115 protein-coding genes, 1 tRNA gene and 1 riboswitch (1 of these 117 cut by a window edge) are annotated in these 113,083 nt (G+C 71.3%); of the genes, 72 read left to right on the top strand and 44 right to left on the bottom strand.

The genetic code is table 11. The features are described 5' to 3' along the window. The 3 genes from KBX26_RS17155 to KBX26_RS17145 form a co-directional block, all read left to right on the top strand. Positions 1–1,095, top strand: partial view of a DUF4012 domain-containing protein gene (locus KBX26_RS17155; protein WP_307857834.1) — the 3' portion only. 684 nt of this gene lie to the left of the window's left edge; the window shows 1,095 of its 1,779 coding nt (coding positions 685–1,779); its start codon lies off the left edge, out of view; its stop codon occupies positions 1,093–1,095. Positions 1,096–1,108: 13 nt separating this feature from the next. Continuing rightward, positions 1,109–1,738 (top strand): hypothetical protein, encoded by a 630-nt coding sequence (locus KBX26_RS17150; protein ID WP_030338035.1) that lies wholly within the window; start codon positions 1,109–1,111, stop codon positions 1,736–1,738. 1,185 nt (positions 1,739–2,923) lie between these two features. Beyond that, positions 2,924–3,481, top strand: coding sequence for a hypothetical protein (locus KBX26_RS17145; protein WP_210865858.1), 558 nt, complete (start codon positions 2,924–2,926; stop codon positions 3,479–3,481). 95 nt (positions 3,482–3,576) lie between these two features. On the opposite strand, the gene KBX26_RS17140 is transcribed toward KBX26_RS17145, so the two are convergent. Next, positions 3,577–5,016 (bottom strand): MFS transporter, encoded by a 1,440-nt coding sequence (locus KBX26_RS17140; RefSeq protein WP_030338033.1) that lies wholly within the window; start codon positions 5,014–5,016, stop codon positions 3,577–3,579. An 85-nt stretch (positions 5,017–5,101) separates the two neighbouring features. After that, positions 5,102–5,338: a hypothetical protein gene (locus KBX26_RS17135; protein ID WP_030338032.1), complete on the bottom strand. Its 237-nt coding sequence runs from the start codon at positions 5,336–5,338 to the stop codon at positions 5,102–5,104. 147 nt (positions 5,339–5,485) lie between these two features. Between KBX26_RS17135 and KBX26_RS17130 the strand changes: the two genes are divergently transcribed. Continuing rightward, positions 5,486–6,643 carry a geranylgeranyl reductase family protein gene (locus tag KBX26_RS17130; RefSeq protein WP_210865857.1) on the top strand — a complete coding sequence of 386 codons (1,158 nt, stop codon included), beginning with the start codon at positions 5,486–5,488 and terminating at the stop codon, positions 6,641–6,643. Between the two features lies 1 nt (position 6,644). Next, positions 6,645–6,905, top strand: a complete 261-nt coding sequence (locus KBX26_RS17125; RefSeq protein WP_245233798.1) for a hypothetical protein — start codon at positions 6,645–6,647, stop codon at positions 6,903–6,905. Positions 6,906–6,962: 57 nt separating this feature from the next. On the opposite strand, the gene KBX26_RS17120 is transcribed toward KBX26_RS17125, so the two are convergent. Continuing rightward, entirely contained in the window at positions 6,963–8,753 is a 1,791-nt protein-coding gene (locus KBX26_RS17120) for a bifunctional UDP-sugar hydrolase/5'-nucleotidase (RefSeq protein WP_210859531.1), read from the bottom strand. Positions 8,754–8,940: 187 nt separating this feature from the next. On the opposite strand from KBX26_RS17120, the gene KBX26_RS17115 reads away from it, so the two are divergent. Then, entirely contained in the window at positions 8,941–9,843 is a 903-nt protein-coding gene (locus tag KBX26_RS17115) for an SDR family oxidoreductase (RefSeq protein ID WP_210865856.1), read from the top strand. A gap of 159 nt (positions 9,844–10,002) precedes the next feature. On the opposite strand, the gene KBX26_RS17110 is transcribed toward KBX26_RS17115, so the two are convergent. Next, positions 10,003–10,662, bottom strand: a complete 660-nt coding sequence (locus KBX26_RS17110; RefSeq protein WP_036412771.1) for a nucleotidyl transferase AbiEii/AbiGii toxin family protein — start codon at positions 10,660–10,662, stop codon at positions 10,003–10,005. After that, positions 10,659–11,000 (bottom strand): hypothetical protein, encoded by a 342-nt coding sequence (locus KBX26_RS17105; protein ID WP_030338026.1) that lies wholly within the window; start codon positions 10,998–11,000, stop codon positions 10,659–10,661. The genes KBX26_RS17110 and KBX26_RS17105 overlap by 4 nt, the downstream gene beginning before the upstream one ends. A 700-nt stretch (positions 11,001–11,700) precedes the next feature. On the opposite strand from KBX26_RS17105, the gene KBX26_RS17100 reads away from it, so the two are divergent. From KBX26_RS17100 to selB, 7 genes are all read left to right on the top strand, one after another. Further along, positions 11,701–12,267, top strand: a complete 567-nt coding sequence (locus KBX26_RS17100; protein WP_210865855.1) for a hypothetical protein — start codon at positions 11,701–11,703, stop codon at positions 12,265–12,267. 959 nt (positions 12,268–13,226) lie between these two features. Continuing rightward, the gene (gene fdh / locus KBX26_RS17095; protein WP_210865897.1) at positions 13,227–16,499 is read left to right on the top strand and encodes a formate dehydrogenase; all 3,273 of its coding nucleotides are present in this window, start codon (positions 13,227–13,229) and stop codon (positions 16,497–16,499) included. After that, on the top strand, positions 16,489–17,613 hold the full coding sequence (locus KBX26_RS17090; RefSeq protein WP_307857833.1) for a 4Fe-4S dicluster domain-containing protein: 1,125 nt from the start codon (positions 16,489–16,491) through the stop codon (positions 17,611–17,613). The genes fdh and KBX26_RS17090 overlap by 11 nt, the downstream gene beginning before the upstream one ends. Continuing rightward, a complete protein-coding gene (gene nrfD, locus KBX26_RS17085; RefSeq protein WP_210857802.1) occupies positions 17,610–18,749 on the top strand; it encodes an NrfD/PsrC family molybdoenzyme membrane anchor subunit in 1,140 nt (379 codons plus the stop codon). Before KBX26_RS17090 ends, nrfD begins: the two co-directional genes overlap by 4 nt. A gap of 13 nt (positions 18,750–18,762) precedes the next feature. Continuing rightward, positions 18,763–18,858, top strand: a tRNA-Sec gene (locus tag KBX26_RS17080). 23 nt (positions 18,859–18,881) lie between these two features. Then, a complete protein-coding gene (gene selA / locus KBX26_RS17075; RefSeq protein WP_030327727.1) occupies positions 18,882–20,186 on the top strand; it encodes an L-seryl-tRNA(Sec) selenium transferase in 1,305 nt (434 codons plus the stop codon). Positions 20,187–20,188: 2 nt separating this feature from the next. Continuing rightward, entirely contained in the window at positions 20,189–21,973 is a 1,785-nt protein-coding gene (gene selB, locus KBX26_RS17070) for a selenocysteine-specific translation elongation factor (protein ID WP_210865853.1), read from the top strand. Between the two features lie 18 nt (positions 21,974–21,991). Here selB and KBX26_RS17065 read toward each other — a convergent pair whose 3' ends face one another. Further along, entirely contained in the window at positions 21,992–23,032 is a 1,041-nt protein-coding gene (locus KBX26_RS17065) for an NAD(P)-dependent alcohol dehydrogenase (protein WP_210865852.1), read from the bottom strand. 98 nt (positions 23,033–23,130) lie between these two features. Here KBX26_RS17065 and KBX26_RS17060 point away from each other — a divergent pair, with 98 nt between their 5' ends. The 5 genes from KBX26_RS17060 to KBX26_RS17040 all read left to right on the top strand — a co-directional run bounded on the left by KBX26_RS17060 (position 23,131) and on the right by KBX26_RS17040 (position 26,397). Continuing rightward, on the top strand, positions 23,131–23,739 hold the full coding sequence (locus KBX26_RS17060) for a TetR/AcrR family transcriptional regulator (protein WP_030327724.1): 609 nt from the start codon (positions 23,131–23,133) through the stop codon (positions 23,737–23,739). 55 nt (positions 23,740–23,794) lie between these two features. Next, entirely contained in the window at positions 23,795–24,526 is a 732-nt protein-coding gene (locus tag KBX26_RS17055) for a hypothetical protein (protein ID WP_210865851.1), read from the top strand. Between the two features lie 57 nt (positions 24,527–24,583). Next, positions 24,584–24,781 (top strand): hypothetical protein, encoded by a 198-nt coding sequence (locus tag KBX26_RS17050; protein WP_030327722.1) that lies wholly within the window; start codon positions 24,584–24,586, stop codon positions 24,779–24,781. A gap of 80 nt (positions 24,782–24,861) precedes the next feature. Further along, positions 24,862–26,139, top strand: coding sequence for a hemolysin family protein (locus tag KBX26_RS17045; protein WP_210865850.1), 1,278 nt, complete (start codon positions 24,862–24,864; stop codon positions 26,137–26,139). Between the two features lie 72 nt (positions 26,140–26,211). Next, the gene (locus KBX26_RS17040) at positions 26,212–26,397 is read left to right on the top strand and encodes a hypothetical protein (RefSeq protein WP_036410487.1); all 186 of its coding nucleotides are present in this window, start codon (positions 26,212–26,214) and stop codon (positions 26,395–26,397) included. A 5-nt stretch (positions 26,398–26,402) separates the two neighbouring features. Here KBX26_RS17040 and KBX26_RS17035 read toward each other — a convergent pair whose 3' ends face one another. Continuing rightward, complete coding sequence (locus tag KBX26_RS17035) at positions 26,403–27,053, bottom strand: hypothetical protein (RefSeq protein WP_030327720.1); 651 nt, start codon at positions 27,051–27,053, stop codon at positions 26,403–26,405. A gap of 133 nt (positions 27,054–27,186) precedes the next feature. Between KBX26_RS17035 and KBX26_RS17030 the strand changes: the two genes are divergently transcribed. Beyond that, a complete protein-coding gene (locus KBX26_RS17030) occupies positions 27,187–27,390 on the top strand; it encodes a hypothetical protein (protein WP_124774060.1) in 204 nt (67 codons plus the stop codon). Between the two features lie 5 nt (positions 27,391–27,395). On the opposite strand, the gene KBX26_RS17025 is transcribed toward KBX26_RS17030, so the two are convergent. The 3 genes from KBX26_RS17025 to KBX26_RS17015 all read right to left on the bottom strand — a co-directional run bounded on the left by KBX26_RS17025 (position 27,396) and on the right by KBX26_RS17015 (position 29,062). Continuing rightward, positions 27,396–27,872 carry a hypothetical protein gene (locus KBX26_RS17025; RefSeq protein ID WP_030327718.1) on the bottom strand — a complete coding sequence of 159 codons (477 nt, stop codon included), beginning with the start codon at positions 27,870–27,872 and terminating at the stop codon, positions 27,396–27,398. Continuing rightward, entirely contained in the window at positions 27,869–28,081 is a 213-nt protein-coding gene (locus KBX26_RS17020; protein ID WP_030327717.1) for a hypothetical protein, read from the bottom strand. The genes KBX26_RS17025 and KBX26_RS17020 overlap by 4 nt, the downstream gene beginning before the upstream one ends. Before the next feature lie 99 nt (positions 28,082–28,180). Continuing rightward, positions 28,181–29,062 (bottom strand): universal stress protein, encoded by an 882-nt coding sequence (locus KBX26_RS17015; RefSeq protein WP_210865849.1) that lies wholly within the window; start codon positions 29,060–29,062, stop codon positions 28,181–28,183. Positions 29,063–29,178: 116 nt separating this feature from the next. On the opposite strand from KBX26_RS17015, the gene KBX26_RS17010 reads away from it, so the two are divergent. The 17 genes from KBX26_RS17010 (at position 29,179) to KBX26_RS16930 (ending at position 42,756) form a co-directional block, all read left to right on the top strand. After that, positions 29,179–29,925, top strand: coding sequence for an SAM-dependent methyltransferase (locus tag KBX26_RS17010; RefSeq protein ID WP_210865848.1), 747 nt, complete (start codon positions 29,179–29,181; stop codon positions 29,923–29,925). Between the two features lie 71 nt (positions 29,926–29,996). Next, positions 29,997–31,169, top strand: a complete 1,173-nt coding sequence (locus tag KBX26_RS17005; RefSeq protein WP_030327714.1) for a PP2C family protein-serine/threonine phosphatase — start codon at positions 29,997–29,999, stop codon at positions 31,167–31,169. A 56-nt stretch (positions 31,170–31,225) separates the two neighbouring features. After that, on the top strand, positions 31,226–31,687 hold the full coding sequence (locus KBX26_RS17000; RefSeq protein WP_030327713.1) for a MarR family winged helix-turn-helix transcriptional regulator: 462 nt from the start codon (positions 31,226–31,228) through the stop codon (positions 31,685–31,687). Between the two features lie 294 nt (positions 31,688–31,981). Beyond that, positions 31,982–32,614: a CDP-alcohol phosphatidyltransferase family protein gene (locus KBX26_RS16995; RefSeq protein ID WP_030327712.1), complete on the top strand. Its 633-nt coding sequence runs from the start codon at positions 31,982–31,984 to the stop codon at positions 32,612–32,614. Then, positions 32,611–33,555 carry a DUF881 domain-containing protein gene (locus KBX26_RS16990; protein ID WP_030327711.1) on the top strand — a complete coding sequence of 315 codons (945 nt, stop codon included), beginning with the start codon at positions 32,611–32,613 and terminating at the stop codon, positions 33,553–33,555. The genes KBX26_RS16995 and KBX26_RS16990 overlap by 4 nt, the downstream gene beginning before the upstream one ends. Continuing rightward, positions 33,552–33,884: a small basic family protein gene (locus KBX26_RS16985; RefSeq protein ID WP_030327710.1), complete on the top strand. Its 333-nt coding sequence runs from the start codon at positions 33,552–33,554 to the stop codon at positions 33,882–33,884. Before KBX26_RS16990 ends, KBX26_RS16985 begins: the two co-directional genes overlap by 4 nt. Before the next feature lie 11 nt (positions 33,885–33,895). Further along, entirely contained in the window at positions 33,896–34,882 is a 987-nt protein-coding gene (locus tag KBX26_RS16980) for a DUF881 domain-containing protein (RefSeq protein WP_210865847.1), read from the top strand. Positions 34,883–34,942: 60 nt separating this feature from the next. Then, a complete protein-coding gene (gcvH, locus tag KBX26_RS16975) occupies positions 34,943–35,323 on the top strand; it encodes a glycine cleavage system protein GcvH (RefSeq protein WP_030327708.1) in 381 nt (126 codons plus the stop codon). 214 nt (positions 35,324–35,537) lie between these two features. Beyond that, a complete protein-coding gene (locus tag KBX26_RS16970; protein ID WP_007071101.1) occupies positions 35,538–35,990 on the top strand; it encodes an FHA domain-containing protein in 453 nt (150 codons plus the stop codon). Positions 35,991–36,040: 50 nt separating this feature from the next. Next, positions 36,041–36,742 (top strand): MerR family transcriptional regulator, encoded by a 702-nt coding sequence (locus tag KBX26_RS16965; RefSeq protein WP_209444452.1) that lies wholly within the window; start codon positions 36,041–36,043, stop codon positions 36,740–36,742. 185 nt (positions 36,743–36,927) lie between these two features. Continuing rightward, entirely contained in the window at positions 36,928–37,392 is a 465-nt protein-coding gene (locus tag KBX26_RS16960) for a bifunctional nuclease family protein (RefSeq protein WP_030327706.1), read from the top strand. Between the two features lie 159 nt (positions 37,393–37,551). Continuing rightward, complete coding sequence (locus KBX26_RS16955; protein ID WP_081883657.1) at positions 37,552–38,148, top strand: MerR family transcriptional regulator; 597 nt, start codon at positions 37,552–37,554, stop codon at positions 38,146–38,148. Positions 38,149–38,408: 260 nt separating this feature from the next. Further along, complete coding sequence (locus KBX26_RS16950) at positions 38,409–38,807, top strand: group 1 truncated hemoglobin (RefSeq protein ID WP_210858049.1); 399 nt, start codon at positions 38,409–38,411, stop codon at positions 38,805–38,807. A 2-nt stretch (positions 38,808–38,809) separates the two neighbouring features. Then, the gene (locus tag KBX26_RS16945) at positions 38,810–39,976 is read left to right on the top strand and encodes a globin domain-containing protein (protein ID WP_030327703.1); all 1,167 of its coding nucleotides are present in this window, start codon (positions 38,810–38,812) and stop codon (positions 39,974–39,976) included. A 109-nt stretch (positions 39,977–40,085) separates the two neighbouring features. After that, positions 40,086–40,781, top strand: coding sequence for a DivIVA domain-containing protein (locus KBX26_RS32775; RefSeq protein WP_030327702.1), 696 nt, complete (start codon positions 40,086–40,088; stop codon positions 40,779–40,781). Between the two features lie 94 nt (positions 40,782–40,875). Continuing rightward, entirely contained in the window at positions 40,876–41,835 is a 960-nt protein-coding gene (locus KBX26_RS16935) for a methyltransferase domain-containing protein (protein ID WP_210865846.1), read from the top strand. Between the two features lie 144 nt (positions 41,836–41,979). Further along, the gene (locus tag KBX26_RS16930) at positions 41,980–42,756 is read left to right on the top strand and encodes a maleylpyruvate isomerase family mycothiol-dependent enzyme (RefSeq protein WP_210865845.1); all 777 of its coding nucleotides are present in this window, start codon (positions 41,980–41,982) and stop codon (positions 42,754–42,756) included. Between the two features lie 26 nt (positions 42,757–42,782). On the opposite strand, the gene KBX26_RS16925 is transcribed toward KBX26_RS16930, so the two are convergent. Then, positions 42,783–43,439, bottom strand: coding sequence for an NAD(P)H-binding protein (locus KBX26_RS16925; RefSeq protein WP_030327699.1), 657 nt, complete (start codon positions 43,437–43,439; stop codon positions 42,783–42,785). A 99-nt stretch (positions 43,440–43,538) separates the two neighbouring features. Here KBX26_RS16925 and KBX26_RS16920 point away from each other — a divergent pair, with 99 nt between their 5' ends. From KBX26_RS16920 to gcvP, 3 genes are all read left to right on the top strand, one after another. Next, positions 43,539–44,606, top strand: coding sequence for a MerR family transcriptional regulator (locus tag KBX26_RS16920; RefSeq protein ID WP_210858052.1), 1,068 nt, complete (start codon positions 43,539–43,541; stop codon positions 44,604–44,606). 83 nt (positions 44,607–44,689) lie between these two features. Continuing rightward, positions 44,690–45,535 carry an NAD-dependent protein deacetylase gene (locus KBX26_RS16915; RefSeq protein ID WP_210865844.1) on the top strand — a complete coding sequence of 282 codons (846 nt, stop codon included), beginning with the start codon at positions 44,690–44,692 and terminating at the stop codon, positions 45,533–45,535. An 84-nt stretch (positions 45,536–45,619) separates the two neighbouring features. Next, a riboswitch (glycine riboswitch) is annotated at positions 45,620–45,718 on the top strand. Positions 45,719–45,790: 72 nt separating this feature from the next. Then, the gene (gcvP, locus tag KBX26_RS16910; RefSeq protein WP_030327696.1) at positions 45,791–48,613 is read left to right on the top strand and encodes an aminomethyl-transferring glycine dehydrogenase; all 2,823 of its coding nucleotides are present in this window, start codon (positions 45,791–45,793) and stop codon (positions 48,611–48,613) included. A gap of 179 nt (positions 48,614–48,792) precedes the next feature. On the opposite strand, the gene KBX26_RS16905 is transcribed toward gcvP, so the two are convergent. After that, positions 48,793–48,993 (bottom strand): DUF5999 family protein, encoded by a 201-nt coding sequence (locus KBX26_RS16905; RefSeq protein WP_030327695.1) that lies wholly within the window; start codon positions 48,991–48,993, stop codon positions 48,793–48,795. A 123-nt stretch (positions 48,994–49,116) separates the two neighbouring features. Between KBX26_RS16905 and KBX26_RS16900 the strand changes: the two genes are divergently transcribed. Then, entirely contained in the window at positions 49,117–50,337 is a 1,221-nt protein-coding gene (locus KBX26_RS16900; protein WP_374224301.1) for a chorismate-binding protein, read from the top strand. A gap of 32 nt (positions 50,338–50,369) precedes the next feature. After that, on the top strand, positions 50,370–50,879 hold the full coding sequence (gene def / locus KBX26_RS16895) for a peptide deformylase (RefSeq protein WP_030327693.1): 510 nt from the start codon (positions 50,370–50,372) through the stop codon (positions 50,877–50,879). On the opposite strand, the gene KBX26_RS16890 is transcribed toward def, so the two are convergent. Continuing rightward, positions 50,876–51,646, bottom strand: a complete 771-nt coding sequence (locus KBX26_RS16890) for a TSUP family transporter (protein WP_030327692.1) — start codon at positions 51,644–51,646, stop codon at positions 50,876–50,878. The two genes, def and KBX26_RS16890, sit on opposite strands and share 4 nt — an antisense overlap. Before the next feature lie 181 nt (positions 51,647–51,827). Between KBX26_RS16890 and KBX26_RS16885 the strand changes: the two genes are divergently transcribed. Beyond that, complete coding sequence (locus KBX26_RS16885; protein ID WP_210865843.1) at positions 51,828–52,607, top strand: endonuclease/exonuclease/phosphatase family protein; 780 nt, start codon at positions 51,828–51,830, stop codon at positions 52,605–52,607. Positions 52,608–52,628: 21 nt separating this feature from the next. On the opposite strand, the gene KBX26_RS16880 is transcribed toward KBX26_RS16885, so the two are convergent. The 3 genes from KBX26_RS16880 to KBX26_RS16870 are packed head-to-tail and all read right to left on the bottom strand — an operon-like array spanning position 52,629 to position 55,962. Beyond that, positions 52,629–53,129: a cation:proton antiporter regulatory subunit gene (locus tag KBX26_RS16880; protein ID WP_210865842.1), complete on the bottom strand. Its 501-nt coding sequence runs from the start codon at positions 53,127–53,129 to the stop codon at positions 52,629–52,631. Next, complete coding sequence (locus KBX26_RS16875) at positions 53,048–54,658, bottom strand: potassium/proton antiporter (RefSeq protein WP_210865841.1); 1,611 nt, start codon at positions 54,656–54,658, stop codon at positions 53,048–53,050. Before KBX26_RS16875 ends, KBX26_RS16880 begins: the two co-directional genes overlap by 82 nt. After that, entirely contained in the window at positions 54,655–55,962 is a 1,308-nt protein-coding gene (locus KBX26_RS16870; protein ID WP_210865840.1) for an SLC13 family permease, read from the bottom strand. Before KBX26_RS16870 ends, KBX26_RS16875 begins: the two co-directional genes overlap by 4 nt. Positions 55,963–56,217: 255 nt before the next feature. Here KBX26_RS16870 and KBX26_RS16865 point away from each other — a divergent pair, with 255 nt between their 5' ends. The 4 genes from KBX26_RS16865 (at position 56,218) to KBX26_RS32410 (ending at position 60,796) form a co-directional block, all read left to right on the top strand. After that, positions 56,218–57,171 carry a sensor histidine kinase gene (locus KBX26_RS16865; protein WP_210858751.1) on the top strand — a complete coding sequence of 318 codons (954 nt, stop codon included), beginning with the start codon at positions 56,218–56,220 and terminating at the stop codon, positions 57,169–57,171. Beyond that, the gene (locus KBX26_RS16860; protein ID WP_030327686.1) at positions 57,168–57,821 is read left to right on the top strand and encodes a response regulator transcription factor; all 654 of its coding nucleotides are present in this window, start codon (positions 57,168–57,170) and stop codon (positions 57,819–57,821) included. The genes KBX26_RS16865 and KBX26_RS16860 overlap by 4 nt, the downstream gene beginning before the upstream one ends. Positions 57,822–57,959: 138 nt before the next feature. Next, entirely contained in the window at positions 57,960–60,065 is a 2,106-nt protein-coding gene (locus tag KBX26_RS16855) for a M14 family zinc carboxypeptidase (protein WP_030327685.1), read from the top strand. Positions 60,066–60,163: 98 nt separating this feature from the next. Further along, complete coding sequence (locus tag KBX26_RS32410; protein WP_210865839.1) at positions 60,164–60,796, top strand: fasciclin domain-containing protein; 633 nt, start codon at positions 60,164–60,166, stop codon at positions 60,794–60,796. A gap of 6 nt (positions 60,797–60,802) precedes the next feature. On the opposite strand, the gene KBX26_RS16845 is transcribed toward KBX26_RS32410, so the two are convergent. After that, positions 60,803–61,807: a tyrosine-type recombinase/integrase gene (locus KBX26_RS16845; RefSeq protein WP_210865838.1), complete on the bottom strand. Its 1,005-nt coding sequence runs from the start codon at positions 61,805–61,807 to the stop codon at positions 60,803–60,805. Between the two features lie 194 nt (positions 61,808–62,001). Here KBX26_RS16845 and KBX26_RS32405 point away from each other — a divergent pair, with 194 nt between their 5' ends. After that, a complete protein-coding gene (locus KBX26_RS32405) occupies positions 62,002–62,757 on the top strand; it encodes a hypothetical protein (RefSeq protein ID WP_247680722.1) in 756 nt (251 codons plus the stop codon). A 194-nt stretch (positions 62,758–62,951) separates the two neighbouring features. After that, a complete protein-coding gene (locus KBX26_RS16835) occupies positions 62,952–66,221 on the top strand; it encodes an NACHT domain-containing NTPase (RefSeq protein ID WP_247680735.1) in 3,270 nt (1,089 codons plus the stop codon). 64 nt (positions 66,222–66,285) lie between these two features. Here the strand turns inward: KBX26_RS16835 and KBX26_RS16830 are convergent, their stop codons facing one another. Both KBX26_RS16830 and KBX26_RS16825 read right to left on the bottom strand, forming a co-directional pair. Further along, the gene (locus KBX26_RS16830) at positions 66,286–67,068 is read right to left on the bottom strand and encodes an alpha/beta fold hydrolase (protein ID WP_210865895.1); all 783 of its coding nucleotides are present in this window, start codon (positions 67,066–67,068) and stop codon (positions 66,286–66,288) included. A 171-nt stretch (positions 67,069–67,239) separates the two neighbouring features. Continuing rightward, entirely contained in the window at positions 67,240–68,835 is a 1,596-nt protein-coding gene (locus tag KBX26_RS16825) for a beta-N-acetylhexosaminidase (RefSeq protein WP_307857832.1), read from the bottom strand. Between the two features lie 212 nt (positions 68,836–69,047). Here KBX26_RS16825 and zwf point away from each other — a divergent pair, with 212 nt between their 5' ends. The 3 genes from zwf (at position 69,048) to KBX26_RS32770 (ending at position 72,124) form a co-directional block, all read left to right on the top strand. Then, entirely contained in the window at positions 69,048–70,427 is a 1,380-nt protein-coding gene (zwf, locus tag KBX26_RS16820) for a glucose-6-phosphate dehydrogenase (RefSeq protein WP_210865835.1), read from the top strand. Between the two features lie 144 nt (positions 70,428–70,571). Then, complete coding sequence (locus KBX26_RS16815) at positions 70,572–72,002, top strand: OFA family MFS transporter (protein ID WP_210865834.1); 1,431 nt, start codon at positions 70,572–70,574, stop codon at positions 72,000–72,002. Beyond that, positions 71,999–72,124 carry a hypothetical protein gene (locus tag KBX26_RS32770; RefSeq protein ID WP_256443348.1) on the top strand — a complete coding sequence of 42 codons (126 nt, stop codon included), beginning with the start codon at positions 71,999–72,001 and terminating at the stop codon, positions 72,122–72,124. The genes KBX26_RS16815 and KBX26_RS32770 overlap by 4 nt, the downstream gene beginning before the upstream one ends. Positions 72,125–72,165: 41 nt before the next feature. Here the strand turns inward: KBX26_RS32770 and KBX26_RS16810 are convergent, their stop codons facing one another. Then, complete coding sequence (locus tag KBX26_RS16810; protein WP_210865833.1) at positions 72,166–72,894, bottom strand: SDR family NAD(P)-dependent oxidoreductase; 729 nt, start codon at positions 72,892–72,894, stop codon at positions 72,166–72,168. Positions 72,895–73,118: 224 nt separating this feature from the next. Here KBX26_RS16810 and KBX26_RS16805 point away from each other — a divergent pair, with 224 nt between their 5' ends. Both KBX26_RS16805 and KBX26_RS16800 read left to right on the top strand, forming a co-directional pair. Beyond that, positions 73,119–73,580 carry a peroxiredoxin gene (locus KBX26_RS16805; RefSeq protein ID WP_030327675.1) on the top strand — a complete coding sequence of 154 codons (462 nt, stop codon included), beginning with the start codon at positions 73,119–73,121 and terminating at the stop codon, positions 73,578–73,580. Positions 73,581–73,663: 83 nt separating this feature from the next. Then, positions 73,664–74,350 carry a hypothetical protein gene (locus KBX26_RS16800; protein WP_210865832.1) on the top strand — a complete coding sequence of 229 codons (687 nt, stop codon included), beginning with the start codon at positions 73,664–73,666 and terminating at the stop codon, positions 74,348–74,350. A 6-nt stretch (positions 74,351–74,356) separates the two neighbouring features. On the opposite strand, the gene KBX26_RS16795 is transcribed toward KBX26_RS16800, so the two are convergent. Next, a complete protein-coding gene (locus KBX26_RS16795; RefSeq protein ID WP_210865831.1) occupies positions 74,357–74,809 on the bottom strand; it encodes a MarR family winged helix-turn-helix transcriptional regulator in 453 nt (150 codons plus the stop codon). A gap of 96 nt (positions 74,810–74,905) precedes the next feature. Between KBX26_RS16795 and KBX26_RS16790 the strand changes: the two genes are divergently transcribed. Further along, a complete protein-coding gene (locus tag KBX26_RS16790) occupies positions 74,906–75,349 on the top strand; it encodes a hypothetical protein (RefSeq protein WP_210865830.1) in 444 nt (147 codons plus the stop codon). A gap of 172 nt (positions 75,350–75,521) precedes the next feature. Here the strand turns inward: KBX26_RS16790 and eis are convergent, their stop codons facing one another. The 3 genes from eis to KBX26_RS16775 all read right to left on the bottom strand — a co-directional run bounded on the left by eis (position 75,522) and on the right by KBX26_RS16775 (position 79,314). Then, on the bottom strand, positions 75,522–76,715 hold the full coding sequence (gene eis / locus KBX26_RS16785; RefSeq protein ID WP_210865829.1) for an enhanced intracellular survival protein Eis: 1,194 nt from the start codon (positions 76,713–76,715) through the stop codon (positions 75,522–75,524). Positions 76,716–76,884: 169 nt separating this feature from the next. Further along, the gene (cydB, locus tag KBX26_RS16780) at positions 76,885–77,883 is read right to left on the bottom strand and encodes a cytochrome d ubiquinol oxidase subunit II (RefSeq protein WP_030327670.1); all 999 of its coding nucleotides are present in this window, start codon (positions 77,881–77,883) and stop codon (positions 76,885–76,887) included. Positions 77,884–77,898: 15 nt separating this feature from the next. Beyond that, positions 77,899–79,314, bottom strand: a complete 1,416-nt coding sequence (locus KBX26_RS16775; RefSeq protein WP_030327669.1) for a cytochrome ubiquinol oxidase subunit I — start codon at positions 79,312–79,314, stop codon at positions 77,899–77,901. Between the two features lie 174 nt (positions 79,315–79,488). Here KBX26_RS16775 and KBX26_RS16770 point away from each other — a divergent pair, with 174 nt between their 5' ends. From KBX26_RS16770 to KBX26_RS16755, 4 genes are all read left to right on the top strand, one after another. After that, positions 79,489–80,250, top strand: coding sequence for a 1-acyl-sn-glycerol-3-phosphate acyltransferase (locus KBX26_RS16770; RefSeq protein WP_210865828.1), 762 nt, complete (start codon positions 79,489–79,491; stop codon positions 80,248–80,250). A 297-nt stretch (positions 80,251–80,547) separates the two neighbouring features. Beyond that, positions 80,548–81,315, top strand: coding sequence for a glycerophosphodiester phosphodiesterase (locus KBX26_RS16765; RefSeq protein ID WP_030327667.1), 768 nt, complete (start codon positions 80,548–80,550; stop codon positions 81,313–81,315). 17 nt (positions 81,316–81,332) lie between these two features. Further along, positions 81,333–82,727, top strand: coding sequence for an MFS transporter (locus KBX26_RS16760; RefSeq protein WP_210865827.1), 1,395 nt, complete (start codon positions 81,333–81,335; stop codon positions 82,725–82,727). Between the two features lie 56 nt (positions 82,728–82,783). Further along, positions 82,784–83,500 carry a thymidine kinase gene (locus tag KBX26_RS16755; RefSeq protein ID WP_036410478.1) on the top strand — a complete coding sequence of 239 codons (717 nt, stop codon included), beginning with the start codon at positions 82,784–82,786 and terminating at the stop codon, positions 83,498–83,500. 24 nt (positions 83,501–83,524) lie between these two features. Here the strand turns inward: KBX26_RS16755 and KBX26_RS16750 are convergent, their stop codons facing one another. Next, positions 83,525–84,718 carry a low temperature requirement protein A gene (locus tag KBX26_RS16750; protein ID WP_210862156.1) on the bottom strand — a complete coding sequence of 398 codons (1,194 nt, stop codon included), beginning with the start codon at positions 84,716–84,718 and terminating at the stop codon, positions 83,525–83,527. After that, positions 84,705–85,163 (bottom strand): hypothetical protein, encoded by a 459-nt coding sequence (locus tag KBX26_RS16745; RefSeq protein ID WP_030327664.1) that lies wholly within the window; start codon positions 85,161–85,163, stop codon positions 84,705–84,707. Before KBX26_RS16745 ends, KBX26_RS16750 begins: the two co-directional genes overlap by 14 nt. A 137-nt stretch (positions 85,164–85,300) precedes the next feature. On the opposite strand from KBX26_RS16745, the gene KBX26_RS16740 reads away from it, so the two are divergent. From KBX26_RS16740 to KBX26_RS16725, 4 genes are all read left to right on the top strand, one after another. Then, entirely contained in the window at positions 85,301–87,004 is a 1,704-nt protein-coding gene (locus tag KBX26_RS16740) for an acyl-CoA dehydrogenase family protein (RefSeq protein WP_030327663.1), read from the top strand. A gap of 31 nt (positions 87,005–87,035) precedes the next feature. Then, positions 87,036–88,199 carry a PQQ-binding-like beta-propeller repeat protein gene (locus KBX26_RS16735; RefSeq protein ID WP_210865826.1) on the top strand — a complete coding sequence of 388 codons (1,164 nt, stop codon included), beginning with the start codon at positions 87,036–87,038 and terminating at the stop codon, positions 88,197–88,199. A gap of 57 nt (positions 88,200–88,256) precedes the next feature. Further along, positions 88,257–88,628, top strand: a complete 372-nt coding sequence (locus tag KBX26_RS16730) for a VOC family protein (RefSeq protein ID WP_036410475.1) — start codon at positions 88,257–88,259, stop codon at positions 88,626–88,628. A 65-nt stretch (positions 88,629–88,693) separates the two neighbouring features. Further along, positions 88,694–89,542, top strand: a complete 849-nt coding sequence (locus tag KBX26_RS16725; protein ID WP_210865825.1) for a helix-turn-helix domain-containing protein — start codon at positions 88,694–88,696, stop codon at positions 89,540–89,542. Here the strand turns inward: KBX26_RS16725 and KBX26_RS16720 are convergent. The 6 genes from KBX26_RS16720 to KBX26_RS16695 form a co-directional block, all read right to left on the bottom strand. Further along, the gene (locus tag KBX26_RS16720) at positions 89,514–89,939 is read right to left on the bottom strand and encodes a VOC family protein (RefSeq protein ID WP_210862472.1); all 426 of its coding nucleotides are present in this window, start codon (positions 89,937–89,939) and stop codon (positions 89,514–89,516) included. The two genes, KBX26_RS16725 and KBX26_RS16720, sit on opposite strands and share 29 nt — an antisense overlap. A 90-nt stretch (positions 89,940–90,029) precedes the next feature. Next, positions 90,030–91,028 carry a tyrosine-type recombinase/integrase gene (locus tag KBX26_RS16715; RefSeq protein WP_210865824.1) on the bottom strand — a complete coding sequence of 333 codons (999 nt, stop codon included), beginning with the start codon at positions 91,026–91,028 and terminating at the stop codon, positions 90,030–90,032. A 71-nt stretch (positions 91,029–91,099) separates the two neighbouring features. Further along, positions 91,100–91,525, bottom strand: a complete 426-nt coding sequence (locus KBX26_RS16710; protein ID WP_030327658.1) for an Hsp20/alpha crystallin family protein — start codon at positions 91,523–91,525, stop codon at positions 91,100–91,102. A gap of 102 nt (positions 91,526–91,627) precedes the next feature. After that, entirely contained in the window at positions 91,628–92,122 is a 495-nt protein-coding gene (locus KBX26_RS16705; RefSeq protein WP_307857831.1) for a GNAT family N-acetyltransferase, read from the bottom strand. A 42-nt stretch (positions 92,123–92,164) separates the two neighbouring features. Continuing rightward, positions 92,165–92,680: a DUF2087 domain-containing protein gene (locus KBX26_RS16700; protein WP_210865823.1), complete on the bottom strand. Its 516-nt coding sequence runs from the start codon at positions 92,678–92,680 to the stop codon at positions 92,165–92,167. A gap of 55 nt (positions 92,681–92,735) precedes the next feature. After that, the gene (locus KBX26_RS16695; protein WP_210865822.1) at positions 92,736–93,251 is read right to left on the bottom strand and encodes a MarR family winged helix-turn-helix transcriptional regulator; all 516 of its coding nucleotides are present in this window, start codon (positions 93,249–93,251) and stop codon (positions 92,736–92,738) included. A gap of 69 nt (positions 93,252–93,320) precedes the next feature. Here KBX26_RS16695 and KBX26_RS16690 point away from each other — a divergent pair, with 69 nt between their 5' ends. Further along, complete coding sequence (locus KBX26_RS16690; RefSeq protein WP_210865821.1) at positions 93,321–94,553, top strand: MFS transporter; 1,233 nt, start codon at positions 93,321–93,323, stop codon at positions 94,551–94,553. Positions 94,554–94,558: 5 nt separating this feature from the next. Here KBX26_RS16690 and KBX26_RS16685 read toward each other — a convergent pair whose 3' ends face one another. The 6 genes from KBX26_RS16685 to KBX26_RS16660 form a co-directional block, all read right to left on the bottom strand. After that, positions 94,559–94,750: a DUF397 domain-containing protein gene (locus tag KBX26_RS16685; protein ID WP_130401096.1), complete on the bottom strand. Its 192-nt coding sequence runs from the start codon at positions 94,748–94,750 to the stop codon at positions 94,559–94,561. Continuing rightward, complete coding sequence (locus KBX26_RS16680; protein WP_307857830.1) at positions 94,741–95,334, bottom strand: DUF5753 domain-containing protein; 594 nt, start codon at positions 95,332–95,334, stop codon at positions 94,741–94,743. Before KBX26_RS16680 ends, KBX26_RS16685 begins: the two co-directional genes overlap by 10 nt. Positions 95,335–95,589: 255 nt before the next feature. Further along, positions 95,590–96,162, bottom strand: a complete 573-nt coding sequence (locus KBX26_RS16675) for a GNAT family N-acetyltransferase (protein ID WP_210865820.1) — start codon at positions 96,160–96,162, stop codon at positions 95,590–95,592. Between the two features lie 99 nt (positions 96,163–96,261). After that, positions 96,262–96,948 (bottom strand): Type 1 glutamine amidotransferase-like domain-containing protein, encoded by a 687-nt coding sequence (locus KBX26_RS16670; RefSeq protein WP_210858909.1) that lies wholly within the window; start codon positions 96,946–96,948, stop codon positions 96,262–96,264. Between the two features lie 204 nt (positions 96,949–97,152). Next, on the bottom strand, positions 97,153–97,659 hold the full coding sequence (locus KBX26_RS16665; protein ID WP_030327644.1) for a DUF664 domain-containing protein: 507 nt from the start codon (positions 97,657–97,659) through the stop codon (positions 97,153–97,155). Further along, positions 97,656–98,687: an aldo/keto reductase gene (locus KBX26_RS16660; protein WP_247680720.1), complete on the bottom strand. Its 1,032-nt coding sequence runs from the start codon at positions 98,685–98,687 to the stop codon at positions 97,656–97,658. The genes KBX26_RS16665 and KBX26_RS16660 overlap by 4 nt, the downstream gene beginning before the upstream one ends. A gap of 122 nt (positions 98,688–98,809) precedes the next feature. Here KBX26_RS16660 and KBX26_RS16655 point away from each other — a divergent pair, with 122 nt between their 5' ends. Further along, positions 98,810–100,366 carry a glycosyltransferase family 39 protein gene (locus KBX26_RS16655; RefSeq protein ID WP_307857829.1) on the top strand — a complete coding sequence of 519 codons (1,557 nt, stop codon included), beginning with the start codon at positions 98,810–98,812 and terminating at the stop codon, positions 100,364–100,366. Between the two features lie 43 nt (positions 100,367–100,409). Here the strand turns inward: KBX26_RS16655 and KBX26_RS16650 are convergent, their stop codons facing one another. After that, complete coding sequence (locus KBX26_RS16650) at positions 100,410–100,892, bottom strand: Rrf2 family transcriptional regulator (RefSeq protein ID WP_210865819.1); 483 nt, start codon at positions 100,890–100,892, stop codon at positions 100,410–100,412. 134 nt (positions 100,893–101,026) lie between these two features. On the opposite strand from KBX26_RS16650, the gene KBX26_RS16645 reads away from it, so the two are divergent. Then, entirely contained in the window at positions 101,027–101,767 is a 741-nt protein-coding gene (locus KBX26_RS16645) for an SDR family oxidoreductase (protein ID WP_210865818.1), read from the top strand. A 38-nt stretch (positions 101,768–101,805) separates the two neighbouring features. Here KBX26_RS16645 and KBX26_RS16640 read toward each other — a convergent pair whose 3' ends face one another. After that, on the bottom strand, positions 101,806–102,381 hold the full coding sequence (locus KBX26_RS16640; protein ID WP_210865817.1) for a GNAT family N-acetyltransferase: 576 nt from the start codon (positions 102,379–102,381) through the stop codon (positions 101,806–101,808). After that, entirely contained in the window at positions 102,381–103,634 is a 1,254-nt protein-coding gene (locus KBX26_RS16635; protein ID WP_247680719.1) for an MFS transporter, read from the bottom strand. Before KBX26_RS16635 ends, KBX26_RS16640 begins: the two co-directional genes overlap by 1 nt. Positions 103,635–103,762: 128 nt before the next feature. On the opposite strand from KBX26_RS16635, the gene KBX26_RS32395 reads away from it, so the two are divergent. The 3 genes from KBX26_RS32395 (at position 103,763) to KBX26_RS16620 (ending at position 105,949) form a co-directional block, all read left to right on the top strand. Next, entirely contained in the window at positions 103,763–104,692 is a 930-nt protein-coding gene (locus tag KBX26_RS32395; RefSeq protein ID WP_210865816.1) for a LysR family transcriptional regulator, read from the top strand. Between the two features lie 33 nt (positions 104,693–104,725). Beyond that, the gene (locus KBX26_RS16625) at positions 104,726–105,187 is read left to right on the top strand and encodes an HNH endonuclease (RefSeq protein ID WP_210865815.1); all 462 of its coding nucleotides are present in this window, start codon (positions 104,726–104,728) and stop codon (positions 105,185–105,187) included. 111 nt (positions 105,188–105,298) lie between these two features. Beyond that, positions 105,299–105,949: a DUF6518 family protein gene (locus tag KBX26_RS16620; protein ID WP_210865814.1), complete on the top strand. Its 651-nt coding sequence runs from the start codon at positions 105,299–105,301 to the stop codon at positions 105,947–105,949. On the opposite strand, the gene KBX26_RS16615 is transcribed toward KBX26_RS16620, so the two are convergent. Both KBX26_RS16615 and KBX26_RS16610 read right to left on the bottom strand, forming a co-directional pair. Further along, complete coding sequence (locus KBX26_RS16615) at positions 105,950–106,483, bottom strand: NUDIX hydrolase (protein WP_282102214.1); 534 nt, start codon at positions 106,481–106,483, stop codon at positions 105,950–105,952. 212 nt (positions 106,484–106,695) lie between these two features. Next, positions 106,696–107,745, bottom strand: a complete 1,050-nt coding sequence (locus KBX26_RS16610) for an aldo/keto reductase (RefSeq protein ID WP_210865812.1) — start codon at positions 107,743–107,745, stop codon at positions 106,696–106,698. Between the two features lie 109 nt (positions 107,746–107,854). Between KBX26_RS16610 and KBX26_RS16605 the strand changes: the two genes are divergently transcribed. Together KBX26_RS16605 and KBX26_RS16600 are read left to right on the top strand one after the other, a co-directional pair. Continuing rightward, positions 107,855–108,358, top strand: a complete 504-nt coding sequence (locus tag KBX26_RS16605) for a MerR family transcriptional regulator (protein ID WP_210865811.1) — start codon at positions 107,855–107,857, stop codon at positions 108,356–108,358. A gap of 100 nt (positions 108,359–108,458) precedes the next feature. Then, entirely contained in the window at positions 108,459–109,283 is an 825-nt protein-coding gene (locus tag KBX26_RS16600; RefSeq protein ID WP_210865810.1) for an arginase family protein, read from the top strand. A 38-nt stretch (positions 109,284–109,321) separates the two neighbouring features. Here the strand turns inward: KBX26_RS16600 and KBX26_RS16595 are convergent, their stop codons facing one another. Then, positions 109,322–111,256 carry a prolyl oligopeptidase family serine peptidase gene (locus KBX26_RS16595; protein ID WP_210865809.1) on the bottom strand — a complete coding sequence of 645 codons (1,935 nt, stop codon included), beginning with the start codon at positions 111,254–111,256 and terminating at the stop codon, positions 109,322–109,324. 223 nt (positions 111,257–111,479) lie between these two features. On the opposite strand from KBX26_RS16595, the gene KBX26_RS16590 reads away from it, so the two are divergent. Further along, positions 111,480–112,220: a nucleotidyltransferase domain-containing protein gene (locus KBX26_RS16590; RefSeq protein ID WP_210865808.1), complete on the top strand. Its 741-nt coding sequence runs from the start codon at positions 111,480–111,482 to the stop codon at positions 112,218–112,220. A gap of 56 nt (positions 112,221–112,276) precedes the next feature. Beyond that, positions 112,277–113,020, top strand: coding sequence for an aminoglycoside phosphotransferase family protein (locus KBX26_RS16585; protein ID WP_247680725.1), 744 nt, complete (start codon positions 112,277–112,279; stop codon positions 113,018–113,020). The last annotated feature ends 63 nt before the right edge of the window (positions 113,021–113,083 follow it).

Here is a 113,083-nt window from a genome sequence, read left to right as displayed (position 1 = left end):
CAGAACCTCGCCGAACTCCGCGCGACCGGCGGCATGTTCGGCGCGTACGCGATGATCGAGGCCGAGAACGGCGCAGTGAAGATGGGCAAGCAGGGCAGCAGCGCCTCGCTCGGTCGGTTCGTCCCGGCGTTGAAGGTGCCCACCGAAACCCGCGCCCTCTGGACCGACCTGCCCGGCATCTACCCCGCCGACGTCAACCTGTCTCCGCACTTCCCGACCGCCGCCACGCTGTACCGCGAGATGTTCCGCCGCAAGACCGGCACCACAGTCGACGGCGTGCTCGCCGTCGACCCGGTGGTGCTGTCCTATCTGCTCAAGGCGACCGGCCCGGTGCTCGTGCCCGGTGGTGTGCCGCTCGCCAGCGAGAAGGTCGTGCAGACGCTGCTCAACGACAGCTACCAGCGGCTGGACCTGAAACAGCAGGACGAGTTCTTCGCGGCGTCGGCGGCAGCGGTCTTCGACGCCTTCTTCAAGAAGAATGTCAACCCGAAGGTGTTGTTGTCCGCATTTGACCGTGCTATCACGGAACGCCGGATATTGTTCTGGAGTGCCCGACCTGAGGAGCAGCGGACATTCGGCGACAGCCGGATGGCCGGAACGCTCCCGGAGCAGGACACCGTGCCAACTGTCGGCGTGTTCCTCAACGACGGCAGCGGCGCGAAGCTCGGCTACTACCTGCGGCCGACGGCGAACCTGACGGTCGGCGAATGCCGGCCCGACGGCCGCCGCGAGCTCCGGCTGCGGGTGACCCTCCGCTCGACGGCGCCGAAGTCCGGACTCACCGAGTCGGTCCTCGGCCTCGGCCTGGCAGGCGATCCGTACACCGCACGCACGTTGGTGTCGATCTTCAGCCCGGCCGGTGGAGCGGTGCTCGAGGCCCGGCTCGACGGGGTCGAGACGGCACTTGGCAGCGGCACCGAACGCCGCCGCCAGGTGGCGACGGCCAGCGTGGACGTCGGCCCCGGTGCCGAACGGGCGCTGGAGGTCACCGTGCTTACCGCCAAGACCGGCGTCGGGCAGGCCGAGCTGTGGCTGACCCCCACCGCCAGCCCCTGGACCACCCAAGTTCATTCCGCACCAAGCTGTGACCAGTAGGAGGGAACCAATCATGCGGCTATCCCGCATCATCATGGCGCTCACGGTCGGCCTGGCCGTGGTGGCCGTGCCGACGGCAGCGGGGGCGGCACAGCCGCAGCCGACGCCCAGCGCGACCACTGACCCGCCCCAGCCGCCGCCGTACCCGCCGGCAGCCGCTTCGCTGACCGTCAACCGGCCGACGATCTTCCTCGGCGAGACGGTGTTGTTGACCGGCACCGGCTTCGGCCCGAACGAGACGGTCGACATCTCCGTGACGGTGACCCCGCTGGCCGCACCGGCCGGCGGTCAGGCTCCGGCTCGCCGGAGCGACGGCAGCACCGTGGCCATGACCCCGGTGGCGTACCAGGCGAGCGCGCCCCTGAACTTCACGGCGTTCACCAACGCCCAGGGTCGCTTCACCAAGAGCTACAAGCCGTCGGTGACAGGTCTGCTGACCTTCACCGCCACCGGTCGGGAGTCCGGCCGGACCGCCAGCACCGAGCTGCGGGTGTTGCACAAGAAGCAGCCGCTGCCCGTCACGGGTGACAGCCTCGGCACACCCATGAAGCTCGGCGGCGGCCTGGTCGGCGCCGGAGCGGTCATGCTCCTGCTGACCCTGGCCTGGCGTCGCCGCCAGCGCTTCGGTGGTGCGGCGCACTGATCAACCCCACCGGGCTGCGCCCGGATCGCACGGAAGCTGGCGCCCGTCGGAACACTCCGACGGGCGCCAGCCCGTCCAGAAAGACCCGCCACCTGGTACGGCTCCCGACCTCCGCGTTGTCCGGCGGACTCCCGACCTCGGCCTGGTCTGGTGCGGGTCGTGACCTCGGCCGGGTCTAGTGCGGGTCGTGATCTCGGCCGGGTCTGGTGCGGGTCGTGATCTCGGCCTGGTCTGGTGCGGGTCGTGATCTCGGCCTGGTCTGGTGCGGGTCGTGAACTCTGCGCCGCCAGGTACGGCTACGGCTCCCGGCGAGACGGGAGGCGGTCCGCCGGGGAGGCGCTGATGATGGCGTTCTGCCCCAAGGGTCGGCGTGTCCGCTTTGCACCAGGCCGACCGTGCCGCCCGGCTCGCCGGCGGGTCGTTCCCGATGGTCACCGCCGCCGACGTTGATGCCGTCGTCCGATGCATGATCGGCTCGGGTTTCATGAAGTCGGGGTGTCCCGGCGTCCCGGATGCCCCGGTTTCCGGGAACCCGAGTGGATCACGGGCGTGCGGGCCGCTTCGGCGCCGTCGGTCCGCGTTCGTGTGGGCGGTGTGTCGGGTTGTGAGGTGTTGTGGGTGGTGGCCGGGCGCACGCGCAGGCGGGAATCGTGGCCGGGCCGGGGTCGTTACACACCCTGACGATCGCAGCAGCACCTCCCGCCGCCCGGTCTTCGCGGGCGCGGGATCTGAGGTCCGGCAGGGTGGAATGCCCGCCGCCACCCGGTCGTTATGGTCCCCACGATCGACCGCAGGCACCGCCGTGATGGGGGTGCCGACAGGTTGGGCCACCGGAATGACCCCGGCCCCCCGGTCGTTATGGTCCCCACGATCGACCGCAGGCACCGCTGTGATGGGGGTGCCGACAGGTTGGGCCACCGGGGAATGACCCCGGCCGCCCGGTCGTTGTGATCCCCACGATCGACCGCAGGCATCGCCTCCCCGTGGGTGCCGACAGGTTGGGCCACCCCCGGAATGACCCCGGCCCCGGTCGTTACACCTGGACCCCGGCGCCACGAGCCCCCCGCTCGCAGGCCGCCGACCCCTCAGACTTTTCCCGGTTTGTTTGTGCAGCGCCGGACGAGGTGCTCACACCCGTGCGTCCCCCGACGTATGGGTGTTCCTACCCCCGAAGGAGCTACCCCCATGAACACGATCTTCCGTAAGAGCATGCTGTCCGTTGCTGGTCTCGCGTTCGCCGGTGGTGTCTTCGCCGGCCCGATCGCCGCCCACGCCAACCCGGCCGTGGACGCCAAGCCCGCCGCGGTGGCGGTGCAGGCGCCGAAGCCGCAGGGCGACCAGTCGCACATCACCCTCAACGACGAGCAGACGGCCAACGTCAAGGCGATCATCGCCGCGACGAAGAAGGCCGGCCTGCCCGAGCGCGCCGCGGTGATCTCGATCGCGACGAGCCTGCAGGAGTCCAAGCTGGAAAACCTGGGCCACCTCGGCGACAAGAACGACCATGACTCGCTGGGCCTGTTCCAGCAGCGCCCGTCCAGTGGTTGGGGTACCCCGGAGCAGATCACCGACCCCGAGTACTCCACGACCGCGTTCCTCAAGGGCCTCAAGCAGGTCGACGGGTGGCAGGACATGCCACTGACCGTGGCCGCGCAGACCGTGCAGGTCTCGGCGTACCCGGACGCCTACGCCCAGTGGGAGCAGCAGGCCACCGACCTCGTCGCCCAGCACTGGAACAGCTGACCCGCACCACCGCGCCACCGCACGGTAGGACCGTGAGAACACCGACCGCTGGCCGGCACCCGCAACCCGGGGTGCCGGCCAGCGGCGTACCCCGGTCAGTTCTTGTGGTTGTGGTTGCGCCAGATGTCGATCAGCGCGGCGATCAGCGCGAGCACGATGATGCCGGTAGCCAGCATGAGGGACTGTTCGAAGGCGGTGGTCCAGTCGCCGCGGCTGTCGGCCAACGACGAGAAGAACAGTGAGCCGACGGCGGCGATGCCGGCCGCCGCGCCGATCCGCTGACCGGTCTGGAGCATGCCCGCGCCGCTGCCCGCCTGATCTACCGGCACTTCGGAGAGGGTGATCGTCTGGTTGGGGGCGATCACGAGTCCGCTGCCGATGCCGGCGACGAGCAGCGGGCCGGCGGTGACCCACGGTGCCGGGGCGTGCGGTGCGAGGTGCAGCGCGATGACCGTCGCGGCCAGCCCGACCACCACGGTGAGCAGGCCGATGGCGACCAGTGGTCGGCCGAAGCGGTTGACGATGCGGCCACCGAGTACGGCGGCGGCGGCCGAACCCAGGGCGAAGGGGGTGATGGCCAGGCCGGCGACGAGGGCGCTGTAGCCGAGACCCATCTGCAGGAACAGGGTGAAGATGAAGAAGATCGCGGTGAACCCGCCGAAGTAGACGAGCGCCAGGATCGAGCCCAGGGTGTACGACTGGAGGTTGAACAGTCGAAGGTCGAACAGGGGTTGGTTGCGGCGCGCGTACCGTCGTTCCCAGAGCCCGAAGGCGACCAGCACCGCCAGGCCGGCCGGGATGAGCGCCCACTTCCAGGGGGTGCGCCACTGCTGTTCCTGCACCAGTGGCAGCAGGACCAGCACCACGCCGATGCCGAGCAGCAGGACGCCGACGGGGTCGAGTCGACGCCAGCCGGGTTGACCGGTGGGCCGACCGGGCAGCAACCGCCAGCCGAGGATCACCGCGAGAACACCGACGGGCACGTTGACGAAGAAGACCCAGCGCCAGCCGTGCTCCTCGCCGCCGACGGCGATGAGCAACCCGCCGAGTAGCGGCCCGACGGCGGTGGAGATGCCGATGGTGGCGCCGAGCAGCCCGAACGGGCGGGCGCGTTCGGGCCCCCGGAACAGCTGCTGGATCAGCCCGATGACCTGCGGGTTGACGACGCCGGCCGCGGCGCCCTGCAGCAGTCGGGTGATGACCAGCCAGGTGGGGGAGGTGGCGAGGCCGGCGAGCGCGCTGGTGATGGTGAACAGCGCGATGCCGAAGACGAACGCGTTGCGCCGCCCGCGGGCGTCGCCGAAGCGGCCGGCGGGCACCAGCGCCAGGCCGAAGGTGAGCGCGTACCCGGAGAGAACCCACTGCAGGTCGCTCGGTGAGGCGTGCAACGCCCGGTCGATGGACGGCACCGCGACGTTGACGATGCTCACGTCGAGCAGGGTCATGAACGCGGCGACGAGTCCGACGCCGACGGCCTGCCAGCGTCGTCGGTTCTCGGCCGGGGTGACCGGCTGCGGCGGCTGCGCCGCGTTCATCGTGCCCCCCGTCGGCCCTTGGTCACGCATGGTTGACCGCTACCCGGGTCGGCGGGGGGCGAACCGTGCCGGCTGGTTCCGTGGGTCACGCCATCTGGCGGGCGCAGAACCGGGGGCCGAAGTCGAGGCCGGCCATCGGTGAGTCCTCGCGGTGCAGCAGGCCCTTCTCGGTGAGCAGGTGCAGGGGGCTGCTCACCTGTTCCTCGGTGAGTCCGGATTCCTCGGCGATCAGGTCCGGGTAGGGCACCTGCCCGCGTGCCTCAAGGGTGGTGACCGCCTGGTACACCCGTTGCTCGGCCTCCGACAGTGGCACCTGCTGCATGGTTCCTCCTTCGCTCGGCCGCCACTGCGGTGGCGGTTGCCGTGCGCCGGTTACCCCCTCGGTGACCGAAGATGCGCACCCGATCGGGCGGTCGCGACGGCGGGCGGGTCGGCCGGTCGCGCGTCGGTGGTGCCCTAGGCTGCTTCCGTGATCGTTTGGGACCTCGTCGTTGTCGGCGCTGGCCCCGCCGGGCTGTCCGCGGCGCACGCCGCCGCCCGTGCGGGCGTTTCCACACTTGTTGTCGAGCGGGCCGCGCACCCGCGGTACAAGACCTGCGGTGGTGGTCTGATCGGCACCTCGCTGGCGGCCGTCGAGGGTCGGATCGAGGTGCCCGCGCACGACCGGGTGGACCGGGTGACGTTCACCCGCGACGGCGGACGGGAGTTCACTCGCCGCAACGACAGTCCGGTGGTGACGATGGTGCGCCGCGAGGAGTTCGACGACCGGCTGCGGGCCGCGGCGGTCGCCGCCGGGGCCGAGATGCGGGAGCGGGTCGCGGTCCGCGCTATCGAGCAGGACCCTGATGGGGTACGCCTGCGGCTGGCCGACGGTACGACGATCGCGGCTCGTGCCGTGATCGGGGCGGACGGCTCGTCGGGGGTGACCGGCCGGCATGTCGGGGTTCGGTACCAGCAGGTGGATCTGGGTCTGGAGGTGGAGCTTCCAGTGCCGCCCGTCGAGCAGGAGCGGTGGCGGGGTCGGCTGCTGCTGGACTGGGGTGCCATGCCGGGCTCGTACGCCTGGGTCTTTCCCAAGGGTGACCGGCTGACCGTCGGTGTGATCGCCGGTCGCGGCGCGGGGGAGGGGACCCGTGACTACCTGCGGCGGTTCGTCGACCGGTTGGGTCTGACCGGGTTGCCGGCGGAGCACGACTCCGGTCACCTGACCCGGTGCCGTGCGGAGGATTCACCGTTGCGCAACGGCCGGGTGCTGGTCGTGGGGGACGCGGCGGGGCTGTTGGAGCCGTGGAGCCGGGAGGGCATCAGCTTCGCGTTGCGGTCCGGTGCGTTGGCCGGGGCGGCGGTCGCGGGCGGTGATCTGGCGGGGTACGAGCGGGCGGTGGCCGAGCGTCTGCTGCCGGAGATGCGGGCGGGGTTCCGGCTGCTCGACGTGTTCACCCGCCGCCCGGATGTGTTCCACGCCCTGTTGGCGACCCCGCCGGGCTGGCGGATGTTCGTGCAGTTCTGCCAGGGTCGGGCGAGCTTCGACGAGATGCTGCGCCGCCGCCCCATCCGGGCAGCCCTCGCGGTGCTGGATCGGTTACCCGCCCCCCGCCGGGCACCCGCTATTCACCCAGGATCCTAGGATGCCCTATGCGACGTGCGCCCCGCCACTGGTGTCCAACGGGCTGGGCGTCGGACAATCGCAGGGGAGTCAGGAGGTGCCGATGACCGAGCAGCCGTTCACCGACGACGAGTACGCGTTCCTGCGCCACGTACGGTTCGGGCAGTTGCCGCTCGCCGCCCGCCCCGATCAGCGGGTCGAGCTGACCGAAACCGAGTCACGAAGCGATCGGCCCGACGTGTGGGACGACCCGGTCCACTGGGACCTGCGCCACGCCGGCTGACAACGCACAACGGGCCGCGGGTGTCGCCACCCACGGCCCGTCGATGCTGCGCTGAGGTCAGAAGACCGGCACGCCCTCGCGTACCAGCCGCCAGTTGGGCTGGAAGAAGTCGGCCGGGTCGATCGTCCCCTTGGCCTGCGCCCAGTCGATGAGCAGCTGGCGGATCTCCTGCTGCGCGTTGTAGACCTGGGTCTTCACGATGCCGGGGAAGTTGCCGCCGCCGCTGCGCCGGTAGTTGTTCACCGCCACCACGAACTGGGCGTTGTCGGCCACCGGCGTGTCGGTGCCGGCCAGCACCAGGCGGGTGATGCGCTGCCCGACCGGCTTGGAGATGTCGATGTCGTAGTCGACGCCGGAGAAGACGTCGTAGTTGTAGTCCGGCACGGCCGGGTCACTGATCTGCTCCGGGTCGACCGGCGCGCCCGGCGCCAGGGTGCGGAAGTACTTCGCCGAGTACTCCAGGTACGCGCGCACCTCGGCCCCGCTGAGCACCACCGCCTCGAGGGTGTTGTCGTACACGTACAGGCCGGCCACGTCGCGAATCTTGACGTCGCCGGCGGGGAAGACGGCCGTGCGGCTGAACGGCGCCGCGATCGACAGCACCGGCAGGTCCGCGTACGCGGTGCCGGCCAGCGCCGCGCCGACCACCTCGGTCTGCACGTGGTTGATGAAGTCCAGGATGGGCGTGTCCTTGTACCGCGACTCGGCCGCCGACAGCTCCACCGTCGACTGCGCGACCACCTGGTTGACGTACGCGATGGTCTTCTGGTGTTGGGCCCGCACGGCCGCGAGCACCTTCGGGTCCTCGACCACCGTGTTGGTGTTCAGCATGGTGGCGGCCTTCTTGGTGATCGTCCACCGACCACGCTCGCGGGCCAGGGTGAAGTCCATGCGGGTGAGCCGCTGGCCCCACTTCGACGGCTCGGAGAGCAGCACCTGCGCGCCGGTCCGCTCGTTGGTGACGAACCGCTCGACCACCTCGTTGTGCGCGTGGCCGAAGAGGATCGCGTCGATTCCCGGCACCTGCTGGGCGATCAGCGCCACCGGGTTCTCGTTCGGCAGCTCCGGGCCGTAGCTGGAGGTGCCGCTGTCACCGCCGTGCGCGGAGATCAGCACCAGGTCCGCGCCGCGGGCCCGCATGATCGGCACCCACTTCGCGGCGGTCGCGATCATGTCGTCGAAGCGCAGCTTGCCCTCGACGTTGCCCTTGTCCCAGATGGCCACGCCGGGGTTGGTCAGCCCCAGGATGCCGACGCGCAGGGTCGGCGCGGCGAAACCGAGGGAGACCTTCTTGATGACGTACGGCAGGAAGGCCGGCTTGCCGGTCTTCGCGTTGACGGCGTTCGCGGCGAGCGCGGGGAAGCCGAGCTGGCGGATCCACAGGTCCAGCAGCGGCAGACCGTAGTTGAACTCGTGGTTGCCCAGGGTCACCGCGTCGTAGTCGATGACGTTCATCGCCCGGGCCATCGGGTGCTTCTCCCCGGTGGCGGTGATCGGCTCCTGCTTGGCGTAGTACGTCGCGAGGGGCGTGCCCTGAATCGTGTCGCCGGCGTCGAGCACGAGCGTCGCCTTGCCGCGCCGCTCCCGACGGATCTGGTTGATCAGGGTCGCCAGCTTCGCAACACCGATGTCGTTCTGCTTGCTGTCGTCGTACTCGGCATCGCGGTAGTAATCCCAGTTGTAGACGTTGCCGTGCGTGTCCGACGTGCCCAGGAGGGTGAGGTCCCAGGTGCGCGGCCGGGCCGGGCCGGCCGCCTGCGCGGGCGCGGCGGCGATCAGCGGGGTGGTCGCCGCCGCCGCTGCGGCGACGAGCACCTGGCGGCGCGACGGGCCGGATCCAGAGGTCATGACGTGCCTTTCCATGGGGGTGGACGCGCCTCGTGAGCGCCTTGCGCACCATAACCAGCAGCTGACACTCCCGCCACGCCAGCCCCGGCAGCTGCAACGGTTTCCGCAGGCCGACCCGGGGTAGGGCGCTCGGGGACGAGATTTCGCGGGAGAGCCCCCGCCTCCCACGCGACGCGAGGAGACATCGGTGAGCGAGGACCAGCACACCCAACAGGACCCGACCAGCCAGTACGGCCAGCAGTCCGGCCAACCCGCACAGCAGCAGTCGGCGCCGGGCGCGACCGCGGAGATGACCCCGAAGCCGGACCACGGGGAGGAGTCGTACCGGGGCAGCGGCAAACTCGACGGCAAGCGGGCACTGATCACCGGCGGTGACTCCGGGATCGGCCGGGCGGTCGCGATCTCCTTCGCCCGGGAGGGCGCGGACGTCCTCATCTCCTACCTTGGCGAGGAGGAGGACGCCGACGCCCGGGAGACCGTCCGGCTGATCGAGGCCGCCGGGCGCCGAGGCATCGCGGTACGTGGCGACATCACCGACGAGGCGCACTGCCAGGAACTGGTCGACCGGGCGGTGCGGGACCTGGGTGGCCTCGACATCCTGGTCAACAACGCGGCGTACCAGATGTCGCAGGACAAGGGCATCCTCGGGATCAGCACCGAGCAGTTCGACCGGGTGTTCAAGACCAACCTGTACGCGATGTTCTGGCTCTGCAAGGCCGCCATCCCGCACCTGGCCGAAGGGGCGGCGATCATCAACACGTCGTCGATCCAGGCGTTCGACCCGTCGCCGCAGTTGCTGGACTACGCCACCACGAAGGCGGGGATCGCCAACTTCACCAAGGCCCTCGCCGCCGACCTGGCCGAGCAGGGCATCCGGGTCAACGCTGTCGCTCCCGGTCCGGTGTGGACGCCGCTGATCCCGGCCACCATGCCGAAGGAGAAGGTGGAACAGTTCGGCACCGACACCCCCGAGGGACGCCCCGGGCAGCCGGCCGAGCTGGCACCCGCGTACGTCTTCTTCGCCTCGCAGGAGTCGAGCTACGTCACCGGCGAGATCCTGGGCGTCACCGGCGGTCGACCGACCAAGTGATGACCCACCCGGGTGGGCGTCATGCGGGCGCCCACCCGGCGCTGTGGTGTGCCGGGGCACCGGCCGTGCTGGCTCAGTGCCCCGCACGCTCCCGCGAATCGGCTCATCGGGCGTGGTCGGGTGGTGCGCACCGGTGGTGCGGTGCGGTCGGGCGTGGGGTTAACGCGGCCAGCTGGCGAAGCGTTGTCGGATCTCGGCGACCTCGGCGGCGCCCAGGCCGTACCGGCCGAAGCGCTGGTCGGAGAGCCGGTCCAGGTAGCGGCCGGCGGCGCGGACGTCGTCCGGGTCCAGCGCGGGATCGACCTGACGGGCCAGCACCAACAGCTCGGTCACGTCATAGTGGTCGAGAGCCGCGGCAACATCGATGAAGTCGCGAACCTCCCGCCGGTTCACCAACGCCGCGATCTTGTTCGCCACCAGGTCACGGACGTCCATCACCGGGCCGAGGTCCATCACCACCGGGCTCTGCTGGCGGTCCAACCGGGCCAGGCTGAGCCGGATCTGCCGTCCGTCGCGGCTCACCACGAAGTCCTTCATGTCCTGCTCGTACCCGTCGAACAGCTCGGCCAGCTCACTGTCCGGGTCGGCGTCAGTGACGAGGAACCCGGCCCGCTCCAGAGCCACGCGCACCCCGGCGGACGCCGCCGCCGCGGCACCCTCCACGTCCGCGAAGAGGTCGACGTCCTCCGTCGGTCGGGCGACCAGACCGTGCGCCGCCCACGCCACCCCACCACCCAGCACGAACCGGTACGGCCCGGCGGCGGACAGCGCCACCCGGGCCACCTCCCGGTAGAACTCGTGCAGATGCGGTTCGGTCACGCCGTACGCAGGCCGCGGTGCCGGCTCTCCCACGCCTGGCGTACGCCCCGAGGCAGGTTGAGCAGTCGCCACACCCGGCGCAACGTCCGCCCGTTGATCAGGGAGCGCAGATCCTCGGCCCGGGTGGTCTCGCGAAGCACGTTCTCGTACATCCAGAGCAACTGGTCGGGGTCGCCGAGGTCGAAGGTGCGCTCGGCGTTCCACATCAGCCGCACCGGCAGCTCCACCACACCCCGAGTGGGACCGGCCAGCTCGGCGAGCGTCCGCGCCACCACAGCGGGACGACCCGGGCGGGCCAGAAACGCCACGCCGGTCGCGGTGGGGGAGACGGCCTGCATGGTGTCAGGGTAACGCCCACCCGGGCCGGTGTCGCTCAGGCTGATCCCATCGCGCTATCGCAGACGAACCCACCCGACCTTGTTAGCCGCGATGTTTGTCCGGTTATGCGCCAGTCGAGGTCGTCAGGCGATGCATGATCGACTCGGGTTTCATGAAGTCGGGGTGTCCCGGCGTCCCGGATGCCCCGGTTTCCGTGAACCCGAGTGGATCACGGGCGTGCGGGCCGGTTCGGCGCCGCGGGGGCCGTTGTCGTGTGGGCGGTGTGTCGGGTTGTGAGGTGTTTGTGGTGGTGGTCGGGGGCACCCGCGGGCGGGAATCGTGGCCGGGCCGGGGTCGTTACACACCCTGACGATCGCAGCAGCACCTCCCGCCGCCCGGTCTTCACGGGTGCGGGATCTGAGGTCCGGCAGGGTGGAATGCCCGCCGCCACCCGGTCGTTATGGTCCCCACGATCGACCGCAGGCACCGCCGTGATGGGGGTGCCGACAGGTTGGGCCACCGGGGAATGACCCCGGCCCCCCGGTCGTTACACCTGGACCCCGGCGCCACGAGCCCCCCGCCCGTGAAGTCGCCGACCGACGCCCCTAAAGGCGTCACCCCCCAAACTTTCCCCTTGTTATGTGCAGCGCCGGACGAGGTGCTCACACCCGTGCGTCCCCCCGACGTGTGGGTGTTCCTACCCCCGAAGGAGCTACCCCCATGAACACGATCTTCCGTAAGAGCATGCTGTCCGTTGCTGGTCTCGCGTTCGCCGGTGGTGTCTTCGCCGGCCCGATCGCCGCCCACGCCAACCCGGTAGTGGACGCCAAGCCCGCCGCCACTGCGGTGGCCGTGCAGTCGGCGCCGAAGCCGCAGGGCGACCAGTCGCACATCACCCTCAACGACGAGCAGACGGGCAACGTCAAGGCGATCATCGCCGCCACGAAGAAGGCCGGCCTGCCCGAGCGCGCCGCGGTCATCTCGATCGCGACGAGCCTGCAGGAGTCCAAGCTGGAGAACCTGGGCCACCTCGGCGACAGGAACGATCACGACTCGCTGGGCCTGTTCCAGCAGCGCCCGAGCTCGGGTTGGGGTACCCCGGAGCAGATCACCGACCCCGAGTACTCCACGACCGCGTTCCTCAAGGGCCTGAAGCAAGTTGACGGGTGGCAGGACATGCCCCTGACCGACGCCGCGCAGACCGTGCAGGTCTCGGCGTACCCGGACGCCTACGCCCAGTGGGAGCAGCAGGCCACCGACCTCGTCGCCCAGCACTGGAACAGCTGACCCGCACCACCGCACGACCGAACAGCAACACCACCGCACCACCGCACCACCGCACGACTCTGACCGCTGGCCGGCACCCGCAACCCGGGGTGCCGGCCAGCGGCGTATGTGTCACGTGGTGGTGCGCGCCGGCGTCGTCGCGTCATTCGTTGGCGAGATCTTGGACAGTTTCCGTTCTCACGTAACGGAAACTGTCCAAGATCTCGCGATTCCGGGTCCTGGTTGAGCGTCGCGGTGGGGCGTCGCGGTGAGGTGGCTCCGTCGTGGGGTGGGTCGGGCACCGCGCTGGCCGACCCGTCGCGGGCGGGGCAGTGTCGTGCCGCGACGTGCGGCGACGCCACGGCGGCCCGTGCGGGAACGACGGTGGTTCGTGCGGCAACCGACCGCGGTCCGTGCGGCAACCGACGGCGGACCGCGCGCCAACCCGGGACGACCCGCGCGGGAACGACGACCACCCGCGCGGCAACCATGACCGCCCGCGAGGCAACCCGCGGCGGTCCGCGCGCCAACCGACGGCAGTCCGCGCGGCAACCGACGGTGGTTCGTGCAGGCAACCGACGGTGGTCTGCGCGCCAACCCACGGCGGTCCGGGCGCCAACCCCACGGCGCCCGCGCGGAAACGACGGCGGCCCACCCGGGAAGCCGGCGCGTCCGTGCGCCAACCCCGGCGGCGCGGAGACCGATGGCGGCCTGCGCGGGGAACAAGGTGGGGGTGCGGCTGGTTGAGGACAGTGTCGGTGTGACTCAGTGTCCCCGGGCCTCACCTAATATCGCCTTCGCGGAATACCGTTCGGCTGGAGCCGCGTCGTGCCACTCGCCGAGAGGCGACCTGCACACCGACACCCAGCGCCGCCCCCGGCCCAACGGCCGGGGGCGGCGCTGTCGGTATCCCCGGTTCGCGAACCTGTCTCGGTTGACCTATGTTCAGAGGGTCGCTCGCGTGGGAGGGGGTGTCGGGGTTGGGCCTGCGGACCTTTATCGAGGGTTGGCCGGTGTACCGGCAGCTCACCGGCACGGACCCGCTGGGTCGGGGCGCGGCGGCGAAGTCGGACGGGTCCCGCGCGCTCATCGCCCGCACCGACACCGCCGATTCGGTCGCCCGTTCCGTCTGCCCGTACTGCGCCGTCGGGTGTGGTCAGCGGGTGTTCGTCAAGGACGGGCAGGTCAGTCAGATCGAGGGTGATCCGGACAGTCCGATCTCGCGGGGTCGGCTCTGCCCGAAGGGTTCGGCCAGTAAGAGCCTGGTGACCAGCCCGCTGCGGCAGACCACGGTGCGCTACCGCCGCCCGTACTCGACGCAGTGGGAGGATCTGGACCTCGACACGGCGCTCGACATGATCGCCGATCGGATCCTCGCCGCCCGGGAGCAGACCTGGGAGGACGTCGACACGCAGGGCCGGCCGCTCAACCGGACACTGGGCATCTCCAGCCTGGGCGGGGCGACGCTGGACAACGAGGAGAACTACCTGATCAAGAAGTTGTTCACCGCGATGGGGGCGCTTCAGATCGAGAATCAGGCCCGTATTTGACACTCCGCCACCGTCCCCGGTCTGGGGGCCAGCTTCGGTCGTGGCGGTGCGACGGATTTTCAGCAGGACATCGCCAACGCTGACGTGATCGTCATTCAGGGTTCGAACATGGCTGAGGCGCACCCGGTGGGTTTCCAGTGGGTGATGGAGGCCAAGCGCCGAGGGGCGAAGGTCTTCCACGTCGACCCACGGTTCACCCGGACGAGCGCGGTAGCGGACGCGTACCTGCCGATCCGGGCGGGCACGGACATCGCGTTGCTCGGTGGGGTGGTGCGTTACATCCTGGACAACGAGTTGGACTTCCGGGAGTACGTGCTGGCGTACACCAACGCGGCGACGATCGTCAGCGAGGAGTTCAGCGATACCGAGGACGGCGACGGTTTCTTCTCCGGTTTCGACCCGGAGACCGGCACGTACGTGCAGGACAGTTGGCAGTACGAGGGCCACGAGGACTCGTCGGGCAGTGGGCACACCGCCCAGGAGCGGGACAGCGCCGCGGGGTTGACGCACGAGTCGCACGGCGCGCAGGTGGGTGGGCAGACGCGGCGCGACGAGACGTTGCAGCATCCGCGCTGCGTTTACCAGATCCTGAAGCGACACTTCTCCCGCTACACGCCGGAGATGGTGGAGCGGGTCTGCGGTATTTCCCAGGCGCAGTTCCTGGAGTTGGCGCGGGCGTGGACGCAGAACTCCGGGCGGGACCGCACCGGCATGCTCGTCTACTCGGTGGGGTGGACGCAGCACAGCGTGGGCGTGCAGTACATCCGCACCGGCGCGATCATCCAGCTCCTGCTGGGCAACATGGGTCGCCCGGGCGGCGGGGTGATGGCGCTTCGTGGGCACGCGAGCATCCAGGGCTCCACCGACATCCCGACACTGTTCAACCTGCTGCCCGGTTACCTGCCGATGCCGCACCACGCCGAGCACCCGAGCTTCGACGAGTGGGTGGACAGCATCCGCCACCCGGGGCAGAAGGGGTTCTGGGGTAACGCGCGGTCGTTCGCCGCGAGCCTGCTCAAGGCGTACTGGGGGGACGCGGCGACGCCGGAGAACGACTTCTGTTACGGCTACATGCCGCGGATGACCGGTGATCACGGCACCTACCAGCAGGTGCTGAACATGATCGACGGGAAGATCAAGGGGTACTTCCTGCTCGGGCAGAACCCGGCCGTCGGGTCGGCGCACGGTCGGGCGCAGCGCCTCGGCATGGCCAACCTCGACTGGCTGGTGGTCCGGGACCTGTTCATGATCGAGAGCGCGACGTTCTGGCAGAACGGCCCCGAGGTCGCCACCGGGGAGATCGTGCCGCAGGAGTGCCGTACCGAGGTGTTCTTCCTGCCCGCGGCGTCGCATGTGGAGAAGGAGGGCACGTTCACGCAGACGCAGCGGTTGTTGCAGTGGCGGGAGAAGGCCGTCGAGCCGCCGGGCGACGCCCGCTCCGAGCTGTGGTTCTTCTATCACCTGGGCCGCAAACTGCGCGAGAAGTTGGCCGGGTCGCCGTTGTCGCGCGACCGGGCGCTGCTCGACCTGACCTGGGACTATCCCACGCACGGTCCGCACGCGGAGCCGAGCGCCGAGGCGGTGCTGCGCGAGATCAACGGGTACGACGTGGCGACCGGCGCGCCGTTGTCCAGCTTCGCGGAGGCCCGCGCCGACGGTTCCACAGCCGTCGGCTGCTGGATCTACACCGGGGTGTACGCCGACGGCGTCAACCAGGCCGCCCGCCGCAAGTCCCGGCACGAGCAGGACTGGGTCGCCGCCGAGTGGGGTTGGGCCTGGCCGGCGAACCGGCGCATCCTCTACAACCGGGCCTCCGCCGACCCGGACGGCAACCCATGGAGTGAGCGCAAACGCTACGTGTGGTGGGACGCGGACAAGGGCGAGTGGACCGGTTACGACGTGCCGGACTTCGAGAAGACCAAACCACCGTCGTACCGGCCGCCTCCCGGTGCGTCGGGGACGGAGGGCATCGCCGGCGACGATCCGTTCGTCATGCAGGGCGACGGCAAGGGCTGGCTGTACGCGCCCAGCGGCGTCCTGGACGGCCCGCTGCCGACGCACTACGAGCCGGTGGAGTCGCCGGTGCGTAACCCGCTCTACGGCCAGCAGGCCAATCCGACCCGCAAGATGTACGCGCATCCGGTGAACTCGGTGAACCCGAGTCCGCCGCAGGAGCACAGTCAGGTGTTCCCGTACGTGTTCACTGTCAGCCGGCTCACCGAGCACCACACCGCCGGTGCGATGAGCCGGACCGTGTCACCGTTGGCCGAGTTGCAACCGGAGATGTTCGTCGAGGTGTCCCCGGAACTGGCCGGCGAGGTCGGGTTGGCGCATCTGGGCTGGGCGCACCTGGTCAGTGGTCGCGCGGTGATCGAGGCGAAGGTGCTGGTGACCGACCGGCTGACTCCGCTGCGGGTGGACGGTCGGGTCATCCACCAGGTGTGGTTGCCGTACCACTTCGGTTTTGAGGGTTTGGTGACCGGCGACTCGGCCAACGACCTGTTCGGGATCAGCCTGGATCCGAACGTGCTGATTCAGGAGAGCAAGGTGGGCACCTGCGACGTGCGGCCGGGCCGGCGTCCCACCGGGCCGGCGTTGCTCGACCTGGTGGCCGACTACCAGCGGCGTGCCGGGATCAACCCGGGCCAGCACGCCCCGGCCGTGACCACTGACGATGAGGGGAAGGAGCACGGTGCTTCCTGACCCGAACAGCCTGTACGGGCCGCTGGACCCCGCACCGGACGCGGGCTACGAGGACGCGCCGCCGCGGATGGGGTTTTTCACCGATACCAGCGTCTGTATCGGTTGCAAGGCGTGTGAGGTGGCCTGCAAGGAGTGGAACGGTGTGCCGGAGAGTGGCCTGGATCTGCTGGGTATGTCGTACGACAACACCGGCGCTCTGACCGCGAACTCGTGGCGCCACGTCGCGTTCATCGAGCAACCCCGGCCGGCCGGGCATCGCGCGCCGCCGTTCGTGGGAACGCCGACCGAGGGTTCGGCCAGCGCGGCGTCGGCGGTCGTGGCGGCCCGCACCGGTGGGCGCACCGGCACTGACCCGGGCGTGCCGACCGGTGCGCCGTCGGCGGCCGCCGGGATGGCCGCGGGCGGGCCGGTGGACGTGCTGGGTGCCCCGATGGGCGCCGGCCCGGCCGATCCGATCGCCGGGAGCGGGGGTGGCGCCGGTCCGCAGTTCCTCGGGATGCCGGGTGCGCAGCCGCCGGGGCGGGGTTCGGGTGCGGAGGGTCGGACGGATTTCCGGTGGTTGATGATGTCGGATGTCTGTAAGCACTGCACGCATGCGGCGTGTCTGGATGTGTGTCCGACGGGTTCGTTGTTCCGGACGGAGTTCGGGACGGTGGTGGTGCAGGAGGACATCTGCAACGGCTGCGGTTACTGCATCTCCGCCTGCCCGTACGGGGTGATTGACCAGCGTAAGGACGACGGTCGGGCGTGGAAGTGCACGTTGTGCTACGACCGGTTGGGTGCGGGCATGACGCCGGCGTGTGCGCAGGCGTGTCCGACCGAGTCGATCCAGTACGGGGAACTGGATGAGTTGCGCGAACGCGCCGCCGCCCGGGTCGAGACGCTGCACGAGCGGGGGGTGCCCGAGGCGCGACTGTACGGGCACGACCCGAACGACGGTGTGGGTGGGGACGGGGCGTTCTTCCTGCTGCTGGACGAGCCCGAGGTGTACGGGCTGCCACCGGACCCGGTGGTGACCACCCGCGACCTACCGAAGATGTGGAAACGCGCCGGCCTCGCCGCGCTCGCCATGGCGGCGGCGACCGTCGCCGCGTTCGTCGGAGGTTCTTCATGACGCCACCGGGCCCGGTCGGCGACCGGTTCCGCCGCTTCCGGGAGCGGCTCGCCGACGAGCACAGCAACCAACCCTCGGTGAGCGCCCCCGGGGGCGACCTGACGGTCCGGCGAGACGCCAACCGTCGGCGCGGCGGGCGGCGCGGTGGCGGCGAGGAACTGCGGGTGCCGGAGGCCGAGTTCACCTCCTACTACGGTCGGCCCGTCCTGAAGCCGCCGGTCTGGAAGTGGGACATCGCCGCGTACCTGTTCACCGGCGGGTTGGCCGCCGGCTCATCGTTGCTCGCCGCGGGCGGGCAGCTCACCAGGCGGCCCGCGTTGCGGCGCGCCGGCCGGGTCACCGCGTTGGCCGCCGTCAGCGCCAGCGCCGTCTTCCTGGTCAGGGATCTGGGCCGGCCGGCGCGGTTCCACCACATGCTGCGGGTGGCCAAGCCGACCTCGCCGATGTCGATGGGCACCTGGATCCTCACCGCGTACGGGCCGGCGGCGGGCGTCGCCGCGATCGCCGAGGCGGCCGGTGTGCTGCCCCGGCACGGTCTGCTCGGGCTGGCCGGTCGGGTGCTGCCGCCGGTCGGGCACGCCGCCGGGCTGCTCGCCGCCGGCACCGCGCCCGCGCTGGCCACGTACACCGGGGTGTTGCTGGCCGACACGGCGGTGCCGTCGTGGCATGAGGCGTACCCCGAGCTGCCGGTGATCTTCGCGGGCAGCGCGTTGGCCAGCGGCGCCGGCGTGGGTCTGCTCGCCGCGCCGCCGGCCCAGGCCGGGCCGGCCCGCCGGATGGCGGTGGCCGGCGCGGCCCTGGAGCTGTACGGCGCGCACCGGGTGGAGACCCGTCTGGGCCTGCTCAGCGAGCCCTACCGGTTGGGCCGGCCGGGTCGGTTGCTACGCGCGGGGCGGCTGCTGACCGCCGGTGGGGTGGCCGGCGCGCTGCTGGGCCGGCGCAGCCGGGTGGTCGGTGCGCTCTCCGGGACCGCGCTGCTGGCCGCGTCGGTGCTGACCCGGTTCGGGATCTTCTACGGCGGCGTCGCCTCGGCCCGTGACCCCCGGTACACGGTGGTTCCGCAACGCGAACGGGTCGAAGCGCGGCGAAGCGGCATGGATCTTCCATCTGATCGGGCGGCCCCGCCCGCGGTGTGATCGAATGTCCGGTGGAGGCGTTCAGGCGGCTGGTGCCCCTCCCGGTCTTCAAAACCGGAGTGGTCCGGGACCCGGGCCAGGCGGGTTCGATTCCCGTCCGTCTCCGCCACACCGCTTGCAGGAGATGACGTGATGGGCGACGGCCCGGTGGACCCGCGACGCCGGGTGCCCCGTACGGACACGCTGCTGGCCGACCCGGTGCTGGCCGCCGCCACGGTGACCCTCGGCCGGGAGCAGGTCAAGGCGATCGTCTCCCGCGCGCAGGACCGCGCCCGTCGCGGCGAGCTCCACCCCGACGAGGTACGCGACGCCGCGGTCGTCGCGTTGCCCACTCCCGGCCCCCGGGTGGTGCTCAACGCCACCGGCGTCGTGCTGCACACCAACCTGGGCCGGGCCCCGTTGTCGCCCGCCGCCGTCGCCGCGGTGGTGGCCGCCGCCGGGCACACCGACGTCGAGTTGGACCTGGCCACCGGTCGGAGGGCCCGTCGCGGCCGGGGCGCGCTCGACGCGCTGGCCGCCGCCGTGCCCGACGCCGGCGCCGTGCACGTGGTCAACAACGGCGCCGCCGCGCTGGTGCTGGCCGCCACCGCGTTGGCCGCCGGCCGGGAGATCGTGGTCAGCCGGGGTGAGCTGGTCGAGATCGGCGACGGTTTCCGCCTGCCTGACCTGCTGGAGAGCACCGGTGCGCGGCTGCGCGAGGTGGGCACCACCAACCGCACCACGGTCGCGGACTACGCCGCCGCCCTCGGCCCGCAGACCGGCTTCGTGCTCAAGGTGCACCCGTCGAACTTCCGGGTCACCGGCTTCACCTCCGCCGTCGGGGTGCGGCAACTGGCCACACTCGGGGTGCCGGTGGTGGCCGACATCGGCTCCGGGCTGCTCGGCGCGGACCCGCTGCTGCCCGACGAACCGGACGCGGCCAGCACCCTGCGCGCGGGCGCCGCACTGGTCACCGCCAGCGGCGACAAGCTGCTCGGTGGGCCGCAGGCGGGGCTGCTGCTGGGTGACGCCGAGCTGATCGACCGGCTGCGTCGCCACCCGCTGGCCCGGGCGCTGCGGGTGGACAAGCTCACCCTGGCCGCGCTGGCCGCCACCCTGCACCAACCGGGCACCCCGACCCGGGCGGCGCTGCACGCCGACCCGGGTGTGCTGCGCGAACGGGTGGAGCGGCTGCGCGACCGCCTCGGCGCGGACGGCCGCAAGGCGGAGGTGGTGCCGGCCGTCGCGGTGGTCGGCGGGGGCGGCGCCCCCGGGGTGGAGCTGGACTCGTGGGCGTTGAGCCTGCCCGAGCGGTACGCGGCGCCGCTGCGCACCGGAGAGCCGCCGGTCCTCGGCCGGGTGGTACGCGGCCGGCTCCTGCTCGACCTGCGCTGTGTGCCCGCCGACGCCGACGAGGCCGTCCGCCAGGCGGTGCTGCGCGTACCCGGGGACGACTGACAGTGTTCGTCGTCGCGACCGCCGGGCACGTCGACCACGGCAAATCGACGCTCGTGCGGGCGTTGACCGGGATGGAACCCGACCGGTGGGCGGAGGAACGCCGCCGGGGGATGACCATCGACCTGGGTTTCGCCTGGACGACACTGCCGTCCGGCGGCACCGTCGCGTTCGTCGACGTACCCGGGCACGAACGGTTCGTGCCGAACATGCTCGCCGGGGTCGGCCCGGTCCCGGCGGCGCTGATCGTGGTGGCCGCCGACGAGGGGTGGATGCCGCAGTCCGCCGAGCACCTGGCCGCCCTCGACGCGCTCGGTGTCGCGTACGGCCTGCTGGCGGTGACCCGCGCGGACCTGGCCGACCCGGGGCCGGCGATGGCCCGCGCGCGCGCCGAGATCGCCGCGACCAGCCTCGGCGCGGTGCCGGCGGTGGCGGTCAGTGGCCTGACCGGCGCGGGCCTGCCGGAATTGCGGGCCGCCCTGGACCGGCTCGCCGCCGACCTGCCCGCGCCGGTGCTGGACGATCCGGTCCGGCTCTGGGTGGACCGCAGCTTCACCGTGCGGGGCAGCGGCACCGTCGTCACCGGCACCCTCGGCACCGGTCGACTGCGAGTGGGCGACGAACTGGAGCTGGCCGGCGCCGACGAACCGGTCCGGGTCCGTGGCCTGCACTCGCTGGGCGAGCCCCGACCGGAGGCGGCGGCGGTCGCCCGGGTCGCGGTCAACCTGCGCGGTACGCCCCGCGACCGGCTCGGTCGGGGCGACGCGCTGCTCACCCCGGGCCGGTTTCACCACACCGACCTGGTCGACGTCCGGCTCGCCGGCGACCCGGCCGCCGACCTGCCGGCCACCCTCACCCTGCATGTCGGGTCGGCGGCGGTGCCGGTACGGGTGCGCCCGCTCGGCCCGGACACCGTCCGGCTGCGGCTGGCCCGACCGTTGCCGTTGCTGGTGGGCGACCGGGCGCTGCTGCGGGACCCGGGTCGCCACCACGTCAGCGGCGGGGTGTGGGTGTTGGACGTGGCACCCCCACCGTTGGCTCGACGCGGCGCGGCGGCCGCCCGTGCCCAGGTCCTCGCCGAGCTGGACGGTCGACCCGACCTGGCGGGGGAGCTGCGCCGCCGCCGGCTGGTCCGGGCCGGCGCGTTGGTCCGGATGGGCGTGCCGGTGCCCACCGTGTCGGGTCGGGACCGGCCGGAGTTCGCCCAGCCGGTGGCCGGTGACTGGTTGGCCGACCCCGCGTACTGGCGGGTGCTCGCCGAGCGGCTGACCGAGGAGCTCGCCCGCCACGCGCGCGAGCACCCGTTGGAGCCCGGGATGCCGGTGGACGCGTTGCGGCAGCGTCTCGCCCTGCCCGACCGGGCGCTGGTCGAGGCGCTGGTCCGGCCGCCGCTGCGGATCCACTCCGGCCGGGTCGGGGCGTCGAGCACCGACGCGCTGCCCGAACCGGTGGCCCGGGCCGTGCAGCGGGTCCGCGCCGAGTACGGCGACCGGCCGTTCCGCGCCCCCGAAGCCGATCGCCTCGTCGACCTCGGTCTGGGTCCCCGGGAGATCGGTGCCGCGGTGCGCGCCGGCGCCCTGCTGCGGTTGGCCGACAACGTGGTGTTGCTGCCCGACGTGCTCGACGACGCGGTGCGGGTGCTGGCCGGGCTGCCGCAGCCGTTCACCCTCTCCGCGGCGCGGCAGGCGTTGGACACCACCCGCCGGGTGGCGGTGCCCCTGCTGGAGTTGCTGGACCGGCGGGGCGCGACCCGCCGGCTGCCCGACGACGCCCGGATCGTCGTCACCTGAGCGGCGCGCCGACCACCGTCAGTCGAGGTCGGACATGTCCAGCACGAAGCGGTAGCGGACGTCGTTTCGCCGCAGGCGGTCGAGTGCCGTGCCCACCTGCGCCGACGGGAGGATCTCGATGTCGGCGGTGACGCCGTTGTCGGCGCAGAACTGGAGCATCTCAGCCGTCGAGCGGCGGCCTCCGCTCCCGGCGGAGCTGAGCCTCTTGCGGCCGATGAGCAGGTCGGTGGTCTCGACGGTCACCGGTCCCAGGTATCCGAGCAGGCTCAGGGTGCCGTCCATCGCCACCAGCCGCAGGTACGGCGCGAGGTCGTGCGGTGCGGAGATGGTGTCGATGACGAGGTCGAAGGTGTCGCGGGCGGCAGCCATCTGCTGGGGATCGGTGGAGTCGACGAGGTCGTGTGCGCCGAGCCGACGGGCGTCGTCCCGCTTGTCCAGGGTGCGGCTGATCACGGTCGTGGTGGCGCCGAGTGCCACGGCCATCTTGACCGCGAGGTGGCCCAGGCCGCCGAGCCCGGCCACGGCGACGCGGGTGCCTGGGCCGACGTTGTGGGAGCGCAGGGGTTCCCACACGGTGACGCCGGCGCACAGCAGCGGGGCGGCTGCGGCCAGGTGGAGGCCGGCGGGGAGTGGGTAGGCGAAGGTGTCCCGCACGACGTATTCGCGGGAGAAGCCACCCAGCGTCGTCGACCCGTCCTGCCGGTCCGTGCCGCCGTAGGTCAGGGTCGGGAAGGAGTGGCAGAAGTTCTCCTGTCCGGCCGCGCACATGGCGCAGGCGCCGCAGGAGTCGACGATGTTGCCCACCGCGACGCTCTGGCCGATCGAGAAGCGGGTCACCTCGGGGCCGGTGTCAATCACCACGCCGGTGAATTCGTGCCCCGGCACCAGTGCGGCGTCGGCGTGCTGGTCGTGGTCGCGCAGGGCGTGCAGGTCGCTGTGGCAGACCCCGCAGTAGTCGACGCGCACCGCGATGTCGTCCGGACGTAGGTCACGGCGCTCGATCGGGGTACGCCGCAGTTCCGTCGGGCCGGTTGCTCGCCATCCGGTGGTCCTTCGCATGATCGACTCTTTTCTAAACAGACTGTTCGGTCTGTTGGAGCTTAGGTCGGGCCGCGAGCCGAAGCAAACCAACTGTTCTGTTTTGCTACTGTGGGGCCATGCCGGAGCAGCCCCTGACCTCGCGAGGTGCCGCGACCTACCAGCGCATCCTGGACGCCGCCACCGAGGAGTTCGCCCAACACGGCATCGCCGGGGCCCGCGTCGACCGCATCGTGACGGCGGCCCGCACCAACAAGGCGCAGCTCTACGCCTACTTCGGGGACAAGGAACGACTCTTCGACGCGATCTTCCTCAGCTCGCTGGAACGCATCACCAACGTCGTGCCCATCGACGCCGACGATCTCGCGGACTGGGCCGTCCGCCTCTACGACGAATACCTGCGCCGCCCCGACCTCATCCGGCTCGCGACCTGGACGCGGCTGGAACGCCGGCCCGCAGGACACCTCGTCGAGACCCACCAGCACTACGACGATCGCAAGCTCACGGCGATCGCCGAGGCCCAGGCCGCCGGCCGGATCCGCGGTGGTGACCCGTTCGACATCATGGCCCTGGTCATCGCGATGTCGATGGCCTGGTCGCCGGTGAGCAACGTCTACGCCGCCAGCGGCCAGGAACCCGACGACGTGCACTCCCGCCGTCGTGCGCTGCTTCGCGACTGCGTCCGGCGAGCCATCGTGCCGACGGACCAGGATCACCCCGACCGCTGAGCGCCGCGACCGATCCGGTGCTGACCCGGTTGCGCCGAGATGCGACGGTGGGCTGATGGTCGAGGTGTCCCCGTCCCGGTCGTGCGGTGGTCGGTGGCGCGTCGTCTCGGTGGCGCTGCGTTGGGCGCTGCCGGTGCTGTGGGTGCTGTGGGCCGCTCTGGCGTGGTGGGTCGAGCCCCGCGAGTCGACCGAAGCCCAGCTCGACCGGGATCTCGCGGCGGGCCGGGTGGTGACCTATCAGCGGGCGAACGGCTGGGACGACGACGACCCCTACTGGGGCAGCCAACCTGATCTGCGGCCCGCCGAGCAGGGTTGGATGATCACGTGGACGGTGCCCAGCGGTCAGACCCGGTACGCCTCGGTCCAACCGCCCGACCCGCAGCCGTACTCGGCGGGGTCGGACCGGCTGGCGCGGACCGGGCTGGATGCGCGGCTCGCCGCCGTCGCCGATCCGTGGCACGCCGGCGGCGACGTTCCGTCCCGGATTGCGACCATGGCGGGTCTGCTCGCCGGTGTGCTGACTCTGCTGTGGCTGGGCCGGCTGATCGTCGGCGCGCCGCCGCTGGCCGGCACGAGGTGGTTCTGGTTCTGGGTGGGGCTCCTGCCGTTCGGGGTGGGTGTGCTGGCGTGGACCTACCGGGAGGTGTGGAGGCCACCGCCGGCGCCGGTGCCCGGCCGGGGCTCGGGGTGGCGTGGCTTCGGCTGGTTGATCCTCGCCGGAGTCGGGATCAGCCTGCTGGTGTCCGTCGCCCGGATCGTGTTCGGAACGACGGTGGTGCCGGGCTGAGCCGGCGGTGCCGGCCAACCGACCCCGAGGTCGGCGGTGGTCACCTACGGTGACGCCATGGACCCTTCGGCGGTCTGGCGGGACCGGCAGCACCGGTGGCGGATCGAGGCGTACCGCGCTCCGGACCTGCGCTTTGCCATCTACGCCACCAACGGCCCCACCGAGTCGGTGCCGCTGTGGCTGTTCGGGATGTCGGCGCTGGCCCGGTGGCTGATGACCCACGCCATCTCGCTGGACGACCTGGAGGTCGACTGAGCCGGGCGCCGGTGGCGAACCGGGCCCGCGCCGCGGTCCCTTGCGGTTGAGTGACCTCAGGCGGCGGACGGGGGTACGCGATGGGCGGTCAGCTCGGGCAGTTGGCGTTGGTGGCCGTGCTGGTGCTCGTCAACGCCGCGCTCTCCGGCAGTGAGATGGCGTTGGTGACCCTGCGCGAGGGGCAGTTGCGCCGGCTGGGTCGGCGCAGCCGGGCCGGGGACCGGTTGGTGCGGTTGTCCCGCGACCCCAACCGCTACCTGGCCACGATTCAGCTCGGGATCACCCTGGCCGGGTTCCTCGCGTCGGCGGCGGCCGCGGTGTCGTTGGCCGGTCCGCTGGTCGGCCCGTTGGGTTTCCTCGGCGGGGCGGCGCGTCCCGCCGCGGTGCTGCTGGTGACCGTGGCGCTGACGTTCGTCACGCTGGTGCTGGGCGAGTTGGCGCCGAAGCGGCTGGCCATGCAGCGGGCCGAGCGGTGGGCGTTGCTGAGTGCCGGTCCGCTGGACCTGCTCGCCCGGGTGTCCCGGCCGGCGGTGTGGTTGCTCAGCCGGGCCACCGACGCGGTCGTGCGGCTCGCCGGTGGCGATCCGAGGGCCAATCGGGAGGAGATGACCGAGGAGGAGCTGCGGGAGGTGCTGGCCAGCCAGCGCGGCCTGTCGGCCCAGCAGCGGGAGATCCTGACCGGCGCGTTCGACATCGCCGGCCGGACGCTGCGCGAGATCCTGGTGGCACGGCGGGAGGTCACCACGCTGCCGGCGAGCCTGGCCGCCGACGAGGGGGTCCGACGGCTGGCCGCCGCCGGACGGTCCCGCGCACCCGTCACCGGCCCCGGCGGCCTCGACGAGGTGCTCGGGGTGGTGCACATCCGTGACCTGGTGCGGGCCGGCACCGCGCCGGTGGGCGAGCGGGTCCGCGCGCCACTGCTGCTGCCGGTGACCCTGCCGGTCGCCGACGCGATGCGTCAGCTGCGGCAGGAACATCAGCAACTGGCCCTGGTCGTCGACGAGCACGGGGGCATCGACGGCATGGTCACCATGGAGGACCTGCTGGCCGAGGTGGTCGGCGAGTTGTACGACGAGACCGACCGTGACGTGCGGGGGGTGGTCCGGGAACCGGACGGGTCTCTGCTGGTGCCCGGTGACTTTCCGCTGCACGACCTGCCGGATCTGGGGGTGCGGCTGAGCTTCCCGTTGTCCCGGGACTACACGACCGTCGCCGGTCTGGTGCTGGCCCGGCTGCGGCACCTGCCGGACTCCCCGGGTGAGACGGTGCGGCTGCCCGGGCTGACCCTGCAGGTGGTGGAGGTCGCCGACCGGGCGGTACGCCGGGTGCGGCTCTGCGGGTTCGTCACCGAGCGCTGAGCATCACTCAAAAGAATGACAAAAAGGCCAAATCGACAAAGCGGCGACAGTGGTCCGCTTACGGTGCCAGACGTGAAGGACCGAGGTTTGCGGACGTTCGTCACGGTGCTGGCCGGTCTCGCGGTGATCTACTTCGGCAGCGCCGGGCGCAGTCCGGAGGAGGGCCGGGGCATCTCCGGCGGGGTGGTGGTCCTGGCGTTGCTCGCCGCGTTGCTGGTGTGGCACCTGACCCGCCCGGGGGACAAGACGGTCAAGTGAGCGCCTCACCGGGCGGCGACGCGGGTGACCTCACCGGCGGACTCCTCACCCAGCGCCACCCGCACCAACGCTGAGGCGAGCCGCCCGAAGTCCGGTTCGGCGACGAGACCGGCGAGCCGGTCCGGGGACCCCGGCAGACCCAGCCGCTTCGCCCCGGCCAGGGCCCGACGGTCGGCGTACGGGCGCACGTCCGACCAGACCGACTGTGCCTCGCGCAGGTAGATGTCCGCCCCGGTGGGGCCGATGCCGGGGAACTCGGTGAGTCGCCGACGCAGCCCGGCGGGATCACCCTGGGCTTCCCGGTGCAGCCGTCGCAGGTCACCGTGCCAGCGGTCCAGACACAGCCGGGCGCCGGTGCCGAGCATGGTGGCGGTCCGCTCGTCGTAGCGGCGGTAGTGGCCCCGCCCCAGCGCGTCGACGCGCTCCTGCCAACTGGCCGCCTCCATCGCCTGTGGGGTGCGGTAACCGGCGGCGAACAGCTCCCGGGCGGCGTCCACCGCCACACACGCCCGGATCCGGGTGCTCAGCAGCGTGGTCAGCACCAACAGCTGGTAGAGCGGGCCGGGCCGGTCGGCGAGCCGGATGCCGGCCTCCTCGGCGTACGTGCGGCCACGCCGGTCGAGCAGGACCCGCACCACCGTTCGATCATTGCCCACACCCGTCGGGTACCCACTTGGGGGCGCGCTAGCCGTCGTACCGGTGACCGCGCTCGGAATGCCACAGCGGCGGGCGGGTATGCCGGCGGTGGAGGCGGTCGATGCCGCCTGCCGTACCGGAGGGAGACACCCCGTGACGAACCCGCAGCAGCAGGAGTTGCGCCGCAACGCACTGGGCGCGACCAGCCAGGACAACAAGGGCCCGGCCCCGGGCGGGCATCCGGCCAACCGTGGTACGTCGCGTGGCGACCAGGGTCGACCGGTGCCCAAGGGGCAGGTGTCGCCGTACGGCCCGGCCGGTGAGCCGGTGGCCGAGGACGACAGCGACACCCGCTGACCCGGTCAGCGACCGCGACCTGGCGGCCGCCGCAACCTGTTCCAGGTGGCGGCGGCCGCCAGCCCGTACGCGAGGTGCGGAATGATGTCGGAGATCCAGTCGGAGCGCCGCCAGGTGCGCGGGTCGCTGATCCCGAGCACCGTGATCGACCCGTCGGTCATGGTCATGACGCCGGCGCCGAGCAGCCCGGTGGCCACCGGCAACGGCTGACGCCGACCACCGGCGTAGAACGCGAACCCGACGCCCGCGGCGACCCCCAGGGCGTAACCGATGAGCGGCCCGAGGCCCGAGCGGCGGTTGGCCGCCCGGGCCCCGTTGCCCAGGTCCACGTGCGCGATCCCGGCCAGCCGGTCGACGGTCTCCTGCGGGACGTCGCTCTCGGGCCGTCCCCGCAGTGCCATGTCGAGATAGCTGACCACGTTCAGCGCGGTGCTGCCGACGGCGCCCGCGATGGCGCCGTCGGCCACGTCGACCCTGCTCACTTCGGGTCGCCCGGTTCGCGCTCGCTCTTCGGGCCGTACGCGCGGTCACCGCGTACCACGCCGCGTTGGCCGCGATCCTCCTGCAGGATCCGGTTGGCGACCTGGTTGGCCTTGCCGTCGGGCACTCGGCGTCCGGAGTCGTCGATCGCGTTGCGCAACCGTGCCCGCTGCTTGTCGTACGCGTTACTACCCGGCCGTGGTCCTGGCATCTGTGCCTCCTTCGTCGGTCTGGGCACCTGGTGCTGCCCACCGTCCGCTGGGCGTACCGCGGCCGTCTACCCGCCTGGCGGCGGACGAACCCCGGCGGGCTAGTGGGGGGCGCGGACCACCATGACCGGGCACTGCGCGTGGTGCAGCATCGACTGGCTCACCGACCCCAGCAGCAACCCGGTCACCTCGCCGCGCCCGCGCCCGCCGACCACCGCCAGTTGGGCGGAGCGGGACGCCTCGGCGAGCACGGTGCCGGGTCGACCACGTGTCGCCTGGCACGTCAACCGCAGACCCCGATGGTCCTCGGTGAGGCCGGTCAGCCACCCGGCGAGCATCCGCTCCTGCTCGCGGTGCAGCTTCGCCTCGTCGTACACCAGGGGTTGCATGTCGCCCGGTCCGCTGCTGCCGGGGTACCGGTAGGCGTGCACCGCCACCAGCGGCACGCCGAGCGACACGGCCGTCTCGGCGGCGACGTCCGCCGCCCGCCGGGAGGCGTCCGAACCGTCGACAGCCACCAGCACCGGCTGGTCGGGTCGTTGCGTGCCGCGGGCGACCAGCACCGGGCAGTCGGCGTACGCGGCGACCTGCACCGCGACCGAACCGACCACCAGCGCGGAGAACCCACCGAGCCCGCGGTCGCCGAGCACGATGAGCGCGGCGGTGGGGGACTCGCCCACCAGCACCGCGGCGGCCTCCCCATCGATGATCTCGCCGGAGATCGACAGGCCGGGCACGGTGGCCTCGGCCTCGTTCACCGCGGCCTCGACGAGTTCCTCGGCCCGGTGGCGCAGTCCACCGCCGGGTGGCGCGTCCGGGGCGGGGGAGACCGGCACGTGCAGCAGCGGCCAGATGAAGCCGTGCACGACCCGCAGTGGTCGGTGCTGCCGTGCCGCCTCGGTGGCGGCGAGGCGGACGGCACGCAGCGCCGACTCCGAGCCGTCGACGCCGACCACCACCGCCGCATTGTTCGCCGAGTTCACCGCCCACCTCCGCCCGCGGCCAGTATCGCGGGCCCGGACGCCTTCGCGCCGCGATACCGCTGAGCGCTCCCCGGTCGGTACGCTGACGAGGACCGGCCGGGGAGGGAGCGTCGCCGATGGGTGAACCAGACCAGCCGAGCACCGCTCGCATGATCGACTTCTGGCTCGGCGGGCAGCATCACTTCCCGGTGGACGTGGCCGCCGCTCACGCGTTCGAGCGGGCGTACGGGCCGTGCGCGCCGGTGTTCCGGGAGCTGCGGGCGTTCCTGGGCCGGGCGGTGCGGGCGATGGCCGGCCAGGGCGTGGACGGTTTCCTGGTGTTCGGCGCCGGGGTGCCGACGATGGGTAACGTGCACGAGGTCGCCACCGACGCGACGGTGCTCTACACCGACGTCGATCCGGTCACCATCCGGTTGGGACAGAGCATCCTCGCCGGCAGCGACCGGGCCGGCTACGGCTTCGGCGACGCGACGGACATCGGCACCATCGATCCGGCGCAGCTGCACCGCTTCGTGCCGGGGTGGGGTCGGCGGCCGGTCGGGGTGGTCTTCCTCGGCCTGGCGGCGTTCCTCGACGACGCCACGCTGACCCGCACCCTCGACGAGTTGTACGCTGCCGCGGCGCCGGGCAGCCTGCTGGCGGTGGACTTCGACACCGAGGAGCTCGCGGGCCACCCGGAGGCGCTGGCCATGATGGGCCCGCAGTTTCGGATGCGCCCGCCGGCGGCGTTCGCGCCCCTGCTCGGTCGGTGGGCGCCGACGGCGGACGGGATCGTCCCGGTCGCCCAGTGGCGGGCGGCGGGCCCGCCGGCCCGGGTGCCCGACGCGTTCCACGGTGTGCTCGCGACCCGCGCGACTGACTGACCGCGCCGATCCGCCATCCGAGGGCGTCCGTATGATGCTTGCCCTATAGCAAGCTTCTGGGGAGGACGACGATGGTAGACGCGCCGGACGTGGTGTCGCGCGCGTTGCGCGAGGCCCCGCCCGACCAGTTGGCCGAGGCGGCGGACCGGGCGATCCGGTCGGCGATGGGCGCGCTGCGCACCGACGTCTTCGTCGCCGACTACCGGATCAGCGGCCTCTGGCCGGTGCTGGACCCGGACCTGCCGGCGGCCGGGTTCCTGGAATGCCACACCGTCGCGCAGCGCTGTTTCAGCAGCCAGCAGCCGGTCCGCGACGGCGAGGGCCCGTGCCGGCTCTACCTGCCGTTGACGGTGTGGGGGGAGCGGCTGGGCGTGCTGCTGATCGAGCTGCCGGCCGTGCCGAATCCGGCGGTGACCGGTCAGGCCACGGACATCGCCGACGCCCTGGCGGTGGCGATGCGCGCGGCGGACCGGGAGACCGACCGTTACCGGCGGGCCCGTCGGCGGGAGCGACTGACGATGGCCGCCGAGATGCAGTGGGATCTGCTGCCCGGTCGCGGTGTCGCGCACCACGCGTTCGATCTGGCCGGTCAGCTCGAACCGGCGTACACGGTGGGCGGTGACCACTTCGACTGGTCGCTGGACGGCGACCGTCTCACCGTGACGGTGCTCAACGGTGAGGGCACCGGGCTCGCCGCGTCCCTGTTGACCGCCGTCACGGTCAACGCGATGCGCAACGCGCGGCGCTCCGGTGGCGGCCTGGTGGAACAGGCCGAGCTGGCCTCGGACACGGTCTTCTACCAGCACCGGGGTGCGCGGTACGTGGCCACCCTGCTGCTCGAGGTGGACACTCGCTGCGGCCGGGTGCGGGCGGTCGACGCGGGTTCGCCCCATCTGCTGCGGATGCGCGGGTCCACGGTCGAGCCGATGAAGCTGGATCAGCAGCTGCCGCTGGGCATGTTCGCCGAGACGCGCTACGAGCTTCAGGAGGTGCAACTCGCGCCGGGCGACCGTCTCTTCGTGGTCAGCGACGGGGTGTGGGCCGCCGAACCGCCGGGGCAGGAGCCGTACGGGCAGCGGATGATGGCGCGTTCGTTGCGCGCCACTCGGCTGCAGCCGCCGGCCGAGGCGGTTGGTACGGTGATGCGCGAACTGCACGCCTATCACGCGGATTCCGACCTGCGCGACGACGCCGTCGTGGTCTGTCTGGACTGGCATGGTCCACGCGAACAGGGCACGGGGTGAGAGTCGCGGCCGCGTTGTCGGGCGGGCACCAGCGCGACGACGGCAGGGGACATCAGGTGGAGCGACCTGCGGATCTCGCCGCGGCGATCGACGCGGCTGCCGGAACGCTGATCGCTGTGCTGGACTCGGCTGCGGCGCGGCATCAGGTGCCGCCCACCCAGCTGCGGGTGCTCACGCTGATCTGCGGTCGACCGGAGACCAACGTCAACGGGTTGGCGGAGTTGCTGGACGTGGTGCCGTCATCGGCGAGCCGCCTGTGCGACCGGCTGGAAGCGACCGGCCTGTTGCGCCGGGTGGCCGATCCGCGCGACCGGCGGGAGGTGCGGTTGGTGCCGACCGCCGCCGCGCTGACCCTGCTGCGGGAGTTGGCCGAGCGGCGCCAGCGTGCGGTGCAGGCGGTGTTGGACCGGATGCCGACGCGGATGCAGCACGAGCTGTTGTTGGCGCTGGTCGGGTTCGCGCGGGCGGCGAACTCGGTGCCCGAGCAGCAGAGCGACTCCGCGGTGCAGACGGCCTGAGCGTCGCCCCGTTCTTCACTAGTATCCTAGGACGCTTTAGGCGTGGTGATCCACGCCATAGTGCGGCACAGCCGCACCGACAGCCCGGCGGCGGCACCCGGCCGGCGAGAGGAGGCCCGATATAGTGGCAGCGCATCTACCCGGCCCGCGATCTCGATGACCGCGGGCCGCAGCAGAGGAACGGGCCCCACGCGGGGCCATCGGGGAGAGCCGGCGGTGGTCGGCCCGACAGCACGGACGACCCTCAGCCGCGCCCGGCGTCGGCGGGGGCCCGCGTGCCGTGGAGGAGGATCGGTGTCGCGTCGGCCGGCTCGGGCAGAGCACCCGCGGGACACCGGTGACGAGGCTCCCGGCAACCAGGTGCTCACAGTGCCCAACCTGATCAGCTTCGGGCGGCTGCTGGGCGTGCCGCTGTTCCTCTACCTCTTCCTGGTGGCGCGGGCCGACGTGGCCGCGGTCGTCGTCCTGGCCATCGGCGGCACCACCGACTGGGTCGACGGCTGGATCGCCCGCCGGCTGCGTCAGGTGAGCCGCCTGGGCGAACTGCTCGACCCACTCGCCGACCGCCTCTACATCCTCGCCACCCTGGTCGCGTTCACCGCGCGGGAGGTGGTGCCGTGGCAGTTCACCGCGGCGCTGCTGGCCCGTGAGGTGCTCCTGCTCGGTTCGCTGGCGGTGCTGCGTCGCCACGGGTACGGGCCGCCGCCGGTGCACTACGTCGGCAAGACCGCCACGTTCCTGCTGCTCGCGGCGTTCCCGGTGCTGCTGTTGGCCACCGCGGCGACCGACGTGGCGACCGCGGCGAGCGCCATCGGTTGGGCGCTGGCCTGGTGGGGTCTGGTGCTCTACTGGGTGGCCGGCGGGATGTACGTCGTGCAGGCGGCCCGGCTGGTGCGCGCGGTGCGCGGCCCGGGAGCGGCGGCGTGAGCGCGCCGCGGCTGGGCAAACCCGGCCAGGACCGGGTGTACGCGCCGGATTTCCTCACCGAACTGTTTCGCAACCCGTTGGACCCGGGGTACGCGGACGCGGCCGCCGCCCGTCGGAGCTCGGCGCAGTCCGCTGCGGCGCGAGGATGGCGGGCCTGGCCGGCGCGGTCGGTGAGCCTGGTCGTGGTGGTGATGCTCGGTTTCCTGTTCGCGGTCGCATACCGGCAGACGATGGCGGACGAGCCGGGGCGGAGCCAGGCCCGTTCGGGTCTGGTGACGCAGATCAAGGAACGGGAGAGCCAGACCGACCGGTTGTCCACGCGGGCGGATCAGCTGCGCGAGGAGGTCAGTCGGCAGCGGGACGCGGCGTTGAGCGGGTCGGCCGCCGCCCGGTTGCGCAACCTGGAGGCGAGCACCGGGCTGGGTCGGGTGCGCGGTGATGGTGTGGTGGTGCGGTTGGCGGACGCGCCGGACAAGGCGGACGCGGTGACCGGTGCGGGTGCCGGGCCGCCGCGGGTGCTCTACAGCGACCTGCAGGGGGTGGCGAACGCGTTGTGGAGTGCCGGCGCGGAGGCGATCGCCATCAACGGGCAGCGGTTGACGTCGACGTCGACGATCCGGTCGGCGGGTGAGGCCATGCTGGTGGATTTCCGGCCGGTGACCGGGCCGTACGAGGTGTCGGCGATCGGGCCGGATTCGATGCGGCGCAAGTTCGAGGACAGTCGGAACGCGGCGCTGATGCGGAAGGTGGCGCAGGGGACCGGGTTGTCGTTCGGTGTTCGGGAGTCGGATGACCTCACCCTGCCGGCGGCTCCGGAGCCGCAGCTACGCTACGCCAAGCCGTCGGTCAGTCCGAGCCCTTCCGCGTCGGGTGTCCGGTCCGGCAGTCCCGGGTCGTCCGGTCCGGCGACGACTGTTAGCCCCTCCGGAGGTGGCCGATGATCGCGGTGCTGGCGTTGCTCGCCGGTGTGGTGCTGGGCGTGTGGCTTGATCCCACGGTGCCGGCGGCGTTGCAGCCGTACCTGCCGATCGCGGTGGTGGCCGCGTTGGACGCGGTGTTCGGTGGGGTGCGGGCCCGGTTGGACCGCATCTTCGACGACAAGCAGTTCGTGGTGTCGTTCATTTCGAACGTGCTGGTCGCTGGTCTGATCGTGTATCTGGGTGACCAGCTGGGTGTGGGCGGGCAGTTGTCCACCGGTGTGGTGGTTGTGCTGGGTGTGCGTATCTTCGGCAACGTGGCGGCGATCCGCCGGCACCTGTTCCGGGCGTAGGTTGGGTTGCGATGAGTGACGAGCAGACCGACACGGGGACCGGGTGGCCGCAGCCGGCGGGCCCGGCGCGCCCGGGTGGGCCGGCGGGTGAGCCTGATCCGCGGCCTGATGCGCCGGATCCGGACGAGCTGAGCCCGTTGGCGCCGCAGGGGCCCGCGCGGCCGTCGGACGATGAGCCGGTGGCGGAGCCGGGTGTGGAGCCGGTCGACGACGGTGCGACGGTGGACCTGAACGCGGTGTCGCGGTCGGGGGAGCCGTCCGACGCGTCGGGGGAGCCGGCGGAGCCGGTGGTGGCTGGTCGGTCCCGGTGGAGTACGGCCGGTGTGATGATCGCCGCGTTGCTGGCGTTGTTGGGGTTCACGTTGGTGGTGCAGTTGAAGACGACCTCGACGGACCCGACGTTGGGGGCCACGCGGCAGGAGGACCTGGTTCGGATCCTGTCGGATCTGGATGCGCGGGAGAACCGCCTGCAGCAGGACATCCGTGCCCTGGAGGACAGTCAGCGTCAGTTGCGCTCGGGTGAGCAGGGTCGTCAGGCGGCGTTGGACGAGGCGACCCGGCGGGCGGACGAGTTGGGCATCCTGGCGGGGACGTTGCCGGCGGTGGGCCCGGGGTTGACGGTGCAGTTCGACTCCGGGGTGAAGCCGATCTCGGCGAACCGGGTGTTGGACGCGGTCCAGGAGCTGCGGGGTGCGGGTGCCGAGGCGATGCAGATTTCCGGTGGGGATCGGGCGACGGTTCGGATCATCGCGTCGACGTACTTCCTCGATGGGGACAACGGGTCGTTGATGGTGGAGGGGCGTCGGTTGACGGGGCCGTACACGATCACGGTGATCGGTGATCCGGCGACGATGCGTACGGCGTTGAACATTCCTGGTGGGGTGGTGGCGTCGGTTCGGGGTGACGGCGGTAACGTGACGTTTGGGGAGCGTGAGGTTGCCGAGGTTTCGGCGCTGCACGTGCCGATCAAGTTGGAACACGCCCGTCCGGTCTCCTGACCGGCGCGGCCGCCCCGGACCCGGGTGGTCCGGGGCACCGATGGATGAAGGACGCGTCTGGTGATTCCCGAGGATCTGCGATACACCGCCGAGCATGAGTGGGTGGCGGGTGACGGCACGGCTTCGGTCCGGGTCGGCATCACCCACTTCGCGCAGGACGCGCTCGGTGACATCGTGTACGTGCAGTTGCCCGAGGCGGGTGCGGTGGTCGCGGCCGGTGACTCGTTGGGTGAGATCGAGTCGACCAAGAGTGTGTCGGAGATCTACGCGCCGGTGGCCGGTACGGTGGCGGCGCGCAACGACGCGTTGGCTGACACTCCTGAGCTGATCAACACTGATCCGTACGGTGAGGGTTGGTTGGTGGAGATCACGCCGGATGATCCGACGGCGACGGATGGGTTGCTGACGGCGGCCGCGTATCAGAAGATCACCGAAGGCTGAGTGTGCGTGATCCGGTGCGTGCGATGTCTGCGCGCGTCCGGTTGCCCTGCATTTCGGCGCTGGCTAGGCTCGCCCAGTCGACCGAGAACCCAATAGTTGAGCGTTGTGGAATTGCCTTCCCGGGCACGGGGAGCCAGCCGCCGGGTGTGCATGTGCCCGGCGGCCAGACCCGCCATTACCCGACGCCGACCGAACAGATCCGTGAGGTGGTCCCATGACGCGGCCAGACGACGAGTTCCCCCCACTCGACGTCACTTCGACGCTCAATCTCGGTTCGCTCGACGAAGTGCTGGAGGGGCCGGACACCGATGTGGTGCCGAGCCGGATGTCCGGTTCGTTGCCGCCGGGTATGGCGCTGCTGGTGGTTCGTCGAGGCCCGAATGCGGGTGCCCGGTTCCTGTTGGACCACGATGTGACGACCAGTGGCCGGCACCCGGACAGTGACATCTTCCTGGATGACGTGACGGTGTCGCGTCGGCATGCGGAGTTCCACCGTGACGGTGGGACGTTCACGGTGCGCGACGTGGGCAGCCTGAACGGCACGTACGTCAATCGTGAGCGGGTTGAGGCGGCCACGTTGAGCAACGGTGACGAGGTCCAGATCGGTAAGTTCCGGGTGGTGTTCATCGCCGGTCCGCGCCCGGAGGAGGAGGCCGGCCGGGGGTGAACGAGCCTGCGGCCTCCACGTCACCCGGGGCGGCTCGGTCTCAGCCGCTGATGAGCATCGGTGAGGTGCTTGGGCAGTTGCGGGTGGATTTTCCGGATACCACGATTTCGAAGCTGCGGTTTCTTGAGGCTGAGGGTTTGGTCGAGCCGCAGCGGACGGCGGCGGGTTACCGGAAGTACAGCTGGGACGATGTGGCGCGGTTGCGGTTCGTGTTGACCGCGCAGCGGGACAGGTACCTGCCGTTGCGGGTGATCCGGGAGCAGTTGGCCCAGTGGGATTCGTCCGGTGAGCAGCCGGAGCGGTCGCGGCCGGCGTTGGTGGCGGTTGGTCCCGATGGTGCGGTGCCGGGTCGTGAGGTGTCGGAGCCGGCCGAGTCGTCGCAGGTGCGGCTCGGCCGGTCGGATCTGGTGGCGCGCAGTGGGATCGACGAGTCGACGCTGGCGGAGTTGGAGCGGCTCGGTGTGCTGGTGTCGGATCCACCGGGTTGGTATGACGCGGATGCCCTGATCATCGCTTCGGCGGTGGCGGGGTTGGCGTCGTACGGGTTGGAGCCGCGGCATCTGCGGGGTTATCGGACGGCGGCGGACCGGGAGGTCGGTTTGTTCGCGCAGTTGGTGGCGCCGTTGGCGCGGCAGAGTGATCCGGCGGCGCGGGCGCGGGCGGCGGAGACGGCGCGGGAGTTGGTGGCGTTGTCGGAGCAGTTGCACGCGGCGTTGGTGCGGGTGGGTCTGCGGTCGACGTTGGGTCGGTGAGGGTGCCCGGCGGGTGGCGGCTGAGCGGAAAGATCTCTTCGGGGAAGCGTGCCGTAGGCTTGCCGGGGTAACCCCTTTTCGGCGCGGGCGTGGTGCTGTAGCGCATGGGACGGCCGTGTTGCGGTCCGTGTACCGTGCAGGGAAGGGCGCGGTGCGGCGTAGGTGACAACGACACGGAGGCGGCGGTGCGCGAGCTGAGCGTGGTCGGAGTTCGGGTGGAGCTGCCCAGCAACCAACCGATCGTCCTGCTCAGGGAGGTCGAGGGGGACCGCTATCTGCCGATCTGGATCGGCGCGGTCGAGGCGACGGCTATCGCTTATGAGCAGCAGGGGGTCAAGCCGGCCCGGCCGTTGACCCATGATCTTCTGCGGGATGTGTTGGCGGCGTTGAAGGCGCCCTTGCAGGCGGTGGAGATCACCGAGCTGAAGGAGAACGTCTTCTACGCGGATCTGTTGATCGGCGATGGGGTGCGGGTGTCGGCGCGGCCGAGCGATTCGATCGCGTTGGCGTTGCGTGTCGGTGCGCCGATTCGTTGTGCGGAGCAGGTCCTCAGCGAGGCGGGGATCGTTATCCCTGATGAGCAGGAGGACGAGGTGGAGAAGTTCCGCGAGTTCCTGGAGCAGGTGCGTCCGGAGGATTTCGCGGGCTGAGGTGTGCCCGGGCTCGGTTGGTGATCTTTCTCGGTGGCTGCGCGGCGTGTCGCGTCGGTTCCTCCGTGGTAACCCCTGACGGTGGCGATAGGGTTTCCATGTCGAGGGGTGCGCGTCCCGGAAACGATGCGTCGCCACACTGACGGGGAGGTTGTCCGGATGCACGAGCCGCGGGATTCCGATCCGGGTGCAGAGTTCGACGAGCCGGGTGCCTCGTCGCCAGGTGTGGCGGCTGAGGGTGACGGTTCGGTTGGCTACCGGGGTGTGACGGCGTGTCACGCGGTGGGCATCAGTTACCGGCAGTTGGACTACTGGGCGCGGACGACGCTCGTGGTGCCGAGCGTTCGGGATGCTTCGGGCTCGGGGACGCAGCGGTTGTACTCGTTCCGGGACCTGGTGGTGTTGAAGGTCGTGAAGCGGTTGTTGGATGCGGGGGTGTCCCTGCAGAACATCCGTAAGGCGATCGAGGCGTTGCGGTCGCGTGGCGTGGAGGATCTGGCGGGGATCACGCTGATCTCTGATGGGACGACGGTGTACGAGTGCCGGTCTCCGGAGGAGGTGGTCGACCTGTTGCAGGGTGGCCAGGGGGTCTTCGGCATCGCGATCGGTGGGGCTTTCAAGGAGATCCAGGGGTCGTTGTCGCATCTGCCGGCGGAGCCGGCGACGAGCGGCCCGGTGGAGCCGGCGGCGGTGTCCGGGGCGGATCCGGTGGGTGACGAGCTGGCGGCACGGCGGGCGCGACGGCGGGCCGGCTGACCCGTTCGGCTTCCAATTTTTTCCGGTTGGGTTTTCTCGCGACCGTCGGTGACGGTGGCCGGGGGTGATCGACCACGCCGGTCCCTTGTGGATACGTTCGGTGTGGTGTTGGTGGCCGATTGTGGAGATACCGATCGGTAGTGATGACGCAACGTGTCGGTCGTATTGTCGGGAATCCGATAAGGGGGCGCTGACCGGAGGCGTTTGACACGCTATGGTCCCTCACGGTTCTGCACCCTTCATCCCCGGAAGGAACGACCGTGACGGTTACGGAAGAGACGGCTCCCGCTTCGCACTACGACCGCATTGGCGGTGCCAGTTCGGTCAAGGCGGCGGTTGAGCTGTTCTACGACAAGGTGCTCGCGGACCCGGAGTTGGCGGGTTACTTCACTGATGTGGAGATGGCGGGTCAGCGGCGGCACCTGGCGTTGATGTTGACCGTGGTGCTGGGTGGCCCGAACGAGTACACGGGTCGTGGGTTGGCTGAGGCGCACCAGCCGTTGAACATCACTGTGGAGCACTACGCGAAGGTGGGCGAGCACCTGACGGCGACGCTGACCGAGTTGGGGGTGCCGGCGGACATCCTCGCTGACGTGCAGACAGTGCTGGGGCAGGTGCAGGGCCAGGTGGTGGCTGCCGGAAACAGGTCGGGCGTCTGAGCGTGGACGCGGCTCGCCTCAAGCAGAGCTGGTCGGTGGTCGCCGGTCACGGCGACCAGGTGCCGCTCTATTTCTATTCGACGTTGTTCCTCGCTCATCCTGAGACGCGGCAGATGTTCCCCACGAACATGGCCGGTCAGCGGGATCGCCTGGTGACCGCGTTGGGCCACATCGTGTCCAACGTGGACCAGGTGGATCGGCTGGTGGGTTTCCTGCAGGATCTCGGCGCGGATCACCGCAAGTTCGCGGTGCGCGCGGAGCACTATCCGGCGGTCGGTGAGGCGCTGGTGGCGACGTTGCAGCATTTCCTCGCCGAGCAGTGGACCGAGGAGTTGGCAGCGGACTGGACGGCCGCGTACGGGTTGGTCGCCCAGGTGATGATGGAGGCCGCGCAGGCCGCTGAGGCGGTCAATCCGCCGTGGTGGGTGGCGGAGATCGTGGCGCATGAGCGGCGGGCGTTCGACGTGGCGGTGTTGACGGTGCGCCCGCAGTACCTGTTGCCGTTCACCCCGGGTCAGTCGATCGGGGTGTCGCACCCGTCGGTGCGGTCGTGGCGGTACTACTCGCCGGCGAACGCTCCGCGGGCGGACGGCACCCTGGAGTTGCATGTGCGGGCCGCGCCGGGGGGCGCGGTGTCGTCGCGGCTGGTGTACGGGTCGGCGGTGGGGGATCGGATCCACCTGGCGGCGCCGGTGGGGGACCGGTTGGGGTTGTGGTCGGCGGGCTCCAGTGACCTGTTGCTGCTGGTGGCGGGTACGGGCTGGGCGCCGGTGAAGGCGTTGGTGGAGCAGGTCGCCGCGGAGGGTTCCCGCCGCCGAGTTGATCTGTACGTGGGGGCCCGGTCGCGTAGCGAGTTCTACGACAGCGACGCGATCGACAAGTTGGCGTCGTCGTATCCGTGGTTGACGGTGACGTACGTGGTGGGTACCGACGTGCACCGGCCGGGGGAGTTCGTGCAGGCGGTGGATCGGGCGCTGGCCGACGGTGACTGGCGTTCCCGGCACGTGTTCGTGTGTGGGTCGGACGAGATGGTGTCGCACGCGGTGCAAACGTTGGCGCAGGCGGGTTACCACGCGGGTCAGGTGCACCACGAGGGCCTGGGTGCGCAGTGGTACGGCCCGGCGTGGCGGACGGCTGCGGGTGACACTTCGGAAGGTGGGCACAGGTGAGCGCGAGGAGTGAGCTTGCGAGCCCCGCAGTCGTGAACGAAAGGGCGGGTGTGGTGAGCGCGAGGAGTGAGCTTGCGAGCCCCGCAGTCGCGAACGGAGGTCTGCACAGGTGAGCGCGACGCCGATCAGCCGGTATGACGGGGTGCAGGTTTCCGGTGGTGTGCAGGTGCGGATGACCGCCGATCGGGTTCGGCGGTGGGAGTTCGGTGCCGCGTCGTTCGCCCGGCGGGGTTATGACAATGCTGACGTGGACCGGTTCCGGGTGCAGGTCGCTGACGAGTTGGATCTGTTGGCGACGCAGATCGCGACGTTGCGGGCGGAGAACGAGCGGCTGAACGACCGGGTGGAGTTGCACCGGCACGGGGTGATTCCGAGTACGGGGGCGGCGGCGAAGGTTCCGGCGGCGCGGGAGGTGAATCTGCTGTCGGCGGCGCAGCGGGAGGCGGAGCAGATCATCGCGCAGGCGCATGACTATGCGCGTCGGGTCGCCGAGTACGCCCGGGTGCAGTACGAGAGTTACCTGCAGGCGGCGGAGGCGGAGGCGAAGCAGGAGGCGGAGCGGGCGGTGGCGGAGTACCGCAGCGCGGCCGGGCCGAGCTTCGACGACACGGTGGCGACCCGGGAGGCGTTGCGGATTTTCGGCGAGATGATGGTGTCGCACATGCAGGCGGCGGCGCGGCATCTTGATGACGGCAGTGAGCAGTTGGCGCGCACGATGGATCGGATCGCGGCGGAGACGCCGGGGGCGCCGTTCGTGGGTGGTGTGGTGGGGCAGTCGGCGTTGCCGCGGCACCAGCAGCGCTGATCGTGGAGCGTGCTCGGCGCGTTGGCGGCGGTGGCATAGTCGGAGGGGTCAGGCGGGGCTGATCGGTGGCCGCGCCCGTGAGAGAGGCTCCTTCGTGTCTGTATCACCGTCTTCGGCCGGCGGGTCGGTGGACCCGCTGGCCGCGTTGGAGGCTTCGGCGTGGGCTCTGGCGGCCGCGGTCGGCACCATGAGTGACGCCCTGTCGGCCCCGCTCGCCGAGGTCGTGGCGGCGTCGCCGCACCGCAGCGCGGTGCTGGAGGCCGCTGGTCTGCTGTCCTGGGATGGTGGGGTGCCGGTTGCGCACCCGTCGTTGGTGCCCGCCGATGGGCCGACGGGGAGCAGCGCGGTGCAGGCCCGGTTGAGTTCGCTGCGGCAGGCCGTCGCCGCGGCGGCGCAGGAGCCTTCCGGGCCGCGCGGGGCGGGTTGGGCGGAGTTGGACGACGAGGTGTTGCTGCACCAGGGTCGGGCGTCGGCGGCGACCGGCCGGGCGTTGGCGACCCGGGTGGTGCCCGAGTTGCCGGGGTTGGCGGAGCGCTTGGGCTCGGCGGACGGCCGGGTGCTGGACGTGGGCACCGGGGTGGCGGGGTTGGCGGTCGCGCTGGCTCGCGCGTTGCCTCGGGCGTCGGTGGTGGGTATCGACGTGCTGCAGCGGGCGTTGGACCTGGCCCGGGGTGAGTTGGCCGAGGCAGGCGAGGTCGCGGATCGGATCAGTCTGCGCCGTCAGGACGTGGCGGAGGTGACGGAGCCGGGCGGGTACGACCTGGTGTGGTTGCCGGCGCCGTTCCTGCCCGAGCAGACGTTGACGGTGGCGTTGCCCCGGCTGGTGCAGGCGTTGCGGCCTGGTGGTTGGCTGGTGGCGGGCACCAACCCGCCGGTGGGGGATCCGTTGCGGGCGGCCGTCGACCGGTGGAACGCGGTCCGCAACGGTGGTAACGCGTTCGACGCGGACCGGATGGCGCAGGTGCTGGCGGCGACGGGCTTGGCCGATGTTCGCCGTTTCCCGACCGTCCCCGGCGGGCCGGTGCTGGTCGCCGCGCACCGCCCGGGCGGCTGACGCCGACCGGCTGCGGGGCTGGCGGTCAGCTGAGCGGTTGTTCGGGGTGCGAGGCGGCCGCGCCGGGCACCGGGTCTTCCGCGTGCCCCGCCGCGAGGGCGAAACCCGCTGTCGGTTGCCGGGGCGGGGTGGTACAAAGCCGCGGTGGAAGAGACTCTGAAGTTCGCCGATCTGTTGCGGTTGATGGACGAACGGTCGGCTGCTTTCCGGGCGGCGGTCGCCGCGGCGCCCAGCCTCGACGTGCGGGTGCCGACGTGTCCTGAGTGGACGGTGTTCGACCTGGTGCGACACCTGGGCGAGGGACGCCGCCGGTGGGCCGCCATCGTGGCCGCGGGGCCCGCCGACGCCCCACCGGACATCGCCGCGCCGGCGCCGCCCCGCGAGCGCGAGGCCCTGCTGGCCTGGTTCGCCGCGGCGACGGCGCAGTTGCTGTCGGCGTTGCGGGAGGCCGGCCCGGATCGTGGTTGCTGGACGTGGTGGGGTGATTCGCAGTCGCCGCAGACCGCCGGCGCTGTTGCCCGCCACCAGCTTCAGCAGGTCGCCGTGCACACCTATGACGCCCAGGTCGCTGTGGGCGCGCCGGAGCCGTTGCCGGACGAGGTGGCCCTCGACGGTGTCGACGAGTTCCTGACCACCTGCGTCGCGACGACGATCGCGTGGCCGCACGAGCCCGCTGTCATCGACTACCACGCCACCGAGGGCCGTTCCTGGCGGCTGTGGTTCTCCGCCGACGGCGCACGGACCGCCCGGCTCTCGGCGCCGCTCGCCGCCGAGGACCCGGGGGTGGCGTATGTTTCCGCCCGGGGTACGGCCAATGAGCTGGTCATGTTCTTCTACGGCCGCATTCAGATGGACCTGCTGCAGCTCGAGGGCGACCGCCGCGTCCTGGACCAGCTGATCGCCTGGGAGCCGCAGGAGTAGGACGCGGCGCGGGCCGGCGTAGTCGGTCAGGTGGCGGCGGCGCGGACGGCGTCGGCGATCGGGGTGGGCCCGTCGACGAGTTCCAGTGTCGCGCCGGCGGTGCGTGGTTCGTCGAGCAGCGCGGCGAGGACGTGGGCGACGTCGGTGCGGCTGATCGCGCCACCCCCGGCGTGTGGGGTGAGGGTGACCCGTCCGGTGGGTGGGTCGTCGGTGAGCCGGCCGGGTCGCAGCACCGTCCAGGCCAGGTCGCGGCCGCGCAGGTCGTCCTCGGCGGCGCGTTTGGCGCGCAGGTACGCCGCCCACACGTCGTCGGTGCCGGGGGCGGGTGGCTTGTCCACGCCCATGGAGGAGACGAGCAGGTAGCGGTGGACGCCGGCGCGGGTGGCGGCGTCGGCGAGCAGCGCGGCGGCGGCCCGGTCGACGGTGTCCTTACGGGCGGCGCCGCTGCCGGGCCCGGCACCGGCGGCGAAGATCACCGCGTCGGCGCCGTCGAGGTGCGCGGCGAGCTGCGTGATGTCGGTGTGTTCCAGGTCGTTGACCACGGGGGTGGCGCCGGCGGCGCGCAGTGTCGCGGCCTGCTCGGGGTTGCGGATGAGGCCGACGGCGGTGTCGCCGCGCCCGACGAGGTGACGTTGCAGCAGCAGGGCGATCTTGCCGTGGCCTCCGGCGATGACGACGCGCATGCGCCCAACCTACCGGCCGCATCGGCTTGACCTTGACCTTCGGGTAACCCTGAGCCTGGTCGTGCCGGTCGCCGTGACCGGCACGAGGAGGATGTTCACGTGGGGCTGATGACCATCGGGGCGTTCGCTCGGGCGGCGAGGCTGACGCCGAAGGCGTTGCGCCTGTACGACCAGGTGGGGTTGCTGGTTCCGGCGGCGGTGGATCCGGAGTCCGGCTACCGGTTCTACGACCCGGCTCAGCTGCCGGTGGCGCGGCTGGTCGCCCAGTTGCGTCGGCTCGGGATGCCGCTGGCGACGATCCGGGTGGTGTGTGCCCTGGAGCCCGCGGCGGCCGCTGAGGCGATCAGCGCGTACTGGCGGCGGGTCAGCGCCGACACCGCGGCTCGCGCCCGGCTCGCCACCCTCCTCGTGGATCACCTTTCTGAAGGGGGTACCACGATGTCCGACCCGAATGGCACGGTTGCCGTACGCTGCGCGGCCGGTTGTGACACCGGCCTGGTGCGCGACAGCAACGAGGACGTCGCGTACGCCGGCGGACGGTTGCTGGCCGTGGCCGACGGTATGCGGGGGCCGGGCGGTGCGGCTGCCAGCGCGGCCGCCGTCGACGCCCTGAAGCCGTTGGAGTTCGCCGACCTGCCGTCCGCCGAGGTGTTGACGGTGCTGGCCGGGGCGGTCGCCGACGCCGACCGCGCTGTGCGCGGGTTGGCGTCCGACGCCGACCAGCCGGTCACCACGCTGACCGGGCTGCTGCTGCGCGGTTCCCGGCTGGCGTTGGTGCACGTCGGCGACACCCGGGCCTACCTGTTGCGTGACGGTGAGCTGTCGCTGCTCACGCAGGACCACACCTGGGTGCAGGCCCAGGTGGATCAGGGCCGGCTCGACCGGGAGCAGGCCGCGTCGCATCCGCAGCGGGCGGTGCTGGTGCGCGCCCTCGGTGGCGGTCGGCAGGTCGAGGCTGATCTCGCGGTGCGCACCGTGCAGGCCGGTGACCGGTACCTGCTGTGCTCCGACGGGTTGTCGGCGGTCGTCGACCGGGCCGAGCTGCGTTCGGCGTTGACCGGGGCCGGCGATCCGGATGCCACGGTGCGTGCGCTGACGGCGCTGGCGCGGGCCGAGGGGGCACCGGACAACATCGCCTGCGTGGTGGCCGACATCGTGGCGGTGTAGACGTCCCGGTGCCCGCGCCGGGTGGGGTTGCCCACCCGGCGCGGGGTTCGCCGGTGGCGCACGGGTTGAGGCAGCATGGAGAGGTGACGGAGAGCCTCGACGTGTTGACCTCGCTGGTGGCCGGCGGTGGGGTGGTGGTCCTCAGCGGCGCCGGCCTGTCCACCGAGTCGGGGATCCCGGACTACCGGGGGCCCAGCGGGGTGGCGCGGCGGCACACCCCGATGACCTTCCAGGCGTTCACCGGGGATCCGCTCGCCCGGCGGCGCTACTGGGCGCGTAGCCACCTGGGGTGGCGGTTGATCGCGGGCGCGGCGCCCAACGCCGGGCATCAGGCGGTGGCGCAGCTGCAACGCGCCGGTCTGGTCGACACCGTGATCACCCAGAACGTCGACGGTCTGCACGGTGCGGCCGGCAGCCCGTCGGTGATCGAGTTGCATGGTCGGCTCGACGAGGTGACCTGCCTGGACTGCGGCAACCTGACCTCGCGGGAGGAACTGGACCGGCGGCTGCGGGAGGCCAACCCGGATTTCGTGGCCCGCGTCGCCGGGGTCAACCCGGACGGTGATGTTGATCTCCCCGATGAGCAGGTGGCGGCGTTCCGGCCGGTGGACTGCGGGATCTGCGGCACCGGGATGGTGAAGCCGGACGTGGTGTTCTTCGGTGAGACGGTGCCGCCGCAGCGGGTGGCGCGGTGTTTCGCGGCCGTGGAGCAGGCCCGTTCGTTGCTGGTTCTCGGGTCGTCGTTGACGGTGATGTCGGGGCGCCGTTTCGTGATTCGGGCGGCGAAACGGGGCATCCCGGTCGCGATCGTCAACCAGGGGTCCACGCGAGGTGACGACCACGCCACCGTGTGCGTCGACGCGCCGCTGGGTGTGGTGTTGCCGCAGTTGGCCGCGCGGGTCGCCGCTGGAGTGCCGCTCAAGGTGTGATCGTGGGTCACTGGGCGCGGTGCCCGGCCCGGGGGTAGGACATCTGCGGGAAACACCGGCGCTGGTAGCGTTGACCACGCCGGTAACACCCACGTGGGAGAGACCGCCCGACAGCACGCAGGGCGGCGCCGAAGGGGCAAATCCTCCCCGGAACCTCTCAGGCAAAAGGACCTCGTGGGCAGGCACTGTGGAGTGCCCCTGTGGGTGCGACAGAGGGGGAGGCCGACACGTCGACCTCGCCCCGGGAGTGCCCCTATGACCGTAGAGCAGTTCGCCACCCGTCACATCGGTCCCGGCCCCGACGACGAGCGTCGGATGTTGGAGGTCGTCGGGCACGACTCGATCGACGAGCTGATGGACGCCGCGATCCCCGAGGTGATCCGTTGGCACGGCACCCTCGACCTGCCCGACCCGGCCACCGAGGCCGAGACGATCGCCGAGTTGCGGGCCCTCGCGGCGCGCAACACCGTCGCCGTCTCCATGATCGGGTTGGGGTATCACGGCACGCACACCCCGGCGGTGATCCGCCGCAACGTCCTCGAGGACCCGGCCTGGTACACGGCGTACACTCCGTACCAGCCGGAGATCAGTCAGGGCCGCCTGGAGGCGCTGCTGAACTTCCAGACCATGGTCACCGACCTGACCGGGCTGGCCACCGCGAACGCCTCCATGCTCGACGAGGGCACCGCGGCGGCGGAGGCGATGACCCTCGCGCGCCGCGCGTCCAAGAGCAAGAGCCCGGTGTACGTGGTCGACGCCGACGCGTTGCCGCAGACCATCGCGGTGATCACCAGTCGGGCCGAGCCGCTCGGCATCGAGGTGCGGGTCCTCGACGTCGAGCGCGACGAGTTGCCGGCGGAGTTCTTCGGCCTGCACCTGCAGTACCCGGGGGCGTCCGGTGCGGTCCGCGACCACCAGGGTCTGGTCGAGGCGGCGCACGCCGTCGGCGCCCTGGTCACCGTCGCGGCGGACCTGCTGGCGTTGACGCTGCTGCGGGCGCCGGGGCAGATCGGCGCGGACATCGCCGCCGGCACCACCCAGCGCTTCGGCGTACCCATGGGCTTCGGTGGGCCGCACGCCGGTTACCTGGCGGTGCGCTCGGGCCTGGAGCGGATGCTGCCCGGACGTCTGGTCGGGGTGTCGCGCGACGCGGACGGCAACCCGGCGTACCGGTTGGCGTTGCAGACCCGTGAGCAGCACATCCGGCGGGAGAAGGCGACCAGCAACATCTGCACCGCGCAGGTGCTGCTCGCGGTGATGGCCGGCATGTACGCCGTCTACCACGGCCCGGACGGGCTGCGGGACATCGCGACGCGTACCCATCGGATGGCGGCGCGGCTCGCGGCCGGGTTGCGCGCCGGCGGCGTGGAGGTCGCGGACGTCGCGTTCTTCGACACCGTCACCGCCCGGGTGCCGGGCCGGGCCGCCGAGGTCGTCGCGGCGGCCGCCGAGCGGGGGGTGAACCTGCGGCTGGTCGACGCCGACCAGGTGGGGATGTCCTGCGACGAGACGACCACCGACGCGCACCTTCAGGCGGTGTGGGCGGCGTTCGGGGTGGCCGCGTTCGACGGGGCCGTCGACACGGCAGTCCCGGCCGACCTGACGCGCACCACCGACTTCCTCACCCACCCGGTGTTCCGCAGCCACCACTCGGAGACGGCGATGCTGCGCTACCTGCGACGGCTGTCGGACTTCGACTACGCCCTGGACCGGGGCATGATCCCGCTCGGCTCGTGCACGATGAAGCTGAACGCGACCACCGAGATGGAGCCGATCAGTTGGGCGGAGTTCGCGCACATCCACCCGTTCGCGCCGGATGCGCAGACCGCCGGGTACCGGGAGATGATCGGTCAGTTGGAGTCGTGGCTGGCCGAGGTGACCGGCTACGACGCGGTCAGTGTGCAGCCCAACGCCGGTTCGCAGGGTGAGCTGGCCGGGTTGCTGGCGATCCGCTCGTACCACGCGTCGCGGGGGGAGACCCACCGCGACGTGTGCCTGATCCCCTCGTCGGCGCACGGCACGAACGCCGCGTCGGCGGTGATGGCCGGCATGCGGGTCGTCGTGGTGGCCTGCGACGACAACGGCAACGTCGACCTGGTCGACCTGGACGCGAAGATCGACAAGCACCGCGACGCGCTCGCCGCGATCATGGTGACGTACCCGTCGACGCACGGCGTGTACGAGACCGGCATCGCGTCGCTGTGCGCGAAGGTCCACGACGCCGGCGGGCAGGTGTACGTCGACGGGGCGAACCTCAACGCCCTGGTCGGTTTCGCCAAGCCCGGCACGTTCGGGGCGGACGTGTCGCACCTGAACCTGCACAAGACGTTCTGCATCCCGCACGGCGGCGGTGGCCCCGGCGTGGGCCCGGTGGCGGTCCGCGCGCACCTGGCGCCGTTCCTGCCCGGTGACCCGCTCGGCGCGCACGCCGACGCCACCCCGGCGATCTCGGCGGCGAAGTACGGGTCGGCGGGCATCCTGCCGATCCCGTGGGCGTACCTGCGGATGATGGGCGCCGAGGGGCTGACCCGGGCCACCGGTGTGGCGGTCCTCGCGGCGAACTACGTGGCGGCGCGGCTGCGTGGGCACTTCCCGGTGCTGTACGCCGGCAACAAGGGCCTGGTGGCGCACGAGTGCATCCTCGACCTGCGGCCGTTGACGAAGGCGACCGGGGTGAGCGTCGACGACGTGGCGAAGCGGTTGATCGACTACGGTTTCCACGCGCCCACGATGTCGTTCCCGGTGGCGGGGACGCTGATGGTGGAGCCGACCGAGAGCGAGGACCTGGCCGAGCTGGACCGGTTCTGCGACGCGATGATCGCGATCCGCGCGGAGATCGAGCAGGTGGCGTCGGGGCAGTGGCCGGCGGGGGACAACCCCCTGGCGAACGCGCCGCACACCGCGGCGATGGTCAGCGGTGACGAGTGGTCGCACGCGTACCCGCGGTCGGTGGGCGCGTACCCGGCCGGGGTGGACCGGGCCGGGAAGTACTGGCCGCCGGTGCGGCGCATCGACGGCGCGTACGGCGACCGGAACCTGGTCTGCTCGTGCCCGTCGCCGGAGGCGTTCGAAGACTGACAGCGCCCGCGGGCGCTCAAGGTTTGACAGCGCCGCCGGGCGTCGAAGGGCCGATGACGGCGCGCCGGGGCGGGCGGGTACGGCCTGCCCCGGCAGTCGCTGCGACCTGGGCGGGGACGTCCCTTACCGGGGGACTAGCCTGGGTCGACGGCGGCTATTCGGTGACGCTGAGTGGTCGGTCAGGCCACGAGGGCGTGGCGGGCGGGGCCGCGGTGCGGTGCGATGCTGCTGCCGTCGGGGAGCAGCTCGCCGGTGTCGTCGAAGACGATGACACCGTTGCAGAGCAGGCTCCAGCCCTGCTCACGGAAGCAGGCGAGGACCCGCGCGGCTTCCCGGTCGGTGGCTTCAGCGGAAGGGCAGGTCGGTTGGTGCTGGCACATCGGGTTCTCCGGACTGTGGGGGCACTGTGTCATGGTTCACATGACCAGTGACGCACAGTACCAAGCGAAAGTGTCCAGCATCGACCAGGTGTCCGCCTGGTGCGCGGGAAATCCACTGAACGGATGAGGAAGGTTGGACCGTACGGCGTGGAAACGCTCCCATACGTGTGCGACGCGGACCTCGGTCCGGCGACGTACGTCGATGTGCCGGCCGCGCCGGCCGGATGCCGGGGCGCGCTCACCGAACGCGCCCGCCTGCACTGGTCCCGCGCCGACGGCGGCGACCCGGCGGCCCTGGCCGAGGAGTTCCTCGCCGCGCACGGCCTGCCCCTGCACGACCTGACCCGACCCGTCACCGACCGCCACGGCGACGGGGTCTGCGGCGCGGCGCTGTACCTGTCCGCCGCCGCCGGGGCGCTCCTGACCGGCGCGCCCACCGGGGCGCCCGAACCCGCGCCGACCCTGCCCGACCTCGTTGTGGTCGTCTACCAGCACGGCCGCGTCCGGATCACGCCGCCCGGCCCGCCGAGGCGGTGGTGGCTCGGCGAGTGGACCGAGAGTTGGACCCCCCGCGAGCACGCCGCCGCCGTCGACGCGGTCCGCGCCGCCATCGGCCGTGGCGACGTCTACCAGAGCAACATCGTCGGCCACGCCGCCGCCCCCTACACCGGCGACCCGCTGCCCGCCCTGCGCCGCCTCGGCGCGCTCCCCGGCGCCCGCTACGGCGGTGTGCTCACCGGCGACGGCTGGGCCATCGGCTGCGCCTCCCCGGAAACCCTCGTCGAGGTCACCGACGGGCAGGTGATCACCCGACCGATCAAGGGCACCCGCCCGGCCACCGCCGCCGGGCGCGCCGAACTGCTCGCCAGCGCCAAGGAACGCGCCGAACACATCATGATCGTCGACCTGGAACGCAACGACCTGGCGCGCATCGCCCGTACCGGCAGCGTCACCGTCGACGACCTGTTCGCCGTCCGCCGCTGGTGCGACCTGTGGCAGGCCGAATCGACCGTCCGCGCCACCGTCGCCGACGGCCTCGGCCTGGCCGACCTGCTGCGCGCCACCTGCCCCGGCGGCTCGGTCACCGGCGCGCCGAAACTCGCCGCCCTGACCCAGATCAGCGCCCTCGAACCCGTCGGCCGCGGCGCCAGCATGGGCGCGCTCGGCTGGGTCGCGCCCGGTCGTGTCGACCTGGGTCTGACCATCCGCACCGCCGCCGCCGACGGCCAACGGCTGCACACCTGGGCCGGCGGCGGCATCACCTGGGACAGCGACCCGTACGCCGAGGTCGCCGAGGCCGCCGCGAAGACCACCCCGATCCGCGCCACCCTGGCCGGGCGCTGACGGCGCGCCCGGACGGCGATACGCTGACCCGCATGACCATGCGGCCCATCCGGATCATCGGCGACCCTGTCCTGCGCACCGGATGTGAACCGGTCACCACCTTCGACGCGGAGCTGCGTGCCCTCGTCACCGACCTGATGGACACCCTGCTCGGCGCCCCCGGCCGGGCCGGCGTCGCGGCACCACAGATCGGCGTCAGCGCCCAGGTGTTCGTCTACGACGCCGACGGACACCGTGGCCACCTCATCAACCCGACCCTGGAGCTGTCCGACGAGCTCCAGGACGACGAGGAGGGCTGCCTGTCCATCCCCGGCCTGTACTTCCCGACCGTGCGGGCCATGCACGCCACCGCCCACGGTGTCGACCAGCACGGCGAGCCGTTGACCATCGCCGGCAGCGGGTTCCTGGCCCGCGCCCTGCAACACGAAACCGACCACCTGGGCGGGCGGCTCTACGTCGACACCCTGCGCGGCGACACCCGACGCCGGGCGCTGCGCGAGATCCGCGCCGGACGGTTCGACTCACCCAGCCGCCGCGGCTAGGCCACCCACTGGTCGTGGCCCAGCTTCGCGATCAACGCGGCCACCACCACTACCAGCACCACCCGCACGAACCCGGAGCCGCGGCGCAACGCCATGCGCGCCCCGAGCACCGCGCCGGCGATGTTGCACACCGCCATGCCCGCGCCCAGCAGCCACCACACGTGCCCGGTCACCGCGAACACCACGAGCGCGCCCAGGTTCGTGCCCGCGTTGACGACCTTCGCCATCGCCGAGCCGTGCACGAAATCCGAGCCCAGCAGGGCGGTGAACGCCAACACCAGGAACGTGCCGGTGCCCGGGCCGATCAACCCGTCGTACAGGGCGATGCCCACCCCGGCCACCGCGATCGCCGCCGCCACCCTCGCCGGGGTGCGCCGGTGCGGCGCCGGTAGCACCCCCAGCCGGGGTCGCAGCAGCACGAACGCCGCCACCGCCACCAGCACGACCAACACCACCGGCCGGTACGCCGCCGCCGGCACCGCCCCGGCGAGCACGGCGCCCACGCCGGAGCTGAGCACCGCCAACCCCGCCGCCGGCCCCACCACCCGCCAGTCGAGCGTGGTCCGCCGGGCGTACGTCGTCGCCGCCGTGGCCGTACCGAAGATCGCGGCCAACTTGTTCGTGCCCAGCGCGGTGGCCACCGGCAACCCCGGGGCGGCCACCAGCAACGCCGGCAGCAGCAACAACCCGCCGCCGCCGACCACGGCATCGACCCACCCGGCCAGCGCCGCGGCGGCCAGCAGGGTACTCAGCGATACGGCGTCCACGGGCGGCAATTCTTCCCACAGGGGACGGCCAGACCGGGCCTGACGTGGTCAGACTCACGTCAACGACCTCGCGTACGCCGCAGAAACACCCCCAACGCCCCGACCGCCACGAACACCAGCACCGAACACAGCAACACCTTCACCACCCGGCAACCATGCCACGGGCACGTAAGGTGCAGGAGTGCGCCTGGCCACCTTCAACGTGCTGCACGGACGGTCCCTCACCGACGGGCTCGTCGACTCCGACCGATTCGCCGCCGCCATCGGCGCCCTCGACGCCGACGTGCTCGCCCTGCAGGAGGTCGACCGCGACCAGCACCGCAGCGGCAACCTCGACCTCACCGCCATCGCCGCCCGCGCCCTCGACGCACCCCACCACCGCTTCGCCGCCGCCGTCGTCGGCACCCCCGGCGAACAGTTCCGCCCGCTGCGCCACGACGACGACGGGCACGGTGAACCCTGCTACGGCATCGGCCTGATCAGCCGACATCCCGTGCGCAGCTGGCAGGTCACCCGGCTCAAACCGGCGCCGGTGCGCTCACCGGTCTACGTGCCCGGCCCCCGCGGCGGCCTCATCCTCCTGCACGACGAACCCCGCGTGGTCCTCGCCGCCGTCCTGGACACCCCCCACGGCCCCCTCACCGTCGCCGCGACCCACCTGTCGTTCGTGCCCGGCTGGAACGCCCGCCAACTGCGCCAGACCGTGCGCGCCCTGCGCGCGCTACCGGCCCCCCGCGTCCTGCTCGGCGACCTCAACCTGCCCGCCGGGGCGGCCCGGCTCATCTCCGGCTGGCACCCCCTGGGCCGACGTCCCACCTACCCCTCCGGGCAGCCCCGGGTCCAACTCGACCACATCCTCGCCGACCGGCACGCCCTCGACCAGCTGCCGCCGGTACGCGCGGTCACCACCCCGCTGTCCACCATCTCCGACCACCGGCCGCTCCTGGTCGACCTGGGCTGACCCCACGGCTGTCACCCGTCGTCATCCCCGCCGGGTCGTCACACCGCCGCTGACGTAGCCGGCGACGGCGCGTCCGAGATGGTCGATCGCGTCGCGGGTGCCGACGGCGACCAGGGTGTCGCCGTAGCGCAGGTCCCGCCGGGCGTCGGGCCTGAGGACGGGGTGGCCGTCGCGCAGGACCGCCACCACGACGGCGTCGGTGCGCAGACTGCCCAGCGGGCGACCGTCGTAGTCGCTGCCGGCGGGAACCGGCACCCGGGCCACCGTGACGGCGTCCACGTCCGCGCCGCCGTCGGGCACCAGGTCGATGACCGCTGTCGCCGCGAGCAGGTTGGCCAGGTGGTGGGCCGCCACCGGCGACAGCGTCGCCGCGGCACGGACGTCGGTCGGGTCGTCGCGGTCGTACAGGGCGATGTCACGGGCGCCGTTGGGGTGGCAGATCACGCCGAGTCGGGTGCCATCGCCGGTGACGAACGAGTACGAGACGCCGATTCCGGGGAGGGCGATTCGTTCGATTTCCATGACGGACTCCTCCTTGATGGTTCCGCACGCCGGTCGGGGTCGCCGTACTCGCCGTGCCAGTGGGCCAGCCGCCCGGCGCGGCTGACCGCCCGCAGTCGGCGTTCGGTGGCCTCACGCACCGTCGGGGTGGTGAGGACGAGCAGATCGTCGCCGGTGCGCAGCCGGGTGTCCGTCGCGGGAACGAACGCGACGCCGTCGCGCACCACCAGCGGGGCCACCGCGGGCGTGGGCAGCCGCAGCTCGTCCAGGTACGTGCCGTGCAGTTTCGAACCCGCGGTGATGGTGACGTTGATGAGGTCGGCGTCGATGTTGTCCAGCGGGGCGATCTCGACCTGCAGGTCCGGGCCGACGCGGTGGGGGGCCAGCCCGAGGCGTTGCGCGAGCCACGGCAGCGACGGCGCCTGGATCGCGGTGAACACCACGACGAGCACGAAGACGATGTTGAACACGACCATGGCACCGGGGGTGCCGGCCACCACCGGCACCGTGGCCAGCACGATCGGCACGGCGCCGCGCAGCCCCGCCCAGGACAGGAACACCTGCTCGCGTAGCGGGATGCGGAACGGCAACAGGGTCAGCAGCACCGAGACGGGCCGGGCGATGAGCAGCAGGGCGGCGCCGACCACCAGCGCCGGCACGATCGCCGCCGGCAGGTCGGCCGGCGACACCAGCAGACCCAGCATGACGAACAGGCCGATCTGCGCGATCCAGCCGAGCCCTTCGGCCAGCGACTCGGTGGCGCGCCGGTGCGGCAGGCCGGCGTTGCCGAGCACCAGACCCGCCAGGTACGCGGCGATGAAGCCGCTGGCCTGCAGCAGGCCGGAGCCGGCGAACGCGAGCACCCCGCACGCGAACGTGGCGATCGGGTACAGCCCCGAGGTGGGCAGGGTGAGCCGGCGCAGCAGCCACACCGCCGCCATCCCCACCCCGACGCCGGCGAGCGCGCCGACCACCAGTTGGTAGCTCATCTGGGCGAGCATCCCGCCCGGGGACAGCGTGCTCAGACTCGTCGCGCTGAACGCCAGCACCAGGATGAACGTGGGCGCGTCGTTGAGCCCCGACTCCGCCTCCAGCAGGTTGCTCAGCCGACGGGGCAGCGGCACGGCGCGCAGCACCGAGAAGACGGCGGCCGCGTCGGTGGACGAGACGATCGCGCCGAGCAGCAGCGACAGCTGCCATCCCAGGCCGAGCAGGTAGTGCGCCGCCGCGGCGGTGACGGCGACGCTGATGAACACCGCAAGGGTGGCGAGCGCGGTCGCCGGGCGCAACACCCGCCGCACGTCGCTGACCCGGGTGGTCAGGCCGCCCTCGACGAGGATCACCGCGAGGGCGGCCAACCCGAGCGCCTGCGCCAACGCGGCGTCGTCGAACGGCAGCCCGAGCCCACCCTCGCCGAGCAGCAGCCCGACACCCAGGTACGCCAGCAGCACCGGCATCCCGGCCTTCGCGGCGATCTTCGCGGCGCCCACGCTGACCAGCGCCACCAGCGTCCCGGCTGCCAGCAGCAGATACAGCGACGGCAGCGTCACGGAGCGCCGCCCAGGACGAAGTAGCGCAGCCACACGTACACGCCGGCGAGCACGACGGTGACGACGGTCAGCAGCAGACCGTCGCGGGTGAACCGCCAGAACGAGATCGGCTCCCCGGCTCGCTGCGCCAGACCGACCATCACCACGTTCGAGGCGGCGGCGACCACTGTGGCGTTGCTGCCGAGCCCCGCGCCGAGCGCGAGCGACCACCACAGCATGCCGGCCTGTTCCATGCCGCCGTTCGCCGCGACGAGCTGCTCGATGATCGGGCTGATGGCGGTCACCGACGGGATGTTGTCCACCAACGCCGACATGAGCGCCCCGCCGCCGATCAGGGTCAACGACGCGCCGAGCAGGTTGTCGCCGACCGCGTCGGTGGCGAAGGTGCCGACCACCTGGATCACGCCGGTGTCGACCAGGGCCCCGACCATGATGAACAGGCCGGCGAAGAACGCCAGGGTGGGCCACTCCACGTCCCGGACGACGCTGCCCGGCTCCAGCCGTGACACCCCCAGCAGAACGACACCGCCGGTCAGCGCGATCACCGCCGGTTCCAGATGCAGGACGGTGTGCAGACCGAACCCGGCGAGGACGAAGGCGAGAACGATGCCGCTGTACAGCAGCAGGCGCGGTTCGCGGATCGCGTCGCGTTCCCGCATCGCCAGCACCGGCCCGACCCGCTCCGGGTGGTACGTCAACGCCGACCGGAAGATCACCCGGCAGAACAGCAACAGAACACCCAGCAGCACGATGACCAACGGCGTCAGGTGCACCAGGAACGCGTTGAACGACAGCCCGGCCCGCGCCGCGATGATGATGTTCGGCGGATCACCGATCAGCGTCGCCGTGCCGCCGATGTTCGCCGCGAACACCTCCGCCAGCAGGAACGGCACCACCGGCACACCCAGCTGCCGACACACGGAGATGGTCACCGGGGCAACGAGCAGGACCGTGGTGACATTGTCCAGCAGCGCCGACGCGGCAGCCGTGATCAACACCAGGATGACCATGAGCCGGTACGGTCGCCCACGGGCCCGCTTCGCCGCCCAGATCGCCAGATACTCGAACACGCCGGTACGACCGAGCACCGACACGATGATCATCATGCCGATGAGCAGGAAAATAACCCGCCAGTCGATGCCCGTGTCGGTGGAGAAGAACGCCTCCTGCGTACCGGTCAACCCGACCGCGAGCATCAACACCGCGCCGCCCACCGACGCGGCCACCCGATCCACCCGGTCCGTCGCGATCAACGCGTACACGACAGTGAACACCGCCACCGCCAACCAGCCCGCCGTGGTCATCCACCGCCCCCCTCCCCACGGACCCCGAAGGCCCGCCCGCCGTCTGTCCCTTTACCGTTGCCAACCGGGGGCACTGCTGACATCGGGGCCAACACTCATTCCAGGGCGGTCAGCAGGGGACAACATGGGAGCCAGCCCCCATGGACACCCACTCGACGCCCACGAGATCCTGAGGTACCGGAGCGTCGACCCACCCGGGGGCAGCCGCGCCCGCGACGATGGAAGGGCGGAGACGACAGGGGGAGGTTCGACGCGGTGTCGCTGTTCTGGCGGATCTTCCTGATCAACGCCGCGGTCCTCACCGCGGCGACCGTCCTGGTCCTGCTGGGCCCCGTGACGGTGTCGACCCCGTTCGTCCTCACCGAGGCACTCATCCTCAGCGGCGGCCTGGTCGTCATGCTCGTCGCGAACGCGCTGCTGCTGCGCGTCGGCCTGGCACCCCTGCAACGCCTCACCCGGGCGATGACCACCATCGACCTGCTGCGCCCCGGCCCCCGCCCCGCGGTCACCGGACACGCCGGCATCGCCGCCCTGATCAGCACGTTCAACGCCATGCTCGACCGACTCGAAGCCGACCGCGCCGCCAGCAACGCCCGCGCGCTGTCCGCCCAGGAGAACGAGCGGCGGCGCATCGCCCAGGAACTGCACGACGAGATCGGCCAGACACTCACCGCCGTCCTGCTGCAGATCAGCCGCGTCGCCGACAACGCCCCACCCGAGCTACGACCCGAACTGCACCAGGTGCAGGAAACCACCCGCGACAGCCTCGACGAGATCCGCCGCATCGCCCGCCGCCTGCGACCCGGCGTCCTGGAAGAACTCGGACTGATCGCCGCCCTGCGCTCCCTGTTCGCGGAGATCTCCCACCACAGCGGCCTGCAGATCCGCCGAGACTTCGCACCCGATCTACCCGTACTCACCGAGGAAGTCGAATTGGTGCTCTACCGCGTGGCCCAGGAAGGCCTCACCAACGTCGCCCGGCACGCCAACGCCAGCCGCGTCGACATCACCCTCATCCCACACGGCAACGGGGTGCGGCTACGCATCCGCGACGACGGACGCGGCATCGCCGGCCAACCGGAAGGCGCCGGCATCCGCGGCATGCGCGAACGGGCGCTGCTCGTCGGCGCCCACCTCAGCATCGGCCCCGGCCCCGCCGGCGGCACCGAGGTCACCCTCGACGTACCCGACCCGGCAGGCCTGGCATGAGCGCGCCCATCCGCATCCTGCTCGCCGACGACCACGCACTGGTACGCCGCGGCGTACGCCTCATCCTCGACGGCGAACCCGACCTGACCGTCGTCGCCGAGGCCAGCGACGGCGCCGAAGCCCTCGAACAAGCCCGACTGCACCAACCGGACCTGGCCATCCTCGACATCGCCATGCCCCGGCTCACCGGCCTGCAAGCCACCCGTGAACTCGTCAGACAGCAACCGGGCCTGCGGGTACTGATCCTGACCATGTACGACAACGAACAGTTCTTCTTCGAAGGCCTCCGAGCCGGCGCCAACGGATACGTCCTCAAATCCGTCGCCGACCGCGACCTCGTCGAGGCGTGCCGGGCCGCCATGCGCGACGAACCGTTCCTCTACCCCGGCGCCGTCACCGCCCTGATCCGCAACTACCTCGACCGCGTCCGCAACGGCGAACCCGTACCCGAACGCGCCATCACCGGCCGCGAGGAGGAGATCCTCAAACTCGTCGCCGAAGGGCACTCCTCGAAGGAGATCGCCGAACTGCTGTTCATCAGCATCAAGACCGTCGAGCGGCACCGCAGCAACCTGCTGCAGAAACTGGGCCTCCGCGACCGGCTCGACCTCACCCGATACGCCATCCGCGCGGGCCTCATCGAACCCTGACCACCACCGACACCCGCCAGCGGCGGCCACCGGGGGAGCGGCAGGCCCAGCCGCAAGATTCCCTCAAGATCATTGCATAGACGATCTCCGACGACCATGCTGATCGAATCGCGCCACGATCAACTAGTCGGAGGCCACATGCGACACCAGCGACCCCTAGCGATCGCCGTAGCCACACTCCTCACCCTCACCCTCACCACCGCACCCACCCCCGCCAACGCCCAGAGCGCGGCAGCACCCAACCAGGTCACCAACCTCACCATCCGCCAAGCCGACGGGTACGCCACCCTCGCCTGGCAACCCGTCGACGGGGCAACCGACTACCAGATCGAACGCACCGCCGTCGACGCCACCGGCACCCCCACCGGCGCACCCACCATCGTCGGCATCTGGCGCCCCAACCGCCAGATCAACCAACAGGCACCCACCTTCGCCGACGCCGGATTCAACCCCGGCGACACCTTCCAGTGGCGGGTACGCGCCCGCGCCGGCACCACCGAACAGCCCTACTCCGACCCGGTCGTCGCCACCACCACCGCACCCTGGGGCAACCCCGACACCCCCGGCGAGCAACTGCGCACCCAGTGGGAAACCGCCCACGCCGCCCAGTACACCAGCGACACCGACGAGTACGCCTACACCGCCGCCATCGACGCCCTCAGCGACCGCGTCCGCGTCGTCGAACTCGGCCGCACCGTCCAGAACCGACCGATCAACATGCTGGTCATCGGTTACCCCACCCCCGCGACCACCCCAGAGGCCGTCGCCGCCACCGCACCCGTGGCCATCAACTGCAACGTGCACGGCAACGAACCGGGCGACCGCGAAGCCTGCCTCATCATGGCCCGGCAACTCGCCTTCAGCACCGACCCCCGCATCACCGACCTGCTCAGCCACACCACCGTCCTGATCGTCCCCACCATCAACGGCGACGGCCGCGCCAACAACACCCGCGGCAACTCCACCGGCCAGGACCTCAACCGCGACTACTCACTGATCCGCCAGCCGGAAACCGCCGCGTACATCAAGATGGTCCGCGACTACCGACCCGTCGCCGGCTACGACGGCCACGAGTTCGGCAACTCCCGCGCCGGCGACCTGCCGATGCTGCCACCCCGACACCAGAACGTCGCCCAACCCATCTTCGACCAGTCCCAGGACATGATCGAAGGCCACATGTACACCAAGGGCGCCGAAGCCGGCTGGTGGGCCTGCCCCTACGGCTGCGAAGGCGGCGGCAACGTCGGCCTCAGCGAGGAAACCATCCTGCGCAACACCCTCGGCCTCAAGAACGTCGCCAACTCCCTGCTGGAACTGCGCAGCTCCGGCGGACAGACCCGACCCGACGAGGGCAACACCGCCAACAACCGACGCCGCAAGACCTACTCGGCCCTGTGGACCTTCCACCAGTTCCTGGACTACCACCGCGCCGACCGCAACGACATCCTCACCTCCCGCGCCGAGTCCATCGAAATCCAGGCCGCCAACACCGGCCGCCTCGTCTTCCGCGGCTCCCGACCCATCCCCGCCCACCCCGCCCCGCACCCCGGCGACAGCCCGCCGCCGCTCGACGCCCCCCGCGCCGACCTCATCCTCGACAACGCCCCCTGCGCCTACAAGCTCACCGACGAGCAGTACAACGGCGCACGCACCGACGGACCAGGCGGCGTCGGCACCACCGTCGCCCAGCGCATCGCCGCACACGGCTGGCAGGTCATCAAGACCAACGACGGCTGGTACGTCCCCCTCAACCAGCCCGAACGCGGCCTCATCCCGCTGCTGCTCGACACCCAGGGCGTCGAGAAGCTGACCGACGGCGAACGCGTCTACCCCACCCTCACCGGCCGACGCAACGGACCACTGACCGTCACCGGCTTCACCTGCGCCGCCGACGCCACCATCAACGGCCCCGTCACCGTCCAGCCCGGCGCGGCACTCGTCGCGACCGCAACGACAATCAGCGGACCCGTCAGCGCCAACCGCGCCGCCGGCGTCGTCCTCGCCGACAGCACCGTCAACGGCCCGCTGCAGATCACCACCACCAACGCGATCTCCATCATCGACGTCACCATCGCCGGCCCGGCCAGCCTCACCGGCAACACCACCGGCACCACCGCGGCACTGCTCGCCGGCAACACCATCCGCGGCCCGCTCAACTGCACCGCGAACAGCACCGCCCCGACCAACCTCGGCGTCGCCAACACCGTGCACGGCCCGCGCACCAACCAGTGCGCGGCACTGTGACCATCAGCTAGCCGAGCCGGCGTGCCGGCGGTGCGAGGCCACCACGCCCCGCACCGCCGGCACACCCCACCCCCCAACCCCGACCCGTGGAGCCCGCCGTGTCGAACCCGTCCCGCGCTCTGCACCTGGTTGCCGTGGCCCTGCTGCTGACCCCGGTCGCCTGCACCACCACAACGGACCCGAAGCCACCGCGCGACACCACCAGCGCCACCCAGGTCACCGGGCCGCTCTGCGCCGCCCTGCCCACCGGCACCGACCCCGGCAACCCGAGCTTCCTCGCCGACCAACCCGTCGACCAGGCACTGCGGTGGATCCCCACCCTCACCACGTTCGAAGCGGCCCTGCGCACCAGCGGCGCCCTCACCGACCTGCCCACCGGCACCGACGTCACCATCCTCGCCCCCTCCGACGACGCCTTCGCCGCCACGTTTTCCGAGGACAACTGGGACGACCTGATGACCCGCCACACCGACCAGCTCCGCACCCTGCTCAAGGCACACCTGATCACCGGAACCCACACCATCGACGACCTGGTGACCGCCGGCACCACCACCACCCTCGACGGCACCACCGTCACCGTCACCCGCACCGGACCCACCGCCCGCCTCGCCGACCGGGCCGACGCCGTGTGCGCCGACTACCGGGCCACCAACGCCCGCATCCACATCATCAACGCGGTCCTCGGCGCACTGCCCAAAACCGCCGGCGACACCGACGAGCGGGCCCACTGACCGCGCTCACCGCTCCTCCCGCACCGGCACCAGCGCGGCCAACGCCCGGTTGGTGCGGTTGGCCCGCACCGCGTCGCGCTGCTGAACGGCCGTCACCTCGATGTACGTCTGCGACGACGCCAACGACGCGTGCCCCAGCAACCGCATGATCTCCGCCGCGCTCGCCCCGTCCTCGGCCAACCGGGTCGCGAAGGTGTGCCGCAACGCGTGCAACCGCGCTCCCCGCGGCACCCGGTCACCGACGCCCGCCCGCCGAAAACACGACTCCACCAGATACTGCAGCCCACCCCGGCGCAGCGGCTCACCACGCCGATCCACCAGCAACGCCGAGTCCGGCCGCACCGACCGCGAACCGAAGCGCCGCACCCGACTGTCCAGGTAGTCCCGCAGCACCCGGTCCAGGTCCGCCTCGATCGGCACCACCCGGGGCCGCCCACCCTTGCCGAGCACCTCGATGCGCCGCTCACCAGGCCGACCCGCCAGCGAGCCGACCCGCAACGCCAGCAGCTCCGACAGGCGCAGCCCCGCGCACAGCGCCACCGCCAGCACCGCCACGTCCCGCTCCGGCCACGGGTCACGCTGCCGGCCGTCGTCGCGGGCGACCGCCGCGAGCAGCACCTCGGGGGTGTCCGCGCCGCGCAGCGGCTTCGGCTGGGGGAGGAGCGCCCGGGGCCGTCCGACCGCCGGCATCGGGTTGCCCGCCACCACCCCGTCGGCGACCAGGAAGGTGAAGAAACTGTTCCAGGTGGACCAGGCCCGGTGCACCGACGCGGGCGCCCGGGGAGCGGCGAAGCGGGCGAAGGCCGCCCGCATGACGCGGGGGGAGAGGTCGGTGATCAACAGCTCGTCGAGGGGGAGGGGAGTGGCGTCACCGTCGGCGACCAGGGCGGCCACCGCGTACAGGTCCCGACGGTAGGCAGCCAGGGTGTGGGGGGAGGGCTTGCCGGTGGCGCGAGCGGTCAGGAACTCCTCGATCAGCGCTCCGAGCGATTCGTCCTTTTTGTCATGCATAAGGGATATTATGCAGTATTTTCGCGTTCCCGGGAAGTGGCGGCGGGCGACCGCCGGGCGAGGGGGAGCCGACCCACCCAGGGCAGGTGCCGACGCTGTAGAACCCTCGACAGCAGCCGACCGGCGTTACCCACCGCCGGCCGCTGCGGGCGAAACCGAGTGAAGTCGATCGAGGAGCCCGTATCCTGCGCGGCATGACGTCGCCCGTCACCACCTGCCCGCGCTGTGGTCGGCCCGGTACGGCCACCGCCGACCGGGAGCCGGGCGGCCCGACGGATCTGATCTGCCCCGAAGGGCACCAGTGGCGGGCCGCCGGACGACCCGGGTGGGCTCGCTACGCGTCGCCGGGCCTCATCAGGCAGCCCGGCGCGGACGCATCGACCGTGACGCCACTCAAAGAGGTCGACAAGGACGGGCGCCGCTGGCGGATCGGCACCGCCGGCGACGTCGCCTGGTTCGCCGGGCAGACCACGCAGGGCCTCTCGATCACCGCCGCGATCCCGCCGGTGTTCGACGCGTACGCCACGTTCCATCCGCCCGACGGCGTCGGTTTCGCCGCCCACGAACGTGCCGTGGTGGACGAGTTGGTCGCGTGCACCCCGGACCAGCCCTGGTGGCTGGGCTACCTCGACACCGGCGCCCACGACGTCGTCTTCCCGCGCGCCCCGAGGGTGTCGCTCTACTCGGAGTATCCGTACGTGCTGGTCGAAGCCGGACCTGAACAGGCACTGACCTGGAGGGTCGGTCACATGCGCGGCGATGGCCCGCTGCCGGATCTGTTTTTTCCGGCGGATCGCTCGTGGCTCGTCTCCGCGCTGTGGGACGACACCTGGACCGACTTCGGCGCCAGCGCCGCTGTGGTTGCCCGCCTGCAGCGCAATCCGCTGGTCGCCGCCCGCCCCGTCAGCCTGGACGAGGACGCGTGCCCGCCCGGACTGACCCGCGAGTGACCACTGCCGAGGGGACCGTCAGATAACGGTACTTTACATAATGTGCATTATCGAATCGCGGTGGGAACGGCTGGACAGGGGACAGCCATGAATCCCCGCACGACGTAGCGTCATCAGTGGTCGCTGTCTCGTGAACTGTTGGCACGCGCACCAGTCAGACCTCACAGCAGACCAGGAGGAGACGCGGCGTGGGGATGGTCGAGACGGCGTTGCTGCGCCTGGCCGGCTCGGTGGTGACACCGGCAGTGAAACGGTGGCTGGGACGCCGCCGGGAACACCGGGAACGTGAGACGCCGCTCATCGAGCTGATCGGCTCCGGGATCACCGATGACCTCGGCCTGCGCCGGGCGGGCCGGCGGTTGGACGACATCGTCGACACCGTCTACGAACGCCTGCAGCCACTGGTTCGCCGCCGGGAGCCGGCGCTGCCCGACAACGAGATCGCCGCCGCCCTGAACGCGGTGGCCGACACGCTGCGCGACGCGGACCTGTCCGACGCCGCGGTGTTCGCCGACGACGTCGACCCCGCACTGATGGCCACCCGACTGCGCCGGCAACTGCCCGACGTTCCCGCGCGGGCGGGTCTGAGCGAGGCGGCAGCACACCTGTACGGACGGGTCCTCGACGAGTGCTGCACCTGCCTGACCCAGTTGGTGGTGCAACTCCCCCCGTTCCAGGGTCGCGCCACCGTGCAGACCCTGGAACGGCTGTCCGCGGTGGCCGACAGCCTGACCCAGGTCCTGGCCCGGCTGCCGGTGACCAGTCTGGACGCCCCGACCGGGACCAGTCATGACGCCCAGTTCCGGACCCGGTACCTGGCCCACCTGCTCACCGTGCTGGATCATCTGGAGCTGTTCGGCGTCGACGTGCACCGCTACCGGTTGCGTACCCCGTTGAGCATCGCGTACATCAGCCTGGCCGTCACCGGCGGCACCACCCGTGGCCTGCGCCGCAGTGGGTTCCGCTGGGGTCCCGGCCTGCTGCGCTCCGACGGCGGTGGTGGTGACAGCGCTTCGGTACGGGCCGAGCAGGCCCTTGGCGACGCGGCGCGGGTCCTGCTGCGTGGTGACGCCGGCTCCGGCAAGACCACTCTGATGCAGTGGATCGCGGTCACCGCGGCCCGGCACGGGTTCACCGGAGAACTCGACACCTGGAACGGGCGTACCCCGTTCCTGATCCGGCTGCGGGACCACGTCGCGCAGCCATTGCCTCCCCCGCAACGGTTCCTCGACCTGATCGCCGCCACGATCGCCGGGCTGATGCCTCCCGGCTGGGTGCACCGCCAACTCGGCACCGGGGCGATCCTGTTGGTCGACGGCGTCGACGAGGTGCCCGAGGGCCAACGGCGGACGGTCCGTGACTGGCTGCACGGCCTGCTGTCCGCCTACCCGGACCTGCGGGTCGTGGTCACCTCCCGGCCGGCTGCCGCGTCGGCCCGGTGGCTGGACACCGAAGGTTTCACCTCGGTGTTTCTGGAGCGGATGGGGCCGGCCGACGTCAAGGCGCTGATCCGGCACTGGCACGAGGCCGTCCGGCGCGCCGCCGACCTGCCCTGCGAACCCCATCTGCTGCCCGGCTACGAACAGCGGCTGCTCGCCCAGCTCGACGGCAGCGCCCACCTGCAGAACCTCGCCGGCAGCCCGCTGCTCTGCGCGATGCTGTGCGCGCTGAACCTGGACCGGGACAGCAACCTGCCCCGCAACCGGATGGACATCTACCAGGCTGCCATCGACATGCTGCTGCACCGCCGCGACTCCCAACGCGGAGTTCCCACCGCGCTGCCGGAACTGACCAGCCGCGACCAGGCGCAGCTGTTGCAGGAGGTCGCCTGGTGGATGACCCAGAACAGCCGCACCGAGCTCACCCGCGCCGAGGCGACGCAGCGCTTCGCGCATCGGTTGGCTGGGATCCGGCACATCACCGCCCCCGTCGCCGCCGTGCTCGAGCACATGATCCAACGCAGTGGGGTTTTGCGTGAGCCGGTGCCCGACCGCATCGACTTCGTCCATCGCACCTTTCAGGAATACCTGGCTGCCCGGGAGGCCGCCGACCAGGGGCACACCGGTGCCCTCCTTGAGCACGCCCATCTCGACACCTGGCGCGAAACCATCATTCTGGCCGCCGGTCACGCCAACGCGCCGGTCCGCAGGCAGCTCCTCGCCGGCCTGCTCGCGCTCGCCGACGAGCGACCGAAGCAGGCCCGAAGGTTGCGGCTGCTCGCCGCGGCGTGCCTGGAAACCGCGCCAGCGGTCGATCCGGAAGTCCTCACCCGGATCCGTTCCCACCTGCGTGAGCTGCTGCCCCGGTCCGTCGCCGAAGCCCGGTCCCTGGCGGCAGTCGGAGAACCGCTGCTCGCCGAGCTGCCGGCGGATCTCAGCACGTTGAGTGAGGCCCAGGCCGCCGCCACGGTCAGGGCTGTGGCGCTGGTCAACGGTCCCGATGCGCTCGCCACCCTCGCCCGCTACGGCACCGACCCGCGACCTCGCGTCCAGCAGCAGCTCATCACGGCGTGGGAGTACTTCGACCCCGCCGACTACGCCGACCGGGTCCTCGCTGACGCCCCGCTTGAGGGTGGCATGGCAACGATCCGCAGTGCAGCCCTGCTCCCCGCGCTGCCCCGGCTGCGTCATCTCGCCAAGACGGTCGTTATCACCGATCAGAAGGTGGACCTGGCCCAGTTGTCGGACGTGCCGCATCTGACCGAAGTTCACTTGACCGCGAGAGGGGTTGTTGGCGACCTTGGGCATCTGGCCAGGAATGTCGACCTGGTCAGTATTTGGTTGGATGCCGATCAGCAACTGTTGAATCTCTCCTCGCTGCGAGGGTTGCCCAGACTTACCAACCTGGCCTTGTGGGGCCTTGCACCTGATCAAGACCTCATCGCGCTCGCCTCTTTGCGGCAGCTGCACTGGCTTGCCTTGGGCGGTGTGGAGGTTCGCGACAGTCTCTTCGCTGAGCTCACCGCGCTGAGATTCCTGAGCTGCAGTCCATCCCCGCTGTGGGATCCGGCGATGCTCGATCCTCTGCAGAACCTGACGCAGCTGGCGCTCTATGCCAGCGAGGAGCCTGCCGGCGGGATTCGTGAGCTGGCGGTGAGGCTCCGCCACCTGAAAGTCACGTACGTGTCGTTGGGCGGGTGCGCCTGGCTGACCGACCTGGCCGCGCTGGCCTCGATCGACACACTGACCGAGTTGGTGATTGAAGGGACACCCGTCACCGACCTGAGTCCGTTGGCCGGGCTACCTCAGCTTGGCTGGCTGAGCATCGGCAACCATCAGCACTTGTTCGACCTCACTCCGCTTGCCGGACTGACGGAGCTCAAGGATCTCCGGATCTATGGTTCGGTGCCGGGACTCGACCTGACGCCGCTACACGGAAAACCCATGACCGTGCATCTCTCGCGAAGCGTCGAGCTGGCCGATACCGCGCCCCCGGACGGGGTGCGCATCAAACGCTTCGGGTGAGTGATGGGAGGCTGGGCGAACCCCGTGACCTCGTGGGCGGGGTCCGCTCCCCCACTGACGCGTCTCAGTCTCGGGTGCGGTGCAGCCAGTCCTGGGTGAGCGATCGCAGCAGGGCGGGTTGTTCGTACGGCAGGTAGTGCCCGGCTGTGTCGATCACGGTGTAGGTGCCGCGCGGGTAGTGGCGCATGGCGCGGAACTGGTCGGCGTAGCCGATGATGCGGTCCTGCCGGCCGGTGATCACGCTGACCGGGCCGTCGAAGACGACGTCGGCGTCCTCGTCGGGTAGCGCGTAGCCGGGCCCGGTCTGGAGTTTCTCTTGGAAGGCCGGGTCGCCGGGGCCGCCGGAGTTCAGTGCCGCCAGCACCGTCGCGACGACGGCCGGGGTGCGGTGGCCCAGTGCGGCGTCGAGGTGTTCGTGCAGGGCGGCGGGGGCGTCGTCGAGCCAGCCGGTGGGTGCGTCGAGTGGTGGGTCGGCGGGCAGGGTCCGGGTGTGGCGGGCGATGGTGACGCCGGGGCAGACGAGGAGCAGGCCGCGGACGAGGTCGGGTCGTTGGCGGGCGATGCCGGCGGCCAGGTACGCGCCGTAGGAGCTGCCGGCGAGCAGGGCTGGCGCGTCGAGGTGCTGGTCGAGCCAGGCGCAGACGGTGTCCAGCGTCGCCTGGGAGGTGGGTGGGCAGTGTGCGGGGGTGTCTCCGTGGCCGGGCAGGTCCAGGTAGATCTCGCGGAGGCCCGCGCCGGCGAGGGCGGGGCTGAGGGCGGCGGCCGTGGCGGCGCGGCTCATGCTGAACATCGGTAGGCACACCACCGCTGGTCCAGTGTCTGCTGATTGGTCGAACGCCAGGTTCATGGCGGGGTCCTTGTTGGAGTCGGCGGTGGTTGGCTGCTTCACCGTCTCATGGGCGGTGGCCGGCCCGCGCGCCGTCGAGGTCGAGGGGCCGGCTCTGGACCCCGGTGTTGACGGCGTTGGGCACCGGCCGTTTCGGCCGGTGCCCACCAACGAACAGCGGCGCGGTACGGCTCAGCGCCAGGGCACCTGTGGGGACGGGTAGAAGTCGACCTGTTGCAGCCGCCAGCGGGGTGCCTGCTCCCCCAGCCGGGTTCGGAACGATTCCCAGTCGTGGCTGGCGGAGGTGGACCAGCCGAGTTCGGCGATCGCGGGTAGGCGGGGGAAGGCCATGTATTCGATGTCGTCGAGGGTGCGCAGGGTTTCGGACCACAGGGGTGCCTCGACGCCGAGGATGGCGTTCTCGCCGACGCCGGTGACCCGGGTGGCAGGGTCCCAGCCGTACGCGTCGGACACCTCGATCAGGCCGGCCCAGCGCAGGCCGAGGCGGGTGTTGGCGTCGTACTTCATGTCCAGGTAGGCCTTGTTGGCCGGGGACATGATGATTTTGTTGCCGCGGGCGGCGGCCGCGGCGAGGCTGGCGTTGGTGGTGCCGGTGCCCCAGAACTGGGCGACAGCGTCGGTGGGCGGGTCGGCCTGGGTGATCTCGTTCCATCCGGAGGCGCGTTTGCCGTACTTGGCGACCAGGGGCAGGACCCGGTTCATGAAGGTGCGGTAGTCCTCGTCGGTGGTCGCGTGGGCTTCGTCGCCGCCAATGTGCAGGAACGGTCCGGGGGTGATGGCGGCGACCTCGCGGATGACGTCCTCGACGAATCGGTAGGTGAGTTCGTCGTTGATGCACAGGGAGCTGTAGCCGACCGCCATGTCGGTGCGCGGGGGCGGCGCGACGCCGTCGCAGTTGAGTTCGGGGTATGTCGACTGGGCGGCGTTGGTGTGCCCGGGCATGTCGATCTCGGGGATGATCGTGATGTGTCGCGCGGCGGCGTAGGCGACGACGGCCTGGTAGTCGGCCTTGGTGAGGTATCCGGGGCCGGCGCCGTCGACTCCGGTGCCGGGTCCGCCGCCGACGGTGGTGAGGCGGGGCCAGGAGTCGATCTGGATGCGCCAGCCCTGGTCGTCGGTCAGGTGCAGGTGCAGGTAGTTGATTTTGTACTGGCTGAGCAGGTCCACGTAGGCGGTGATGTCGTCCACTGTGTGGAAGTGCCGGGCGAGGTCGAGCATCGCACCCCGGTAGGCGAAGCGTGGGTAGTCGATGATTCGTCCGCCGGGGACTGTCCAGGTGATGCGCTGCCGGTCGGGTGCCTCGATCTGGGCGGGGAGCAGTTGGCGCAGTGTCTGGGTGCCGGCGAACAGGCCGGCGGGGGTGTTGGCGCGGATGGTGACGCCGCGGCGGGTGACGTCGAGTTGGTAGCCCTGCTGGCCGATGCGGTCGTCGGTGCCCTCGATGAGCAGGGCGATCTCGGGTAGCGGGGTGGAGCGTACGGGCAGGACGGGCAGGGGGTAGCCGGTGGCGGGGCGCAGGGTGGTGGCGAGTTGGTGGCCGATCTGCCGGGCGGCGGTGGAGCCGGGGGTGGTGCGGATGACGGTCAGCGGGGTGATCCGGAAGGCGTTGTGCGCGTCGGGTCGGGTTTCGACGGGTGCGGGGATAACGTCGCTGAGCTGCCGGGCTGGTGTGGTGGGTACCGCGGCGGGGGCGGGTGTGGCGGGCAGGGTGAGTGGGAGCGCGAGTGCGGCTATGGCCAGCAGCCGTGTGGTGTGTCGGCGACGCACGGTACCTCCAGGCCTCGTCATGATCGACCTTCGTCGATTAGAATCGCAGGCTACCGGCGCCCTGCCTGTACTGTAAACCTTCCTTAAGGTAAGGGCGTGTCGAGACAGCGTTGTCGCCGACCTCACGTGTGCCGCTCGCGGGGGAATTCCCGCGGCGGGTCGTGCCGTTGTCCGTTCGGAAGATCAGAAGCACATGATCGAATGGAAGTGCCATGCACATGCGCTCAGACGCGGTAGTGCTGTTCGGCGTCACGGGAGATCTCGTCTCGAAGAAGCTGTTCCCGGCGCTGTACGAGTTGACCCGGCGCGACCGCCTCGACGTCCCGGTGATCGGCGTGGCCCGCTCCCCCTGGGATGATCAGCAACTGGTCACCATGGCGCGCAAGTCGGTCACCGAGGCCAACGACGAGATCGACGACGAGACCTTCGACCGGCTCGCGGACAACCTCTCGATGATCTCCGGCAACTACGCCGACCCGGCGACGTACGAGCGGCTGGCGAAGCGGCTGCGCGACGCCGAGCGGCCGGTCTTCTACCTGGCGATCCCTCCGGCGGTGTTCGGTTCCGTCGTCGAGGGCCTGGCGGCCGTGGGTCTGGCCGACCGGGGTCGGGTGATCGTGGAGAAGCCGTTCGGGCGTGACCTGGAGTCCTCCCGCGAGCTGGATCGCACGCTGGGCGCGGCCTTCGCGCCGGAGCGGGTGTTCCGTATCGACCACTACCTCGGCAAGGAAGCCGTCGAGGGGCTCTACGCCTTCCGGTTCGCCAACCGGCTGTTCGAGCCGTTGTGGAACAACGAGCACATCGACAACATCCAGGTCACCCTCGCCGAGGGTTTCGGCACGCAGGGTCGGGCCGGCTTCTATGACACGGTGGGCGCGACCCGGGACGTGCTGCAGAACCACATCCTGCAGGTCGTCGCGCTCATCGCGATGGAGGCGCCGGCCAGCGAGGACACCGTGGCGTTCCGGGAGGCGGAGGCCGCGGTGCTGCGGCAGATCGCGCCGCTGTCGCCGCAGTCCACCGTCCGGGGGCAGTACGCCGGCTACCGCGACGAGCCGGGCGTGGCCCCGGATTCCAACACCGAGACGTTCGTGGCGACCCGGTTGACCGTCGACTCGCCCCGCTGGGCGGGTGTGCCGTTCTACCTGCGTACCGGCAAGTCCCTGCCGGGGACGGCGACGGAGGTCGTGGTCGAGTTCAAGCAGCCGCAGCGCTCGCTGATTCCGGCCGAGCGGGGCACGGCGACCGCGGCGAACCTGCTGCGCTTCCGGCTGGGGCGCGGTGACGGCATCACCATGTCGATCCAGGCGAAGAGCCCGGGCGCCGAGGTGGCGAGCCGACCGGTGGACCTGTCCGTCGACTTCGGTGCCGCTCTTGGTCGTCGCCAGGAGGCGTACGAGCGGCTGCTCGACGACGCCATGGACGGGCAGCACCTGCGCTTCGCGCGGGCCGAGACGATCGAGCAGGAGTGGCGCATCGTCGAGCCGATCCTGGATCTGCCGACGCCCGTGCGGTCGTACGAGAAGGGCAGCTGGGGTCCGGCGGACGCCGACGCGCTGGCTGGCGGCTGGCATGTCCCGGACCTGCGCTAGCTGCCGACGCCGCGGCGCGCGGGTGGCTGACTGACCGCTCAGCTCAGCGGAGCGACCGTCCGGCGACGGTGAGGTTTGCCGCTCACGAGTGCGCTGGGCACGTTGGGGGCGACGTTTCTCGTCCTCACCGAGAGGAAGCAGCGCATGCTTTCCGCACTCGATCGTCGGCACACCGTCGCGCCGCCCGGCTACAGCCGCTGGCTCATCCCCCCGGCGGCGTTGGCCATCCACCTCTGCATCGGTCAGGTCTACGCCACCAGCGTCTACAAGAACTCCCTGATCGCCCACTTCGACACCAGCCAGACGGCGATCGGGGTGATCTTCAGCATCGCGATCGTGATGCTCGGGTTGTCCGCGGCCGTCGCCGGGACCTGGGTGGAGGCGAACGGGCCGCGCAAGGCCATGTTCGTCTCGGCCTGTTTCTGGGCGGCGGGTTTCCTGGTGGGTTCGCTGGGCATCGCCACGAAGCAGCTGTGGTTGCTGTATCTGGGCTACGGGTTGCTCGGCGGCATCGGCCTGGGCATCGGCTACATCTCCCCCGTCTCCACCCTGATCAAGTGGTTCCCGGACCGGCCGGGCCTGGCCACCGGGCTGGCGATCATGGGGTTCGGTGGTGGGGCGATGGTCGCCTCTCCCCTGTCCCGGCAACTGCTGTCCTTCTACGACGCCGGCTACGACCCGGCCAACGCCGGGTCGACGGCCTCGGGCAGCGCCCTGGTGTGGCTGTTCGTCACGCTCGGCCTGGGCTACTTCGTGATCATGATGTTCGGGGTGGCGAACGTGCGGGTGCCGGCGCAGGACTGGCGTCCGGCCGGTTTCGATCCGGCGAGCGTGGCGGCGAAGCCGCTGGTCACCACGGCGAACGTGTCGGCGGCGAACGCGGTGAAGACCCGCTCGTTCTGGCTGCTGTGGGTGGTGCTGTTCTGCAACGTGACAGCCGGCATCGGCATCCTGGAACAGGCCAGCCCGATGATCCAGGACTTCTTCCGCGACAACGGCACCTCGGCGGTGACCGTCGCGGCGGCCGGCGGGTTCGTGGGCCTGCTGTCGCTGTTCAACATGGCCGGCCGGTTCGTGTGGTCGTCCACCTCGGACGTCATCGGCCGCAAACCCATCTACCTGGTGTACCTGGGTGTCGGCATGGTGCTGTACGCGCTGCTGGCGCTCGTCGGGCAGACCTCGACGGCGCTGTTCGTGCTGTTGGCGTGCGTGATCCTGTCGTTCTACGGCGGTGGGTTCGCGACGGTGCCGGCGTACCTGCGTGACCTGTTCGGCACCTTCCAGGTCGGCGCGATCCACGGGCGGCTGCTGACCGCCTGGTCGGCGGCGGGCATCGCGGGTCCGCTGATCGTCAACGGGTTCCTCGACGCGCAGGGCGAGCCGGGCTCGCTGACGGCCGCGGCGTACCGGCCGGCGCTGTTCACGATGGTCGGGGTGCTGGCGGTGGGCTTCGCGGCGAACCTGCTGGTCCGGCCGGTGCCGCAGCGCTACCACGAACCACCGGCGAATCAGCGCGCCGACGAGACGGCGCACCGGGACGAGGACACGACGAGGCAGAGGAGTGGTACGCGATGAGTGAGGACAGCCGTCCCGGGCAGCAGGCCCGGTTGTGGATCTCCTGGTTGGTGGTGGCGGCGCTGCTCGGCTACGGGGTCGCGCAGACCGTCATCACCGCGGCGAAGCTGTTCACCCACTGAGGTGCGTGCGGGGTGCCGTGCGACGGCACCCCGCAGCGCGGTCAGAGGCCGCCGGAGACGCGCAGCACGGTCCCGGTGGCGTACGAGGCGTCCGGGCCGAGCAGCCAGGCGATGGCGGCGGCGATCTCGTCGGGTTCGCCGGCGCGGCCCAGTGGGATACGGCCGACGGCCGAGTCGGCGCGGTCGGGCACCCCGGAGTCGGCGTGGATGTCGGTGCGCACGATGCCGGGGGCGACGGCGTTGACCCGGATGCCCCTGGGGGCGAGTTCCTTGGCCAGGCCGACGGTGAGGGTGTCGGTGGCGGCCTTCACGGCGGCGTAGTGCACGTACTCCCCCGGGCTGCCGAGGGTCGCCGCCGCCGAGGAGACGTTGACGATCGCCCCACCGTCGGTGAGCCGCCGGGCGGCCTGCTGGGCGCAGAGGACGTAGCCGACGAGGTTGACGTCGACGACCCGGCGCAGGTCCTCGACGCGCAGCTCGGTGAAGGGCCCGATGAGGCTGGTGACGCCGGCGTTGTTGACCAGGCCGGTGAGCGGGCCCAGCTCGGCGGCCGCGTCGAACAGGGCGCGTACCTGCTCGGGGTCGGTGGTGTCGGCCCGTACCGCGATGGCCTGTGCGCCGGCGGCCCGCAGGTCGGCCAGGACGGCGTCGGCGGCGTTGTGGTCGTGGCGGTAGCACAGGGCGATGTGGTGACCGGCGTGGGCGAGACGGCGGGCGGTGGCCGCGCCGATGCCCCGGCCGCCGCCGGTGATGACGGTGACGGGTGCCACGGTGCCTCCAGGGATGTCGGTGGGATGGGCCGACGCTACCGTGACCGGCGCGGGTCGGTCGTCGAGAGGAGAGTCACACGCAGCGGGCGCCGGTCCCCGCGCCGACGTCGGCGGTGCCGGCCGGGCGGGCCCAGGCCGATGAGATGGCGGCGCTCTGGGGGTGATCGCTTACGCTCACCGCGCGGTCGATCGGGCAGCGGTCGATCCGACGATGGAGGTGCGCGGTGGCGGGTGTGGGTGTCGGCGACGTGGTGCAGGATTTCGAGCTGCCGGATGAGACGGGCACGCCGCGGCGACTGTCGGAGTTCCTGGCGACCGGGCCGGTGGTGCTGTTCTTCTACCCGGGCGCGATGACCCGCGGGTGCACTGCGGAGAGCTGCCACTTCCGCGACCTCGCGGCGGAGTTCACGGCGGTGGGCGCGTCGCGGGTGGGCATCAGCCGGGACCCGGTGGCGAAGCAGGCCGAGTTCTCGACGCTGCACGGGTTCGACTATCCGCTGCTCTCGGATGCGGACGGGACGGTGGCGCAGCAGTTCGGGGTGAAGCGGCGGCTGCCGTTGGGGGCGTTGAGCACGAAGCGGATGACGTTCGTGATCGGCACCGACCGGCGGGTCATCGAGGTGATCCACAGTGAGGTGAGCATGAACGACCACGCGGACCGGGCGCTGCGGGCGCTGGGCGGCTGAGCGGGCGTGAGCCCCGTGCGGCGGGTGTCGCAGCCGGCTGATATCAAGACAGCAATCAAACAGGTGTACGGAAGAGGGTTGTGATGGATGCCGGCCAGGGTTTGTCCACTAGCGAGGTGCAGAGCATCCGGGAGGCGTTGGCGGCCGGGCGTAAGCCACGGGTGGTGTTCACCGCGGCGGCGGGGCAGATCGCCGGTCAGGTCGGCCAGGTGATCGAGCTGACCGACCCGGAGGTGTCCGACGAGTTCGTGGTGGTGCGCTTCGGCCGCGACGAGTTGCCGTTCTCCCCCGCCGACCTGGCCGTGGCGCCCAAGGGGGCCGGCCGTCGGGTAATGGAGCCGAAGCCGGAGCCCGAGCCGGAGACGCCGCCCGCGGTGGCCGCGCCGGAGTTCGTGTTGGACACGCCGCGGGTGCCCGCGCAGCGACAGGAGGAGCCGAAGGTGGAGCAGACGGAGAAGCCGCCGGCGCGGCGGGCGGTCAAGGCCGTCAAGCCGAAGGGCCCCGCGGGTCTCACCGTGACCCTGGCGTACGCCGACGGTGAGTGGACCGTCGCGGCGCAGCAGGGCAGCAAAGCCCTCGCGAAGCCGTACGTGGTGAAGCCGGCCGAGGCGTTGAAGATGGTGGCCCTGGTCGACGTGCCGGGGGTGCAGGAGGCGGTGGAGCAGATCCTCGGCACCGAGCGGGCCGAGGCGGAGCAGCAGGCCGAGAAGCTGCGCGCCGAGTTGGCCGAGATCGAGGCCCGGCTGGCGGAGCTGCGCGAGGCCCGCTGAGGCGGGTCAGTGCCGGCTGTGGTGCCGCAGCAGCCGGGTGAGCAGTCGGGTCAGCTGTTCGCGCTCGTGGGTGGACAGTGGGGCGAGCAGGTCGGCCTGCACGCGCTCGACTGTCGCGCCCATCCGGCGCGCCTCGTCGGCGCCGGCGTCGGTGACGCTGATGACGTTGCGGCGGCGATCGGCCGGGTCGGGGGCGCGCACCACGAGCCCTCGGCCGGCCAGGTCGTTGATGGTGGCCACCACGTCGCTGCGGTCGATGCCGCAGCGCCGGCCGAGGTCGGCCTGGCTCGCGGGCCCGTCCTCGGTCAGGGTGGCGAGCAGCCGGTAGTGGTAGCCGCGCAGGTCGTGCGCGGCGAAGCCCTCGCTGAGCAGCCGGGCGGCGTGGCTGGCGGTCTGGTTGAGCAGCCAGCTCGGGGTGGTGCTGAGCCCGGCGGGTGACTGCGGGGCCGCGTGATCCATGGGGCGCAGCCTACCAGGAATCGTTGGCGCGACCCACGATCCGTGTTACGTTGGCTGCACCAACGTTGGCGCGGCCAACGTTTCGAAGGAGGCGTCATGTCCACCGCTCCCACCCTCAACGGCCAGGTCATCGGCCAGGCCCACTACGCCACCCGCGCGCTGCTCGAACGGAGCGTCGCTCCCCTCGGCGTCGAGTTCCACCAGCTGCTCGCCCTCAATGTCCTCGCCAACGGCCCGGTCGAGCAGGCCCAGCTCACCCAACGGATCACCAGCACCCTCAAGGTCGACGAGCGGGAGGTGCGGCGGGTGCTCACCACCCTCGTCGACGCGGACCTCGCCCAGAGCGACCCGGACGACGCGACCCGGCTACGGCTCACCGACGCCGGTCGCGCCGTGCAGGCCCGCATCGCCGACGCCGTCGCGGGCATCAGCGCCCGCCTGTACGCGGACATCGCACCCGCCGACGCCAGCGCCGCCGCCCAGGTGCTCACAGTGGTCACCCAGCGCGCGAACGCCGAACTGGCAGCGATCCCGACCTGACCGGGAACGAGTCCACCACCGTCGACCAGTGGGTAGCGCAGCGACCAGGGGGGCGTGCCCGTTCCGGTGACCGGCCCCCGCGCGGGGGCCGGCGCGTCAGCGTGAAACGCCGGCCAGCGACCCACGCGTCAGCGTGACGCCGGCCAGCGACCCGCCTGCCGGGCCCGGTCGGTCAGAAGTAGTCGAGCAGCTGCGCCGGGCCGCCCACCCCCAGCAGGTCCAGGGCGGCCGGGTCGGCGTCAGCGGCGCTGTGCAGCAGCCCGGCCTGCGCCACCGACCGGGCGTGCGCCGCCCCGGCGTACAACAGCGCGAAACCGCGCACGTCCAAGCGCAGGTCCGCCTCGGCGTCGACGCGGGTCAGCTCGGCGGCGCCGTCGGCGACAGCCAATCGCCAGGTGCCGGTGTTCCACTCGGCGAGCGGGTCGATGAGGTGGAAGTCGACAACGCCCCGGGCGTGAACGGGCCACCCCCGCGCGCCCACCGCGCGGGCCACCTCCACCGGTCGGTGCATCCACAGATCCCGCTCGTGCTCGCGGGCCGACTCCAGCGGCAGCTGAACGCCGACCGCGTCCCCGTCGAGCGGGCACAGCCGCACCGTCGGCGCGACGCTGGCCCAACTGCCGAGGACCCCGACGAGTTGCCGGGCCGCCTCGGCGGTGGTGGCCAGCGCCTCGTCGACGGTGAGCACCGAGTCGGCTCCGTAGCCCCGGCCCCGCTGCCAGGTGGCGTAACCGACCAGCTCGCCGTCGGCCTCGACGAGGGTCAGCCCGTCGCCGGGCAGGCCCCCGTCGGCGGCGAAGAAGTCGTACAGCGTCCCCCGGCGCGTGAGCATGCCGTTGCGGTGCCGGGCGACCTGCTCGTAGAGGTCGGCGACGGCGGCCAGGTCGGCGGGTGTACCGGCCCGCACGCTCAGGTGCGCGGCGGGCCGGTGCCGGGGCAGCGCGGCGGTGGCCAGGTTGAGCGTGCGCAGCACCCCGGCTGCCTCCCACCCGCAGGCCCGGTACGGGGCGGCCACGGTCGGGTACAGGGCGCTGACCGCAGCTCCCCGCTCGCGGGCGCCGCGCAGCAGAGTGGTGAGCAGCGCTCGGGCCACACCCCGGCCCCGGGCCTCGGGCGCGACCGCCACCCCGGCCACGTCGGCCGCCGGCACCGCCCGGCCCGACCACCACTGGTCGTGGTGCAGGTCGACGGCCTTACCGACGAGCCGACCGGCGTCGTCGAACGCGCCGTAGCGGGTCAGGCCGGGCACGTCGACGCTCGTGCTGGCGGGGCGCTGCGGGTCGGAGCCGAACGCGAACCGACCCAACTCCCAGGCGGCGTCGAGGTCATCGGTGGAGAGTTCACGTACGTGCACAGTCGCGGGCATCGGGACAACCTAACCGGACGGCTCCGCAGCCACCGCTGATTTACCGCCGCCATGATCACCCCGGCCCGCGATCTTGCACTTCCTGTCCCGGCGAAGGGGCTATGTCCCGCATATCGTCCACCGAAAGTGCAAGATCGGCGCGGGCCCGTGCGCGGGCCCGCCGGACCGGTCAGTGCTGCGGGATGTTGGCCACGCCGATGCGCTTGCGGAACACCCAGTACGTCCAGCCCTGGTAGGCCAGCACGACCGGGGTGAAGATCACCGCCACCCAGGTCATGATCTTCAGGGTGTACGGGGTGGACGCGGCGTTGGTGGCCGTCAGCGTGCCGGCCGCGTCCAGGGTGGAGGGCAGCACGTTCGGGAACAACGCCGCGAACAGGGTCGCCACGGCCAGGCCGATCGCCACGGCGGTGCCGGTGAACGCCCAGCCCTCACGGCGTACCTTGGCGGCGGCCAGGCCACCGAGCAGGGCGAGGGCCGCGCCGACGGCGAGCACGACGGCGGCCGCGCTGGAGCGGATGGTCAACGTCCAGGTGAGGAAGCCGACCGCGAGCACGGCGGCGCCGACGCCCAGGCGCACGGCGAGCGCGCCGGCGCGCTCGCGGATGTCGCCGGTGGTCTTCAGGGCGAGGAACACCGCGCCGTGGGTGAGGAACAACGCGAGGGTGGTCGCGCCGCCCAGCAGGGCGTACGGGTTGAGCAGGTCCAGCAGGCCGCCGACGTACTCGTGGTCGGCGTCCAGTGGCACACCGCGCAGGATGTTGGCGAAGGCGACGCCCCACAGGATCGCCGGCAACAGTGACCCGACGACGATCGCGGTGTCCCAGCGGCGCTTCCAGGACGCCTCGGGGCGCTTGTGCCGGTACTCGAAGGCGACGCCCCGGGCGATCAGGGCCAGCAGGATCAGCAGCAGCGGCAGGTAGAAGCCGGAGAAGAGGGTGGCGTACCACTCGGGGAACGCGGCGAACATGGCGCCACCGGCGGTGATCAGCCAGACCTCGTTGCCGTCCCAGACCGGGCCGATGGTGTTGATCAGGACGCGGCGTTCCCGGTCGTCGCGGCCGAGCACGGGCAGCAGCATGCCGACGCCGAAGTCGAAGCCCTCCAGGATGAAGTACCCGGTGAAGAGGACGGCGATGAGGAGAAACCAGATGGTGGTGAGGTCCACGGCGGGCTCCGGTGATCAGTAGGCGAAGGCGAGCGGGCGCTCGGCGTCGTCGTGGGTGTCGTCGATAGGGTGCTCTTCGCTGACGTCGGGCACACCCGCCTTGGCGTAGCGCAGCAGCAGCTTGACCTCGATCACCGCGAGGGTGGCGTAGATCAGCGTGAACGCGGTGAACGAGGTGAGCACCTCGGTCAGCGAGACGCTGCGGGAGACGCCGTTGCGGGTGAGCATCTCGCCGAAGACGATCCACGGCTGGCGGCCCATCTCGGTGAAGATCCAGCCGAAGGAGTTGGCCAGCAACGGCAGCACCGGCATGGCCAGCCCGGCGCGCAGCAGCCACTTGCTGCTCGGGGTGCGGCCCTTGCGCTGGCTCCAGAGGACCAGCAGGGCGATCGCGCCGGCCGCCATCCCGAAGGCGATCATGAAGCGGAAGCTCCAGTAGGTGACCGGGATGATCGGGGTGTAGCTGCCCGCGCCGTACTGGGTGGCGTACTGGGCCTGCAGGTCGTTGATGCCGTGCACGGTGCCGTTGGGGTCGCCGGTGCCCAGGTACGACAGCAGGTACGGGATCTTGAGGGCGAACACCTCACGGCTGCCGTCGAGGCTGCCGATGGTGAGCACGGAGAACGAGGCGGGGCTCTCGGTGGTGTAGAGGCCCTCGGCGGCGGCCATCTTCATCGGCTGCACATCCGTCATGATCTTGCCCTGGATGTCGCCGGTGAACAGCACGGCGGCGGAGGCGACCAGGACCACCCAGGAGCCGAACTTGGTGGCGAAGCGGTACGCGCCGGTGTCGGCCGAGTCGCGGTTGCGGATCACGTGGTAGAGGCCGACCGCGACGACCAGCGACCCGGCGACCAGGAACGAGCCGGCCAGGGTGTGCGGGAAGGTGATCAGGGCGACCTTGTTGGTCAGCACGGCCACGAAGTCGGTCAGCTCGGCGCGCCCGCTGTCGGGGTTGATCCGGTAGCCGACCGGGTTCTGCATGAACGAGTTCGCCGCGAGGATGAAGTACGCGGACAGGTTGGTGCCGATCGCGGCGGCCCAGATGCTGGCCAGGTGGGCCCGCTTGGGCAGCCGGTCCCACCCGAAGATCCACAGGCCGATGAAGGTGGATTCGAGGAAGAACGCGACGAGCGCCTCGATGGCCAGCGGTGCGCCGAAGATGTCGCCGACGAAGCGGGAGTAGTCGCTCCAGTTCATGCCGAACTGGAACTCCTGCACGATGCCGGTGACCACGCCCATGGCAAAGTTGATCAGGAACAGCTTGCCGTAGAACTTGGTGAGCTTGAGGTAGCGCTCGTTGCCGGTGCGGTGCCACATCGTCTGCAGGATGGCCACCAGCACGGACAGGCCGATGGTCAGTGGCACGAAGAGAAAGTGGTAGACGGTGGTGACACCGAACTGCCAGCGGGCAACGTCCAACGCGTCCACCTGAAAACCCCCAGCCATCCGTACTACGAGACGTAGTAAATACTACTGCTCGTCGTAGAGAAAAGAGCAGGGCCAGGCGGCCCGAAACGGCCCGGGACCAATGACCCTGATCACCCGGGCAACCCGCCGACCCGCCCTCGCGGCCCGGCCACCGCGTGCGACGATGTCGCGCTGATGAACACCTCCACCTGGCAGCCGCCGCTGACCTGGCGCGCCGCCCTGCTGCTGGCCCGGGGCCTGGTCGGCCTGCTCGCCCGCCTCGAGGTCACCGGCGACGTCCCGGCACACCTGCGTCGCGGCCCGCTGGTGCTGGCCGCCAACCACATCAGCCCGTTCGACCCGTTGGTCATGGCCGCCGCCTGCCAGACCCGCGGCATCGCCCCGCGGATCATGGCGACCGCCGGACTGTTCCGCGTCCCGCTCTTCGGCGCCGCCATGCGCCACGCCGGGCATATCCGGGTCGACCGGGGCACCAGCGCCGTGCACCGGGCCCTCGACGACGCCGCCACGGCCGTGGCCCGCGGCTCGGTGATCCTCATCTACCCCGAAGGGCGCATCGGCCTGGACCCGGGCCTGTGGCCCGAACGCGGCAAGACCGGCGCCGCCCGACTCGCCCTGGCCTGCGGCGCCCCCGTCATCCCGGTCGCCCAATGGGGCTCGCACGAGGTGCTGCCCTACCAGGCGCCCCGGGGGATGCTGCGGGGCATCGCCCGCTCCCTGCGCCGTCGACCGGTGATCAGGGTGCACTTCGGCACCCCCGTCGACCTGGGCGAGACAACGGCAACCAACCCCGGCGCGGCCCGCCGGGCCACCGACCGGATCATCGACGCGCTCACCGACACCCTCGCCCCGCTGCGCCCCGACGAGCCGGACCTGCCCCGCCACGTGGACCCGGGTCGCCCCGTCGACCCCAGTCGCGCCCACCGCCGCCACTGACCCGGTCGGCCTCCTGCCGCGACCTTGCTCGGCCTGCTGCCGCGATCTTGCACTTACTGTCCCCGCATAAGGGGCATTCAACGTGTTTCGGCAGCAGGAACTACAAGATCGCCTACCACCTGCGTCGGCGCGGTGCCTGCCGACACTGCGGTCAAGGCCCCTGACCCGGCCCGGAACCGCGGAACCCGGTCGACCAACGCCAGGTGCGCGACGAGCCCGTCAGCGCACCGGGATCACGGGCGTGATCTTCGCCGGCAGGCCACCCACGCGCCACCGGCGGCGGGCATACTGCGTCGCGTGTTGACCCGATTCGGCTACCTCGACGCACCCGCGCCGCTGGCGTTCGCCCACCGTGGCGGCGCCGCCGAGGGCGACGAGAACACCACCGAGGCGTTCGCCCGGGCCATCGGGCTGGGTTACCGGTACGTGGAGACCGACGTGCACGCCACCGCCGACGGCGTGGCGGTGATCTTCCACGACCCGACGCTGCGGCGGGTCACCGGTGAGCCGGGGCGCATCGCCGAGATGAGCTGGGCGGATCTCGCCTCGGTACGCGTCGGCGGCGCCGCCGTCGTACCCCGGCTCGACGAGGTGTTGGCCGCCTGGCCGCAGGTCCGCTTCAACATCGACGTGAAGGCCGACGGCGGCGTCGAGCCGACGGTGGCGACGGTGTCCCGGGCCGGCGCCGGGGACCGGGTGCTGCTCGCCTCGTTCAGCGACGCCCGGTTGACCCGGCTGCGGGCGCTCACCCAGGGGCGGGTCGCCACCAGCCTGGGCATGCGCGGCGTCGCCCGGCTGCGGCTGGCCTCCCTGCACGGGCGGCCGTTGCGGTTGCCGCCGTCGGTGGTCGCCGCGCAGGTGCCGCCGCGCTACGGGCGGGTGCCGGTGGTGGACCGCCGGTTCCTCGACTACTGCCACCGCATCGGCCTGCAGGTGCACGTCTGGACGATCGACGAACCAGCCCAGATGCACGAGTTACTGGATCGTGGCGTGGATGGCATCATGACCGATCACGTCGGCGTGCTGCGCGACGTCTACCGCAGCCGCGGCCACTGGGCCGCCTGAGCGTCGAAGGACCACCGATGGCCGAGACCGTGACCCCCACGGTGGACGACACTCCGCCCCCGGCGAGCACTCGCCGGGAGCGGCGCGGCTGGTACATCTACGACTGGGCCAACTCCGCGTTCCAGACCACCGTCATCACGGTGTTCCTGGGCCCGTTCATCACCACCGTCGCCGAGCTGGCCGCCGGTTGCGAGTTGGGCGCGGACACCTGCGACGGGTACGTGTACCCGCTGGGCATCCGGGTGGCGGCCGGGTCCTACTACCCGTACCTGATCTCGCTGTCGGTCTTTCTCACCGTGTTCGTGCTGCCGGTGATCGGGGCGATCGCCGACCGGTCGGCGCACAAGAAGCGGCTGCTCGGTGGCGCCGCGTTCACCGGCGCCGGCGCCACCGTCGCGATGATCTTCGTGACCGGCGACCGTTACCTGCTTGGCGGGGCGCTCTTCCTGGTCGCCAACATCTCCTTCGGCGCGGCCCTGGTGGTCTACAACTCGTTCCTGCCGCAGCTCGGCGGCCCGGACGAACGCGACGGCATCTCCAGCCGCGGTTGGGCGCTGGGTTACCTGGGCGGCGGTCTGCTGCTGGCGTTCAACCTGGTGGCGGTCACCCTGTTCAGCGAGGACGACAACCCGCAGCGCACCCTGGACCTGGCCCGCTGGTCGATCGTCTCCGCCGGGGTGTGGTGGGCGGTGTTCACCCTCGTGCCGCTGCGCTGGCTGCGGGAACGCCCCGGCGCGGCGGCGGCGCTGGCCCGGCAGGGCAACGTGCTCACCGACGGGTTCCGGCAGCTGGGCCGCACCCTGCGGGAGATCAAGGCGTACCCGTTGACGCTGTTCTTCCTGCTGGCGTTTCTGGTCTACAACGACGGCATCCAGACCGTCATCACCCTGGCCAGCCAGTACGGCACCGAGGAGCTGCGCCTGGAGCAGAGCACCCTGATCATCACCATCCTGCTGGTGCAGTTCCTCGCCTTCGGCGGCGCGTTGAGCCTCGGCGCGTTGGCCCGGCGCATCGGCGCCTGGAAGACGGTGCTGCTCAGCCTGATCCTCTGGATCGGTGTGATCATCGGCGCGTTCCGGCTGCCGGCCGAGGCGCCGGTGCCGTTCATGATCCTCGGCGCGGCCATCGGCCTGGTGCTCGGCGGCAGCCAGGCGCTGAGCCGGTCGCTGTTCAGCCAGCTCATCCCGGCCGGTAAGGAAGGCGAGTACTACGGCTTCTACGAGATCAGCGACAAGGGCACCAGTTGGCTCGGCCCGCTCGCCTTCGGGCTGGTGTTCCAGCTCACCGCCTCGTACCGGGTGGGCCTGGTCTCACTGCTGATCTTCTTCGTGGTCGGTTTCCTGCTCCTGGCCGCCGTGCCGATCCGCCGCGCCATCGTGGCCGTGGGCAACACCCCACCCCGGGTGCTCTGAGCACGCGTCCCGGACCAGGCAGATCAGGGGCGGTCGATCGGCTAGGCTGCCCGACCGTGACTGACGACGCCGCCACCGTCCCGACCTGCCTGGCCCACCCGTTCCCCGGGCAGCCGCACGCCCCGGCCGGGTGTGCGGCCGCGCGTGGGCTCGACGGGCGTCCGGTGCACGCGGCGGCGTTGAAGTTCTTCTGGGGGCCGATGGACTGCGGCAAGTCCACGATGGCGTTGCAGATGAACTACAACCACGCCCGGCAGGGCCGGCGCGGGCTGGTCACCACCCGCATCGACCGGTCGCTGGGACCGCAGGTCACCACCCGTATCGGCCTGGCCCACGAGGCCATCGAGGTCACCGACGACCTGGACCTGCGGGCCCTGGTGCGCGGCCGGTGGGCCGACGGGGTACGCGTCGACTACCTGATCTGCGACGAGGCGTGCTTCTACACCGTCGAGCACGTCGAGCAGATGGCCGAACTGGTGGACAGCTACGACGTCGACGTCTTCGCGTTCGGCCTGGCCACCGACTTCCGGTCCTGCCTGTTCCCCGCCGCGCAACGCCTGTTCGAGCTGGCCGACGAGGTGGCCCGCATCCAGGTCGAGGTGCTCTGCTGGTGCGGCCGCGAAGGGCTGCTCAACGCCCGGGTCGTCGACGGGCAGGTCGTCCGCGAGGGCGCCCAGGTCGTCATCGGCGACACCGTCGACACCGCCGAGGTGCGCTACCAGGTGCTCTGCCGCCGCCACTACCGCAGCGGCGACCTCGGTCCCCGAGACTGAACCACCGGCCGGCTCAGAACGCGGTCACCGCGCGAGCGCCAGGGAACGGCGCCGGTCGGTCAGGATCACCGCCACCGTCACCACCAACGCCGCCGCGGCGCACCCCGCGACCGGCGCACCCAGCGCCACACCCACCGGCATCAACGCCAACAGCACCACCACCGCCGTGACCCGGCTGATCGGCAGGGCCCGCCACAGCAGCGCCTTGTAGGCGGCGTGCCCGGCCAGGAACAGGGCCGGTCCGCCGAGGGTGAGCAGCACGTCGACCGTGGCAGCCGGGGCGCCGGGTTCCCGCAGCAACCGCTCGTCGGCCGCCGACGCCACGACGACACCGGCGACGATCACCGGGTGCAGAAAGTTGAACGCGACCCGGCTCAACGCGCCGGTGCGCTCTCCGGCGTGGGCGATGACCTCCGTGGCGGCCGGCGCCGAGCGGGCGAAGTACACCCACCACAGCGCCACCGAACCGCCGAACGCCAACAGGAACGCCCCGGACGTCACCAGGTTCACGTGTGACGTGAGGGTGCTGCCGGTGACCAGGATCGACTCCCCCAGCGCGATCAGGACGAACGCCGCGCACCGTTCGGCCAGGTGCCCACCCTCCACCATCCACCGCTCGGGTCGGCTGCGTCCCCGCTTCGGCAGCGGGTAGCCGAGCGAGAGGCCGACCACCTCGATCACGATCACCGCCGCCCACACCGCGTCCCGGGCGGCCCCGCCGACCAGGCCGCCGAGGACCACGAGCACCGACGTCCCGGTGATCCACGGCAGCGACTGCTGAAATCCGGCCACCAGCCACGGACTGCCCTGCACCGCCCACAACGCGAACAGTGTGCGGCCCACCTGCATGATCACGTAGACCAGCGCGAAGAGTGGACCGGTCGAGCCGAACGCGTCCGGGATCGCCGCCGACAACAGCAGGCTGCCCAGCGCCATTCCGATCAGCATCGTCCGCACCGGCCCCTGGTCCGGTTGCAACCAGTTGGTCAGCCAGGTGGTGTAGACCCAGACGAACCACACCAGCGCCAGCAACAGGCCGGTACGGGCGGCGCCCCGCCAGTCCAGGTGCGCGAGCAGGTAGTGCGACAGCTGGGTGATGGTGAAGATGAAGACGAGGTCGAAGAAGAGTTCCGTGGAGGTGGTCGGCTGCACCCCCTCACGTGGTCGCAGCAGTTGCGGGCGTACCGGGGTGGCGACCGGGGGCTCAGAACGGGTCACCGCACACCCGCCAGCCGCCGTCCTCGCGGACCACCGGCAGGCGACGTTCCTCGCTGAGCCCACCGTCGCGGGTCACCTTCACGGTCACCGTGCCCTGCGGTCGCCCGCTGCGGGTGGCGACGGACACGTCGGTGATCTCGTAGTCGGTGACCATCGGTGGAGTCCGCACCCAGCTGGTGAAACCGATCGCGCTCCACCGGCTGCGGGCGTCCGCGCAGAGCCGCTCGTACGCCCGGTCGCTGTCGCCCAGGGTCACCTCGTTGAGGAAGCCGTCGGCGGTCTCCCGGATCGGGCCGGCGGCCTGCCGGACGGTCTGCAGGTTCCAGGCGCCCAGCCCGGCCACCCCCACACAGCACAACGCCACGCCGAACCCGGCGAACGCCAACCCGGTGCGCATCGGGCGGTGACGCCGGGCCGGTCGACTCCACTGTTGGCCGGCACCCACGACTACCGACCGTAGAGAACACGGTCGCACCGGGGTACGACAAGCCGAAAAATCGGGTCCGGGGCTCACCCTGTTCGCGGCGGCCCCGCATCGTCTACCGTCGGCGCACACCCCCGAGCAGTGCCAGGAGCCGATCGATGAGCCGCTTCGTGCAGCCGGTACCACCCCCCGTCGACCCGTACGCCGGCGATGGCCTGCTGCGCTCCTGGCTGGAGCGTCACCTCGGCCCGGGCGGGCACGCCGCCGCGAAGGGCCGCCTCGCGGACCTGGCCGCCGACGTCACCGGGCCGCTGCGCGCGGCGCACGCCGACGCCGAGGCGCACCCGCCGACGCTGGTCCGCTACGACCCGTGGGGCGCCCGCGTCGACCGCATCGACACCTCCGCCGGCTGGCAGGAGCAGCGCGCCGCCGCCGCCCGCCACGCCGTGGTCGCGCTGCCCTACCTGCCGGACGCCCGGGGCACCTGGGGTGCCGCCGCGCGGGTCGTGCAACACGCCCTGCTGCACCTGTACGGGCCGGAGTCGGCGACGTTCTCGTGCCCGGTGGCGATGGCCGACGGGGCGGCGGCGCTGCTCAGCATGCCCGACGTCGACGCCACGGTCCGTGCCGCGTGGCTGCCCCGGCTGATCTCGACGGACCCGGCGACGGCGATCACCAGCGGGCAGTGGATGACCGAGTCGCAGGGCGGCTCCGACCTGGGCCGCTCCAGCACGCTCGGTCGACCGGCGGCGGACGGTTCGTGGCGGCTGACCGGGGAGAAGTGGTTCTGCTCCGCTGCCGACGCGGCGATGGCGGTGGCGCTGGCCCGACCGGAGGGCGCCGGGCGGGGCAGCCGGGTGCTCGCCCCGTTCCTCGTTCCCCGGTACGCGGTCGACTCCCCGTTGGCCGACGGCGCGGCACCGGGCGCACCCGCACCGGGCGTCACGGTGCACCGGCTCAAGGACAAGCTCGGCACCCGGGCGCTGCCCACCGCCGAGATCGGTCTGCGCGACGCGTACGCCCTCCCGCTGGGTGACCCGGCGGTGCCCGGTCTGGTCCGGGCGATGACCCTGGTCGTGGTGACCCGGGTGCACAACGCGGCGGCGGCGGCCGGCGGGATGCGACGTGGCCTCGACTACGCCCGCGCGTACGCCGAGGTGCGGCACGTCGCCGGCGGCCCGCTGGTGTCCTCGCCGCTGCACCGGGCCACGCTGGGCACCCTCGCGGTCGACGCCGCGGGCGCGTTCGCCCTGGCCGGGCACGCCTTCGCCCTGCTGGGGCGGGTGGAGGTCGGCGCAGACCCGGAGGCCGCGGCGGAGCTGCGCATCGTGGCCCCGTTGGCGAAGCTGGCCACCGGCCGGCTCGCCGTCAGCTCCGCCAGCGAGTACGTGGAGAGCTTCGGCGGGGCCGGCTACGTGGAGGACACCGGCGTGCCCCGGCTGCTGCGCGACGCCCAGGTGCTGCCGATCTGGGAGGGCACCACCAACGTGCTGGCCCTGGACGTGCTGCGCGCGCTGACCCGGGAGGACGCCGGGGTGCCGCTGCTGAGCCGGCTCGCCGCCGCCGTCGACCTGGCGCGGCCGTTGTCGCCGGTGCTGGCCGACACGCTGGCCACCGCCGCCGCGCAGCTGACGGAAACCATCAGCGCGGTGACCGTCGACCCGGGTGCGTCGGCGGTGCTCGCGGGCGCCCGTGGTCTGGCGTTGCGCCTGGCGTACGCGCTGACCACCGCGTTGCTCGTCGAGCACGCCGCGTGGGGGGACGAGCAGGCGGAGCTGGCAGCCCGGTTGTGGGCGCGCCGCTGGCTGCGCCACGAGGAGATCGCCGAGGACGCCCACCACCACCTGGACCTGCTCTGCTGATCGGCCGGGGCGAGCGGACGGGTGGGCCCGCATGTCGGTGCTGATCGAGCTGGGCGACGACCGGGGCGCGCCGCTGGACGAGCGCCGGCCGCCGCCGCAGGTGTCGCGCCGGTGGCGGGTGGTGGCGCTGGTGGCGATCTGTGCCCTGCTGGGCGGTGCCGCCCCGGTCGGGCGCCTGTCGCCGCAGGTCGGGCCGGTGGTGCCCGCCGGGGCGACAGTGCTGGGCGCGGGGCCGCTGCTGCTGGTCGTCGGCCCCGACCAGAGCCCGCCGACGCTGAGCGCCTACGACTCGGCCGCGCCGGGCGGCCCGCCGCGGTGGCGGGTCACCGTGCCACCCGCCGCCGGGTGGTCCGCCGAGGTCGTCGGTGACCTGCTGCTGCTGGTGGAACGGGATCAGACGCGCGGGGCGCGGGTGACCACCGCGCGGTCGATGCGTACCGGACAGCCGGTCTGGCGGCGACCCGAGCGGGTGTACGCGGCCGGGGACGCGGCGGTCGCGGTGAGCGAGGTACGCAGCGCCTCCGATCCGGGGCGGCGGGTCGAGGGCACGGTGCACGGCGTCGACCCGGCCACCGGTGCGACCCGGTGGTCGGTTCCGCTGCCCTCCACGGCGGTGCTGCGGGCGCTGCCCGGGCGGGTGCTGCTGGTGCAGGACAACGGGTTGGTCCGGTTTCTCGACGCCCGCGACGGTGTCGAGCGCGGGCGGGGCCAGCTTCCGCCGGCCGACTACGGCCCGGACAACCCCCAGGTCGTCGGCGCGCACCTGGTGCTGCGCCACCCGGTCGCCGGCGCGGTGGCGCTGACCGGGTACGACCTACCGGGGCTGGCGCCGCGCTGGCGGGTGCCGGTGCCGTCGGGTGAGTTGACCCTGCGGCCCTGCCAGGGCCTGATCTGCGGGCAGGACGAGCAGGGCCGCTGGGCGATCGACGCGGGCACCGGGGCGCGGGTGTGGTCGTGGCCGGACGGCGCGCGCTGGCGCACGGTGGCGGGCCCCCGGGTGCCGGCGGAGCCGCTGGTGGTGCTGGGGTTGGCGGCGGACGGCAGGCGTGCGCTGGTGGCGACCGTGGGACGCGACGGTCATCGGGTGTCGGCGGTGCTTCCGGAGGGTCTGACCGACTGTCGACGGGTGGGCGCCGGGCTGATCTGCCGTGACAGCACCGCCCGGGTGACGTTCTGGCCGCTCGAGGCCCTCTGATGGGCGGTGGGTGTCGCAGGCCCGGAGTTTGTCGGACCCCGTCGGCATACTGCCGGCGTGACAGTTTCTGCCGACCTCGCGATGGTCAACCTCGACAGTTCCGATCCTGCCGGCCATGCCGCGTTCTACCACCAGGCGCTGGGCTGGGAGGTCACCCACAGCCAACCGGAGTACGCGATGATCAGCTCCGGTGGCGTCTCCATCGGCTTCGGTCTGGTCGAGGGTTACCGACCGCCCTCCTGGCCGGATCCGACCGGCGACAAGCGCTACCACCTGGATCTCTACGTCGACGACCTGGCGGCGGCGGAGGAGAAGTTCGTGGCGGCGGGCGCGTCCAAGCCGGATTTCCAGCCCGGCGGCGACAAGTGGGTCGTGCTCCTCGACCCGATCGGTCAGCCGTTCTGCATCTGCCCCCGCCCGCAGGGCTGACGCCGCACAGCCTGCCCAGCCGCACCAACGTCTCCTGACTCATGCGTGTCTGACACGATCGTCTGGTGGAACGAAACACCGCTCTGCGTGACTTCCTTCGCTCACGACGGGCGCAGGTAAGCCCGGCGCAAGCCGGTTTGATCGACGGCTCGGGACGCCGGGTGCCCGGGCTGCGGCGCGAAGAGGTGGCGGCCCTGGCCGGTGTGAGCGTCGACTACTACATGCGCCTGGAACAGGGCCGTAACGTCTCGCCGTCCGATTCAGTTCTCGATTCTCTGGCCACGGCGTTGCGCCTTTCGCCGGCGCAACGGGCACAGCTGTATCTGCTGGTTCGGGGCCGTTCGAAACACGAGGCAGACCGTGTTCCGGACGATCATCCGAATATCACCGGGCTTCTGCGCGCCGTCGCTGTTCCGGCGATTGTGGTGGGGCGCGGTAGCGAGGTGATCGGCGCGAACGCACTGCATCGAGAACTGACGACGGACTTCGACACGTTCCCCCGTGAGCGCCGCTACTACGCGTACTGGCTGTTCGCCGATGCGGGTGCTCGTGAGGTGATGGTGACGTGGGAGCATTCCGCCCGCGAGACCGTCGGTGTCCTCCGGGCCGCCGTCACCCGGTTCCCGGAGGACCTCCGTCTCCACCGCTTGGTCGAGAATCTGAACGCGGGGAGTCCCGAGTTCCGCGAGCTATGGGACGAGCACGACGTCGCGACCCCGGCGCCCGGTGTCAAGGTGTACCGTCATCCGCTGATCGGTTTGCTGGCACTGCGGCAGGTGGCTGCGCAACTGGCCGACGACGTCTGGCTTTACCTTTACTGGGCCGATCCGGGTACCGACGCCGAGGCGGCCCTGCAGCGGCTGCGAGACGTGGTCGCCGATGCGCTCAGCCGGCCATCGGCACCGCATCGGTGATCTCGATGATGGTGCCGATGTTGTCCCGGATGAAGGCGAAACGCTGACCGCTCTTCTCGACCGTCATGGGGCCGGCGAACAGGGCCACACCGCGCCGGTCGAGTTCGGCGATGGCCGCGTCCAGGTCGGGAACCCGGAGGCAGATGTGGTGCAGACGCTCGACGTCGTGGCTGGCCGGTAGGCTTTCGGCGGCCGGGGCCGGGTTCGCGGCGGCGCCAGCCGAGATGATCTCGATCTTGGTGTTGTCGGTGCCGATGAAGGTGAACACCGATTCGCCGACTTCGAATTGCTGGATCACCAAGAAGTCGAGGTGGTCGCGATACCACGCGATGGTCTGGTCGAGGTGCGCTGCAGAGGTAGTGATGCCGACGTGGTCGAACTGGAATCCGAAGGTCATGTCACAAGTACAGCAACGTGCGATGCTGCCGAAAAGCGGCCGGTTTCACCCTAGGTCTGCCGGTCCTAGGGCCGACGCGGCGGGCGCTGCTCAGCCGCGGCGGCGCGACCGGGCGGCCCACACCGCGTAGGCCGGGTCGCGGTCGAGGTTGTGCCGGTCCCGGTCGTAGCGGCGGGTGGTGCGCGGGTCGGCGTGCCCCATGGCGTCCTGCACGTCCTCCAACGGCACGCCCTCGGAGCGGGCGGTGGTGGCGAACGCGTGTCGCAGCGAGTGTGGCGACAGCTTCGCCCAGGCCGGGATGCCGGCGGCACGGGCGAGCCGACGGACCATCCGGAACACCGAGTGCCGGTCCAGCCGGGCACCGCTGGCGGTGACCAGCAGTGGACCGGTCAGCTGCGCCACCGGCACGCCGGTGGCGGCGGCCCGCTGGGCCAGGTAGGCGTCCAGGGCGTGCCCGGCGCTGGGCGTGAGGGCGCGGCGGCGTTGTTTGCCGCCCTTGCCGACGAAGCGCACGCTGCGGTGGCCGCGTTCGGTGCCGAGGTCGGTCAGGTCCAGTGAGATCAGCTCCCCGACCCGCAGACCCAGATCGGCCAGCAGCGCGAGCGCTGCCCGGTTGCGGACGGCTGTCGCGCCGGTGTCGGCCTCGGCGGCGTTGAGGAGGGCGTCCACCTCCTCGGGGGTGAGCCCGACGGTGGCGGAGTGGTCCCGGTCGACGCGGGGGCGGTCGGCGCCGGCGACCGGGTTGGCCGGTACCGCACCGAGTTTGGCGAGGAAGTCGTACCAACTGGACAGCGCCGAGAGTCGGCGTGCGACGGTCGCCGGGGTCAGTGGGCGGCCGCTGCGGGCGCCGACGCTGTTCTCCAGGGCGCGGGCGTATTCGTTGACGTGCAGGAACGTGGCCCGCAGCGGGTCGAGGTCACGCTCGGCGCACCAACGCAGCCAGCCGGTGACGTCACGTCGGTAGGCGTCGCGGGTGTGTTCGGACAGCCGCCGGTTACGCAGCCACGCCTCGGTGACCTCGATCGGTCCGCTCGGCAGCGCCGGTGGTGCGGACGGACGGGCGAGCACCGGAGCGTCGGAGAACACCATGTGAAAAAGACTCTCAGCCTCGGGTGGGATCGGCGCGCAGGCGCGCCGGTCCCACCCGTCACCGTGGCGGATCAGGCGTTGATCTCCCGGCGGGCGTTGCCGTTGGCCTGGATGGTCACCCGGCGGGGCTTGGCGCGCTCGGCGACCGGGATGCGCAGTGTCAGCACCCCGTTCTCGTAGCCGGCCTCCAGCTTGTCGGTGTCCAGGGTGTCGCCGAGGAACAGTTGCCGGGTGAAGGTGCCCATCGGGCGTTCGGCGGCGACCAGTTCGACGCCGTCACCGGCGGGTCGGCGACGCTCGGCGCGGACGGTGAGCACGTTGCGTTCGACGGTGCAGTCGATGCTGTCCGGGTCGACGCCAGGCAGGTCGAACGCCGCGTAGAAGTGGTCGCCGTCGCGGTAGGCGTCAAGGTGCATCATCGCGGGGCGGGCCGCCGTACCGAAGAACTGCTCGGCGAGCCGGTCGATCTCGCGGAACGGGTCGGTACGCATCAACATGGTCATGCCTCCTCGGTTCTCCTGGCCGAAGGTGATGAGTTGAGTCGGGGTGACTCAACTTCCTCTTCTTGTTTAGCGCGTCCGGATGCGAACGTCAACTGCTCAGGACAGCCGTTTTTCAAACCAGTGATCGGCGTAGGGCCCCTGCGAGTACGCCGGGATCTCCGCGTAGCCGTGCCGGGCGTACAGGGCGCGGGCCTCGACCAGATCGTGGCGGGTGTCGAGTCGAATCCGGTCCGCCCCGGCCGCGCGAGCCCGTTCCTCGACGGCGGCCAGCAGCGCGGCACCTCCACCGGCACCGCGATGGTCGGGCCGGACGAACACCCGGGTCAGCTCTGCCCAGCCCCGCTGCCAGCGCAGCCCGGCGCAACCGGCCAGCTGGTCGCCGTGGCGGGCGAGCAGGAGCAGTCCGCTCGGCGCGGTCAGGTCGTCGCTGGGCATTTCGGCCAGGGCCGCGTCGACCTCGCCGGGCAGGGCCGGGCGACGGTGGTAGCGAATCACCATCTCGGTCATGTACTCGCGCAGCAGCAGCGCGGCGTCAGGTCGATCAGGTCGGGCGGCGGTGGTCGTCCACGTTGGTCGGGCGGTAGTGGTCACCTGTTGATCATCATCGCCCGGTCAACGGGATTATCCGGACGATCAGAGCCGCTGGTAGATGCCGTGCTCGCGGGTGAGCAGCTGTTCGTCGATCAGGTAGCGGCGCAGTGTCACGTGATCGGACCCGCCCGCGGCGCACCACGGTTTGAGGGCGTCGTCGACGGCCCGCTCCGGATAGCGGGTGCCCGGCTCGAACGACCGCTCGGCGATGTGTGTGAGCAGGACCCGCCGCCGGCTCGGCTGCGCCGGCAGGCTCACCAGGACGCCCGCGCGGAGAAAGGTCCGCAGCACCGGGTCGGCGGCGGGTTCGGCGGCGTCGGGTGACCGGTTGTCGCGTACCACCGCCCGTAGCGACGCCTCGTCGACAGCGAGCGCGCCGTCGGCACCGGTGACCAGGCCCGCGTCGGTGAGCCGACGAACCCCGGTGAGCACCACCCGCGCCGGCAGGTCGACCCGCTGTGCGACAGCGGTCGCGCTGGTCGCACCCAGCACGATCGCCGCGAAGATCCGTCGCCGTGCGTCGTCGGCCAGGGCGCCAGCCAGGGCATGCGCAGTCATGCCGGTCACCCTCGCATCAGCGGTACGCGGGCCGCCAGGCGATTTTCCGGCCCGCTCAGTCGGTCCCCGGCGCGCTCGGCGGCTGCTCGGCGACCAGGAGCACCCGACGCAGCAGGTCGGAGAGGTGTCGGCGCTCGGTCGCGGTGAGCGCGCCGAGCAGGCGGTGCTCCTCCGCGCCCTGGACCTGCATCGCCCCCTGCCACGCCGCCCGGCCTGCCTCGGTGAGCTCCACGTCGACCCGCCGTCGGTCCACGGTGGACGGCATTCGGCGCACGAAGCCCCGCCGCAACAGAGTGTCCACCCGCGCGGTGATCGAGGCGGGGGCCATCGCGAGGTCCGCGGCGAGATCCGAGGGCGCTGCCCGTCCACCACGACCGGCCAGGGCGTGCAGGGTGTCGTACTCGTGGGCCGGCAGGTCGAGGTCGACCAGGACCCGCTCCTTGACCGCCCGCAGGTGCCGGGTCAGTCGGATCATCCTGGTCACCGCCCCCTCGACGTCCGCGTCGAGGTCGGGCACCACGGGCCGCCAGCGCTCGATGTGCTGGTCGACGGTGTCCGGGGTGGTGGTCACCGCGCCAGCTTACCTCAGCGACAAAATATTCGTTGCCGAAATATTCGATGTCGAACTATGCTCCGGGTCATGGCTCACCCCCTGCGCAACCACTCCTTCCGGCTGCTGTTCCTGGGTCGCAGCATCTCCGCCATCGGCGACGCGGTGGTGCCCGCCGCGCTGGCGCTGGCCGTGCTGCGCGCCACCGGCTCCACCGGCGCGCTGGCCGTCGTCCTCGCCGCCGCCGTTGTCCCCCGGCTGCTCCTGCTGCCGTTCGGTGGTGTCGTGGCCGACCGGTTCGACGCCCGCCGGGTCGCCCTGCTGGCCGACCTGGTCCGCTGCGCTGCCCAGATCGCGGTCGGCGTCGAGCTGCTCGGCGGCGACCCGTCGCTGAGCACCGTCGTGGTGGCGTCGGCGCTGGGCGGCGTCGCCTCGGCCTTCGCCATTCCGACAGCGTCTCCGCTGGTCGCCGGCACCATCGAACCGGCCGACCGGCAGCGGGCCAATGCCCTGATGGGGATCACCGCCAACACCAGTCGCCTCGCCGGGCCGGCGCTGGCCGGCGCGCTGATCTGGGCCGCCGGGCCCGGCTGGGCATTCATCCTCGACGGTGCGTCGTTCGCGCTCAGCGCCGCGCTGCTCGCGCTGGTGCGGGTCCGCCACGTGCCGGTGCCCCGCCGTTCCGTCCTCGCCGACCTGCGGCACGGCTTCGGCGAGGTACGCGCCCGCGACTGGTTCTGGACCAGCCTGCTCGGGCACGGCGTGTGGAACGGCGCCGCCGCCGTGCTGATGACCCTCGGCCCGGCCGTCGCCATCGACCGACTCGGCGGCGAGGCGACCTGGGTGCTGCTGTTGCAGGCCGGCGCGATCGGCATGCTCACCGGGTCGCTGCTGGCCGGGCGGGTACGGCTGCACCGGCCGGTGCTGCTGGCCAACCTCGGCCTGGCCTGCTACGCCGCGCCGCTGTTCCTGCTCGCCGTCGCCGCGCCCGCCCCCGTGGTGATCGCCGCCTACGCGGTGGCGCTGACCGCCCTCGGTTACCTCAACCCGGTGTGGGAGACCGTCGTGCAGCACCACTTCCCGCCGGAGGTGCTGGCCCGGGTCACCTCGTACGACTGGCTGGTGTCGCTGGGCGCCATGCCGCTGGGCTACGCGCTGGCGCCGGTGGCCGCCGACGCGTTCGGCGCACCCGTCCCGCTGGCCGTCGCCGGCCTGCTGGTCCTCGCCTCCTGCGCGGGCACCGCGCTCGTCCCCGGCGTACGCCGCCTCACCTGGCCGGCGACCCCGAAACCGCAACCGGCCGAACCCGCCGGCGTGCGCTAGCGAGGTCAGCCGGCGTGGCGGGCCTGCGCGACGAAGCGCCGCCACGACTCGGGGCGGAACGCCAGCGTCGCGCCGTCGCGATCCTTCGTGTCCCGAACGAGCACCACACCCGGCAGGTTGTCGGCCACCTCGACGCAGTTGCCGCCGTTGCCGCCGCTCCTCGTGCTCTTCCGCCACCGCGCGCCGGTCATGTCCATGCTGCTGCCGCTTCCCTGAGGAGTGCCAGGGAACGCCCGCGCGGCAGTGCCTCGCCGCGGATCCGCTCCCACCGTCGCTCCAGATTAACAAGGTCCGATGGCTGATCCAGGATCTGCGCCTGGGCCGCGCTGTCGACGTGGGCGACCCGGGAACCGTCCGGCATGTCCGCGATGGTGAACGGCCCGTCGAGCCCGGGATAGCTGGGCGCGTCCGCCGGGACGATGTGCAACTGCACGGTGCCCGCCTCGGCGTGCCCGAGCAGGCACGCGAGTTGCGCGGCCATCAGGGCGCGGTCGTCGCCGACACGTCGTCGGAGCACCCCCTCGTCCAGCACGGCCACCAGCAGAGGCCCGCCCTCTCCCGGTGCGAGGATCGCCTGCCGGGCGATGCGCGCCTCGGTGAACTCGTCGACCGCCTCCGCCGCCAGCATCCCGCCGGCCAGGGTCGCCCGCGCGTACGCCTCGGTCTGCAACAGCCCGGGCACCCACGCCAGCTCGAACGACCGCAGCGTCACCGCCTCACGTTCCAGGTCGACCCACGGCCGGAACCACACCGGCTCACGACGCCGGCCGGCGTCCGGCACACGTACGACGGTTGGCTCTGGCTCGACGCGTACCAACTGGACCCGAAGGGCGAGGCGGTGGCCCGGCGTGAACTGTTCGTGCTGCGCGCGGGCGTACGGCGGCAAGCACCCGGCGAGGCGCGGCGGCCCGCCCCCGCGCGGCGTCGGACCGCTGCGCGGGCCGTCTGATGCCCCAGCGCCGCAAGCACCTGCCGTCGCGGCCGTCGTGGCGCTGCCCGACCTGACCCCGCGTTTCGTCGGCTGGGCCGAGGCCCGTTAGGCCAGTCGTGCGTGCAGGTGCATGTCGTGCCAGCCGTCGGCGTGGCGCACCGACCCTCGGGCCACGCCCTCGACGGTGAACCCGGCCCGCCCAGCCACCCGGCAGGACGCCACGTTGCCGGTCGAGTGCTCCAGCGCCAGCCGGTGAAACCCGCCCCGGGTGAAGGCCCATCGGGTCATGGCGAGCAGCGCCTCGGTGGCGAGCCCTCGACCGCGCGCGGCGGGCATCAGCCAGTACGACACCTGCGCCGACGCCTCGGTCAGCAGCACGTCGCGCAACCCCACCTGACCGACGGGCTGGTCGTCGGCGTCGACGAGCGCCCAACTGGCGGCGCTCTCGTCGCGCCAACGGCCGGCCCACTGCGCTGTCCACGACCGTGCCTCGTCGTCGCTGTCGAGACGACGCACGTGCCATCGCTGGATCACCGGACAGTCGAAGGCAGCCCGCACGGCCGGGGCGTCGTCGTCACGCCACGGCCGCAACGCCACCCCGGGGCGTACCGGAAGGTGGGGTTGCTCCTGGGCGGCGAGGCTGCCGGCGGGCAGCGCGGGTACGACGAGCAGCGGCATCCGCCCATTATCGAGCCGGCGGCCGCACGCTCCCGGCCGGGCCACCGGCGAGCGCGGCGACCACGTCGAGGGGCCGGCTCGGCTGAAGGGACAACCCGGTCAGGGGTTGATCAGTTTCCAGTCGCCTTCGGAGATGACGTCGACATTGCCATCGACCACCGTGATGGCGGTGTTGTCATCGATGGCGTAGGTCGGGACCGGGATTCCGGACGCCCACTTCTGGATGGTGGACAGCTCGGTGTCCTCCATCTCCGGATGGTTGAGGTGGGGGTACAGGGTGAAGTCCACCAGCCCCAGCGCCCGGTCGGCGTCCTGCGCCCTGTCGCTGCCGTCAGGGACGAACGCGAGGTCGAACTCGGCGTCGCAGTTGTACGGGGTGACCGCGATGCTCCCGGCACTGACCCCCACATAGACCGTGTCAGTCAGCGACGGCAGCAGGTCCGCCAGGCCCGACTGGCGCAGCCAGTAGGTCAGGTACAGCACGTCGCCGCCCCAGACGAGGAGAGCGTCGGCCTCCCGGACCGCCGGGACCCAGTTCTCTTCTCGAATGGTCGGCAGCGCGGTGAGCTCCAGCAACCCCAGGGATTTCCAACCGAGCTGGCACAGCGGAATGTCGGCCCGACCGTGAATCGCCTTCCACGCCCTCTCAGCCCCGCCGGGGAATGGGTAGACAGCGGTGGGAATGAACAGGGCCGTGGACTCGGCGATCGGCTTGCCCAACAGGTCGACGAGCGCGTCGGAGATGCTCGGGTTGCTGATGCCTCCCGACGTGAGAAGGAACTTCAACACATCCGCTCTCCTAAATCCATCGGATGACCGCGATCATGTTGCCCATGAGGGCCAGCGCCCCGGCTCGCCAACCCGAGCGACATCGCTGGATCATCCACCGGCGACTGTCCAACGTCAACGGCCTCCGCCCACCGCGCAGTTCGACTGGATCACCGCCGACTCAATTGATCGAGGGAAACCGCGAACAGCGGCATCAGCCCATCACTCTCCGGTCGGGCCGCCCGCGAGTTCGGCGACCACATCGAGGTGGCCGAGGTGACGGGCGTACTCCTGCACCAGGTGGAACAGCACCCGCTCCAGCGACGCCGGGTCCGCGCCGTCCCACCGCGGGCCCGGCGCACCGATCTCGGCCAGGTCGTGTGCCGTCACCACGGCCGTGGTGTGCGCGCCCTGCGCCCGCAGCGCCGCCACCAGATCCGCGCGGGACTCGTCGGGGGCGACGTACCAACGGTCGTCGCGGCGGTCGCCCCACGGCTCGGCGACATCCCGACCCTGGAAGCCCCACTCGATCCAGCGCCGCTCCACGTGGCGCAGGTGGGTGAGCAGCTCCAGCGGGGTCCACCCGGACGGCAGCCGGCTGCGCCGCAGCTCCGGCTCAGCCAGCGCCGACACCCTGGCCACCATGGACTCGCGGAAGTAGTCCAGGTAGCGCAGGAAGACCTCGGCGCGGCTGCCGGCCGGGGCGGTGGGCTCGGGAAACGACGTCACGATCCGGCCGGCAGGTCGCGGGCGCGCTGGCGCACGCCTGCGGCGCCGTACGGGTAGTCGCCCACCGGTGGGGCGCTCACCTCGTCCAGCAGCCGCATCTGCTCGGCGTCGAGGACCAGGTCGGCGGCGGTCAGGTTGTCGTCGAGCTGCGCGGTGGTACGCGCACCGAGGATCACCGAGGTGACCGCCGGTCGGGCCGCCAGCCAGGCCAGCGACACCGCCGACATGGAAACCCCCAGGTCCCCGGCGATCTGACGGACCGCGTCGAGCACCCGCCAGGTGCGCTCCTCGGCGTTGCGACCCGCGTACGCCTCGACGCCGCGCTGCGGGTTCTCGCCGAGCCGCGTCGCGCCGGTGGGCGTGTTGTCGCGCTGGTACTTGCCGGTCAGCCAACCGCCACCCAGCGGTGACCACGGCAGGATGCCGATGCCCTCGTTCTCACAGACCGGCACCAACTCGAACTCAATCTCCCGGGCCAGCAGGTTGTACTGCGGTTGCAGGGTCACGATCGGGGTGAGGTTGAGGTGCTGGGTGAGCAGGGCGGCCTTCTGCAGCTGCCAGCCGGTGAAGTTGCTGACCCCCGCATAGCGGATCTTGCCAGCGCGCACCGCGTCGTCGAAGAACCGCAGCGTCTCCGGCAGCGGGGTCAGCGGGTCCCAGGCGTGCGCCTGGTACAGGTCGACGGCCTCGACGCCGAGGCGCCGCAGGCTGGCGTCCAGGGCGCGGGTGAGGTGCACCCGGGACAGGCCGGCGTCGTTCGTCCCCGGGCCCATCGGGAACCGCCCCTTGGTGGCGATCACCAGGCGGTCGCGCACGTCGGGTCGGCTGCGCAGCCAGCGCCCGATGATGTCCTCCGAGACACCGGTGGAGTAGACGTCGGCGGTGTCGATGAAGGTGCCGCCGGCCTCGACGAACCGGTCCAGTTGGGCGAAGCTGCCGGCCTCGTCGGTCTCCGCGCCGAAGGTCATCGTGCCCAGGCACAGTGTCGACACCACGGTGCCGGTGCTGCCCAGAGTGCGGTAGCGCATATCGTCCTTTCGGTCCGAGTGACAAAGCCGATCTTCGCACCCGGTTGGGCCACCTGCACATGGAGGCCGCCGGGCCCCGGCACGGGCACCCACGCGGGCACCTCGCCGGTCATCATGAGCGGGTGAGTGAGCCCGCGATCGGCATCGACCGGCCTCACCGGTCGGCCCAGTCACCACCACCGCCGGGGCGTCAGCCGGAGCCCGGCGCGCGCACCCACGGCCCGTGGCTGGTGGCCGCCGCCACCAGCGCGACGCTGCTGCTGCTCGCCGGCCGCTACGGCTATCACCGTGACGAGCTGTACTTCCTGCTCGCCGGTCGACACCTCGACTGGGGCTACGTCGATCAGGGTCCGCTGGTCCCGGCGCTGGCCCGGCTGCTCGACACGATCGCGCCGGGCAACCTGGTGGTGCTGCGGACCCCGTCCGCGCTGCTGGCCGGCGGTGCGGTGCTGCTGGTCGCCGCGATCGCCCGGGAGCTGGGCGCCGGTCGGGGCGCGCAGCTCGTCGCGGCGGTGCTCGCCGCGCTGTCCGGCATCGTGCTCGCCAGTGGTCACCTGCTCAGCACCACCACCGTCGACCTGCTGGTCTGGTTGCTCGCGGCGTGGTGTGCGGTGCGGTTGCTGCGTACCGGTGACAGCCGTTGGGCGCTGGGCATCGGGCTGGCGCTCGGTGTGGGCATGCTCAGCAAGCTGCTGCCGGCGCTGCTGGCGGTGGGCCTGATCGTCGGGGTGCTCATCGCCGGGCCGCGTCGGCTGCTGCGCGACAGGTGGGTGCTCGCCGCCGCCGGGGTCACCGTGCTGTTGGCCGCGCCGAACCTGATCTGGCAGGCGTCGCACGGCTTTCCGCAGCTCGGCGTGGCAGCGTCCATCTCCGGCGGTGACAGCTCCTACAGTGGTCGGCTCGACGCGTTCACCCTCCAGTTCGTCATCATCAGCCCGTACGCCGTACCGATCTGGATCGCCGGCCTGGTCGCGCTGCTGCGCCGGCCGGCGTGGCGGGCCTACCGGGCGGTGGGCTGGGCGTGGTTGGTGGTGGTGGGCATCGTGCTGGTCGCCGGCGGCAAGGGCTACTACGACGCGCCGCTGTTGCTGGTTCTGACCGCCGCCGGTGCGGTGGTCACGGTCGCCTGGGCGTCGCGCGGGTCGCTTTGGTGGCGTCGAGGGCTCCTCGCGCTGGGTGTGGTGCCGTTCCTGCTGCCCAACGTCGTGCTGCTGCTGCCGGTGCTGCCGGCCGACCGGTTGCCCGGTTTCGTGGTCGACGTCAACTACGACGCCGGTGAGACGATCGGCTGGCCCGCGTTCGCCGACTCCCTGGCCGCCGTCCACAACGGACTGCCGCCCGAGGAGCGTTCGCGGGCGGTCATCCTCACCGCCAACTACGGGGAGGCCGGTGCGGTGGCCCGGTACGGTCCGGACCGGGCCCTCCCCCGCGCGTACTCCGGGCACAACAGCATGGTCGACTTCGGGCGGCCGCCCGCCGACGCGGACGTGGTCATCGCCGTCGGCTGGGAGCGCCCCGACCAGCTGAGCACCTGGTTCGAGCAGTGCATCCTCGCCGGGCGGGTGGATCAGCGGGTCGAGGTGGACAACGACGAGAACGGCGGCCCGATCCACGTGTGCCGGGGGCTGCGGCGTCCGTGGGCGCAGATCTGGGACACCGAGGTACGCCACACCGGCTGAGCGCGGTCAGCCCGGGTCGGCCGGAGCCGCTGGTCAGCAGGGTTCAGCCGGAGCTGCTGGTCAGCCAGGCCTGGATGCCGACCAGGGCCTCGGGGCCGGAGGTGGCGTCGACGTCGCGGGCGAGGTCGGCGATGGTGATCGCGGCGAGCGCCTGCCGCCACGCGTCCTCGGCCGCCCACATCGCCCGGGCGACGGGGCACGGCGTGGTGCAGGCGTCGGCGGGGGTCGCGAAGGGGCCGCGCTGGCGGATCTCGGTGCAGACGAAGCTCGGGCCGGGACCGTCGACGGCCCGGACCACGTCGAGCACAGTGACGCTCTCCGGTGCGCGGGTCAGCACGTAGCCACCCGACTTGCCCTGCACGGAGTGGATCAGGCCGGCGCGGGCCAGCGCCTGGAGCTGCTTGGCGAGGTAACTGCTGGAGACGTCGTGCAGTTCCGCCAGCTTGGCCGCCGGAACGGGCGTGTGGCTGGCGGTGAGCACCACGCAGCAGTGCAGCGCCCACTCGACCCCGCCGGACATCTTCATGACGTCACCCTAGTCACCCCGTTACTCGGACCTCGTGTGTCCGAGTATAGTTCCCGGACAGAAGAAGTCCGAGTATCGGCGAGGTTTCCGTAGCCGGACACCGGACCACACACGTCACTGGAAGGTGCATGGGCATGAAGATCGCCGTACTGGGCGGGACCGGTCTCATCGGGTCACAGGTCGTCAAGATCCTGCAGGCCGCAGGGCACGAGGCGGTGCCGCTGTCGCCGTCCACCGGGGTGGACCTGCTCACCGGGCAGGGCCTGTCCGACGGGCTCGCCGGCGCCGAGGTCGTCGTCAACCTGACGAACTCACCGACCTTCGACGAGGCCTCACCCGCCTTCTTCCGCACGACCATGGACAACCTGCTGGCCGCCGCCGCCCGCGCGGGCGTGGGGCACGCGGTGATCCTCTCCATCGTCGGCGTCGACCAGGTGCCCGACCTGGACTACTACCGCGCCAAGACCCTCCAGGAGGACATCCTCACGGCCGGTCCGATTCCGTACTCCATCGTCCGCGCCACGCAGTTCTTCGAGTTCGTCGACGCGATCCTGTCCTGGACGGCCGACGACACCACCGTCCGCCTACCCAGCACCCCGGTGCAGCCGATGGCCGCCGCCGACGTGGCCCAGGCCGTCGCCGAGGTCAGCATGGGCGCGCCGTTGCAGGGCATCCGCAACGTCGCCGGGCCCGACGTCTTCGCCCTCGACGAGCTGGGGCGGATCACCCTCGCCGCCCGCGACGACCAGCGCACCGTGACCACCGACGACAGCGCCGGCATGTTCGCCGCCGTGCCCGGCGACGTCCTGATCGCCAAGGGCGACGCCGTCATCGCGCCCACCGCCTACCGGGAGTGGCTCGCGCGCCGGGCCTGAGCAGGCACACCCGATCCGCACGTCGCCGTGGCAGCCGGTCACGACGGCGGCGTGCGGATCCCGGCCCGCCACTCATGCGCCAGGATCGCGAAGACGAGCTGGTCGGCCCACTCCCCCTTGAACAGGTAACTCTCGACGTGGCGGGCCTCCTGGCGCATGCCGAGTCGCGTCATCATCCGGGCCGACGCGGCGTTGCGGCCGTGGCACCTGCCGTAGACCCGGTGCAGCCCGAACTCGTCGAACGCCCAGGCCAGCACCGCGGTGGCGGCCTCCGTCGCCAATCCGCGACCGCCGTGGTCGGGGTGGAAGACGAACCCGATCTCGGCGGTACGGTCCACCCGGCTGCGCCACACCAACTCCACGATCCCGATCACCACCCCGGCGTCGGTGACCGCGGCCACCGTCAGGCAGTCACCCTCCGCGCGCCACGCGTCCTCGCCCGCCATGGCCAACACCGACGCCCGGGACTCTTCACGGGTACGCGGCTCCGCCCCGAGCATCCACCGCACCACGTCGGGCCGGCGCTGATACGCGTACACGTCGTCGAGGTCGTCGATCGTGACCGGGCGCAGCGTGAGGCGGGCGGTGCGGATCGGGTACGTCGGCTGGAACATCACGCGATCGTAGAGATCCCCTCGGCGTGCTCGGGTGCCGGTCGATCGGTGTCCGGGCGTCGGGGCAGCAGCAGCGGGCTCGCGAGGATCACCAGCCCGGCGACCGTGATCGCCGTGCGCGCGCTGGTGGCCTCGGCGAGTAGCCCACTGAGCGCGCTGAGGATGGCGATGGCCGCACTGCTGCCGATCGACCAGGCAGAGAGGGTGCGGACAACGCGCTCCTTCGGAGTCTGTTGAAGGCGGTAGGTGGCGAGCACCGGGTTGTACAGACTCATGCAGATGATGATCGCGAACTCGACGGCGATCACCGTGGCGAGACCGGCCACGCCCGGCTGCACGACGGCGAGGCCGATCAGCCAGATCGCGCGCAGCGCTCCCACGGTGCGGATGATCCGGTGTTGGCCGTAGCGTGCCACCACCCGACGGGCCAGGCATGACCCGATGAGTCCGCCCACACAGGGCACGGCGAACGCGAGACCGTACTGCCAGGGCGGAAAGCCCAACTCGCCGAGCAGCAGCACGGCCAGCAACGGCTCCGTGGCCATAATCAGTCCACTGACGAGCAACTGGTTGAGGTAGAGCGCCCGCAGGCCGCTGTGGGTGAGCAGATGCCGCCAGCCGTCGAGCAGCTCGCCGGCCCGGACCCGGGCCGCTCCGGTGCGCCGAGGGTGATCCTCGCGGCCGCGAATGGCCGCGATGCCCAGCGCCGAGAGCAGGTAGCTGAGCGCGTCGGCCACGATGGTGACCACCGGTCCGAACAGGCCGACCGCCGCGCCGCCCAGCGGTGGTCCGAGCGCGATCGCGCTCCACGTCGTCGACTCGAACCGCGCGTTCGCCACCAGCAGGTCGTCCGGCCGCACCAGGGCCTTGAGGAACGCGCCGCTGGCCGCGTTGAAGGCGATCTTGGCGGTGGCGACCACGGCCGAGACGACCAGCAACTGCCCGAAGCTGAGCCGGCCCAACGCGTACGCGACGGGGATGGTCAGCAGCACCGCGAACCGGGCCAGGTCCATCCCGATCATCACCGGCCGCTTGCGGTGGAACTCCACCCACGGCCCCAGCGGCAACGCGATCAGCGCGCCCACCGCCGGCCCCAGCGCGGCCAACACCGACACCTGAGCCGGGCTGGCCCCCAACACCAGCACGGCGATCAACGGCAACGCCCCGAAACCCAGCCCCGACCCGTAGGCGCTGACCGCGTACGACGCCCACAACCACCCGAACCGCCGACCCAGGGATCGCCTCGCGGACAAGCCCGCACCTCCCGCTCCCGACAACTCGTCGTTGACCGCCGCGATCAAAGCAAGGCCACTGACCGTGGATCAAACAACCGGACGAGCGGCGCGGCACAACCAGAGGTTGTGTCAGTAGGGTTCGTCGGGTGAACCTCGACGCCGTCCGCACCTTCGTCGCCGCCGTGGACGCCGGCCAGTTCCAGGACGCCGCCGCCGCGCTGTCGATCACCCAGCAGGCCGTCTCCAAGCGCATCGCCGCACTGGAGAAGGACCTCGGCGTACGGCTGTTCACCCGCACGCCTCGCGGCATCGCCCTCACCGTCGACGGTCAGACCTTCCTGCCGCACGCCCGTGAACTGCTGCGGGCCGAGGCACGCGCCGACGCCTCCGTACGCCCCGGCCGGCGGGCACTGCGCGTCGACGTGCACAGCCGGCGGACCGCACCGGCGGTGCTGCTTCAGGATTTCCACCGCGCGCATCCGCGCATCGAGCTGGACGTGGTCACCCTCGACGCCGACGTGCACGCCGCGATGGCCGCCGTCGAGGCGGGGACTGTCGACGCCACCTTCCACGCCGTCACAGTCGCCGCGCGCCACCTGCCCGCAGCGATCAGTGCCACCCGCGTGATCGACGAGCACCACGACCTGCTCGTGGGGCCACGCCACGCGCTCGCCAACGCCCGTACCGTCACGCCCGCGCAACTCGCCGAACACCGCATCTGGATGCCCGGCATGGCCCCCGGCACCGAATGGGCCGCCTACTACGACGAGCTCGCCGCCGCGTTCGGCCTCACCATCGACCTGGTCGGGCCGGTCTTCGGCAACGAGGCGCTGCTGGCCGAGATCGCCGACTCCGCGCAACTGGCGACGCTCGCCGGCGAACGCACCCGGTACCTGTGGCCGGACAGCTACGACCTGCGCCGGATACCGGTACGCGACCCGGCGCCGGTCTACCCCATGTCACTCATCTGGCGCGACGACAACCCGCACCCCGCGCTGCGCGCACTGCGTGAGCACCTCGACTCCCGCCGGGTCCCGGCCCCCGACGCCGAGGTCTGGCTACCTCCCTGGGGTTGAGACGACGCCGGGACAACTGGGTACGGTGGCCCCGTGCTCTCGGCCGTGAAGGGTTTGTCCCGCTACCACACCGAGGAGTCGCTGCGCGCGTACCTGCTCCAGCGCTCGCACCGCACCGAGAGCGGCTGCCTCATCGTCCACGGCTACGGGCCGCGACGCGGGGTGCACCAGAAGGTCGCCGGCCGCGCGTGGGCGCACATCGCCGCGTACGCGGTGCTCGTCGGTGACTACGACCCCGCCCTCGACGTCGACCAGACCTGTGGGGCCGCCGACTGCATCGAACCAACCCACCTACGTCAGGTCAGCCGCTCGGAAACCTGCCGAACCCGGTCACAGTCAGCGCAGTGCCGCAACGGCCACGACCGTGAGCTCGATGACGCGACGGGTCGCTACCGGCGGGTCTGTCGGGCCTGCAACCGGGAGGCGCAGCGTCGGTGGCGTGAACGCGAGGCCGCCGAGGTGGCGCAGGCGCGCGCCTCGTACGGCCGCACGTAGCGCGCCCGACGCGCAGAGCTGAACGAAGCCGGCCGTACGGCGGATGCGACCCGGCCGCAAACCCATCCTTAGGCAGATGTCCCGAGCGGCTCGGTGTGACAGTTTTGCCCCGTGACGACAGTTGATCGTGAAGTACAGCGCCGCCACCGGGTCCTGACGGTGGTGGCCGGTGGGGTTCTTCTCGGCGTGGTGGACCTGTTGCTGCAGCTCGGTCTGCCGTACCCCTGGGCGAACCTGGCCAATTCCAGCGCCGTCTGGGCGGTCGGCGCGTTCGCCATCGGATGGTGGCTCCGCGCCGACTGGCGGCAATCCGCGTTCGCCGGGATCGTGCTGCTGGTCGTCGCCGTGGAGGCGTACTACGTCGCGGCGGTCGTCCTGTTGGACGACAGCGCGCAGAACCTGTGGTCGCCGACGACGTTGATGTGGCTGTTCTTCGGAGTCCTCGCCGGCGCACTCTTCGGGGTGGCGGGTGGGCTGAGCCGCCACGGGCAACCGTGGGTTCGAGCGATCGCCGTGGCCATGCCCGGTGCGGTCCTGCTCGCCGAGGCGGCCATGCTGTTCCACCGCAGCGCACAACCCGGCCACGACTCGCACTACCGCACCGACAGCCTGCAGACCGCGGTGATCGAAGCGGTGCTCGGCGCCGCACTGATCCTGGTGGTCGCTCGGACCAACCGGGTACGTCTACAGGCGCTCGCCGCGGCAACGGCACTCGCGGTGCTCGGCTTCGCCGCGTACACCATTGCCGGCTTCGGCAGCTGATCAGTGCCGCATCAGCCCCGTTCTGCCAATGGGCTCCCCGTGCCCCGTTGGCGGTGTGTGGCGATGCAGGTCAAGCCCGATGTCGACGACCACGGAACGCTCCAGGGTGGCGACCTGTTCCAGCGGCACCCATTGCGCCAGGTCGGTCGTGCCGCCCGTCTCGGATCGCAGCTCACCGCCCGCGATCCGAGCCCGGTAGAAGACAGCCAGCGTGTGCAGGTCGACAATCCCGCCGTCGTAGCTCTCGACGGTCCGGGTCCGCGAGTTCACACCGAGCAGCAGCTCGACCTGCGCCTCGTACCCCGTCTCCTCGGCCACCTCCCGCACGACGGCGTCGAACGGATCCTCGGCGTGCTCGACCCCTCCACCAGGTAGCGTCCAGTGCCGCCGCGCCCGGTCTGGTGAGACCCAGCGGGCGAGCAGCAGACGATCGTCTCGCAAACACACCGCGTACGCGGCGACCCTGAGCCGTTGTGCGATCACAGTGACAGGATCTCGCAGTTCGCGGGCCAAGCGCTGCCCCCACGACACCATCCTGATGCATTACGCACAAGAACTGTCATTATGATGCACGTACGGTATGCCCGCTTTGTGGCGGTGATTTATTGAATTACTGTTACCGGTAAACCGTTAATTGCCATAACAGGGTGGACGACGTCGCGTGTGGAGGGCCCCGAAGGCGCGAGGGAGACGGGCACCTCCCGTCTCCCTCGATTCGAAGTCCTGGCCCAGCCCTATCTGCTCGATCAGGCCGCGGCGCGGTCGGCGAGTGGGCGGCGACGCAGTGCGGTGTCGGTCAGCGAACGCGGGGGCATGGGAGCATTCGGGTTGTACAGGTTGGTCCCGGGCGGCACGATCTCGTCGATTCGGTCGAGGGCCGCGTCGTCCAGGGTCAGCGCGGCGCCCTTGAGGAGATCCTCCAGCTGCGGCATGGTCCGCGGTCCGATGATCGCCGAGGTGACGGCCGGGTGGGCCACTGTGAACGCAATGGCGAGCTGCGGGAGGGTGCAGCCGATGCTCTCCGCGAGGTCGACGAGCTGCTCGACGACGTCGAGCTTGGCGGCGTTTTCCGCGAGCGTGGGATCGAATCGTTCCGGCCGGATTGTGGGACGCCCGGTGGACAGGTCGATGGGCTGGTTCTTGCGGTACTTGCCGGTGAGGAACCCGAAGGCCAGTGGGCTCCAGACAAGCACGCCCATTCCGTAGCGCCGGCAGACGGGCAGGACCGAGGCCTCGATCCCGCGGGCCAGGATCGAGTACGGCGGCTGCTCGGTGCGGAAGCGTCCGAGGCCACGACGCTCGGAGACGTGATGCGCCTCGACGATCTCCTCGGATGGGAACGTCGAGCAGCCGAAAGCACGGATTTTCCCCTGGCGCACGAGGTCGCTGAGCACCGAGAGCGTCTCCTCGACGTCGGTCGAGTCGTCGGGGCGGTGGACCTGGTAGAGGTCGATCCAGTCGGTGTTCAGGCGCCTGAGGCTGTCCTCAACCGCCCTGAGGATCCAACGCCGCGAGTTGCCACTGCGATTGCGGCCCTCGCCCATCTGGAAGTGCACCTTGGTGGCCAGGACAACGTCATCACGGCGCCCCCGCAGCGCCTTGCCGACGATCTCCTCGGACTCTCCCTGCCCGTACATGTCAGCGGTATCGACAAAGTTGATCCCCTGATCCACTGCGGCATGGATCATACGAACGCAATCGTCATGGTCGGAGTTGCAGCCATCCTGGAACATCATGGTCCCGAGGCAGTAGGCACTGACGTGAATGCCAGTTCCACCGAGGGTGCGATAGCGCATGGTGATGCTCCCTTGATTCAGCCGTGATCGCGGAGCGACAGAAGTGTCGACCGCACGGGAACCCTAGGATCTAGAGTTGACTCTAGGTCAAGCCGCTAGCCTGAACGGCATGGCTGAGGTCACCACAAATCTGAGCATCGGGCAGGTCGCCGAACGCACCGGCTTGAGCGTCCACGCGCTGCGCTTTTACGAGCACGAGGGCCTCTTCGTCAACCCTGTGCAACGTGGACCTGGCGGGCGTCGCGTCTACAGCCAGGATGACGTGGACTGGCTCACCGTCTGCATCATCTTGCGCGCCTCCGGCATGCCCCTGCCCGCGCTACGCCGATACGCCGACCTCGTCCGGCAGGGAGCCGGCAACGAGGAAGAACGACTCACGCTCATGCGCGAGCACCAAGCCCACGTCACCACCCAGATCGGCAGACTCGCCGAGTGCCTGGACCTGATCAGGTTCAAGGTCGGGGTGTACGAGGACCTCCTCGACCCGGACAGCGGTGGCGACCGCCAATGCCACGCGGCATCTCCTTCGGCGAACGACGAAGACGCCAACAACATCGGGCTCATCAATGGCCCGCGAGGACCAGTGACGCCGGACCCGGCGCTGAGCCCGTAGTGGTCGTGCCATGGACTAGCTCCAGCGCTTACGGTCAGGTCGTCACTGTCAGCTCTTGCGAAGGCGAGAACCCGTGTCAGCGTCCCACCCCCCGTCGCCGGTGATCACGCATTTCGCGGCCCGCGCCGGCGACCACAACGACCGGGCCATGCAGGCGTCGGGAATGATCGCGGCCGAACTCGCCGCTCGGCTGGGTTCAGCGCCGGTTGTCATCGGGTCACCCGAACCCGCGCTGTGTACCAACTGGGAAGAAGAGTTGGCCGCAGCTCGGCCGGCACTGCGCGCCATGGCAGAGCATTTCGACGAGTTGTTGCGCGACGGCGCCTTTCCGGTCACGGCGCTGAGCCGCTGCGCGGTCGCTCTGGCGACGCTTCCCGTCGTCGCCAGGTATCGCCCGGACGCGGTGGTCGTCTGGTTCGACGCACACGCGGACCTCAACACTCCCCAGAGCAGCACGACCGGCTACCTCGGCGGCCTCGCCTTCAGCGGCCCCCTCGGTATGTGGGACTCCGGCCTGGGACAGGGGCTGAAGCCAGAGAACGCGATCCTTTGCGGGGCACGTGACATCGACCCGGGCGAGCAGCCCCTGATCGATGATGGCGTGATCACGCTGGTCGGGCCAGGACCGGACCTGGCGAAGAGGCTGCGGGCCGCGATCGCCGGCCGTCCGGTCTATGTGCACCTCGACTGCGACGTCCTCGAACCCGGCATCGTGCCCACCGACTACCTCGTTCCCGGCGGCCTCACACTCAGCGAACTCAGATCCGCCGCGCTCGCCATCGGCGATTCCGACCTCGTCGGCTTGGAGATCGGCGAGTTCGAGGCCGGGGAAGACGCCGATGGCCTACCAGTCCACCCCGGTCCGCTCCTGGACGCTCTTCAGCCGCTACTCGACACGGCGGTGGACCTGCGTGCTGTTCCGTAAGGGGTTCGTCCGGGAGCCCTGTCCGGAGCAACCCGGGGTCACGAAGGCGACCCGTCGACAGGGGTGCGCCCGGCCGGCGGCTGGAGCCAGCGATCAAACCAGGCGCGGGTGCGGCGCAGGAGGTCGAGTTGGTGGTGGCGTTCCCGGATCGCGTGGCCCTCTCTCGGATACGTCACGAACTCGTGCTCGACATCGAAGTGGCGCAACGCCCGGTGCAGATACACGGCCTGCCCGAGGGGGACGTTGGTGTCCTCGGCGCCGTGCACGATGAGCACCGGAGTGCGGATCTGACTGGCGAAGGAGATCGGGCTGACCGCGTCGTGCGGGTGTGGTCCGATGCCGGACCAGCCGGTGCTGCCACCCAGCGCCGCCTCGAACTGGCCGTTGTCGCCGGTCGCGGCGAGCATGCCCCAGTCGACGATGCCGGCGCCGACGAGCGCGGCGCGGAAACGGTCGGTCTGGCCGATGGCCCAGGCGGACATGAAGCCGCCGTGGCTCCAGCCGGCGATGCCCAGCCGGTCGGGGTCGGCGACGCCCTCGGCGATCAGTAGGTCGATGCCGGTCAGGATGTCGGTCCACTCCTGCTGACCGACCCGGCCGGCGACGCTGGCGGCGAACTCGTGACCATGGCCCTGGCCGCCGCGCGGGTTGGGCAGGAACACCGCGTAGCCGGCGGCTGCCAGCCACTGCGCGCTGGGGAACCAGAACAGCTGGCAACGATCGGCGTAGCGATCGTACGGGCCGCCGTGCACGATCGTGACCAGCGGGAACGGGCCTTCGGACGCGTTTCTTCCGACCGGGAGGACGAGCAGGCCGTCCAGGTCGAGGCCGTCGACGGCACGGTAGGCCAGCGGCTGTTGGGTGCCGAAGGTGATGCCGTCGAGTTCCGGACGGGTGTGGGTGATGCGTCGCAGCGGCCCCGTTGGCGCTCCGATGTGCACGTTCGGCGGTTCGTAGCGGGCGCCGGTGCGTACCGCGATCGTGTCGCCGGTGGGGGTGGCGGTGAGGTTGTCGAGACGTCCGGGGTGATGCGACAGGGTGGTGAGGTCGGTGTGATCGAGCCTGGCCACCGTGGTGTTCAGGCCGTCGGCGAACACCGCCAGCGGGGCGGTGTCGGTCTGGCAGAGTTCGGTGGGGCAGATCGAGAGGCCAGCGGTGCGGTTGCGGAGGACGCGGCTCTCCACTGCCAGGTCGAACACGGCGGTGCCGGCTTGCAGAAGCGGTGGGGTGAGCGCGACGTAACCGAGGTGCCAACCGTCATCATCCGGCCACCATGCCAGCGACCGTGCGTCGACCGCGACCGGTCCGAGGTTCTGCGCCGTTTCGCTGGTGGGGTCGAACAGGTGCAGCTGGTTGGTGCGTGGCCCGTGGTCGTTGTCGGCGCTGGCCCAGGTCAGCACGGCGAGTGGGCCGCCGTCGGGACGTTGCCGCACCTCCACGACGTGCCGGTCAGCGAACCCCTGCGGGCTGACCACCCGGCCGGTACGCAGGTCGAGCAGGCGCAACCGGGTACGCGGCTCGCGTTCGCCGACCACGATGGCGTCGTCGCGGTCCCGGGCCCGGCGCGCGTCCCGCTCGGTGGGTTCGTCCTCGGCGAGCAGCGCGACCAGGTCGGGATCGCTGAGCGGCAGGTGGTCGATGACGCCGCCGCTCCAGCTGGTGCACGTGGTCACCGTGCCGTCGGCGAGGGTGAGGCGGTGCAGTTGCGGGGTCCCACGCTCGGTGCGGTCGGACAGGAAGAACAGCGTCTGGGAGTCCGCCGACCAGCGTGGCCGGGACTCGGTTGCGGTGTCGGCGGTCGCCCGGCGTGACGCGACACCATCGGTGTCGACGAGCCAGAGCTCGGTGTCGAGGTGGTCACCGGCCCGGCTGATGGGAGCGAGAACGTAGCCGAGCAGTCGCCCGTTCGGGGCGAGTGCCGGGGTCTGCGGCTCACGACCATCGACGACGAGGTCGGCGGTCAGCCCTGTCATTCGATCAGTCTGCCAGCACCGGCGTGGCACCACGAACCGGTGCGCCGCTGACACGTCCGCGCCGGACTCTTCCACGGCGACGTCGAGGCACCGGGATAGCATGCTCACGTCCCGCTGGTGACGGGTGCGAGGAGGATGCCGGTGGTCTGGTGCGGGTACAGCGTCGGGCCGTCAGCTCATCTCCGGCCGCCGGGCCACCTCGATGGTGGAGCAGCGTGACCACGTGTTCTCCGTGGAGGAACGCGACCTGATCCGGGAGCGGTTGTTGCGCCTCGCCGCGCAAGATCCCGCCGTGGTCGGCGCGGCGATCACCGGCTCGCATGCCAGCGGCGATGAGGATCGCTGGTCGGATGTCGATCTGGCCTTCGCGGTCAGCGACCCGCTCGACGTCGTCATGTGTCGGTGGACGCAACTCATGTACCGGGACTTCGCCGCTGTCCATCACTGGGACCTCCCTTCCGGGTCGATGCTCTACCGGGTGTTCCTGCTTCCCCACTGCCTGGAGGTCGACCTCGCCTTCGGCCCGGAAGCCGACTTCGGGCCGCGAGGTCCGAGTTGGCGTCTCATCTTCGGGCAAGCCGCACCGTCCCAGCCGGTTCCGGCGAGCGGTTACGACACAATCGCCGGCCTGGCGTGGCACCACGCCCTGCACGCGCGGATCAGCATCGAGCGAGGCCGATACTGGCAGGCGGAGCACTGGATCAGCGCGATGCGCACCCAGACGATCTCACTCGCTTCCCAGCGCCTGGGTCATGCCACCAGCTACGCCAAAGGCGCCCACCTCCTGCCCACCACCATCACCGGACCCCTCGAAACGACTCTGGTCCGTTCCCTGGACGAGGTCGAGTTACGTCGCGCGCTGTCGGCCGCCGTAGCCGTCCTGAGCACAGAACTCACTCGCACGGACGCGGCCCTGGCCGACCGACTGCGCCCGATTCTCGTCGAACTCGCCGCCAGCTCATGACGATCAACGCGATTGCGGTGATCGGGGCGTAGCAGGAGCATCGTCTCGTGGAGGAGATGATGACCGGCGGCAACATGGGCGGCGCGATACGCGTCGGCGACACCGTTCGGCGTGCTGCCGCCGAATGGAACCCGACCGTGCAGCGCCTGCTGGGGCACCTTCGTGACCGCGGCCTCACCTGGGTGCCGCACCCGTTGGGCACCGACGAGTACGGGCGTGACACCGTCTCGTACCTGCCGGGTGTCGTGCCTCAGTACCCGCTGCCGGCCTGGGTCTGGAGTCGGGAGGTCCTCATCGACGCCGGCGCCCACCTCGCCCACCTTCACCAGGCCAGTCTGGGCTTCGACGTCTCCGGTGCCGTCTGGCAGTCCGCGGTACGACAGCCGGCCGAGGTCATCTGTCACAACGACTTCGCGCCGTACAACATGGTCTTCACCGATGGCCGACTGAGCGGTGTCATCGACTGGGACACGGCCTCGCCAGGCCCCCGGTTGTGGGACGTGGCGTACCTCGCCTACCGGCTGGTGCCGTTGGCGGACCCGAACAACGGCGACGCCATTGACAGTGACCTGGGCGAGCGGGCCCGACGCCTGCGGCTGCTCGCCGCCTCCTACGGCTCGCAGCTGGCGCCGGCGGACGTCCTCCCCGTCGCCGTTGCGCGACTGCACGATCTCGCCGCCTTCACCGAGGCCCGCGCCGACCAGGGTCAGGAGACGGTTCGCAGTCACGTCGAGCTCTACCGCCGCGACGCGGCGTGGATCACGAGGCACGCCGATGAGCTGTGCCAGGAATCCGGCTGAACCACTGGCCAGTGTGACGCCGATTCCGGTGGGTGTCGTGGCGACGTCCCGGTCTGCCAGGAC

Source organism: Micromonospora sp. C97 (genome assembly GCF_018070385.1).
In the GTDB taxonomy this organism is placed as follows: domain Bacteria; phylum Actinomycetota; class Actinomycetes; order Mycobacteriales; family Micromonosporaceae; genus Micromonospora; species Micromonospora parva.
Note: the sequence above shows the minus strand (reverse complement) of the source record. Positions and strands in the feature narration are given on the sequence as shown.

Bases quoted from the DNA above. Each gene is read 5' to 3' on its own strand.
- KBX26_RS16585 (WP_247680725.1), top strand. From the start codon at position 112,277: ATGATGACCGGCGGCAACATGGGCGGCGCGATACGCGTCGGCGACACC.
- KBX26_RS17045 (WP_210865850.1), top strand. From the start codon at position 24,862: ATGGGCGGTCAGCTCGGGCAGTTGGCGTTGGTGGCCGTGCTGGTGCTC.
- KBX26_RS17100 (WP_210865855.1), top strand. From the start codon at position 11,701: ATGAACACGATCTTCCGTAAGAGCATGCTGTCCGTTGCTGGTCTCGCG.
- KBX26_RS16815 (WP_210865834.1), top strand. From the start codon at position 70,572: ATGCTTTCCGCACTCGATCGTCGGCACACCGTCGCGCCGCCCGGCTAC.
- KBX26_RS16845 (WP_210865838.1), bottom strand. From the start codon at position 61,807: ATGCATGACAAAAAGGACGAATCGCTCGGAGCGCTGATCGAGGAGTTC.
- KBX26_RS16740 (WP_030327663.1), top strand. From the start codon at position 85,301: ATGAGCCGCTTCGTGCAGCCGGTACCACCCCCCGTCGACCCGTACGCC.
- KBX26_RS16595 (WP_210865809.1), bottom strand. From the start codon at position 111,256: ATGACAGGGCTGACCGCCGACCTCGTCGTCGATGGTCGTGAGCCGCAG.
- KBX26_RS16615 (WP_282102214.1), bottom strand. From the start codon at position 106,483: ATGGTGTCGTGGGGGCAGCGCTTGGCCCGCGAACTGCGAGATCCTGTC.
- KBX26_RS32405 (WP_247680722.1), top strand. From the start codon at position 62,002: ATGACGTCGCCCGTCACCACCTGCCCGCGCTGTGGTCGGCCCGGTACG.
- KBX26_RS16720 (WP_210862472.1), bottom strand. From the start codon at position 89,939: ATGACCTTCGGATTCCAGTTCGACCACGTCGGCATCACTACCTCTGCA.
- KBX26_RS17120 (WP_210859531.1), bottom strand. From the start codon at position 8,753: ATGACCTCTGGATCCGGCCCGTCGCGCCGCCAGGTGCTCGTCGCCGCA.
- KBX26_RS16675 (WP_210865820.1), bottom strand. From the start codon at position 96,162: ATGCCGCTGCTCGTCGTACCCGCGCTGCCCGCCGGCAGCCTCGCCGCC.
- KBX26_RS16965 (WP_209444452.1), top strand. From the start codon at position 36,041: ATGAGCATCGGTGAGGTGCTTGGGCAGTTGCGGGTGGATTTTCCGGAT.
- KBX26_RS17050 (WP_030327722.1), top strand. From the start codon at position 24,584: ATGGACCCTTCGGCGGTCTGGCGGGACCGGCAGCACCGGTGGCGGATC.
- KBX26_RS16855 (WP_030327685.1), top strand. From the start codon at position 57,960: ATGCGACACCAGCGACCCCTAGCGATCGCCGTAGCCACACTCCTCACC.
- KBX26_RS16800 (WP_210865832.1), top strand. From the start codon at position 73,664: ATGGATGCCGGCCAGGGTTTGTCCACTAGCGAGGTGCAGAGCATCCGG.
- KBX26_RS16685 (WP_130401096.1), bottom strand. From the start codon at position 94,750: ATGGACATGACCGGCGCGCGGTGGCGGAAGAGCACGAGGAGCGGCGGC.
- KBX26_RS16870 (WP_210865840.1), bottom strand. From the start codon at position 55,962: ATGACCACGGCGGGCTGGTTGGCGGTGGCGGTGTTCACTGTCGTGTAC.
- KBX26_RS16605 (WP_210865811.1), top strand. From the start codon at position 107,855: ATGGCTGAGGTCACCACAAATCTGAGCATCGGGCAGGTCGCCGAACGC.
- KBX26_RS17125 (WP_245233798.1), top strand. From the start codon at position 6,645: ATGCCCTATGCGACGTGCGCCCCGCCACTGGTGTCCAACGGGCTGGGC.
- KBX26_RS16795 (WP_210865831.1), bottom strand. From the start codon at position 74,809: ATGGATCACGCGGCCCCGCAGTCACCCGCCGGGCTCAGCACCACCCCG.
- KBX26_RS16660 (WP_247680720.1), bottom strand. From the start codon at position 98,687: ATGCGCTACCGCACTCTGGGCAGCACCGGCACCGTGGTGTCGACACTG.
- KBX26_RS17020 (WP_030327717.1), bottom strand. From the start codon at position 28,081: ATGCCAGGACCACGGCCGGGTAGTAACGCGTACGACAAGCAGCGGGCA.
- KBX26_RS16860 (WP_030327686.1), top strand. From the start codon at position 57,168: ATGAGCGCGCCCATCCGCATCCTGCTCGCCGACGACCACGCACTGGTA.
- KBX26_RS17065 (WP_210865852.1), bottom strand. From the start codon at position 23,032: ATGCGAAGGACCACCGGATGGCGAGCAACCGGCCCGACGGAACTGCGG.
- KBX26_RS17140 (WP_030338033.1), bottom strand. From the start codon at position 5,016: ATGAACGCGGCGCAGCCGCCGCAGCCGGTCACCCCGGCCGAGAACCGA.
- KBX26_RS16715 (WP_210865824.1), bottom strand. From the start codon at position 91,028: ATGGTGTTCTCCGACGCTCCGGTGCTCGCCCGTCCGTCCGCACCACCG.
- KBX26_RS17060 (WP_030327724.1), top strand. From the start codon at position 23,131: ATGCCGGAGCAGCCCCTGACCTCGCGAGGTGCCGCGACCTACCAGCGC.
- KBX26_RS16770 (WP_210865828.1), top strand. From the start codon at position 79,489: ATGAACACCTCCACCTGGCAGCCGCCGCTGACCTGGCGCGCCGCCCTG.
- eis (WP_210865829.1), bottom strand. From the start codon at position 76,715: ATGCCCGCGACTGTGCACGTACGTGAACTCTCCACCGATGACCTCGAC.
- KBX26_RS16985 (WP_030327710.1), top strand. From the start codon at position 33,552: ATGATCGCGGTGCTGGCGTTGCTCGCCGGTGTGGTGCTGGGCGTGTGG.
- KBX26_RS16735 (WP_210865826.1), top strand. From the start codon at position 87,036: ATGTCGGTGCTGATCGAGCTGGGCGACGACCGGGGCGCGCCGCTGGAC.
- KBX26_RS16925 (WP_030327699.1), bottom strand. From the start codon at position 43,439: ATGCGCGTCGTCATCGCCGGAGGCCACGGCAAGATCGCCCTGCTGCTG.
- KBX26_RS17105 (WP_030338026.1), bottom strand. From the start codon at position 11,000: ATGCAGGCCGTCTCCCCCACCGCGACCGGCGTGGCGTTTCTGGCCCGC.
- KBX26_RS17150 (WP_030338035.1), top strand. From the start codon at position 1,109: ATGCGGCTATCCCGCATCATCATGGCGCTCACGGTCGGCCTGGCCGTG.
- KBX26_RS17135 (WP_030338032.1), bottom strand. From the start codon at position 5,338: ATGCAGCAGGTGCCACTGTCGGAGGCCGAGCAACGGGTGTACCAGGCG.
- KBX26_RS16610 (WP_210865812.1), bottom strand. From the start codon at position 107,745: ATGCGCTATCGCACCCTCGGTGGAACTGGCATTCACGTCAGTGCCTAC.
- KBX26_RS16790 (WP_210865830.1), top strand. From the start codon at position 74,906: ATGTCCACCGCTCCCACCCTCAACGGCCAGGTCATCGGCCAGGCCCAC.
- KBX26_RS32770 (WP_256443348.1), top strand. From the start codon at position 71,999: ATGAGTGAGGACAGCCGTCCCGGGCAGCAGGCCCGGTTGTGGATCTCC.
- KBX26_RS16905 (WP_030327695.1), bottom strand. From the start codon at position 48,993: ATGTGCCAGCACCAACCGACCTGCCCTTCCGCTGAAGCCACCGACCGG.
- zwf (WP_210865835.1), top strand. From the start codon at position 69,048: ATGCACATGCGCTCAGACGCGGTAGTGCTGTTCGGCGTCACGGGAGAT.
- KBX26_RS16640 (WP_210865817.1), bottom strand. From the start codon at position 102,381: ATGTTCCAGCCGACGTACCCGATCCGCACCGCCCGCCTCACGCTGCGC.
- KBX26_RS16835 (WP_247680735.1), top strand. From the start codon at position 62,952: ATGGTCGAGACGGCGTTGCTGCGCCTGGCCGGCTCGGTGGTGACACCG.
- KBX26_RS16760 (WP_210865827.1), top strand. From the start codon at position 81,333: ATGGCCGAGACCGTGACCCCCACGGTGGACGACACTCCGCCCCCGGCG.
- KBX26_RS16955 (WP_081883657.1), top strand. From the start codon at position 37,552: ATGCACGAGCCGCGGGATTCCGATCCGGGTGCAGAGTTCGACGAGCCG.
- KBX26_RS16645 (WP_210865818.1), top strand. From the start codon at position 101,027: ATGAAGATCGCCGTACTGGGCGGGACCGGTCTCATCGGGTCACAGGTC.
- KBX26_RS17055 (WP_210865851.1), top strand. From the start codon at position 23,795: ATGGTCGAGGTGTCCCCGTCCCGGTCGTGCGGTGGTCGGTGGCGCGTC.
- KBX26_RS17145 (WP_210865858.1), top strand. From the start codon at position 2,924: ATGAACACGATCTTCCGTAAGAGCATGCTGTCCGTTGCTGGTCTCGCG.
- nrfD (WP_210857802.1), top strand. From the start codon at position 17,610: ATGACGCCACCGGGCCCGGTCGGCGACCGGTTCCGCCGCTTCCGGGAG.
- def (WP_030327693.1), top strand. From the start codon at position 50,370: ATGACCATGCGGCCCATCCGGATCATCGGCGACCCTGTCCTGCGCACC.
- KBX26_RS16880 (WP_210865842.1), bottom strand. From the start codon at position 53,129: ATGGAAATCGAACGAATCGCCCTCCCCGGAATCGGCGTCTCGTACTCG.
- KBX26_RS16690 (WP_210865821.1), top strand. From the start codon at position 93,321: ATGGCTCACCCCCTGCGCAACCACTCCTTCCGGCTGCTGTTCCTGGGT.
- KBX26_RS16700 (WP_210865823.1), bottom strand. From the start codon at position 92,680: ATGACTGCGCATGCCCTGGCTGGCGCCCTGGCCGACGACGCACGGCGA.
- KBX26_RS16650 (WP_210865819.1), bottom strand. From the start codon at position 100,892: ATGAAGATGTCCGGCGGGGTCGAGTGGGCGCTGCACTGCTGCGTGGTG.
- gcvP (WP_030327696.1), top strand. From the start codon at position 45,791: ATGACCGTAGAGCAGTTCGCCACCCGTCACATCGGTCCCGGCCCCGAC.
- KBX26_RS17010 (WP_210865848.1), top strand. From the start codon at position 29,179: ATGGGTGAACCAGACCAGCCGAGCACCGCTCGCATGATCGACTTCTGG.
- selA (WP_030327727.1), top strand. From the start codon at position 18,882: ATGGGCGACGGCCCGGTGGACCCGCGACGCCGGGTGCCCCGTACGGAC.
- KBX26_RS16900 (WP_374224301.1), top strand. From the start codon at position 49,117: ATGAGGAAGGTTGGACCGTACGGCGTGGAAACGCTCCCATACGTGTGC.
- KBX26_RS16980 (WP_210865847.1), top strand. From the start codon at position 33,896: ATGAGTGACGAGCAGACCGACACGGGGACCGGGTGGCCGCAGCCGGCG.
- KBX26_RS16830 (WP_210865895.1), bottom strand. From the start codon at position 67,068: ATGAACCTGGCGTTCGACCAATCAGCAGACACTGGACCAGCGGTGGTG.
- KBX26_RS17005 (WP_030327714.1), top strand. From the start codon at position 29,997: ATGGTAGACGCGCCGGACGTGGTGTCGCGCGCGTTGCGCGAGGCCCCG.
- KBX26_RS16970 (WP_007071101.1), top strand. From the start codon at position 35,538: ATGACGCGGCCAGACGACGAGTTCCCCCCACTCGACGTCACTTCGACG.
- KBX26_RS16710 (WP_030327658.1), bottom strand. From the start codon at position 91,525: ATGTTGATGCGTACCGACCCGTTCCGCGAGATCGACCGGCTCGCCGAG.